The sequence below is a fragment of the Pseudomonas guariconensis genome, from assembly GCF_040822035.1.
Classification (GTDB): domain Bacteria; phylum Pseudomonadota; class Gammaproteobacteria; order Pseudomonadales; family Pseudomonadaceae; genus Aquipseudomonas; species Aquipseudomonas guariconensis.
The window spans coordinates 2,476,274-2,591,616 of sequence record NZ_CP162012.1 but is presented as its reverse complement, the minus strand read 5'-3'; the positions used below and the strand labels follow the sequence as shown (position 1 = coordinate 2,591,616).

General features: G+C 64.5%; 96 protein-coding genes and 1 pseudogene (2 of these 97 running past the window's edge). 31 read left to right on the top strand and 66 right to left on the bottom strand.

Going from position 1 to position 115,343, the window contains the following annotated elements; all coding sequences use genetic code 11:
- Positions 1–306, bottom strand: the beginning of a protein-coding gene (locus tag AB1N67_RS11825) for an ABC transporter substrate-binding protein (RefSeq protein ID WP_367863839.1). It extends 1,296 nt beyond the left edge of the window; only the first 306 of its 1,602 coding nucleotides appear in the window; it begins with the start codon at positions 304–306; its stop codon lies off the left edge, out of view.
- Between the two features lie 162 nt (positions 307–468).
- Between AB1N67_RS11825 and AB1N67_RS11820 the strand changes: the two genes are divergently transcribed.
- A complete protein-coding gene (locus tag AB1N67_RS11820; RefSeq protein ID WP_043210854.1) occupies positions 469–909 on the top strand; it encodes an Rrf2 family transcriptional regulator in 441 nt (146 codons plus the stop codon).
- Positions 910–1,034: 125 nt separating this feature from the next.
- Here AB1N67_RS11820 and AB1N67_RS11815 read toward each other — a convergent pair whose 3' ends face one another.
- The 12 genes from AB1N67_RS11815 to AB1N67_RS11760 all read right to left on the bottom strand — a co-directional run bounded on the left by AB1N67_RS11815 (position 1,035) and on the right by AB1N67_RS11760 (position 17,027).
- Entirely contained in the window at positions 1,035–2,450 is a 1,416-nt protein-coding gene (locus tag AB1N67_RS11815; RefSeq protein WP_367863838.1) for an aldehyde dehydrogenase family protein, read from the bottom strand.
- Positions 2,443–3,633 carry a pyridoxal phosphate-dependent aminotransferase gene (locus AB1N67_RS11810; protein ID WP_367863837.1) on the bottom strand — a complete coding sequence of 397 codons (1,191 nt, stop codon included), beginning with the start codon at positions 3,631–3,633 and terminating at the stop codon, positions 2,443–2,445. Before AB1N67_RS11810 ends, AB1N67_RS11815 begins: the two co-directional genes overlap by 8 nt.
- A 20-nt stretch (positions 3,634–3,653) precedes the next feature.
- Positions 3,654–4,880 carry an alanine racemase gene (gene alr / locus AB1N67_RS11805; RefSeq protein WP_367863861.1) on the bottom strand — a complete coding sequence of 409 codons (1,227 nt, stop codon included), beginning with the start codon at positions 4,878–4,880 and terminating at the stop codon, positions 3,654–3,656.
- Between the two features lie 36 nt (positions 4,881–4,916).
- On the bottom strand, positions 4,917–6,524 hold the full coding sequence (locus tag AB1N67_RS11800) for a 5-guanidino-2-oxopentanoate decarboxylase (protein WP_367863836.1): 1,608 nt from the start codon (positions 6,522–6,524) through the stop codon (positions 4,917–4,919).
- Entirely contained in the window at positions 6,517–8,634 is a 2,118-nt protein-coding gene (locus tag AB1N67_RS11795; RefSeq protein WP_367863835.1) for an acetate--CoA ligase family protein, read from the bottom strand. Before AB1N67_RS11795 ends, AB1N67_RS11800 begins: the two co-directional genes overlap by 8 nt.
- 18 nt (positions 8,635–8,652) lie before the next feature.
- Positions 8,653–9,813, bottom strand: coding sequence for an acyl-CoA dehydrogenase family protein (locus AB1N67_RS11790; RefSeq protein WP_324724150.1), 1,161 nt, complete (start codon positions 9,811–9,813; stop codon positions 8,653–8,655).
- Positions 9,814–9,846: 33 nt separating this feature from the next.
- Positions 9,847–10,638, bottom strand: a complete 792-nt coding sequence (locus tag AB1N67_RS11785; protein WP_090342754.1) for an enoyl-CoA hydratase/isomerase family protein — start codon at positions 10,636–10,638, stop codon at positions 9,847–9,849.
- Between the two features lie 310 nt (positions 10,639–10,948).
- The gene (locus AB1N67_RS11780) at positions 10,949–12,361 is read right to left on the bottom strand and encodes an amino acid permease (RefSeq protein WP_043210838.1); all 1,413 of its coding nucleotides are present in this window, start codon (positions 12,359–12,361) and stop codon (positions 10,949–10,951) included.
- A gap of 199 nt (positions 12,362–12,560) precedes the next feature.
- Positions 12,561–14,816, bottom strand: coding sequence for an ATP-binding protein (locus AB1N67_RS11775; RefSeq protein ID WP_367863834.1), 2,256 nt, complete (start codon positions 14,814–14,816; stop codon positions 12,561–12,563).
- Complete coding sequence (locus AB1N67_RS11770; RefSeq protein ID WP_090342749.1) at positions 14,813–15,586, bottom strand: ABC transporter substrate-binding protein; 774 nt, start codon at positions 15,584–15,586, stop codon at positions 14,813–14,815. Before AB1N67_RS11770 ends, AB1N67_RS11775 begins: the two co-directional genes overlap by 4 nt.
- A 5-nt stretch (positions 15,587–15,591) precedes the next feature.
- The gene (locus tag AB1N67_RS11765; RefSeq protein WP_043210832.1) at positions 15,592–16,308 is read right to left on the bottom strand and encodes a response regulator; all 717 of its coding nucleotides are present in this window, start codon (positions 16,306–16,308) and stop codon (positions 15,592–15,594) included.
- A gap of 74 nt (positions 16,309–16,382) precedes the next feature.
- On the bottom strand, positions 16,383–17,027 hold the full coding sequence (locus AB1N67_RS11760) for a TetR family transcriptional regulator C-terminal domain-containing protein (RefSeq protein WP_043210829.1): 645 nt from the start codon (positions 17,025–17,027) through the stop codon (positions 16,383–16,385).
- Between the two features lie 204 nt (positions 17,028–17,231).
- Between AB1N67_RS11760 and AB1N67_RS11755 the strand changes: the two genes are divergently transcribed.
- Positions 17,232–17,978 (top strand): enoyl-CoA hydratase, encoded by a 747-nt coding sequence (locus tag AB1N67_RS11755; protein ID WP_090342745.1) that lies wholly within the window; start codon positions 17,232–17,234, stop codon positions 17,976–17,978.
- Positions 17,979–17,982: 4 nt separating this feature from the next.
- Here the strand turns inward: AB1N67_RS11755 and AB1N67_RS11750 are convergent, their stop codons facing one another.
- The gene (locus AB1N67_RS11750; RefSeq protein WP_043210825.1) at positions 17,983–18,849 is read right to left on the bottom strand and encodes a LysR family transcriptional regulator; all 867 of its coding nucleotides are present in this window, start codon (positions 18,847–18,849) and stop codon (positions 17,983–17,985) included.
- Between the two features lie 152 nt (positions 18,850–19,001).
- Here AB1N67_RS11750 and AB1N67_RS11745 point away from each other — a divergent pair, with 152 nt between their 5' ends.
- Complete coding sequence (locus AB1N67_RS11745) at positions 19,002–19,988, top strand: NAD(P)H-quinone oxidoreductase (RefSeq protein WP_102081733.1); 987 nt, start codon at positions 19,002–19,004, stop codon at positions 19,986–19,988.
- Positions 19,989–20,000: 12 nt separating this feature from the next.
- Here AB1N67_RS11745 and hchA read toward each other — a convergent pair whose 3' ends face one another.
- Positions 20,001–20,876: a glyoxalase III HchA gene (gene hchA, locus AB1N67_RS11740; protein ID WP_043210822.1), complete on the bottom strand. Its 876-nt coding sequence runs from the start codon at positions 20,874–20,876 to the stop codon at positions 20,001–20,003.
- Between the two features lie 176 nt (positions 20,877–21,052).
- Here hchA and AB1N67_RS11735 point away from each other — a divergent pair, with 176 nt between their 5' ends.
- Positions 21,053–23,383 carry an EAL domain-containing protein gene (locus AB1N67_RS11735; RefSeq protein WP_367863833.1) on the top strand — a complete coding sequence of 777 codons (2,331 nt, stop codon included), beginning with the start codon at positions 21,053–21,055 and terminating at the stop codon, positions 23,381–23,383.
- 43 nt (positions 23,384–23,426) lie between these two features.
- Here AB1N67_RS11735 and AB1N67_RS11730 read toward each other — a convergent pair whose 3' ends face one another.
- Entirely contained in the window at positions 23,427–24,563 is a 1,137-nt protein-coding gene (locus AB1N67_RS11730) for a glycerate kinase (protein WP_090342741.1), read from the bottom strand.
- Positions 24,564–24,681: 118 nt separating this feature from the next.
- Positions 24,682–25,779, bottom strand: coding sequence for a sugar diacid recognition domain-containing protein (locus tag AB1N67_RS11725; protein WP_090342737.1), 1,098 nt, complete (start codon positions 25,777–25,779; stop codon positions 24,682–24,684).
- A gap of 162 nt (positions 25,780–25,941) precedes the next feature.
- On the opposite strand from AB1N67_RS11725, the gene AB1N67_RS11720 reads away from it, so the two are divergent.
- From AB1N67_RS11720 to AB1N67_RS11710, 3 genes are all read left to right on the top strand, one after another.
- Positions 25,942–27,270 carry an MFS transporter gene (locus AB1N67_RS11720; RefSeq protein ID WP_102081679.1) on the top strand — a complete coding sequence of 443 codons (1,329 nt, stop codon included), beginning with the start codon at positions 25,942–25,944 and terminating at the stop codon, positions 27,268–27,270.
- A gap of 101 nt (positions 27,271–27,371) precedes the next feature.
- Entirely contained in the window at positions 27,372–28,904 is a 1,533-nt protein-coding gene (locus AB1N67_RS11715; RefSeq protein ID WP_367863832.1) for an FAD-dependent oxidoreductase, read from the top strand.
- 92 nt (positions 28,905–28,996) lie between these two features.
- On the top strand, positions 28,997–30,007 hold the full coding sequence (locus AB1N67_RS11710) for an aldo/keto reductase (protein ID WP_043210809.1): 1,011 nt from the start codon (positions 28,997–28,999) through the stop codon (positions 30,005–30,007).
- Between the two features lie 56 nt (positions 30,008–30,063).
- Here AB1N67_RS11710 and AB1N67_RS11705 read toward each other — a convergent pair whose 3' ends face one another.
- The 14 genes from AB1N67_RS11705 to hisN form a co-directional block, all read right to left on the bottom strand.
- Positions 30,064–31,146, bottom strand: a complete 1,083-nt coding sequence (locus AB1N67_RS11705) for a metal-dependent hydrolase (RefSeq protein WP_102081681.1) — start codon at positions 31,144–31,146, stop codon at positions 30,064–30,066.
- A gap of 123 nt (positions 31,147–31,269) precedes the next feature.
- Positions 31,270–32,520 (bottom strand): OprD family porin, encoded by a 1,251-nt coding sequence (locus AB1N67_RS11700; RefSeq protein ID WP_090342724.1) that lies wholly within the window; start codon positions 32,518–32,520, stop codon positions 31,270–31,272.
- A gap of 76 nt (positions 32,521–32,596) precedes the next feature.
- Positions 32,597–33,796, bottom strand: coding sequence for a benzoate/H(+) symporter BenE family transporter (locus AB1N67_RS11695; RefSeq protein ID WP_367863831.1), 1,200 nt, complete (start codon positions 33,794–33,796; stop codon positions 32,597–32,599).
- 160 nt (positions 33,797–33,956) lie between these two features.
- Positions 33,957–34,883, bottom strand: a complete 927-nt coding sequence (gene catA / locus AB1N67_RS11690) for a catechol 1,2-dioxygenase (protein ID WP_043210803.1) — start codon at positions 34,881–34,883, stop codon at positions 33,957–33,959.
- A 38-nt stretch (positions 34,884–34,921) separates the two neighbouring features.
- Positions 34,922–35,212, bottom strand: a complete 291-nt coding sequence (gene catC, locus AB1N67_RS11685; protein ID WP_043210800.1) for a muconolactone Delta-isomerase — start codon at positions 35,210–35,212, stop codon at positions 34,922–34,924.
- A 129-nt stretch (positions 35,213–35,341) separates the two neighbouring features.
- Entirely contained in the window at positions 35,342–36,463 is a 1,122-nt protein-coding gene (locus tag AB1N67_RS11680) for a muconate cycloisomerase family protein (RefSeq protein ID WP_090342718.1), read from the bottom strand.
- Between the two features lie 29 nt (positions 36,464–36,492).
- Entirely contained in the window at positions 36,493–37,821 is a 1,329-nt protein-coding gene (locus AB1N67_RS11675) for an MFS transporter (protein WP_367863830.1), read from the bottom strand.
- A 54-nt stretch (positions 37,822–37,875) separates the two neighbouring features.
- On the bottom strand, positions 37,876–38,637 hold the full coding sequence (locus AB1N67_RS11670) for a 1,6-dihydroxycyclohexa-2,4-diene-1-carboxylate dehydrogenase (RefSeq protein WP_043210794.1): 762 nt from the start codon (positions 38,635–38,637) through the stop codon (positions 37,876–37,878).
- A gap of 95 nt (positions 38,638–38,732) precedes the next feature.
- Positions 38,733–39,743: a benzoate 1,2-dioxygenase electron transfer component BenC gene (gene benC / locus AB1N67_RS11665; RefSeq protein WP_043210792.1), complete on the bottom strand. Its 1,011-nt coding sequence runs from the start codon at positions 39,741–39,743 to the stop codon at positions 38,733–38,735.
- 73 nt (positions 39,744–39,816) lie between these two features.
- Complete coding sequence (gene benB / locus AB1N67_RS11660) at positions 39,817–40,302, bottom strand: benzoate 1,2-dioxygenase small subunit (RefSeq protein WP_043210788.1); 486 nt, start codon at positions 40,300–40,302, stop codon at positions 39,817–39,819.
- Complete coding sequence (benA, locus tag AB1N67_RS11655) at positions 40,299–41,657, bottom strand: benzoate 1,2-dioxygenase large subunit (protein WP_043210865.1); 1,359 nt, start codon at positions 41,655–41,657, stop codon at positions 40,299–40,301. The genes benB and benA overlap by 4 nt, the downstream gene beginning before the upstream one ends.
- A gap of 159 nt (positions 41,658–41,816) precedes the next feature.
- Complete coding sequence (locus tag AB1N67_RS11650; RefSeq protein ID WP_043210786.1) at positions 41,817–42,773, bottom strand: AraC family transcriptional regulator; 957 nt, start codon at positions 42,771–42,773, stop codon at positions 41,817–41,819.
- Between the two features lie 302 nt (positions 42,774–43,075).
- Entirely contained in the window at positions 43,076–43,807 is a 732-nt protein-coding gene (locus AB1N67_RS11645; RefSeq protein ID WP_043210784.1) for a hypothetical protein, read from the bottom strand.
- A 279-nt stretch (positions 43,808–44,086) separates the two neighbouring features.
- Positions 44,087–44,878 (bottom strand): histidinol-phosphatase, encoded by a 792-nt coding sequence (hisN, locus tag AB1N67_RS11640; protein ID WP_090342712.1) that lies wholly within the window; start codon positions 44,876–44,878, stop codon positions 44,087–44,089.
- A gap of 177 nt (positions 44,879–45,055) precedes the next feature.
- Between hisN and AB1N67_RS11635 the strand changes: the two genes are divergently transcribed.
- Positions 45,056–45,946: a universal stress protein gene (locus AB1N67_RS11635; RefSeq protein ID WP_043210780.1), complete on the top strand. Its 891-nt coding sequence runs from the start codon at positions 45,056–45,058 to the stop codon at positions 45,944–45,946.
- Between the two features lie 188 nt (positions 45,947–46,134).
- Here the strand turns inward: AB1N67_RS11635 and AB1N67_RS11630 are convergent, their stop codons facing one another.
- From AB1N67_RS11630 to AB1N67_RS11615, 4 genes are all read right to left on the bottom strand, one after another.
- Entirely contained in the window at positions 46,135–46,656 is a 522-nt protein-coding gene (locus tag AB1N67_RS11630; protein WP_043210779.1) for an acyloxyacyl hydrolase, read from the bottom strand.
- A 326-nt stretch (positions 46,657–46,982) separates the two neighbouring features.
- Complete coding sequence (locus AB1N67_RS11625) at positions 46,983–47,726, bottom strand: phytanoyl-CoA dioxygenase family protein (RefSeq protein WP_182940836.1); 744 nt, start codon at positions 47,724–47,726, stop codon at positions 46,983–46,985.
- A gap of 165 nt (positions 47,727–47,891) precedes the next feature.
- Positions 47,892–48,335 (bottom strand): hypothetical protein, encoded by a 444-nt coding sequence (locus tag AB1N67_RS11620; RefSeq protein WP_043210775.1) that lies wholly within the window; start codon positions 48,333–48,335, stop codon positions 47,892–47,894.
- A gap of 84 nt (positions 48,336–48,419) precedes the next feature.
- On the bottom strand, positions 48,420–49,286 hold the full coding sequence (locus tag AB1N67_RS11615; protein WP_043210773.1) for a LysR family transcriptional regulator: 867 nt from the start codon (positions 49,284–49,286) through the stop codon (positions 48,420–48,422).
- A gap of 106 nt (positions 49,287–49,392) precedes the next feature.
- Between AB1N67_RS11615 and AB1N67_RS11610 the strand changes: the two genes are divergently transcribed.
- Positions 49,393–50,778, top strand: coding sequence for an aldehyde dehydrogenase family protein (locus AB1N67_RS11610; RefSeq protein ID WP_043210770.1), 1,386 nt, complete (start codon positions 49,393–49,395; stop codon positions 50,776–50,778).
- A gap of 30 nt (positions 50,779–50,808) precedes the next feature.
- On the opposite strand, the gene AB1N67_RS11605 is transcribed toward AB1N67_RS11610, so the two are convergent.
- The 3 genes from AB1N67_RS11605 to AB1N67_RS11595 are packed head-to-tail and all read right to left on the bottom strand — an operon-like array spanning position 50,809 to position 54,242.
- Positions 50,809–51,630: a helix-turn-helix transcriptional regulator gene (locus AB1N67_RS11605; protein ID WP_080642099.1), complete on the bottom strand. Its 822-nt coding sequence runs from the start codon at positions 51,628–51,630 to the stop codon at positions 50,809–50,811.
- Positions 51,631–51,683: 53 nt separating this feature from the next.
- Positions 51,684–53,102 carry an aminotransferase gene (locus tag AB1N67_RS11600; protein ID WP_102081690.1) on the bottom strand — a complete coding sequence of 473 codons (1,419 nt, stop codon included), beginning with the start codon at positions 53,100–53,102 and terminating at the stop codon, positions 51,684–51,686.
- Positions 53,103–53,138: 36 nt separating this feature from the next.
- On the bottom strand, positions 53,139–54,242 hold the full coding sequence (locus AB1N67_RS11595; protein WP_182819017.1) for a polyamine ABC transporter substrate-binding protein: 1,104 nt from the start codon (positions 54,240–54,242) through the stop codon (positions 53,139–53,141).
- 201 nt (positions 54,243–54,443) lie between these two features.
- Here AB1N67_RS11595 and AB1N67_RS11590 point away from each other — a divergent pair, with 201 nt between their 5' ends.
- Both AB1N67_RS11590 and AB1N67_RS11585 read left to right on the top strand, forming a co-directional pair.
- On the top strand, positions 54,444–56,090 hold the full coding sequence (locus tag AB1N67_RS11590) for an MFS transporter (protein WP_070573788.1): 1,647 nt from the start codon (positions 54,444–54,446) through the stop codon (positions 56,088–56,090).
- The gene (locus tag AB1N67_RS11585; protein WP_367863829.1) at positions 56,090–57,217 is read left to right on the top strand and encodes an HlyD family secretion protein; all 1,128 of its coding nucleotides are present in this window, start codon (positions 56,090–56,092) and stop codon (positions 57,215–57,217) included. Before AB1N67_RS11590 ends, AB1N67_RS11585 begins: the two co-directional genes overlap by 1 nt.
- Positions 57,218–57,226: 9 nt before the next feature.
- On the opposite strand, the gene AB1N67_RS11580 is transcribed toward AB1N67_RS11585, so the two are convergent.
- The 3 genes from AB1N67_RS11580 to AB1N67_RS11570 all read right to left on the bottom strand — a co-directional run bounded on the left by AB1N67_RS11580 (position 57,227) and on the right by AB1N67_RS11570 (position 60,829).
- The gene (locus AB1N67_RS11580; RefSeq protein ID WP_102081693.1) at positions 57,227–58,981 is read right to left on the bottom strand and encodes a SulP family inorganic anion transporter; all 1,755 of its coding nucleotides are present in this window, start codon (positions 58,979–58,981) and stop codon (positions 57,227–57,229) included.
- Between the two features lie 12 nt (positions 58,982–58,993).
- Positions 58,994–59,812, bottom strand: a complete 819-nt coding sequence (gene ppk2 / locus AB1N67_RS11575) for a polyphosphate kinase 2 (protein ID WP_070573793.1) — start codon at positions 59,810–59,812, stop codon at positions 58,994–58,996.
- A gap of 141 nt (positions 59,813–59,953) precedes the next feature.
- Positions 59,954–60,829 (bottom strand): AEC family transporter, encoded by an 876-nt coding sequence (locus tag AB1N67_RS11570; RefSeq protein ID WP_070573796.1) that lies wholly within the window; start codon positions 60,827–60,829, stop codon positions 59,954–59,956.
- A gap of 274 nt (positions 60,830–61,103) precedes the next feature.
- On the opposite strand from AB1N67_RS11570, the gene AB1N67_RS11565 reads away from it, so the two are divergent.
- Together AB1N67_RS11565 and AB1N67_RS11560 are read left to right on the top strand one after the other, a co-directional pair.
- Positions 61,104–62,408: an MFS transporter gene (locus tag AB1N67_RS11565; protein WP_043210748.1), complete on the top strand. Its 1,305-nt coding sequence runs from the start codon at positions 61,104–61,106 to the stop codon at positions 62,406–62,408.
- Positions 62,409–62,553: 145 nt separating this feature from the next.
- The gene (locus AB1N67_RS11560; protein WP_367863828.1) at positions 62,554–62,874 is read left to right on the top strand and encodes a hypothetical protein; all 321 of its coding nucleotides are present in this window, start codon (positions 62,554–62,556) and stop codon (positions 62,872–62,874) included.
- A 122-nt stretch (positions 62,875–62,996) separates the two neighbouring features.
- On the opposite strand, the gene AB1N67_RS11555 is transcribed toward AB1N67_RS11560, so the two are convergent.
- Positions 62,997–63,926 (bottom strand): LysR family transcriptional regulator, encoded by a 930-nt coding sequence (locus AB1N67_RS11555; protein WP_043213317.1) that lies wholly within the window; start codon positions 63,924–63,926, stop codon positions 62,997–62,999.
- A gap of 120 nt (positions 63,927–64,046) precedes the next feature.
- Between AB1N67_RS11555 and AB1N67_RS11550 the strand changes: the two genes are divergently transcribed.
- A complete protein-coding gene (locus tag AB1N67_RS11550) occupies positions 64,047–64,316 on the top strand; it encodes a DUF2790 domain-containing protein (protein WP_043213319.1) in 270 nt (89 codons plus the stop codon).
- 6 nt (positions 64,317–64,322) lie between these two features.
- Here AB1N67_RS11550 and AB1N67_RS11545 read toward each other — a convergent pair whose 3' ends face one another.
- Positions 64,323–65,018: a tRNA (adenine(22)-N(1))-methyltransferase TrmK gene (locus AB1N67_RS11545; RefSeq protein WP_232092021.1), complete on the bottom strand. Its 696-nt coding sequence runs from the start codon at positions 65,016–65,018 to the stop codon at positions 64,323–64,325.
- A gap of 170 nt (positions 65,019–65,188) precedes the next feature.
- Here AB1N67_RS11545 and AB1N67_RS11540 point away from each other — a divergent pair, with 170 nt between their 5' ends.
- From AB1N67_RS11540 to AB1N67_RS11530, 3 genes are all read left to right on the top strand, one after another.
- Positions 65,189–65,569 carry a RidA family protein gene (locus tag AB1N67_RS11540; protein WP_182819011.1) on the top strand — a complete coding sequence of 127 codons (381 nt, stop codon included), beginning with the start codon at positions 65,189–65,191 and terminating at the stop codon, positions 65,567–65,569.
- A gap of 228 nt (positions 65,570–65,797) precedes the next feature.
- Positions 65,798–67,798 (top strand): U32 family peptidase, encoded by a 2,001-nt coding sequence (locus AB1N67_RS11535; RefSeq protein ID WP_367863827.1) that lies wholly within the window; start codon positions 65,798–65,800, stop codon positions 67,796–67,798.
- A 148-nt stretch (positions 67,799–67,946) separates the two neighbouring features.
- A complete protein-coding gene (locus AB1N67_RS11530; protein WP_367863826.1) occupies positions 67,947–70,073 on the top strand; it encodes a TonB-dependent siderophore receptor in 2,127 nt (708 codons plus the stop codon).
- A 99-nt stretch (positions 70,074–70,172) separates the two neighbouring features.
- Here AB1N67_RS11530 and AB1N67_RS11525 read toward each other — a convergent pair whose 3' ends face one another.
- The 3 genes from AB1N67_RS11525 to AB1N67_RS11515 form a co-directional block, all read right to left on the bottom strand.
- Positions 70,173–71,555 carry an aspartate aminotransferase family protein gene (locus AB1N67_RS11525; RefSeq protein WP_043213329.1) on the bottom strand — a complete coding sequence of 461 codons (1,383 nt, stop codon included), beginning with the start codon at positions 71,553–71,555 and terminating at the stop codon, positions 70,173–70,175.
- Between the two features lie 20 nt (positions 71,556–71,575).
- Positions 71,576–73,066 carry an aldehyde dehydrogenase gene (locus AB1N67_RS11520; RefSeq protein ID WP_367863825.1) on the bottom strand — a complete coding sequence of 497 codons (1,491 nt, stop codon included), beginning with the start codon at positions 73,064–73,066 and terminating at the stop codon, positions 71,576–71,578.
- A gap of 70 nt (positions 73,067–73,136) precedes the next feature.
- Complete coding sequence (locus AB1N67_RS11515; protein ID WP_043213333.1) at positions 73,137–73,985, bottom strand: helix-turn-helix transcriptional regulator; 849 nt, start codon at positions 73,983–73,985, stop codon at positions 73,137–73,139.
- A 178-nt stretch (positions 73,986–74,163) separates the two neighbouring features.
- Between AB1N67_RS11515 and AB1N67_RS11510 the strand changes: the two genes are divergently transcribed.
- Together AB1N67_RS11510 and AB1N67_RS11505 are read left to right on the top strand one after the other, a co-directional pair.
- The gene (locus tag AB1N67_RS11510; RefSeq protein ID WP_167358054.1) at positions 74,164–74,310 is read left to right on the top strand and encodes a hypothetical protein; all 147 of its coding nucleotides are present in this window, start codon (positions 74,164–74,166) and stop codon (positions 74,308–74,310) included.
- Between the two features lie 196 nt (positions 74,311–74,506).
- Complete coding sequence (locus AB1N67_RS11505) at positions 74,507–74,674, top strand: hypothetical protein (protein WP_167358052.1); 168 nt, start codon at positions 74,507–74,509, stop codon at positions 74,672–74,674.
- 72 nt (positions 74,675–74,746) lie between these two features.
- On the opposite strand, the gene AB1N67_RS11500 is transcribed toward AB1N67_RS11505, so the two are convergent.
- The 3 genes from AB1N67_RS11500 to AB1N67_RS11490 all read right to left on the bottom strand — a co-directional run bounded on the left by AB1N67_RS11500 (position 74,747) and on the right by AB1N67_RS11490 (position 76,678).
- Positions 74,747–75,064 carry a DUF6555 family protein gene (locus AB1N67_RS11500; RefSeq protein WP_232092022.1) on the bottom strand — a complete coding sequence of 106 codons (318 nt, stop codon included), beginning with the start codon at positions 75,062–75,064 and terminating at the stop codon, positions 74,747–74,749.
- Between the two features lie 112 nt (positions 75,065–75,176).
- Positions 75,177–76,361, bottom strand: coding sequence for a zinc-dependent alcohol dehydrogenase (locus AB1N67_RS11495; RefSeq protein ID WP_043213335.1), 1,185 nt, complete (start codon positions 76,359–76,361; stop codon positions 75,177–75,179).
- A gap of 107 nt (positions 76,362–76,468) precedes the next feature.
- The gene (locus AB1N67_RS11490) at positions 76,469–76,678 is read right to left on the bottom strand and encodes a general stress protein (protein ID WP_043213337.1); all 210 of its coding nucleotides are present in this window, start codon (positions 76,676–76,678) and stop codon (positions 76,469–76,471) included.
- A 236-nt stretch (positions 76,679–76,914) separates the two neighbouring features.
- Between AB1N67_RS11490 and AB1N67_RS11485 the strand changes: the two genes are divergently transcribed.
- The 3 genes from AB1N67_RS11485 (at position 76,915) to AB1N67_RS11475 (ending at position 81,870) form a co-directional block, all read left to right on the top strand.
- Positions 76,915–77,178, top strand: coding sequence for a hypothetical protein (locus AB1N67_RS11485; protein WP_090342670.1), 264 nt, complete (start codon positions 76,915–76,917; stop codon positions 77,176–77,178).
- Between the two features lie 80 nt (positions 77,179–77,258).
- Positions 77,259–81,389, top strand: a complete 4,131-nt coding sequence (locus AB1N67_RS11480; RefSeq protein WP_367863824.1) for a CheR family methyltransferase — start codon at positions 77,259–77,261, stop codon at positions 81,387–81,389.
- Between the two features lie 82 nt (positions 81,390–81,471).
- On the top strand, positions 81,472–81,870 hold the full coding sequence (locus tag AB1N67_RS11475) for an NUDIX domain-containing protein (protein WP_043213342.1): 399 nt from the start codon (positions 81,472–81,474) through the stop codon (positions 81,868–81,870).
- A gap of 65 nt (positions 81,871–81,935) precedes the next feature.
- Here the strand turns inward: AB1N67_RS11475 and AB1N67_RS11470 are convergent, their stop codons facing one another.
- From AB1N67_RS11470 to AB1N67_RS11455, 4 genes are all read right to left on the bottom strand, one after another.
- The gene (locus tag AB1N67_RS11470) at positions 81,936–82,487 is read right to left on the bottom strand and encodes an ATP-dependent Clp protease proteolytic subunit (RefSeq protein WP_043213344.1); all 552 of its coding nucleotides are present in this window, start codon (positions 82,485–82,487) and stop codon (positions 81,936–81,938) included.
- Positions 82,488–82,535: 48 nt separating this feature from the next.
- Positions 82,536–82,922: a low affinity iron permease family protein gene (locus tag AB1N67_RS11465; RefSeq protein ID WP_367863823.1), complete on the bottom strand. Its 387-nt coding sequence runs from the start codon at positions 82,920–82,922 to the stop codon at positions 82,536–82,538.
- Between the two features lie 27 nt (positions 82,923–82,949).
- Positions 82,950–83,084 (bottom strand): hypothetical protein, encoded by a 135-nt coding sequence (locus tag AB1N67_RS11460; RefSeq protein WP_256664376.1) that lies wholly within the window; start codon positions 83,082–83,084, stop codon positions 82,950–82,952.
- Between the two features lie 101 nt (positions 83,085–83,185).
- The gene (locus tag AB1N67_RS11455; RefSeq protein ID WP_043213347.1) at positions 83,186–85,429 is read right to left on the bottom strand and encodes a bifunctional diguanylate cyclase/phosphodiesterase; all 2,244 of its coding nucleotides are present in this window, start codon (positions 85,427–85,429) and stop codon (positions 83,186–83,188) included.
- A 141-nt stretch (positions 85,430–85,570) separates the two neighbouring features.
- On the opposite strand from AB1N67_RS11455, the gene AB1N67_RS11450 reads away from it, so the two are divergent.
- From AB1N67_RS11450 to AB1N67_RS11440, 3 genes are all read left to right on the top strand, one after another.
- Positions 85,571–87,190, top strand: coding sequence for an NADP-dependent glyceraldehyde-3-phosphate dehydrogenase (locus AB1N67_RS11450; RefSeq protein ID WP_043213350.1), 1,620 nt, complete (start codon positions 85,571–85,573; stop codon positions 87,188–87,190).
- Between the two features lie 111 nt (positions 87,191–87,301).
- A complete protein-coding gene (locus tag AB1N67_RS11445; protein ID WP_043213352.1) occupies positions 87,302–87,769 on the top strand; it encodes a VOC family protein in 468 nt (155 codons plus the stop codon).
- 61 nt (positions 87,770–87,830) lie between these two features.
- On the top strand, positions 87,831–89,021 hold the full coding sequence (locus AB1N67_RS11440) for a hypothetical protein (protein WP_043213354.1): 1,191 nt from the start codon (positions 87,831–87,833) through the stop codon (positions 89,019–89,021).
- A gap of 128 nt (positions 89,022–89,149) precedes the next feature.
- On the opposite strand, the gene yiaY is transcribed toward AB1N67_RS11440, so the two are convergent.
- Together yiaY and ilvA are read right to left on the bottom strand one after the other, a co-directional pair.
- The gene (gene yiaY / locus AB1N67_RS11435; RefSeq protein ID WP_367863822.1) at positions 89,150–90,298 is read right to left on the bottom strand and encodes an L-threonine dehydrogenase; all 1,149 of its coding nucleotides are present in this window, start codon (positions 90,296–90,298) and stop codon (positions 89,150–89,152) included.
- Positions 90,299–90,476: 178 nt separating this feature from the next.
- Positions 90,477–92,039 (bottom strand): threonine ammonia-lyase, biosynthetic, encoded by a 1,563-nt coding sequence (ilvA, locus tag AB1N67_RS11430; RefSeq protein WP_102081704.1) that lies wholly within the window; start codon positions 92,037–92,039, stop codon positions 90,477–90,479.
- 410 nt (positions 92,040–92,449) lie between these two features.
- On the opposite strand from ilvA, the gene AB1N67_RS11425 reads away from it, so the two are divergent.
- Positions 92,450–93,541, top strand: a complete 1,092-nt coding sequence (locus AB1N67_RS11425; protein ID WP_043213361.1) for a diguanylate cyclase — start codon at positions 92,450–92,452, stop codon at positions 93,539–93,541.
- Between the two features lie 69 nt (positions 93,542–93,610).
- Here AB1N67_RS11425 and AB1N67_RS11420 read toward each other — a convergent pair whose 3' ends face one another.
- Both AB1N67_RS11420 and AB1N67_RS11415 read right to left on the bottom strand, forming a co-directional pair.
- Positions 93,611–94,909, bottom strand: coding sequence for an ATP-binding protein (locus AB1N67_RS11420; RefSeq protein WP_043213362.1), 1,299 nt, complete (start codon positions 94,907–94,909; stop codon positions 93,611–93,613).
- Positions 94,910–94,915: 6 nt separating this feature from the next.
- Positions 94,916–95,617 carry a response regulator transcription factor gene (locus AB1N67_RS11415; protein WP_043213365.1) on the bottom strand — a complete coding sequence of 234 codons (702 nt, stop codon included), beginning with the start codon at positions 95,615–95,617 and terminating at the stop codon, positions 94,916–94,918.
- 170 nt (positions 95,618–95,787) lie between these two features.
- On the opposite strand from AB1N67_RS11415, the gene AB1N67_RS11410 reads away from it, so the two are divergent.
- The 3 genes from AB1N67_RS11410 (at position 95,788) to mobA (ending at position 100,734) form a co-directional block, all read left to right on the top strand.
- Positions 95,788–96,963: an efflux RND transporter periplasmic adaptor subunit gene (locus AB1N67_RS11410; protein WP_090342658.1), complete on the top strand. Its 1,176-nt coding sequence runs from the start codon at positions 95,788–95,790 to the stop codon at positions 96,961–96,963.
- A gap of 11 nt (positions 96,964–96,974) precedes the next feature.
- Positions 96,975–100,097, top strand: a complete 3,123-nt coding sequence (locus tag AB1N67_RS11405; RefSeq protein WP_367863821.1) for a multidrug efflux RND transporter permease subunit — start codon at positions 96,975–96,977, stop codon at positions 100,095–100,097.
- 61 nt (positions 100,098–100,158) lie between these two features.
- Positions 100,159–100,734: a molybdenum cofactor guanylyltransferase MobA gene (mobA, locus tag AB1N67_RS11400; RefSeq protein WP_043215940.1), complete on the top strand. Its 576-nt coding sequence runs from the start codon at positions 100,159–100,161 to the stop codon at positions 100,732–100,734.
- 778 nt (positions 100,735–101,512) lie between these two features.
- Here the strand turns inward: mobA and AB1N67_RS11395 are convergent.
- From AB1N67_RS11395 to peaA, 5 genes are all read right to left on the bottom strand, one after another.
- Positions 101,513–103,183, bottom strand: a complete 1,671-nt coding sequence (locus tag AB1N67_RS11395) for a fatty acid CoA ligase family protein (protein WP_367863820.1) — start codon at positions 103,181–103,183, stop codon at positions 101,513–101,515.
- 75 nt (positions 103,184–103,258) lie between these two features.
- Entirely contained in the window at positions 103,259–104,380 is a 1,122-nt protein-coding gene (gene peaD / locus AB1N67_RS11390; protein ID WP_090342651.1) for a quinohemoprotein amine dehydrogenase subunit beta, read from the bottom strand.
- Positions 104,381–104,412: 32 nt separating this feature from the next.
- Positions 104,413–104,736 (bottom strand): quinohemoprotein amine dehydrogenase subunit gamma, encoded by a 324-nt coding sequence (gene qhpC, locus AB1N67_RS11385; RefSeq protein ID WP_043214471.1) that lies wholly within the window; start codon positions 104,734–104,736, stop codon positions 104,413–104,415.
- 1 nt (position 104,737) lies between these two features.
- On the bottom strand, positions 104,738–106,168 hold the full coding sequence (gene peaB, locus AB1N67_RS11380) for a quinohemoprotein amine dehydrogenase maturation protein (protein ID WP_367863819.1): 1,431 nt from the start codon (positions 106,166–106,168) through the stop codon (positions 104,738–104,740).
- 58 nt (positions 106,169–106,226) lie between these two features.
- Complete coding sequence (gene peaA / locus AB1N67_RS11375; protein ID WP_043214467.1) at positions 106,227–107,792, bottom strand: quinohemoprotein amine dehydrogenase subunit alpha; 1,566 nt, start codon at positions 107,790–107,792, stop codon at positions 106,227–106,229.
- A 435-nt stretch (positions 107,793–108,227) separates the two neighbouring features.
- Between peaA and AB1N67_RS11370 the strand changes: the two genes are divergently transcribed.
- The gene (locus AB1N67_RS11370; protein ID WP_367863818.1) at positions 108,228–109,721 is read left to right on the top strand and encodes an aldehyde dehydrogenase; all 1,494 of its coding nucleotides are present in this window, start codon (positions 108,228–108,230) and stop codon (positions 109,719–109,721) included.
- Positions 109,722–109,840: 119 nt separating this feature from the next.
- Positions 109,841–111,155: pseudogene (locus tag AB1N67_RS11365) on the top strand (hypothetical protein).
- Positions 111,156–111,213: 58 nt separating this feature from the next.
- Here AB1N67_RS11365 and AB1N67_RS11360 read toward each other — a convergent pair.
- The 4 genes in view from AB1N67_RS11360 to AB1N67_RS11345 are tightly spaced (at most 1 nt apart) and all read right to left on the bottom strand, a layout consistent with a single transcriptional unit that may run on beyond the window.
- Positions 111,214–112,512, bottom strand: a complete 1,299-nt coding sequence (locus AB1N67_RS11360; RefSeq protein WP_367863817.1) for an NAD(P)/FAD-dependent oxidoreductase — start codon at positions 112,510–112,512, stop codon at positions 111,214–111,216.
- On the bottom strand, positions 112,505–113,182 hold the full coding sequence (locus AB1N67_RS11355) for a S8 family serine peptidase (RefSeq protein ID WP_043214459.1): 678 nt from the start codon (positions 113,180–113,182) through the stop codon (positions 112,505–112,507). Before AB1N67_RS11355 ends, AB1N67_RS11360 begins: the two co-directional genes overlap by 8 nt.
- Complete coding sequence (locus AB1N67_RS11350; RefSeq protein ID WP_367863816.1) at positions 113,172–114,905, bottom strand: ABC transporter ATP-binding protein; 1,734 nt, start codon at positions 114,903–114,905, stop codon at positions 113,172–113,174. The genes AB1N67_RS11355 and AB1N67_RS11350 overlap by 11 nt, the downstream gene beginning before the upstream one ends.
- A gap of 1 nt (position 114,906) precedes the next feature.
- On the bottom strand, positions 114,907–115,343 hold the final stretch of the coding sequence (locus tag AB1N67_RS11345) for a sigma-54-dependent Fis family transcriptional regulator (RefSeq protein ID WP_102081713.1). It continues 1,477 nt past the right edge of the window; the window shows 437 of its 1,914 coding nt (coding positions 1,478–1,914); its start codon lies off the right edge, out of view; it ends in the stop codon at positions 114,907–114,909.

Below are 115,343 nucleotides of genomic sequence, written 5' to 3'. Positions count from 1 at the left end.
TGGAATCGCCGTGCCGTCGACGCTGATTTCGCTCAGGGTGTTGTATACGGCCGAGAACCCGACAAACGTAAACGTATCGCTCCACGAGCCTGGGTCGCCGGAATCAGTGGTGCTGCCACCCGCCAGGCCCATGCGCAGGACGCCGCCGGCCTTAGGGGTGCCCTCCTCGGCCCAGCCCGACATCGGCAGGCCCAGCGAGAAGGCGCCGGCGAAGGTGGCCGCCGCCGCGCTGTACTTGAGGAAATCCCGACGCGGCAGGCCGCTATCGGGCATCGCTTGAGTGATCTTGTTCTTGTTATCGCTCATGGCATCGCCTCTGTTGAACCGCCAGGAAAGGTCTTGTTCGCCCGACGACCAAATATTTGTAATTGTCATCGTGACAAATACATTAGACTCAATGCCACGCCCCTGCCAAGTGAGATTTTCACAGGGGTGTAGACTTCGGTTTTTACCCAGGGACCTTTGCCGATGAGCCAGTCGACTCGCCTGATCACCGCCTCGTACATCCTCTCGTTCGTGGCCGCCAACGCACCGCAGAAACTGCGTACGGAGACCATCGCCAAGTGGGTCAAGGTCCATCCGGCACGCGTGCGCAGCCTGGCCTCGCAACTGGTCAAGGCCGACATTCTCAAGTCCTGGCGTGGCGCTCATGGCGGCCTGACCCTGGCCCGCCCGGCCAGCGAAATCACCCTGCGCGAGGTGTACGACGCGGTGCAGGAAAGCTCATTGATCGCCGAGAAGATCGACAACCCGTTTTCCGGAATGGAGGATCACTGCAAGGTGTACGAGGTGTTCACCCGTCTGTTCGCCATGCTCGAGGCGAACATGCGCCTGGATCTGGGGGCGATCACGGCCGATCAATTGTTCGTGGCTTTCGACAGGCCCGTGGAGGATGTGGCGGTGGGGTGATCCTTCCCCTTCGCGTCCTCTTCGCGGGTAAACCCGCTCCCAAAGGTTCACCGTTGCCCTAAAGCAGCGAGGTTGCTGTGGGAACGGGTATACCCGCGAATGGGCTGCACAGCAGCCCTCCGGTCTCAGAGCTGAACCGCCTTCACTTCGATGAACTCACCCAACCCCTCCTCGCCCCACTCGCGCCCGTTTCCGGACTGTTTGTAGCCGCCAAACGGTGCCCGGTAGTTGAACCCGCCACCGTTGACGAAGCACTGCCCGGCACGCATCTGTCGGGCCAAGGCCAGCCCACGCTCGCGATCGCCTGCCCACACTGCGCTGGACAAGCCAAACGGCGAGTCGTTGGCCATCGAAATAGCCTGCTGCTCATCGGCATACGGGATCAGGCACAGTACCGGCCCGAAGATCTCTTCCTGGGCGATGCGCATGCGGTTGTCGACATCGGCGAACAGCGTCGGCGCAACGTAGAATCCACGCTCCAGCCCAGGCGCCGAATCACCACCGCACAGCAACCGCGCGCCCTCTTCCTGCCCCAGGCGGATGTAGTCGAGCACCGTGCGCCGCTGCCCTGCCGAACACATCGGCCCCAGAAAACTCTGCGGATCACGCGGATCGCCCATGACCAGCGCACGCGTCTCGGCCAAGGCGATCTCCAAGGCCTCGGCGTAGCGCTCGACCGGCAGCAGCATGCGGGTCAACGCCGTGCACGTCTGTCCGGAGTTGATCATCACGTCCTGCACACCATGGCGCACCGCCGCTTCCAGGTCGGCGTCGGCGGTGATCAGCAGCGGTGACTTGCCGCCCAGTTCGAGGCACACCCGTTTGACCGTCGGCGCCGCCGCCTGGGACACCCGCACCCCAGCGCCGGTAGAGCCGGTGAATGACACCATGTCCACCTGCGGATGCCGCGCCAGCGCCTCGCCCACCTTCGACCCCGGCCCGCTGACCAGGTTGAACACCCCGGCCGGCAGCCCAATGGCGTCGATCATCTCAGCCAGCAAGAAGGCGTGCAGCGGCGTCTCCTGGCTCGGCTTGACCACCACCGTGCAACCGGCAGCCAAGGCCGGTGCCAGCTTGCCGATCATCTGGTGCAGCGGGTAGTTCCACGGGTTGATGAAGGCACACACGCCCACCGCCTCGCGGTACACCAGCGAGTTACCGACTTCACGCACCTCATCCATCAAGCCAGCCAGTTCGACATACTGCTCCAGCCCTTCGATTGGCCCGTCGACCTGCACCATCTGGCACCACTGCACCGGCATGCCCAGTTCGCTGGTGATCACATCGGCCATTTCTCCGGCCCGCGCACGCAATTGCTCGGCCAAGGCACGGATATAGCCTGCACGCCGGCTCGATGGCGTATGCGACCACTCAGCGAACGCCCTTCGCGCCGCATTCACCGCCCGCTCCACATCCTGCTCGTCACCCAGCGGCACACGGCCGATGGCAACTTCGCTGGCCGGGTCGATGACCTCGGCCATCCCCTGCCCGCTCGGCACCTGCCAGGCGCCGTCGATGTAAAGCCGCGCGTACTCACGCATGAGTCTGCTCCTTCATCAGTTCGGCGGCGCACCGGGCGATGCGTCGGCACGCCTCTTCCAGCGCCTGTGCACCGACCACCAGGCCAAGGCGGATATGCCCGGCAGCGCTCGGGCCGAAGGCCTCGCCCGCCAGTACCGATACACCCTGACTATCCAGCAGGCGGTCGGCGAAGGCCTGGGCACTGAGGCCGGTTTCGCGGATATCGACCATCACGAACATGCCCCCATCAGGCTTGAGCGCCTTGATGCCCGGGCAACCAGCCAGACGCTCGCAGACCAGGTCACGGCGCTGGCGGTACGCCAGGCGCATTGCCTCAAGCTCCGGCAGCTGTTGCTCCAGTGCCGCCACCGCAGCGTCCTGGATGAAGTCGGGCGAGCCGTAGAGCATGCACAGGGCCAGATTTTCCAGATGGCCCGCCAGCGCGGTCGAACCCACCACCCAGCCCACCCGCCAGCCGGTCATCGCGTGCGACTTGGACAGGCTGTTGAGGGTCGCCGTGCGTTCGGCCATGCCCGGCAGGCTGCCGGGGCTGACATGCTCGCCCTCGTACAAAAGCTCGCTGTACACCTCATCGGAGATCAGCCACAGGTCATGGGCGATGCACAGCTCGGCCAGCGCCTCCCAGGTGGCGCGCGGCAGGCTCGCGCCCGAAGGGTTGTGCGGGCTGTTCAGTGCCAAGGCACGGGTACGCGGGGTGATACGTGCCGCCACATCCTCGGGGCACACGCGGAACCCGTTCTCAGGCTTGACCGGCACCGGCACCACCGTCGCGCCACAGGCGCCGAACACGGCCTCGTAGGTCACGTACATGGGTTCGGCGACGATCACCTCGTCGCCCGGATCGAGCACGCACTGGGCCACGCAGAACAACGCGCACTGCGCACCGGCCAGCACCGTGACCTGGTCGGCGCTCACCGCCTGGCCGCTGCGTTGCTGGTGGCGACGGGCAATGGCCTGGCGCAGGGCCAGCTTGCCGCGTACATCCGAATAATGGGTGTGGCCATCGCGCAGGCTATCGATGGCCGCCTCGACGATGGGCGCCGGCGTGTCGAAATCCGGATCTCCCACCGACAGCAACAGGACGTCCTTGCCCTCGGCCTGCATCGCAAGGGCGCGGTAGTGGATGTCCCAGGCGGCGGCGCCGTCGCCGGCGATGCGTTGGGTCAGCTTGGCAAAGCGCATGAGCGTCTCCTATGAAGGCGTCAGTCGACGAGGATCTTCGGGTTGGCACTACCCCAGACCGTGTAGAGGTCGGCCAGCAGCGCGTCATTGATTTCTTCCATTTCGCTCTGGGTGATTTCACCGCCCGCCTGCTTGCCGAACAGCACCACCTCGTTGCCATTCTTGACGTCAGGGAAATCGGTGACATCCACCATCAGGGTGTTCATCGACACCTTGCCTACCACCGGCGCACGGTGACCGTTGATCAGCACATTGCCTTTGTTGGTGAACACCCTGCGATAGCCATCGGAGTAGCCGACGGTGATGTTGGCCAGGCGCGAATCGCGGCTCAGGGTGAAGGTGCGGTCATAGCCGACGGTGTTGCCGGCCGGGTAACTGTGCACAGCCGCCACGCGGGACTTGAACTGCATGGCGCGGCGGTACTCGGTGTGGCTGGGCACGGTGTCGCCGAACAGCGCGCCGCCGGTGCGTACCATGTCCAGGCGCGCTTCGGGCACCTCCAGGGTGGCGAAGGAGTTGGCCGCGTGCAGGGTCAGCTTGCGGCGGTCGAGTTTGGCATGCTTGATCAGCCAGTCGCTCTGCTCCTTGAAGGCGGCCAGGCCCTTGCGCACGTCGTCCTTGTCTTCGACGGCGAAGTGGGTCATCAGCGCGACCAGTTCCAGGTTCGGCTGCTCGGCGATCTCCAGTGCTTCACCACGGCCCGACCAACTGGCCATTTCCACGCCGTTGCGGCTCATCCCGCTGGAGTTCAGGGCCAGGTGGATACGCAGGGTCTTGCCGTGGCGCTGGGCGATCGCCGCCACCTGGCGGGCGAACTCGGCGCTGCCGACCAACTCGTCCATGTTGTACTGCAAGGCGTCTTCCACCTCGCTCACGCTGGCCAGGCGCACCCGCACCAGTTGCCCTTTGAAGCCGCTGGCACGGACCACACGGGCTTCCTCGTTGCTCGCCACCGCCACGCACGGCACATCCAAGGCGATGATCGAGGGCATTACCAGACCAATACCGTGGCCATAGGCGTCAGCCTTGAGCACCGCGCACAGCTTGGATTTACCGTTCAGTTCTGCCTGCAGGGTCCGGATGTTGTGTTCGATGGCGCTCTTGCTGATCTCGACCCAGGCGTTACTGTTCTGGATGGTCAGGGCGTTGATGCCGTTGTCCATCGACAACGGCGGTGCGGCGTACAGCGGGGCCTGGGCGGCCAGCAGGGCCAGGGAGGCGGCAAGAAGGGTACGACGGAATGGCATCATGCTTGTTCTCTATTTGTTGTCCTGAAGGTGCGGTCAACGGGCACAGGCGTGCTTGAGTTCGATGAAGGTCACGCCTGGCGTGGCAAATCCGTCGACCAGATCCGATTGCAACTCGTCCAGACTGCGCGGCTGGCGCACGGCGCACCCAAAGGCGCGGGCCAGGCCGATGAAGTCCGGGTTGCGTGGCAATACGCCAATCGGTTCGATGTCCAGGCCCAGCATGTCGTCACGAATCTGCCCCAAGGCGTCGTTGTTCCACAGCAGCACCACCAGCGGACGGTCGATCTCTTCAACGGCGGTGGCCAGTTCCTGGGCGGTATAGAGGAAGCCGCCATCACCCACCAGCACCAGGCCGGGGCGGTCTTCGGTGGCGAACATACCGCCGATGCCGGCCGGCAGGCCGTAGCCCAGGGTGCCGTAGCCGGTCGGGTGCAGCCAGCTGCGCGGTGCCCGGCTGGTGAAGGCATAGTTGCCGGTGTAGGCGAGTTGGGTCATGTCGGTGCTGATGAAGGCGTTTTCCGGCAGTGCGGCGGCGATGCGGTCGAGAATCGCCTGGTGAATCGCCTGCAGCGGCGCATGCCCTGCCCGGATCGCCTGGCGCAGGTTGTTGACGGCCGCGATGGCGGCACCGGCATCGCGGGTGGCCTGCGGCAGATGCTCCAGCAGGCTGGCCAGGGTCTGCCGGGCATCGCCGTGCAGGGCAATCGCGCAGGGGTAGAAGTCGTTGAACTTGCGTGGGTCGATGTCCACCCGCAGCAGTTCGCCGGCCAATGGCAGACGTTCACGCCAGAAATCGGTATCGGCCATCTCGGTGCCTACCGCCAGTACCACATCGGCCTCGCCGATCATTTGCCAGCCCGGCTCGACGCACAGGCTGGCACCGGCATTGAGCGGCGCCTGCGGGGCTAGCAGGCCCTTGCCGGCGACACTGGTGAACACCGGTGCGGCCAGGCGCGTACTCAGTTGCGCGAGCTCAGCCGCCGCGTGCAAAGCGCCACCGCCCGCGATGATCATCGGCCGCTTGGCGTTGGCCAGCTTGACGGCAGCCTGCTGCAGACTGTCGCGATCCGGCAGGCCGCGCCCTGGGCGGCGCACCACGTCATTGCTCCAGTTGCGGGTAACCGGCGCGGCCAGCACATCCAGCGGCACCGAGATGTGCACCGGACGCGGGCGTTCGCTGTCGAACACCGCCCAGGCACGGGCGATCAGCTCCGGCAGGTCCTCGGTGCTCAGCGCCACGGCGGAGAATGCGGTGATCGGCGCGGTCATGGCGCGCTGGTCCTGGGTCTCGTGCAGACAGCCCCAGCCTTTGCCCAGGCTTGCGGTGTGGTTGACGCTGGAAATCACCAACATCGGGATGGAATCGGCGTAGGCCTGGCCGATGGCGGTGGCAGCGTTGGTCACACCAGGGCCGGTGATGACGAAGCACACACCCGGCTTGCCACTGACCCGCGCATAGCCGTCGGCCATGAAGCCCGCGCCTTGTTCATGGCGAGTCAGCACATGGCGGATGCCGCTGCCCGGCAGCCCCCGGTACAGCTCCAGGGTGTGTACCCCGGGGATACCGAACACCGTGTCGACCCCATAGTTGCTCAACAGCCGTACCAGGGCTTGGCCGCCGGTCAAAGGACGTTCATGCATGTTGTTCTCCTTGCGCCTGGCCGAGGCGGATCAGCGCGTCGACCGCGGTGGTGCCTTGGGCACCGACCATCAATGGGTTTACGTCGAGCTCCAGCAACTGGCCGGCGTTTTCACAGGCGTAGTCGGCCACCGCGCGGACCGCCGCCACCAAGGCGTCGAGGTCGGCGGCCGGGCGGCCACGGAAACCTTGCAACAGGCCGGCGCTGCGCAGGCCCAGCACGGCGTTGCGGATGGCGCCGTCGGTGGTCGGCAGCAGCAGGTTGACGCTGTCCTTGAGCAATTCCACCAGCACCCCACCGGCACCGATCACCAAGGCCAGGGCAAAGTCGTTCTCGCGCTTGATGCCGACGATCAGCTCGGCCAACGGCGCCTGGGCCATGGGCTCGAGCAACACCTGGTCGAACGGCACGCCAGGGGCGTAGGCCGCGATGCGCCCGTGCATCTGCTCGAGCGCCGCTTGCAGGGCGTCGGCATCGCGCAGGTTCAGGGCCACCGCGCCGGCTTCGGTCTTGTGCGGCAATTGTGCGCTGACCGCCTTGAGCACCAGCGGGTAGCCGACGCGTGCGGCATCCTTGAGCGCCTGCTCGGGCGTGCTCAGCACACCGCCAGGTACCGGCAGGCCAAAGGCACGCAGCGCCTGCTTGGATTGCCATTCATCGAGCAGTTGCGCCTGGCCACCCAGGGCCTGCGGGCACAGTGGCACCAGGGCCGACTCGCCCAGCTCCAGCAAGCGCTGGCGGTTGCGCTGGTAGGCAACGATTCGCCCCCAGGCCGCCAGGCCGTCCTCTACCCCTTGCAGTGCGGCGATACCACGCTCATGCAAGCATTCGCGGGCGCTGGCCGGCAGCAGCTCAGGGAAGGCCGAGGTGACGAAGCCGATTTTGCCGTGGCGCTGCAAGGCATCGCAGTACAGCCCCAGCAGCAGGTCGCACTCCTTGCGCTCGCCGGTGAACTCCGCCGGGTAATCCAGCACCAGCATGGCCGCATCGGCATCGGTTTGCAGGGCGCTGTCGAGCATGCGCTCGAGCGCCGCGCCATCGCCCCAGATCGCCGTGGTGAAGTCCAGTGGGTTGACCAGGTTGGCGTAGGCCGGCAACACCTGGGCCAACTCATCCACCTGCATTTGCTCAAGCTTGGGCAAGGCCAGGTGGTTGCGCTCGGCGTAGTCGGCGATCAGGCCCGCATCGCCTCCGGAGCACGCCAGGGCGATCAATCGGCCATCCTGGGGCAAGTGGCCGCAGGCGGCCGCCTTGAGGGTTTCGGCAAAACTGACCGGGCCGCTCACGCGGATCACGCCCAGGCGCTGGAACAGGCTGTCGTACAGGGCATCGGAGCCCGACAGCGAGCTGGTGTGGCTCAGGGCGAGCTCGGCGCCGATCTGCGACACGCCGGTCTTCAAAGCGATGATCGGGATGCCCCGCTCCAACGCCTTGTGTGCGGCACGGGCAAAGCCCGGCACGTTCTTCAGGCCTTCCAGGTGCAGGCCGATGGCGGTAACGCGAGGGTCGTCGAGTAGCACGTCCATCAGCTCGGCCACGCCCAACTGCGCCTGGTTGCCCACCGAGGCCATGTAGGCCACCGGCAGCGAGCGGTCGCTCATGGACAGGTTGTAGGCGAAGTTGCCGCTCTGGGTGAGGATCGCCACGCCCTTCTCCACCTGTTTGCCGCCGTGGGCAACCGGCCACAGGGCTGCGCCATGCAGGTAATCGAGCAGGCCATAGCAGTTAGGGCCGAGCAAGGCCATAGAGCCGGCCGCCTCGAGCAGGCGCTGTTGCAGCACGCGCCCTTGCTCGCCGCTCTCGGCAAAGCCTGAGGCGTAGCAGATGGCGCCACCGGCGCCGATCGCGGCCAGGTCCTTGACGCATTGCAAGGTCAGGTCACGGTTGGTGGCGATGAACACCGCGTCCGGCCCACAGGGCAACTCGGCCACACTGGGCACGCACGGTACGCCATCGAGGCTTTCATGCTGTGGGTTCACCAGCCACATCTGGCCGGCGAAGCCGCCTTCGGCGCAGCGCTTGAGCGCCCGCGCCATGCTGCGCCCGCCGACGAAGGCAAGGTGCCGGGGCGCCAGCAGGCGCTTGAGGTTGTCACGAATCGAGTGCGACATGGGCAATCTCCAGGCCGATCAGCGCAGCAGTGGACGCAGCAGTTCGCGGGAAATGATGTGTCGCTGGATTTCGGATGTGCCCTCCCAGATCCGCTCGATCCGCGCGTTACGCCAGATGCGCTCGACCGGTCCCTCGTCCATCAGGCCCATGCCACCGAAGATCTGCACCGCCTCGTCAGCCACCTTGCCCAGCACCTCACTGGCGAACAGCTTGGCCATGCCGGCCTCGCCGTCGGTCATGCTGCCTTGGTCCATCTTCCAGGCGGTGTGCAGGGTCAGCAGTTCCGCGGCGCGGATCTGGGTGGCCATGTCGGCGAGCTTGAACGACACGCCCTGGTAGCAGCCGATGGCCTGGCCGAACTGCTTGCGGTCGGCGGACCACTGCAGGGAAAGATCAAGGGCGCGCTGGGCCTGGCCCACGCAGTTGGCGGCCACCATCACCCGACCTGCGGTGAGCCAGGCGTTGGCCACCTCCCAGCCTTTGTCCACCTCGCCCAGCACCTTGCTGGCCGGCACGCGGCAGTCGTCGAAGAACAGCTCGTAGGTGTGGTAGCCACGGTTGCTCACGCACTTGGGGCCACGGCGGATGGTCATGCCTGGCGTACCGCGGTCGACCAAGAAGGCCGTCACGGCATTGCGCTTGCGGCCGTTGTGTTCGTAGGTGTCGGTGACCGCGAAGACGATGGCGAAGTCGGCGTGGCCGGCGTGACTGATGAAGTGCTTGCTGCCATTGATGACGAAATCGTCACCGTCGCGTACAGCGCGGGTCTTGATGGCATTGGCGTCGGAGCCGGCGCCCGGCTCGGTGAGGGCGAAGCAATCGATCTTCTCGCCTTGCACGCACGGCAGCAGGTAGTCGTTGATCTGCTCGTCCTTACAGGCCATGAGGATCTTTGAGGGGCGCGCCACGAACACGTGCAAGGCCCAGGAAACCTTGGACAACTCACGCTCGATCAGCGCCTGGGACAGATAATCCAGGCCACCGCCGCCGACTTCCTCGGGCATGTTGAAGGCATAGAACCCAGCCGCGATCGCTTTGCCGCGGATCTGCGCCGCCAGCTCCGGCGACACCGCATCGGCGCGGTCCACCTCTTCCTCATAGGGCAGCAGCTCTTTGGTCACGAAGCTGCGTACCGCTTCCACCAACATTTCTTGTTCTTGGGTCAGTTGGAAATTCATCTGGAATCGTCCTGAAGAAGGTCGTGTAAGGGGTTATTTACCAACGAATTCTGGCGCGCGTCGTTCGACCGAAGCCCGTAGCGCCTCGGCGCCGTCCTGGCTGCGCCCGCACAGCAGGCCTGCGGCAAGCTCGGCTTCCAGCTGCTCGCTCAAGGTGCGCTGGGCTCCGTCACGGATCAGGCGCTTGGTCTGGGCGTAGGCGAAAGTCGGCCCCTTGGCCAGGCGAGCGGCCAGTTCGGCAGTGACGGTCGGCAACTGGTCATCGGCGCACACCTCGCTCACCAGTCCGGCAGCCAGGGCGCGCTCGGCGCCCCACAGCTCGTCCAAGAACAACAAACGCTTGGCCTGCTCGGTACCGATCAGCCGTGGCAAGTGCCAGCTGGCACCGGCGTCCGGGCTGTAGGCCATGCTGGTGTAACCGGCCTTGAAGCGCGCCGAGGCGGCGGCGATACGCAGGTCGCAGCACAGGCTCAGGTCCATCCCGGCGCCGACGGCGGTGCCGTTGATGGCGGCGATGGTGGGTTTGTCCAGGCTGTGCAGACGCTGCATCAAGGCGTGGGCGGTCTCGGTCCAGCCGTAGCTTTCCAGGGCACCGCGGGCTTCGGCCTCGGCCCACTCGGCCAGGTCCGCGCCTGCGCAGAAGCTGCGCCCAGTGCCGGTCAGCACCACCACCCGCACGGCTGGATCGGTGTTGAAGGCTTCCAGCAGTGCGTGCAGTTGCTTGAGGCTGGGGATGTCCAGCGCGTTGCGTTGCTCGGGGCGGTTCAGGGTGATCCAGGCAACGCCGGCTTCGACCTTGCTCAGCAGTGAGGACGGGCTAGTCATGGGAGGCCTCGATATTGTTGTTGGTGGGTATGAGGGGGACGACTTGGGAGAGATACTAAACAAGTGTTCAACAAGACGGCAATCGGGGCCTGAGTTACTGTAACAACTCAATAAAGCGCTATATCTAATTGTTTTATAAGTGTATTTCTCCAACAGAAAAGGCTTTGATGCGTCGGCTGTTACAACTTCGCACAACTACGGTTTTGCACTGACGGCGCCAAAGCATTCGCGGGTAAGCCCGCTCCCACAGGGCTTGTGCAACACCCTGCAGGAGCGGGCTTACCCGCGAATAGGCACCGCCACTGTCACGTCATACGCCAGGCGCGCTCGGCTCGAAGGCCCCCTGCCGACGACGGTTGATCAGGAAGTACGCCGCGTAGCACACGGCAATGAAGCCAAAGCCCCAGTACAGCGACGGACGCTGGGTCTCGTCCAAGGCCAGGAACACGAACAACGAACTGCACAAGGTGATGCACAGCAGCGGCACCAGGGGGTACAGCGGCGCGCGGTACTTGAGCTCCTCAAGCTTGCCGCCATCACGCAGGAAGGCTTTGCGGAAGCGGTACTGAGCCAGGGCAATGACGATCCAGGTCACGGTGCCGGACATTCCGCTCACCGCCATCAACACCATGAACAGGGTGTCGGCGGCGACGAAACTGGTCATCAGCGAGATCAAAGCGAAGCACAAGGTGATGCTCAGCGCCCGCAGCGGCACGCCGCGCTTGCTCAGCGGCGACAGGCTCTTGGGCGCCATGCCGGTCTTGGACATGGCCCAGAGGATACGCGTGGAGGCATACAGCCCCGAGTTACCCACCGACAGGATCGCGGTGAGGATCACAAAGTTCATCAGGTCCGCCGCGTAAGGGATACCGACCATGTCGAACACTTGCACGAACGGGCTTTCCATCAGGCCGGCCTGCTCGTGCGGCACGATGGCCGAGAGCACGGCGATGGCCAGCACATAGAAGATCAGGACGCGGAACACCACGTTGCGCACAGCGCGAGGGATGCTCTTTTCCGGATGCTCGGTCTCGCCCGCGGCCACGCCCATGATCTCGCAACCCTGGAAGGCGTACACCACGGTCATCATGACCGCGAACACCGCCGACAGCCCATGGGGGAACAGCGAATCGCCAATGAGGTTGTCGAGCATCGGGGCCGGCGCCCCATTGTTCAGCGGGATGCCGCCGAAGATCACCAACAGGCCGATCACGATAAAGCCCAGGATGGTCGCGACCTTGATGCCCGAGAACCAATACTCGGCCTCACCGAAGGCGCGGGTGGCCAGGGCATTGAGCCCGAACAGCACGGCGACGAACAGCGCCGACCAATACCAGATCGGCACCTCGGGGAACCAACGGGTCATCAGCATGCCGGCGGCGGTGAACTCAAGGCCCACGGTGGTGGCCCAGCTCATCCAGTACACCCAGCCGATCATGAACCCCGTGGCCGGGCCGATGAACTTGGTGGCATGGGCCTGGAACGAACCGGACACGGGCATCTGCACCGACAGCTCGCCCAGGCAGACCATGACCAGGTACATCAGAAGGCCCGCGACCAAATAAGCCAGGATCGCCCCCATCGGGCCGCCCTGGTTGATCGTGACCCCCGAGCCCATGAACAGGCCGGTGCCGATCACCCCGCCCAGCGACAGCATGAAGATGTGCCGGCTCTTGAGCGCACGGGTCAGTTGGATGCCTTTGCGGTCAGTGGATTCAGACATGGCGCACCTCGACCTGGCAGGCGCGCTGGGCGGGAAGACAATTCAGGAGGTCTTGAGCTTTACGGCATTTCATTATTCTTATCTCCAATAAGCCTCATGGACCGTGTGGAGCACGGTTGCCATCGATTATTGGAAACGGATGTAAGGTGCCGTTGTACGGACGGATCGAAGATGTAAAAAGTCGTAACTTTTTTGTACGTCAGCCCTGGATCAGCTGTTCCAAGGTGGTGCGGGCCAGGCGGATCTGCTCGGCCAGCGGTTCGCTCAAGGCTTCGTATGCCCCAGCATCTCCCTTCAACCCGACGTTCTCCAGGTGTCGTAACGTCGTCGCCAGGCCCGCGAAGCCCAACGAATCGCAGCTGCCCGCCAGACGATGGGCCAAGTGGACCACTTCTGTGCAGTCACCTGCCTTCAGCGCCTCCCCCAGCGCCGCCTCGTGCTGATCGATCGCCTGGCGCAGAACCACGAGCAGACCTTGCAGTTTCTGCTCGCCCAGCAACGTGCGGTGGGTCTGCAGCAAGGCCCAGTCCATCGACGCCTCAGGCACTTGTGCGTCCACCACCGGCGTCAGGTCAACCAGGGCCTCGCGCAGGCTGTCCAGCTTCAAGGGCTTGGCCAGCACGCCCTGCATCCCGGCCTCCAGGTAACCGGGCACCTGCGCCGGCTGCACACCTGCGGTCAAAGCCAGAATGCGCGTCTCACGGTTGAGCCCTGGCGTAGCGCGGATGAGGCGGCACAATTCCACCCCGCTCATCCCAGGCAGGTGCACGTCCAGCAGGATCAGGTCGAACCGGCACTCGGCGCACGCTTGAAGGGCTTGCTGGGCATGCTCGGCGAAACTGACTTGGTGGCCATCTCGGGTGAGCAACCCCCCGGCGACTTCTCGGTTCAGCGCCACGTCCTCGACCACCAGAATTTTCAGTGGTGACAGGGCCTGGCGTACCAGCGCCTGGGTCTTAGGCTGCCGACCGCAGGCCAGGTCCAGCTCGAACCAGAAGCAGCTGCCCTGCCCCTCGACGCTGTCCAGGCCGATGCGCCCGCCGAGTTTCTCCACCAGGTGCTTGCAGATCGCCAGGCCAAGGCCGGTACCGCCGTAGCGCCTGGCCACGGCTTCGCTGGCCTGGGTGAAACGATCGAAGATCTTCGCCTGCATGGCAGGGGCGATGCCGATGCCATCGTCACTCACGTTCACCCGCACCCGTTGCAGGTCCATCCGCGGCTCCAGCACCTGCACCTGCAGCGTGACCTGCCCGTGTTCGGTGAACTTGATGGCGTTGGCCAACAGGTTGCTCAGTACCTGGCGCAGGTACTGTTCGGCGCCGTGCTGGAACTCGGCCAGCTGTTCGTCGATGTGGCAGTGCAGGCGGTTGCCGTTGTCGACAGCCCTGGGCTCGAGCAGGGTCATGACTTCCTGGCACAACTGGCGCAGGGAGAAGTCGACCATTTCCGGACGGCTCTCGCCTTCTTCCAGGCGGGCGAAATAGAGCACTTCATTGAGAATCGCCAGCAATCCCTCGCCGGCCTTGTACAACGCTTCCAGGCGCTCGCGGTCACGCAGCGCCAGGCTGCCGCCGCGCAGCAGCTCGGCCATGCCCAGGATGCCATTGAGCGGCGTGCGCAGTTCATGGCTCATGGTCGCCAGGAACCTGGACTTGGCCAGGTTGGCCGCCTCCGCCTCGTCCTTGGCCCTGGCCAGGCTCGCGGTGCGCCGCTCGACCATCGCCTGTAGCTCGTCGCGCTTGTCCTGCAAGGCCAGGCGATCCAATTCGCGGCGCTCGATGTCCCGCAGGATGGCCCGGCGCATGTCATCCAGGGCATGGGCCACGGTGTCGATCTCGTCCGGACGGGCCGAACGGCGCCGGGCCAGGCGCAGCGGTTCCTGCCACTGCCCCGCACCGATACGCCGTGCGAATTCGGCCATCACTTGCAGGTGGCGCGTCACCAGGCGGTAGAACAGCCCGGACAGCGCCACCGCAAGGCCGCAGAGGAACACGCCCATCCACAACAGGCTGGTCAGCCCCGTGGCAAACAATCGCCGATGCACAGCGCCCAGGTCGATGCTGACCTCCAGCTCGCCCAAGTGCCGCGCAGGCCCGGACGGCGGTTGGTAATCCAGGGCGAAACGTTCGATGCGCAGCGGCCCCTTGGGCGTGGCGTCGCCGCGCAGCAGCCTGAAGTCTTCGCTGATCAGCCGCACCCGCGCCACGTCGGAAAAGTCCACCAACCCACGCAGTTGCACGTCCAGTTGCGCCTCGTCCAGATCCCACAGGCTGCGCTCCAGGCTCGCCAGGTAGCCGGCGCGGATCAACGCCATGCGCGCCTCGATGTCGCGCATTTCCCGGCGGTACTCGAAGTACAGCTGGACGGAGCTTGCCAGCACGGTAAAGCACAGGCTGAACAGAAAGATGAACAGCAGCAGGCGGCGCAGCAGGCCGTCGGTGTGCAGGCGGATCATCGGGCGTCCACCGGCAGGTTGATCATGTCGCGGTAAGTCACTTCGCTCTGCTCCAGCCAACGCTGGATTTCGCCAGCCTCGGTCATCTTGCGCAACTGCTGGTCGATGGCATCCATGCGCCGGCTCAAAGGGGAATGTCGCGAAACCGCAACGCGCAGATAATCCACGCTCAGTGCGGTGGGTAAGGCGTGGATATCCTTGGCCCCAGGCAGGTGCTCGACGAACAGCTGGCCGGTACGCCGCTCCTGGATCACGAAGTCGATGCGACCACGGATCAGCTTGCCGAAGTTCTGCTGGCTGGAGGACACCCATTCGATGTTCTGGTGCCGCGCCACGAAACGGTCGAACTCAGGCCCATAGCTTTCGCCGTAGAGCAGACCGCCCCGGTAGCCGGCCAGGTCGTCCAGGTGCTCGAAGCGCACCGGCCGGCGCTGATTGACGAACACCGCCACCTCCTCGCGCAGCACCGGCACCGTGGAAAAGCGCATGCCCTGGTCGCGCTGGTCGCTGTTGTAGGCCAGCACCACATCGACCCGCCCTGCGGCGGCGTCCATCAGGCAGCGCTTCCAGTTGCCCAGCACAACGATCTCGACCTCGTAGCCCAAGCGCCCGAGCAACTCGCGCACCACGGTGGGTGCCAGGCCTCGGACCTGGCGGCCATCGCTCCAGGAAATCGGCGGGTACACCGGGTAGTCGCAGTAGCGGATGCGCTCGCCGGCCACACCGTGCAGGCTCACCAGCATCAGGGCCAGGGCGCACAGGCGTCCCATGGACGTCAGGCCGCCACGCTGGCGGTGAACAGGTAACCGGTGCCGTGGATGGTGATGATCAGGTGCGGCTCGGCCGGATCGTCATGCAACTTGCGCCGCAGACGGCCGACCAGCACGTCGATGGAGCGGTCATTGGGCACCCACTCGCGATTGCGGATCTGGTCCATCAATTGGTCGCGGGTCAGGGTATGGCCGCTGTTGCGCAGGAACACACTGAGCAGTTGGAACTCGCCGTGCGTGAGCAGGGTTTCGGCGCCGCGCGGGTCGATCAGGCGACGGCGATCGGTATCGAGCGCCCAATCGGCAAACTGCTTGAGCGACTGCACGCAGGCCGGCGCAGGCTTGGCGACACGAGCGTGGCGCACGCGGCGGATGAGGTTCTTGGCGCGCGAGACCAGCTCGCGTGGGTTGAGGGGTTTGATCACATAGTCGTCGGCGCCGCATTCCAGGCCGACGATACGGTCGATGTCGTCATTGCGACCGGTGATCAGGATGATGCCGACTTCCGAGCGCACCCGCAGTTCGCGGGTCAGCGTCAGACCGTCCTTGCCCGGCAGGCGAATGTCGAGCAGCACCAGATCGACATCCTGGCTGGCGAGGAAGGCATCGGCCTGTTCGGCGGTGTCGGCACAGTGGACGTCGTAGCCTTCCTGGGACAGGTAGGCGTGCAGCAAGTCGCGAATAATCGGATCGTCATCGACGATCAGTACCCGAGGCGTCATTGCGTGTTGTCTCTTTTTTATAGGTGTTGTTCATCGAACCCGCGCCCGCAGCGTACTCGTTACTGAACAGGCGATCAACAGCCCCCACTTACACTGAAGCGACGTCGACCGCCTGCCTGGAGACCATCGACCCAGGCCTCGCAGATCAACACCCCCTGTTCCGGCGAGAACGTCCCCGGGTTGAGGCCGGATTCCAGCCACAAACCGTCGAGCAGTGCACTGAGGCTGATGGCCGCAAGGTCCGCATCGAAGCCTTCCCAGCCCTCCTCCGTGGCCAGTGACGCCAGCAGTTGGCTCAGTTCGTTGCGGTATTCACCGTAGGAATGGTCGTGCACCTGGTTGATCGCCTCGGCGGTCTTGACCGCGCCCCAGAATGCCAGCCAAGCGTCGAGCAGCTTTGGGTCCAGTACGTCCGATCCGAACGATGCGCGAAAGAACGCCGACAGCCGCTCGCGGGCATTGGGCGCGGCCTTGGCCATGGCCTCGCGCAACAGGCCCATGACCCGCCCGGTGACCGCCATGTAGGCATCGGCCACCAGTTCATCCTTGCCCGAGTAGTGGTGGCTGATCAGCCCCACCGACACCCCTGCCTCGGCGGAGATCTTGCGGATCGACGCGCCCTGGAAGCCATGGCGTTTCAGGCACACCAAGGTCGCCTCCACCAGATTGGCCTTGCGCAGTTCCGGCAGCATGCGGTTGTAGCGGGCTTCCTGACTCATCGGTGCTCCTGGAGAAAAACAGCGTTATCGAGTTGGCACGCGCCTTTGGCAGCGGCGACTTTCATTCTCTGTGCGCCAGGGCGACTGGGGCTCCCACAAGTGGACTAGTCTGGCTGAACGACTGTACAACAAGCCAAGCACCGTGATAAACCCTCACGGCGCCCTCGCGCCAAGACCCCGATTCCAACAACAAAAGCGGCTGCCATGAACGACCTGATCACACGCGAGCTGGACCAAGGCCTGTTGACCCTGACCTTCAACCGCCTGGACAAGCTCAACGCCCTGAACATCGCCATGTACGAGCAGCTCGCCGAGCGGCTGCTGGCGGCTGACGAAGACCCGCAGGTGGACGTCATCGTGCTTACCGGCGGCCCGCAATGCTTCAGCGCCGGTAACGACCTGCGCGACTTTCTCGATAACCCGCCACGTGACCGGGACAGCCCGGTGTTTCACCTGATGCGTGTGGTCATGGGTGTGAAGAAACCACTGATCGCCGCCGTCAGCGGCGCGGCCATCGGCATCGGCAGCACCCTGCTGCTGCACTGTGACCAGGTGCTGGTCAGCCGCTCGGCCAAACTGCGCATGCCTTTCGCACCGCTAGGGGTGTGTCCGGAATTCGGCTCCAGCCTGCTGCTGCCTCGCCTGCTCGGCCATGCCCGCGCCGCTCGCCTGCTGCTGGCCAACGAACTGCTGACCGGCGAGCAGGCCGTGGACTGGGGCTTGGCCAACGAACTGCACGAAGACGGCGAGCAATGCCTGGCGGCGGCGCGGAAGCTTGCCCGGCGCCTGCAAGCGATGCCCCGTGAGTCACTGCTCATCAGCAAGCGCCTGATCAAAGAGGCCCATCGCGCCGAACTTGAGGCCACAGTCGAGCGTGAAAGCCAACTGTTCGTCGAACGCCTGCAAACCCCTGAAGCCAAGGCCGCCTTGCGCGCCTTGCTCAAGGACTGACCGCTCAGCCCTCGAAGGTTCGGACCAACTGGTCGATGACCAGACGAACCCGGGCCGTGTGGCGCAAATCCTTGTGGGTGACCATCCACACCTCGTAAGGCGCGCTGCGTTCACGTGACGGCCAGACCCGCGCCAAGCCGTCGCGCTCGCCCAGGGCAATGGGAATCTCGCCGATTCCTAAACCTTCGGCGATGGCGCGGCGCACCATCATGCTGGAGTTCACCGCTGCCACCACCCGCCCCTGGTCGATCACCTCATCGACCAGCGTCGGCACCGTCCGATCACGCCAGTACGGCTCATACATCACCAAATCGTGCCCTGCGAAACCACTGGCCGGCACCGGTTCGCCTTGGCGGGCCAGATAGTCGGTGCTGGCGTACAGGCCCATCGGCCAGCTCGCCAGCTTGCGCAGGATCAGGTCCGGGTTGTCCGGACGCTGGTTGCGGATGGCGATATCGGTCTCGCGTTGCGACAGGTTGACCAAATCCGAGGAGCCATGCAGCACAACGCGGATCTCAGGGTGGGCCAGGTGCAACTGACGCAGGGCTGGCATCACGAAATCGCAGGCCAGGGAATCGGTGGTGGAAATCCGCACCTCCCCAGCGCCTTCATTGTCTACTCCGCGAATACGCCGGGTGAGCTCAAGCGCCGCGCTTTCGACCTTCTGCGCGAGCGCGAACGCCTCCTCGCCAATGGCGGTCAGTTGATAGCCTGCGGGCGTTCGCAGGAACAGGGTCGACCCCAGGTCGGCCTCCAACGCAGCGATCCGTCGCCCTACGGTCGCCTGGTCGACCCGCAGCACGCGCGCGGCCCGGCGCAATGTCTGTTCGCGGCCCAGGGCCAGCAGGATCCTTGCGTCATCCCAATTCATCGATGGTCTTTCCTCACAGCACTTGTGCAACAGGGCGCCGCGAAATCGCCGCGCGCCCGGGGCCGACGAGTTCCGTACCCTTGGGAGCAAGTCGCCAACGCGGCCAACCTTCACCTCACAAGGGCACAGTACCCATGAACAACGTTTCCAACATGACCGCCATCGAGATCACCCAACCGGGCGGCCCCGATGTCCTCCAACCCACTCGCCGGACGATTCCCGAGCCTGCCGCACGCGAGGTCCTGATCAAGGTTCGCGCCGCAGGCGTCAATGGCCCGGACCTGCTCCAGCGCAAGGGCCTGTACGACCCACCCGCAGGTGCCTCGGACATCCCTGGCCTGGAGATCGCAGGTGAAGTCGTTGCCCTTGGCAGCGAAGTCCGAGGCTTTGCCGTTGGTGATCCGGTGATCGCACTGGTGACCGGTGGCGGCTACGCTGAATACGCCGTGGCCGACGAGCGTACCACCTTGCACCTGCCCGAGGGCCTGTCGATGATCGAAGCCGCGGCCCTGCCCGAGACGTTCATGACCGTCTGGGTCAACCTGTTCCAGCGAGGCGGGTTCAAAGCCGGCGAGTCGGTGCTGATCCACGGGGGCGTATCCGGTATCGGCACCACCGCGACGATGCTGGCCAAGGCCCTCGGTGCCTCGCGGATTTTCACCACCGTCGCCAACCCCGAACAGCAAGCGGCCAGCCAGGCCCTGGGTGCCGACGTTGCGATCGACTACAACCGCCAGGACTTCGTCGAGGAGGTCTTGCGCCATACCGAGGGCCAGGGTGTGGACGTGATCGTCGACATCATCGCCGGCGAATACGTAGCGCGTAACTTCCAGGCCGCGGCCATGAACGGGCGGATCGTGCAGATTGGCGTCATCAAGGGCCCGGCGCCGCAGGTTGACCTGTTCCCGATGCTGGTCAAGCGCCTGACCCACACAGGCTCGACCTTGCGTGCACGAAGCGCAGACGACAAGGCGCAGATCATCACCGACCTGCAACGACACGTCTGGCCCCATGTGCGCAGTGGCGCGGTCAAGCCGCTGATCTTCCGCACCTTCGCCCTGGGCGATGCGGCCCAGGCCCACGCCTTGATGGAAAGCGGCCAGCACATGGGCAAGGTGGTGCTGACCGTCGACGCCTGACACCAAAGCAACTCACCCGGCGCCGACTTCCTTGAGCAGCGCAGCGGCCGCCAGCTTGCCCAGTGCATTGCCGGCCAACGGGCTGTCGCCGGTGAGCAGCTTGCGGTCCTGCAAGGTGGCGCCGGAAATGTCTTTGTTGATGATTTCCACGCCCAGGGCCTTGAGCTGCTCGCCGAACTTCCACGTCAGGTGCCCGGGCATGTAGCCAATGTCCGGGGTCTTGGCATCCAGATCGTCCGGGAAGGCGCAGATGCGGTAGCCGTTGTAGATGCAGCTATCGCGCGTCTCGCCGAGACCCGCGGCGAGCAGCGCCGCTGGGCCATGGCATAGAGTGATGACGAACTTGTCGTGCTTGGCCGCCCAGAGCAGCAGCTGTTTCACCGCTTTGCTTTCGGGCAGGCCAATCAACGCGCCGTGGCCACCGGGGATGAACACACCGATGTAGTCCGAGTCAGGGCCCAATGCACGCTCGACGACATCCTCGAGTTTGAGCGGTTGTTTGAAGGCATCGCGATAGCGGGCGTACAGGCCCTTGACCTCGGCATCCTCCGAAGGCATCGCCCAGAACTCGAACTTGACCGGGTTGCCAGACAACGTCGCCACATCGAAGGCAAAGCCGGCTTTGTCCAGGTGGTACATGGGCAGCAGGGTTTCCACCGGATGGTTGCCGGTGGAGAACATCGTGCCGTTGTCGGTGAGCAAGTAGCGCTCGTCGGCACCGATCATCAGCACTTTCCAGCGGCCTCCCGTGTAGGGCCTTGGGTAATCGGCGCCACTGAGGTCGGATGTGGGCGAAGTGAACTGACTCAGCGAATAGGGCGAGGGGAAAAACGCATTGTCCTCGGCCGGGTCAGGCGTGGGGCGTTTGTCATCGTTCGGCTGTGCCATGGCGTTCTCCAACAGGCTGGTGGGGACAATCGGGCAGTCTAGTCCAGCCCAGTAAAAGCTATCGCAGGACGCGACTTGCGGTGCGTCGGTCAATAAAGGCTATGTGCCACCAGTCATCCAGCTGTCATCTTTCTGTCGTATTTTCCGATCACTACCCAAGGTCGGGACCATCAGCTGTGATTCGCCGTTTCTTATCGTCCGCAGGGTTGCTTCCCCTACTGATACTGACGCTCTGCGCCATCACCCTCGCCTTCCTGTGGGGGCTGCATGTCACCCAGAAGGCCGCCTCGCGCCAGGATGCGCTGTCGGCCAAGGCCGCCGAGCACATGAACCTGGCCAGTATCGTCGCGCAGAACCTTGGCCAATTGGTGGACCGCGCCCAAGCGGTGGGCCGGGTGACACAGCACGACATGAAATCCCTGCGCCAGGGCAATCTGAGCCTGGCGCGGATCTTGGTCGAAGACCCAGCGTTCAAGCGCATGAGCCTGTATGACCGCCAGGGCCGGCTGCTCGCCTCCAGCCACGCCGACGAACCCCAGGCGCTGCCCCCGGATTGGCTCGACCAGCTCAAGGTGCGGGTTTCCCACGATGGCTTCAAACCCTTCATGCCCCACCTCGCGCCTTCAGACACCCCAACGTCCGGGCCCCACTGGCGCCTGCCGTTCATTCTGCCGCTGACCGACGTGCGCGGGCGGGAGATCGACAGCCTCCTGGTGGTACAGCTGGATGTCGGCTATCTCGCTGTCCTGCTCCAGCACATCGACCTAGGCCGCACCGGGTTGATGCGTGTGCTCCAGGACGATGGCCAGGAGCGCCTGCGCATCGACTCCAGCGGCGTGGTGATGACCGGCGACCGACTGATGCCGAACCTGCCCGAAACCGGTGAGGAGGCCGGCCTGCTCACCCAGTACAGCGTCGAGGGCGCCTACCAGAGCCTGTACCGGCGCGTGGCCAACCGGGGGTTCAGCGTGGTGGTGAGCCAGCAGCACGATGAGATCCTCGCCCCCTCGGCGCTGACCTACGCCCGCCAGTTCTGGCTGAACCTGAGCATGACCCTGATGATTCTCGCCAGCCTCGCCTGGAGCCTGCGCCTGCTGGGCAAGCGCCAGGAGGCCTTCAGCGCCCTGGAGCACGCCCAACGGGTCAACCAGCAACTGATCGGCCGCCTGGAGGATGAACATCGACGCAGCAGCCACGCCGCTGCTACCGACCACCTGAGCGGTTTGCACAATCGCCGACAATTCGTCGAAGTGGCGACCCAGGCCCTGGCCCGGCAACGGGGCAAGCGCCGATTGATGGCGATCCTGTTCATCGACATGGACCGCTTCAAATCGATCAACGACTCCCTCGGCCACAAGATCGGCGACCTGCTGCTACAGGCCGTGGCCGGGCGCATCCAGCGCCTGCTGGAACTCGGCGACGAGGCCTCGCGCTTTGGCGGGGACGAGTTCGTGGTGCTGCTGGCCGGCGAACGCGACGAGGAGCAGATCGACACCTGGGTGCGCGAGCTGGTCGCCAAGCTCTCTGCCACCTATGCCCTGGACGGCCAGGAGGTCAATACCAGCCCCAGTGTCGGGGTGAGCATCTGCCCGCGCGATGGTCAGGACATCGACACACTGATCCGCTGCGCCGACGCTGCGATGTACTCGGCCAAGCAGGCCGGGCGCGCCCAGTACCGCTTCTTCGACCCGTCCTTGAACCTTTCCGACATCCAGGCCTTCACCCTCGAGCAAGCCTTCGGCATCGCCCTGGCCGAACGCCAGTTCCTGCTCCATTTCCAACCCCAGATTCGCCTCGACACCCTGGAGGTGCAGGGCTACGAAGCGCTGGTGCGCTGGAACCACCCTGAGTTCGGCTTGCTTTACCCTGATCGCTTCATCGCCATGGCCGAGCGCAGTGGTTTCATCGTAGAGCTGGGCTGGGAGGTGCTGCGCCTTGCCTGCGAAGCGCTCGGCCGCTGGCAAGCCCAAGGGCGTGATGAGCGCCTGGCAGTCAATGTCTCGGCCTTGCAACTGCGCCAGATGGACTTCAGCGAGCGCTTGCTGGCCACGCTGCACGAGCATGCCATCGACGCACACCGGCTGGAGCTGGAAATCACCGAAACCACCGTGCTCGACCCCGAAGGCACCGCGCTGGACCACCTGCACCGCCTACGCCAGGCAGGCCTGGGCGTCAGCCTGGATGATTTCGGTCGAGGTTATGCAGGCTTTGCCCACCTGCATGCGCTGCCACTGACCAAACTCAAGATCGACCGTGCCTTGATCGCCCCGTTGTGCAATAGCCACGACGACAGCCCGATCGTCTCCTCCACCATCATCCTGGCCAAACGCCTGGGCCTGGAAGTGATCGCCGAGGGCGTGGAGACCCGCGAGCAGGTGGTGTGCCTGAAACTCGCCGGATGCGACAGCGCTCAGGGCTACCACTTCAGCCGGCCTCTGTCACCGGCGCAACTGCTGGAATACCCGCCCTTCAGTGGCGCCCGGGACAGCGCCTGTTGCAGCCTCTGACCGCGTCTCCTGCGTCCAGGCGACCCATCGCCGCGAATCGCGTTCAGTCCCGCGCCACCTGCCACAACCGGGCGACGTCAGTGGCCCGCGCTTGCAACAACTGCGCTGCCTGGGCGCACGCCTGTTCCAGGCTCATCGGCCCGCTGGCCAAGGCGAAGGCCGCATCGATGCCATGGGCATACAACTGCTGGTAGCCCTCGCCCAAAGTTCCGGCCAGCACCACCACAGGCACACCATGACGCTTGGCCACCCGGGCCACGCCCATCGGCGTCTTGCCGCGCAAGGTCTGGGCATCGAAGCGCCCTTCCCCGGTGATCACCAGATCCGCCCCCTGCACCAGCGCATCGAGCCCTGCCAGTTCTGCCACCACTTCAACCCCAGGGCGGAATTGCGCGCCCATGAAGGCCTTGGCCGCAAAGCCCATGCCGCCCGCCGCGCCACATCCGGGAAACTCACGCACATCGTCACCCAGCAATTGTGCGCACAGGTCGGCAAAATGCCCCAGGGCCTGGTCCAGTGCCTGCACCTGCGCGGGGCTTGCGCCCTTCTGCGGGCCAAAGATCGCCGAGGCGCCATTGGGGCCGCACAAAGGATTGTCGACATCGGCCGCCACCTCTACCTGAACCTCCGCCAGGCGGGGGTCCAGATCGCTGGCATCGATACGGGCCAGTCGGCCCAAGGCCAACCCGCCCTCCTCCAGTGCCTGACCGTCGGCATCCAGCAGGCGCAGGCCCAGGGCTCGCAGCATGCCGCTGCCGCCATCGTTGGTGGCGCTGCCGCCAATGGCCAGGACGATGCGCGTCGCACCGGCGGCCAACGCGGCGGCGATCAGCTCGCCAGTGCCCCAGGTGCTGCTGCGGCACGCATCACGCTGGTCGGTCGGCACCCGTTGCAAGCCACTGGCCTGGGCCATCTCGATGATCGCCGTACGGCTCTCGGCCAGCCAGCCCCAGCCGGCCTCGACGCTATGGCCCAGCGGCCCACGTACCACCTGGCGACGCAGCTCGCCATGGCTGGCGGCCAGGATCGCGTCCATGGTCCCCTCGCCTCCATCGGCCATGGGGCATTCGACCCGTTCGGCGTCCGGCCACACTTCGGCCAGGCCCGCACCGATAGCGCGGGCCACACCGGCAGCGTCGAGGCTGTCCTTGAACGAATCGGGGGCGATGACGACTTTCATGGGGATTCTCCTGTCCAGATACCCCGCATGCTGCCAGTTGTGGTGCAGCGGGGCCTCTGTCGAATGCACAAAAGCGTTGCGGTGTTGTTTGGGCGAATGCCTTTTTTGCCAGGGGGCATCACTGCGTCGGCAGCAGTTGCAAGCCCAGGTACAGGCTGAGCAACCCTTCAAGGCGCAACGGATCGACCTCGCTCACCTCGGCGATCCGCTCCAGGCGATACCTCAGGCTGTTGCGATGGATACCCAGGGCATCGGCGCAGGCCTGGCTCTGCCCGTCGTGGGCACACCAGGCGCGCAGGGTCGCAAGCAACTGCCCGCTGGCATCCTTGGCGCGGATGCGCTGCAAGGGCTCGAGCAGTTCGTCCAGCGCGTCATCGTTGCGATGGCGCCAGAGCAAGGCAGGCAGGCGGTAGCGCGATAGACTCAGCAGCCGTTCCTGAGGCAGGACCTCGCGCCCGTAGGCGAGCAGGTCGCGCACCCGCCGATAACCCCGGCGCAGTTGCTCCAGGCTCTGCGCCGTATTGCCCATGGCCAAGCGCTGGACCTGCCAGCCATGGCGATGAAGACGTTCGACCAGGCGCTGTTCATCCAGCGCGACGCCTGCAGGCCGACACCACAACAACGAATGCCGGGCCGGGCTGACGCACCAACTGTCGGGAAAACGACTCATCAACCAGCCGGACAATGTCTCCGCGCTCGGCCCAGGCTCGAGTTCGAACAGGCACGGCACCCGAGGCAACTGGGGCTTGAGGCCCAACTGCTGGGCTTCATCGAGCAGCCGTGGGGAGTCGCTGCTGCCTCCGAGCAACAAGGCCAACAGGTCGTCGCAGCGCTGACGCCGCCACTGTTGCTCCACCTGCAAGTGGCGCTGGGCCAGGAGCATTTCGGCGGTCATGCGCACCAACTCGCCATAGGTACGCAACTGCTGCGGATCGCCCGTAAGCCCCAACACGCCGATCAGGCGGTCATCGAGCATCAGCGGCAGGTTCACCCCGGGCTGCACGCCCTTGAGGCACTTGGCGGCCTCCACATCCAGTTCGACGATCCGCCCGTTGGCCAACACCAATTGCGCGCCTTCATGGCGGGTGTTGATACGCTCCGGCTCGCCACTGCCCAGGATCAAACCCTGGCTGTCCATGACGTTGACGTTGCACGGCAGGATAGCCATCGCCCGGTCGACGATGTCCTGCGCCAGGTCGTGGTCCAGTTCGAACATTCAAGGGTCCTTGCGGTGGTAGGCTTTGGTCGCCGGCACAGCGCCCCGTGCCAGAAGCTGTGCAAAAGCACAAAGACAGCCGCGCCGCGCTCACCGAGACTCGTCGTGGCGAGCGCCGGAACCCGCGACGCCGCGACAACCATAAAAAAAGAGAATCCGATCATGGCACACAGCCCCGCCCCTGACCAAGGCAAAGACATCACCCGCGATGCGCTGTACCGGCGTATCACCGTGCGGCTGATTCCCTTCATCTTCATCTGCTACCTGTTCAACTACCTGGACCGCGTCAACGTCGGCTTCGCCAAGCTGCAAATGCTCGACGCCCTGAAGTTCAGCGAGACCGTCTACGGCCTGGGTGCCGGGATCTTCTTCATCGGCTACGTGCTGTGCGGCCTGCCCAGCAACCTGGCGCTCAACCGCTTCGGCCCGCGGCGCTGGATCGCGCTGATGATGATCGCCTGGGGTACGCTCTCGACCTGCCTGCTGTTCGTCACCACGCCCACGGAGTTCTACGCCCTGCGCCTGCTCACCGGCGCCGCTGAGGCCGGCTTCTTCCCCGGCGTGGTCCTGTACCTTTCGCGCTGGTTCCCGGCGGACCGCCGCGGCCGCATCATGGCGCTGTTCATGTCGGCGATCCCGGTCTCGGGGCTGCTGGGCGGGCCGTTCTCCGGCTGGATCCTCGATCACTTCGCCGCAGGCCAGCACGGCCTGGCCGGCTGGCAGTGGATGTTCCTGATCCAGGGCGTGCCTACCGTGGTGCTGGGCATCCTCGCCGTGCTGCTGCTCAGCGACGGTTACCAGAAAGCCGCCTGGCTGAGCCCGGCCGAGCGCCAGGTGATCGAGGCCGACCTCAAGGCCGATGCCGCTAGCAAGCCCACCACCCAGGGTGACGGTGTGTTGGCCGTGCTCACCAATCCGCTGGTCTGGACCTTCGGCTTCGTCTACTTCTGCATCCAGAGCGGCGTGTACGCCATCAACTTCTGGCTGCCCTCGATCATCAAGAACCTGGGCTTCGACAATCCGCTGCTGATCGGCTGGCTGAGCGCCATCCCCTACCTGCTGGCCGGTGTGTTCATGATCGTCGTCGGGCGTTCGGCGGACCTGCGCAACGAGCGGCGCTGGCACCTTGTGGTGCCGATGCTGATGGGTGCGCTCGGTCTGTTGATCGCGGTGAATTTCGCCCAGAGCCCGACCATCGCCATCCTGGGCCTGTCAATCGCTACCATGGGCGCGCTGACCGGGCTGCCGATGTTCTGGCCGATGCCGACCGCCCTGCTCAGTGCCAGCGCTGCCGTAGCGGGCCTTGCGATCATCAACTCGGTGGGCCAGATGGCTGGTTTCCTGAGCCCCTACCTGGTCGGCTTCATCAAGGACCAGACAGGCTCCACCGACGCTGCGCTCTATTCGCTGGCCGCGCTGATCGTGTTCGGCAGCCTCGTGGCCCTGCGTGCGACCCGTGCCGGCGCGCTGAGCGCTGCCCGCGCCAACTGAAGCTGTTCGGGGGCGCTTCGGCGCCTCCGATCGTCGGTCTGTTGCATCCCCGGCTCGGCGAAGGCGTCAAATGAACCTGAACGGTTCTACGGAGACGCCCCATGACCCAGCACAGCGTGGCCCGCCTCGAACAGCTCGACGACCACACGCCTTTGCGCGTCCAGGCTGGCAGCGAAGAAGTCATCCTGATCCGTCAGGGCGACTTGGTGCATGCCTACCAGGCCCATTGTCCCCATGAAGGCGCGCCGCTGGACGAAGGTGCCCTGTGTGGCGGGTTGCTGGTGTGCCCTTGGCACAAGGCGGCGTTCGCCGTCGACGAAGGCGCGGTCTGCGAGCCTCCGGCCCTGGCCGACCTGCGGCGTTATCCCGTGCAGGTGAAAAACGGCGAGATCCTGGTCGACGACCAGCCGCTGCCTAGGGCCAACCCTCCCCGGCACAGCGACGCCCGCTGCTTTGCCGTGATAGGCGCGGGTGCGGCTGGCAGCGCGGCGGTGGCAACCCTGCTCAGCCATGGTTTCGGCGGCCGTCTGGTGTGGATCGATCAGGAACAGCACCCCGCCTACGACCGCACGTCCTTGAGCAAATTCGTCATCGCCGGGCAGATGGCCCCCGACGAAGTCCCCGCCCTGCTCGAACCTGAAGCCCTGCGCCAGGGCTATCTGGAGCGCTGGCACGCCAAGGTGCGGGCGCTGGATGTCGCCAAGCGCCAGATCCAGCTGGCCGACGGCAAGCGCCTGGATTACGACGCGGCCCTGGTGGCCACCGGGGGAAAACCCAAACGCCCGGACCTTCCCGGCGCCCAGTTGCCTGGCATCTGCTTGTTGCGCTCCCGGGACGACGCCGCACGCCTGCTCGATGCCGCCGAACCGGGCCAGCCTGTGGTCATCGTCGGCGATGGCTTTATCGGCCTGGAGGCGGCTTCGGCCCTGCGCAAGTACGGCGCGAAAGTGCATGTGGTCAGCCGCCATGAAATCCCCCTGGCCAGGCAGCTCGGCGAACGTATCGGCCGCACCCTGCGCGAGCTGCACGAGCGCAAGGGTGTGGTGTTCCATGGACCGACGGAGGTCGAACGCTTCGAAGGCACCGACCACGTCCAGACCGTGGTGCTGGCCAATGGCGAGCGCCTGGATACCGCGCTGGTGCTGCTGGGAGTGGGCGTCAGACCGGCCACCGGTTTCGTGCAGGGCCTGGAGCTGGCAGACGATCAGTCCTTGCCGGTGGACGCCGAGCTGCACGCCGCCGAAGGGCTCTGGGCCGCCGGCGACATCGTCACCTTCCCCTTGGCCGGCCGCCCCGTGCGCATCGAGCACTGGCGACTGGCCGAACAGCACGGCGTGATCGCCGCCGCCAACATGCTCGGTGAGCAGCGCCGTTACGACGACGTGCCGTTCTTCTGGACCTACCAACACGGACGCACCTATGAAGTGCTCGGTCATGGGCAGCACTGGAACCGTATCGAGTATGTGGGTGAACCGGAGAAAGGCGATTTCATTGCCCTGCAATGCATCGACGATCAGGTCGAAGCCGTGATCGCCAAAGGCTACGCCCGCGCCATGGCGGTACTGTCGCAACGGATGAAACGCCCCTTGAACAGTCGCGAGGCGCGGGAACTGATCGATGCCTGGCCGGGCTGAGCCTGCACGTGCCCTGTGGCCAGCCGGATCCTTTCAATGGCAGGTGGATGTGTGTAAAACAGCCCTACACTCCTCGACACAAGGCGCCGCGCATGATCTACCGCCCCCTCGGCCACAGTGGCCTTCAGGTTTCCGCCCTCACCCTTGGCAGCATGATGTTCGGCGAACAGACCAGCACCGAGGACTCGCTGCGCATCATCGACAAGGCCTGGGACCAAGGCATCAACTTCATCGACACCGCTGACGTTTACAACGCCGGGCGCTCCGAAGAGATCGTCGGCGAGGCCGTGGCCCGCCATCGCCAGGACTGGATCGTCGCCTCCAAGGCCGGTTTCGGCCCGGCAGAAGGCTTGCCCAACCGCAGTGGGCTCTCGCGCAAGCACCTGTTCAATGCCATCGAGGCCTCGCTCACGCGTATGGACCTGGACTACCTGGACATCTACTACCTGCACCGCGAAGACCACAAGGTGCCCCTGGAAGAAACGGTGCGGGCCATGGGCGACCTGCTGCAACAAGGCAAAATCCGCTATTGGGGCGTGTCCAACTTCCGCGGCTGGCGCATCGCCGAGCTGTGCAACCTGGCCGAACGCCTGGGTGTGGCCAAGCCGGTGGTGAGCCAGCCTTTGTACAACATCGTCAACCGCCAGGCCGAGCCCGAGCAACTGACTGCAGCCGCCTACCATGGCCTGGGTGTAGTGCCGTTCAGCCCGCTGGCCCGAGGCGTGCTCAGCGGCAAGTACGCGCCGGGTGCCGAGCCTGCGGCTGGCAGCCGCGCTGCGCGCCAGGACAAACGCATCATGGAAGTAGAGTGGCGCCAGGAATCGCTGGCCATCGCCCAGAAAATCCAGGCCTACGCCCAGGCCAAAGGGGTCGGGATCGTGGAGTTCGCCATTGCCTGGGTGCTGAACAACCAACTGGTCAGTTCGGCGATCGTCGGACCGCGCACCGAGGCGCAGTGGGACACCTATGCCGGTGCGCTGGAGGTGAAGATCACCGCCGAGGACGAAGCCTTCATCGATTCGCTGGTCACCCCGGGGCATGCCTCGACGCCCGGGTTCAACGATGTGGCGCATTTCGTCACCGGGCGCCTGGCTCGCCCATAGGCGTTGGGCGCGCGCAGCCCCCACTGCAATCCCTCAGCCTCGGGCGATGGCAAGGCTCAACGCCCCGCCTCGCGTTGCCCTAGGTATTTCTCGGTCCAGGCCGCCAGCGGCAGCGGAGGCTGCTGCTGGACAATGCGCCGCCAGATCAGCGCGAGGTCCTCGCCGTTGAACATCGAGCCCACGCCATCGCCCAGCCACAGGGTCGGCGTCACCGCGTTCCAGCGCCCGGTACTGTCCCGGCTGGCCATTTGGAAGCGGAAGGTGTAGTTGCCTGGGATGCCCATGCGCAGGTCGGTCACCACCAAGGCATTGCCCACCCTGTCGTAGCGCAGCCAATCATCGGTGAACCAACGCAGTCGCTCGTGCAGCGGCATGCCACGCAGTACCTGGGCGGCCTCCAGGTTCAGCGACTGGCGCTGCATTTCCGGCGGTTCCTGGTCAAAGGCGCTGCTGATGCCTTCGTAGTACTGGCCATCCGGGGTTTTGGCCAATACCCGCCAGACCAAGCTGTTGAAGGCGATGGGCACGGCGCGCACGTGGGTCACGGCAATGCCCTGCTCATCGAGGGCGAGCGCAAAACGCTGTTCGGCCGCCATGCGCCCGGCCAGCCCATAGCCCAGGTAAGCGGTGCTGAACGCCAAGGCCACGCCTAGCACGGTGACAGCCTTGCCACTCATGCCTTTGAACGCCGCGTACAGCACAGCGCCGAGCAAGGGCAAGGTGTACACAGGATCGATGATGAACACCGCCGCCCAACTCTGCGGGGTCAGGTGCAGGGGCCAGAACAACTGGGTGCCGTAAACGGTGAAGGCATCGAGTATCGGATGAGTCACCAACACTAGCCAGAACGCCAGGAACACCCGCGGTAGGCGGTAGCCTTTGTCGGGCCAGCGCCTTCGGGCGACCGCGCTGACCAGCCAGGCCAGGGCCGCCGCCAGGGCGGTGAGGACGAAGAGGGAGTGGGAAAAGCCTCGGTGGTAAGTCATCTGCGACACCGGGTCGGCATAGCGGATCAGCACGTCGAGGTCCGGCAAGGTGCCCAGGGCCGCGCCGTACAACAACGAACGACGCCCCTGGATACGCCCCAGCACCGCGCCTTGGAGGGCGGCGCCGAGGACAGCTTGGGTCAGTGAGTCCAAGGTGAAAGTCCCTGATCGGTGTTTTTCAGGAACCTACCCTCATTCACCGTACTCGCCAAGGGGCGGCTGCGCAGCCTATCGCAGGCTGCACCTGGGCCTTGCGTCGTAGAGGCTCAAGAAGGCTTACAGCAGTTGCCAGGTATACACCAGGATCAAGCGGTTCTCATCGATGTCACTGCGGTAGTTGGAGCGTGCCATGGCATTGCGCACGCGAATCCCCAAGCCTTTGAACAGCCCGCCCTGCACCGCGTAACCAAGATCCAGGTCGCGCTCGCGGTCCTTGCCCTCGTAGCCTTGGCCGGTGTCGACGTTGTTGCCGGTGATGTAGCGCACCGTGGCCGTCAGTCCAGGGATACCCATCGCGGCGAAGTTGTAGTCGTAACGCACCTGGTAGGAACGCTCGTCGGTGTAGGCGAACTCGTACGTCGGCACTTCATTGCCCAGCGGCGAGATGTTGGCGAATACCCGAGGGAACGGGCTGTCGCCATAGATCCCCTGATAGCCGACATGGAAGCTATGCCCGCCCTGCCGGGCGGTGAGCATCGAAAAGAACGCCTGGTTGTCGATGTTGCCCAGCAGCGCATCACCGTCCTCGCGGGCGGTGAAGTAGCCCAGGTTGGCGCTGAGCACCCAGTCGCCGAGCGGCTTGCTGTGCTTGAGGCCAATGAAGCCCTGTTCGTAGATGTCCTGCAGTTGGCCGTACCAGAGGCTGGCGCTGCTTTGGTTGTCGTTGAAGGCATAGTCGCCACCGAGGTAGTTGAAGGCGTCGCTTTGTGCCTGGCGCATGGGCACATGCCCGAGCATGGCGATCATCTTGTCGTCACCGGCCTCGTTACGCAGGTGGCTGGAGGTCAGGTGTCCGGCCTGCAGGGTCAGGCCGGTCAGTTCGCCGGAGCTGAGGCTCACACCTTGGTAGGTCGGCGGCAGCAGGCGAATGTCGCTGAACGTCAGCACTGGCAGGTTGGGCTGAAGTTCGCCGAACCTCAGTTCGGTCTTGGACAGACGCGCCTTGAAGGTCGGCGCCAGGCGGCTGTATTCGTCCGCGGCGCGGCCATCGCTGTGAACCGGCAACAACCCGGTATTGACCCGGTCAGGGCTGCTGTCGAGCTTGATGCCCAGCAAGCCCAGGGCGTCCAGGCCGAACCCCACCGTGCCGGGGGTGTAGCCCGACTTGAAGTCGAGGATGAAACCCTGGGCCCACTCCTGGGCCTTCGATTGCTGATTGGCCCCGACGATATCCGAATAGTCGCGGCTGAAGTAATAGTTGCGGGCGCTCAGGCTGGCCTTGGCATCCTCGAAAAAGCCGTTTTCCGCGGCCAGCAGGGGTTGGCTGAGCAAGGTGATGCCCAGGGCGACACAAGGGGTGTGGTTCATTCCGAAGCTCTCTTTGATCTTGTTTTTATGGGTAAAGCGCTGGGAACGCGTGGGTCTTGAGTGATGCCTCTCCTCTTCAGCGGGCGCGGCGCAAGGCCGCTTGAACAAGGGGGCGACGCAGGCGTGGCAAGACGTGGGCGGCAAGACCGAACAACAAACCCCAGAACGGCGCCGACAACCCCAGGTAGGACACACCGGAGGCCGTCACCAGGAAAGTGAACAACCCCGCGTCGCGTTCGCCCGGTTCGGACAGGCTCCTGACCAGGGCCTCACTGATCGCGCCGTACAAGGCCAGGCCTGCCAGCGCGGCAATGAGCGCGGCGGGAAAGGCCGCGAACAGCGACATCAAGGTAGCGCCGGCGATACCCAGCAGCAGGTACAGCACGCTGCCGGATACTGCCGCCACATAGCGCCTGCGTGGGTCCTCATGGGCTTCGCGCCCGGTGCACAGGCTCGCGGTGACCGCCGCAAGGTTCAGTCCATGGCAGCCAAAGGGCGCGAGCAACGCCCCCCCTACGGCACTGGCGCTGATCAGCGGGCTCGCCGGCACGCTGTAACCGGCATTGCGCAGTACCGCCATGCCCGGCATGAACTGCCCGGTCAGGGCCACCAGCACCATGGGCAGCGCCAGGCTGAACAGGGCTGCAACACTGAACTGCGGTGCGATCAAGCGTGGCGAGGCCAGCTCCAGCACCAACGCATCACTGCGAAACTGCCCGCTCAGTAGCGTGACAAGCGCACCGACCAGCAGCACCATCGCCACCGCATAGCGCGGCTGGCGCGCGCGCATCAGCACATAGGTGGCGAACATCGCCAGCACCAACATTGGCTGTGCCGGTAACGCGCGGAACACCTCGGCCCCGAAACTGAACAGAATCCCAGCCTGCATGCCGGCGGCAATGGAGCCTGGCAGGCGAGCGATGATGCGGTCGAAGGCGCCGCTGATGCCGATCACCAGCAACACCAGGTTCGCCACCAGATAGGCGCCGATGGCCTGTTCCAGCCCCAACTGCGGCAAGGCGGTGACCAGCAGCGCCGAGCCCGGGATCGACCAGGCGATCACCACCGGCACCCGATAGCGCAGGCTCAGCAGCGCCCCCAGCAGCGCGCTGCCCATGGACACCGCCCAGACCCATGAGGACAGCACCGCGTGGGGCAAGCCGGCTGCCTCGGCGGCATGGAAGATGATGACCAGTGGCCCGGCATAGGAAATCATCGTTGCGATCATGCCGGCGACGATGGCCGACACGGAGCAATCCTTGAACAGGTCTTTCATGGGACCTCTCGCAAGCGCTGGCCGGCCTTGATGGCTGGCACTTGTTTTGTGTTGACTGCATCGCAGGCTGGCGTTGCGTGTGCGATGCGTTCTTCACGAGTAAGCCCGCCCACCGTCCCTGTGGCAGCGGGTTTACCCGCGAAGGGGACACCTCGGGGTATCAGCCCTGCTGCAATGCCCGCGGCCGTCCGCTGCGCTGCTCTGCCTCGCTGTCCACAGCCTTCTGCAGTTGGAAATCGAACGTGAGCTCGGCATACCGCCCCTGTACACCCCGCGCGCCGTCCTCGCGGAACTTGATCTCGCCGACCAGCCCATCACGGGTGGCGTAGGCGAAGTCGTCCCACAGGTACTGGTCACCGGCCAGGTTGATCTGGGTGGTCAGGTGGCGATGGCCCGGCGCAGAAATGAAGAAGTGGATGTGCGCCGGGCGCTGGCCGTGGCGGCCGAGCAAGTCCAGGCATTCCTGGGTCGGGCCCTGCGGGTCGCAGCCGTAGCCCGAAGGCACGATGCTGCGTGCGCGGTAGCGGCCCTGGGCGTCGGTGACGATGCGCCGGCGCAGGTTGTACTGCGACTGGCTCTGGTCGAAGAACGAGTAGGTGCCGCGGGTGTTGGCATGCCACAAATCGACCGTGGCGCCGGCCACCGGCTGGCCGTTCGGGTCGAGCACCTGGCCTTCGAGGAACATCACCGTGGCCACGCCCTCCTCGCTACCGTCGTCCATGCGCACTTCGCCTTCAGCAATAGGCGCACCGGCGACATACAGCGGGCCTTCGATGGTGCGCGGGGTGCCCCCGGTCAAGCCGGCCTGGGCGTCCTTGGCGTCTTGCAGCAGGTCGAGGAAATGCTCAAGACCCAGGCCTGCCACCAGCAGCCCGGCCTCGCCTCGCCCGCCCAGGCGGTTGAGGTAGTCGACGGCGAGCCAGAACTCGTCCTCGGTGATCTCCAGGTCCTCGATCAGGCGCGCGGTATCCTGCAGCACGCGCTGGATGATGCGCTTGATGCGCGGGCTGCCATCATCGTTACCGAAGCCGGCCGCTTCTTCGAAGAACTTCTGGATATCGGCAGTGTGGGAAATCTTCACGGTCATGGTGCGTACCTCATCTTGTTCTTGTGCAAGGGTTCGAATCAGCGATCGTCGCTGTGGATCGACGAGGGGTGGCGGCACAGGCCGTCGACCTCGATGTCCATGTAGGGAAACAGCGGCAGTTGCATCAGGGTGTCGTGCAGGGCCTCGACGCTGGGCACGTCGAATACGCTGTAGTTGGCGTAGTGGCCGGCAATACGCCACAAATGGCGCCAGGTGCCCTCGCGTTGCAGACGCTGGGCCAGTTCCCTTTCATCGGCCTTGAGTTGCGCGGCCTTGGCCGGGTCCATGTCGACCGGCAGCTTCACGGTCATCTTCACGTGGAACAGCATGGGATTCTCCTTGAGTCTGGTTAAGTCGTTGCGGGCGCGGCTTTAGCCGCGAACACCGGCACAGCCGGTGCCATCCACCGCGTTGTCTGCTTCGCGGCTTAAGCCGCACCCACAGGGTCGTGCGCTTTTTCAGCGGCGGGCGAAGCGCGCCAGGCGGGCTTCGTCCAGGGTCAGGCCCAGGCCCGGGGTGCGCGGCACATGCAACTGGAAGTCGCGGTACTCCGGCGCCTGGGTGACGATTTCCTCGGTCAGCAGCAACGGCCCGAACAGTTCGGTGCCCCAGGTGATCTGGCGCAGGGTGAGGAACGCGTGGGCCGAGGCCAGGGTGCCGATCGCGCCTTCGAGCATGGTTCCGCCATACAGGGCGATACCGGCGGCTTCGGCGATCTGCGCGGTGCGCAGCACGGCGCGTGGGCCACCGTTCTTGGCGATCTTCAGGGCGAAGATGCTGGCGGCGCCGTCGGCGGCCAGGCTGAACGCATCCTCGACGCTTTCGATCGACTCATCGGCCATGATCGGCGCCGGGCTGCGCTGGTTCAGGCGGACCTGGCCGGCGCGGTTGATACGCGAGATCGGCTGCTCGATCAGATCGATACCGTTGTCGCCCAGCACCTGGCAGGCACGGATGGCCTGGGACTCGTCCCAGTACTGGTTGACATCGACCCGCACGCTGGCCCGCTCGCCCAGGGCACGCTTGATTGCCACCACGTGCTTGAGGTCCTGCTCCACCGGGTTGGCGCCGATCTTGAGCTTGAACACCCGGTGGCGACGTGCCTCGAGCATGTGCTCGGCCTCGGCGATGTCGCGTGCGGTGTCGCCGCTGGCCAGGGTCCAGGCCACTTCCAGGCTGTCGCGCACCCGCCCGCCGAGCAGTTCGCTGACCGGCAGTCCCAGGCGTTTGCCCTGGGCGTCGAGCAACGCGCTCTCGATGCCGGATTTAGCAAAGGTGTTGCCCTTGGCCAGCTTGTCGAGCTTGAGCATGGCAGCGTTGATGTTGTCTGCCGGCAGGCCGATCAACGCCGGTGCCAGGTGCGCGTCGATGTTGGCCTTGATGCCTTCGGGGCTTTCGTAGCCGTAGGCCAGCCCGCCGATGGTGGTGGCCTCGCCGATGCCCTCCACGCCGTCGCTGCAGCGCAGGCGCAGGATCACCAAGGTCTGCTGCTGCATCGTATGCATCGCCAGCTTGTGCGGGCGGATGGTCGGCAGGTCGACGATGATCGCCTCCAGCCGGTCGATAGTCGGGCTTGTCATGCAAGGCCTCCAGTTGCGTCAGTGAACGGTCAGGCCTGGGCAGGCGCGGTCAGGCCGTGGCGCCGGCCGCTGGCCAGGTGCACGGCCATGGCCAGCGCGGCAATGGCACCAGGGATGGCAAATGCGATGAAGTTCAATTGCAGCGGCAGGTTGATGCCCATCAGCGCACCCCCCAGCAGCGGGCCGACAATGGCGCCATTGCGGCCGATACCCGACGCCCAGCCCAGCCCCGTGGAGCGCACCGACAGGCCGTAAAGCTGGGCGGCGCCGGCATACAGCAGGATCTGCGTGCCGATGGTGGTGGCGCCGGCGATGAAGATCAGCCCATAAAGCACCGGCATTGGGCTGTTCACGCCCAGAAGACTGATGGACAAGGCCGCAGCCAAGAAGAACGCCACCTTGACCTTGACCAGGTTGTAGCGGTCCCCCAGCCAACCACCGAAGATCGCCCCGGCCATGCCACCAAAGTTCAGCGCCAGTAGGAACGACAGGCTCGAGCCCAGGCTGTAGCCGGCATTGGCCATCAGCTTTGGCAGCCAGGAGCTCAGCGCATACACCATCAGCAGACAGCAGAAGAACGCCAGCCACAGCGCCAGGGTGCGCACCGCCAGGCCCTCGCGGAACAACGCCGCCACTGAAGCGCCCTTGGCCTTGCGCTCCAAGACCTGCAGCACATCGTCCGCCTGCACATCGCAGTCAGGATCCACACGCTTGAGCAGCGCACGTGCGTCCTTCACGCGGCCCTGGCGCACCAGAAAGCCGATGGACTCCGGCAGGTAGTAGAGGATCACCGGCAACAGCAGCAGCGGCAGCGCTGCGGCAAAGAACATCGACTCCCAGCCAAAGCGCGGCAGCAAGTAGATGCCGACGCCTGCCGAGAGCATGCCGCCCAGGGAGTACCCGCTGAACATGACCGCCACCAGGGTGCTGCGCAGGCGCTTGGGCGCGTATTCGTTCATCAGCGCCACGGCGTTGGGCATCAGCCCGCCGCAGCCGAGCCCGGCGATAAAGCGGTAGATACCGAATTCGCCAGGGCTGCTGGCAAAGCCATTGAGGATGGTCGCCCCGGAAAACAGCGCAAAGCACAGGGCAATGCCTTTCTTGCGGCCGATGCGGTCGGCCAGGCTGCCGAACGCCAGGGCGCCGAACATCATGCCGAACAGCGCATAGCTGCCCAGGGCACCGGCCTGCAACGGGGTCAGGCCCCACTCTTTCATGATGACCGGCAGGACCACGCCGTAAATGAACAGGTCATAGCCGTCGAAGATCAGCAGCAGGCCGCACCAGGCCATGACCATCCAGTGAAAGGGCGTGAAGCGTGCGTTGTCGATGATCGCTTGGACGTCGAGGGTTCGCATGGCATCTATCTCTGTTGTTTTTGTTGTGTGAAGAAAACCTTGCCGCAGGCAATCTCAGCCGAGATCGCCACCACCGACCGGCAACGTGACGCCGGTGATGTAGGAGGCCTCGTCGGAGGCCAGGAACAGGATCGCGCCGACCTGCTCGTCGATGGTTCCGTAGCGCTTCATCAGGCTGCTGGCGACGGTCTGGTCGACGATCTGCTGGTACCAGGCCTTTTCCTGCTCGCTCTGCTCGGTGCTGTTACGCGGGATGCGCCGCGGTGGCGCCTCGGTGCCGCCCGGAGCGGTGGCATTGACGCGCACCCCACGGCCGGCGGTTTCGAACGCCAGGCAGGCGGTCAGCGCGTTGACGCCGCCTTTGGCTGCGCCATAGGGCACGCGGTTGACGCCACGGGTGGCAATGGAGGAAACGTTGACGATGGCGCCGCTGCCGCGCTCGAGCATGTACGGCAGCGCCGCATGACAGCACCACAGGGTCGGGAACAGCGAGCGCCGCACCTCGGCCTCGATCTGCTCGACCGCGTAGTGCTCGAACGGCTTGGCCCAGATGGTCCCGCCGACGTTGTTGATCAGGATGTCGAGACGGCCGAAGGTCGCCACGGCCTCAGCCATCACCTGGGCGCAGTCGGTGTGCTGCTCCAGATCGGCGATGAGTGTCAGCACGCCCTCCCCGGCCAGCTCGTGGACCAGCTCGGAGCGGTCCACCGCAACCACCTGGGCGCCCTCGGCCTTGAGCCGCCAGCACACGCCACGGCCGATGCCTTGGGCGGCGCCGGTGACCAGGGCGACCTTGCCTTGGAATCTGTTGTTCATCTGCACTTCTCCGATGCGCCGCTGCCACAGCGTTCGCGGACGAAATAAAAAGGGGGCCGCCCTCACCCGCACGATGCGGGCAGCCCCGTGAAACCTCAGGCCGCCGCCGCGAACTTCTCGTAGTAGAAGTTCGCCGGCGTGATGCCTTGCTCGCGGATGTACTGGCTGACCGCCTCGACCATCGGTGGCGGCCCGCACAGGTACACGTCCACGTCGCCGTCATTGAGGTGGCGTGGGTCGATGTGCTGGGTCACGTAACCCTTTTGTGGGTACTGGCTGTCGGGGTTGGCCACGCAGGCGCTGAAGGTGAAGTTGGGAATCTGCGCGGCGAAGGCCTGCAGGCGGTCCAGCTCGACCAGGTCGAAGTCGTTGGTGACCCCGTAGATCAGATGCAGCGGGTGCTCGCTGCCCTGCTCGGCGATCTTCTCCAGCATCGCCGTGAACGGTGCCAGGCCGGTGCCACCAGCCAGCAGCAACAGAGGCCGCTGGATCGGGCGCAGGTAGAAGCTGCCCAGAGGGCCGGCCAGGGTCATCTGGTCGCCCGCCTTGGCTAGGCTCGTGAGGAAACTGCTCATCAGGCCACCCGGCACATTGCGGATCAGGAAACTGACCTCGCCGTCCTTTTGCAGCGAACTGAACGAGTAGGCGCGGGTCTGTTCGCTGCCCGGCACCTTGAGGTTGACGTACTGCCCCGGCAGGAACGCCAGACGGTTCAACGCCTCGCCCTTGATCGACAAGGCAATGGTGCTTTCGGACAACTGCCGCACATCGGCGATGGTGGCCTCGAAGCTGGCCTGCTCGGTCTTGCACAGCTGCGAGGACGCCGGAACGCGGATCACGCATTCGCTCAACGCACGCATCTGACAGGTCAGGACATAACCCTGGGCGATCTCGTCCTCGTTCAGGGCGTCTTCGATGAAGTTGTCGCCCAAGTCGTAGCGCCCGGCCTCGGCCTGGCACTTGCAGGTGCCACAGGCACCGTCGCGGCAGTCCAGCGGGATGTTGATGCCTTGGCGGTAGGCGGCATCGGCGACGGTTTCGTGGCCGTCGGCCTGGATGAAACGGGTGACCCCGTCTTCGAAATTCAGTGCGATCTGGAAGCTCATGGCGTACCTCCGGGGCGAGCCTGGCCGCGGCGCGCCTTGCGGCACCCCGAACGGCCCTCGCCGTGACCTGGAATCAGATGTGGTAGATGTCGATGACCTGACGGACGTAGTCGTTCTTCAGGACCACCTTCTTGGCCAGGATCAGCGGCTGCTCGCCGCGCAGATCGAGGGTGTAGAAGCTGGTGCCGAAATAGCTGTCGGTGGTCTTGTAGCGAAAGCTCAAGGTGTGCCAGTTGAAGCGCACCTGGCATTGGCCATCGCCCTGCTCGACGATCTCGATGTTGCTGATGTTGTGCGAGGTGCGGGTGTCGGGCACCGTGGCGCTGGAGCGCTCGGTCTTGATGCGGAACACCCGGTCCTCAAGACCGCCACGGTTGCCGTACCAGATCAGCGAGATTTCACTCTGCGGGTCTTCGGTGAGCGTGTCGTCATCGTCCCAGGAAGGCATCCAGAAAGTCGCATCGGCGGCGTACAGCTCCAGCCATTGGTCCCACTGGGCATCGTCCAGGTAGCGCGCTTCGCGGTAGAGAAAGTCGCGCACGGTCTCGTAAATGCTCATTGCACGGCCTCCACGGGGATCAATCGCTGTTCCTGCTCCAATGCCTTGAGCATGGTGTCCTGCCAATACTTGTGCTGCAGCACGAACAGGCCTTCATCCTCGGTGCGCACGCCCGAGAGCAACGGCTTGAGTTCGATTTCTTTGGCCGCCTCGTCGGCGCCCTCCACCCAATGAGTCGCGCCCCGGGACATGTCGTTCCAGCCGGTGCCCGCGCCGTAGCCGGTCTGGCAGGAGCGGAACTCTTCCAGATCGTCCGGGGTGGCCATGCCACTGACGTTGAAGAAGTCCTCGTACTGGCGGATGCGCTTGGCCCGCGCCTCGGCGCTTTCGCCCTTGGGCGCAATGCAGTAGATGGTGATCTCGGTCTTGTTCACCGAAATCGGCCGGGCGACACGAATCTGCGAGCTGAACTGATCCATCAGGTAAACGTTGGGGTACAGGCACAGGTTGCGCGAGTTCTCGATCATCCAGTCGGCGCGGGCCTGGCCGAAATCGGCGGCCAGCTGCTCGCGGCGCTCGTAGGCCGGACGGTCCTCAGGGTTGGCCCAGCGGGTCCACAGCAGCAGGTGGCCATGGTCGAAGGAGTAGAACCCCCCACCCTGCTTGGCCCAGGCGCCGGCGCTCATGGTCTTGATCTCTTCCCCGGCCTCGCGCTGCTTGCGCTGGTTCTGGGTGGCGGCGTAGTTCCAGTGCACGGAGCTGACGTGGTAGCCGTCGGCACCGTTTTCGGCGGTGAGCTTCCAGTTGCCTTCATAGATGTAGGAGCTCGAGCCGCGCAGCACTTCCAGGCCTTCTGGGGACTGGTCGACGATCATGTCGATGATCTTGGCCGACTCACCCAGGTGCTCACTCAACGGTTTGACGTCCGCGTTGAGGCTGCCGAACAGGAAGCCACGGTAGGACTCGAAGCGGGCGACCTTGGTCAGGTCGTGGGAGCCGTCGCAGTTGAAACTGTCGGGATAGCCGGCGTTGGCCGGATCCTTGACCTTGAGCAGCTTGCCGCTGTTGTTGAAGGTCCAGCCGTGGAACGGGCAAGTGTAGCTTGAGCGGTTGCCGCGCTTGTGACGACAGAGCATGGCGCCGCGGTGGCTGCAGGCATTGAGGAAGGCATTGAGCTCACCGTCCTTGTTGCGCGCGATGAAGATCGGCTGGCGCCCCATGGTCAGGGTGAGGAAGTCGTTCTTCTCGGGAATCTGGCTTTCGTGAGCCAGGTAGATCCAGTTGCCCTCGAAGATGTGTTTCATCTCCAGGTCGAACAGGCGCGGGTCGGTGAACATCTCCCGCTTGCAGCGGTAGACACCTTTTTCCCGATCGTCCTCGAGCATGGCATTGACGTAGTCGAATCCCAGGGACATGGCCAGGGTCTCCATTGTTATTGTTCAGGCCAGGTCAGGTTAGGGATTGGGCGGCGGGGGCAATATCCGGATCGTGCAGAGTGCTATCCAGTTTGTGCAGGCAGATCGGTGCGGAGGGTGCAGGGCTTGCGCAATCGCGGGCAAGCCCGCGAGCACAGGTCAGTTGCGGCGCTTGAGAGTCTCCGATGGCAGCTCGCCAAAGCGCTGCCGGTAGTGCTCGGAGAACCGACCGAGGTGCAGGAAGCCATAGTCCATCGCCAGTTCGGTGACATTGCGGACCGAACAGCTGGCGTCGCGCAGGCAGGCATGCACCTGCTCGAGCTTGCGCTGGCGGATGTACTGCTTGGGCGTGGTGCCCAGGTGCCGGTCGAACAACGCATACAACGAGCGCAGGCTCATGCAGGCCTGCTCGGCCAGGCCTTCGGCGGTGAGTTCGTGCTTGAGGTTGCGGTCGATGTGCTCGAGGATGCGCTCCAGGCTCGCACCCGCCGCGCCCAAGGGTTCGCGCTGGACATTGGTGCTCATCAGCGTCAGCAGCTTGCTGGCGACGATCTGGCTGTAATGGCCCTGTACCCTGGGCAGCGAATCGCTCACCTCGGCTTCATGGCACACCATCGACAGCAGGTTGACGAAGCCGTCGAGTTCTTCCAGCCGGTAGTGGTTGCGCAAGAAACGCACCCCGCCGCTGGGCCGCTGCCAGCGTTGCTCCTCGCAGATCGAATCGAGCAGATGGGTGGGCACCTTGAGGATGAACTTCTCGCAGTCCTCCGAGTAGGTCAGGTCCACCGGTTCGTCCGGGTTGATCAGCAGCAGTTCGCCCGGCACCAGGTAATGCTCGCGCTGGTGCCCTCGCCACAGGCAATTGCCGTTGAGCAGGATCTGCAGGTGATAAATGGTCTCCAGCGCCGGCGATGTGACCCTGACGCTGCCGCCGTAGCTGATGCGGCACAGGTCGAGCTCGGCCATCTTGCGGTGGCTGAGGCTCGATTGGGGATGGGTGGTGCGGGACAGGCCGATGCAGTGCTGGCCCACGTGCCGGTTGACGTAGTCGGACACGACATAAGGATCGGCGCGATGAAACACGCTGCTGCGCTCGCTCAACAGGCGGCTTTCCATAGGCAAGGCACTCGGCTTCGTTATTGTTCTGGTCGCCGCGTCCTACGGGCACTGGGGCCAGTGGTTGCGGTCATTCACGGTCAGTCTATCGAGCCGGTGGAGGGAACATGGAGGCAGGCGACCACCGGCGTGGTGCTCGCCACACACTAAGCAAAAAGCGGGACCTTGGGCAATGCGACTTAAGCAAACGACGTGCGGATAGCGAACGTCCCGCAAGCGAGACGTGTTCGTTTATCGCACAGCGCTACGCGGGTAAACCCGCCCCCGGAAGGTTGCCAGACCTTGTCGACTTCAGAGGCCGGCTACTGCACCGGCAGGAAGTTCAGCAACAGCAAGCTTTGCGCATAGTTCAGACCGATCCGCCGGTAGCGTTCGTCAAGCATCTGGGCCAACAGGTCCAACCGCGCGACGATCTTGCCGAACTCCACGGCAAAGCTCAGGTTGCTGCCCTCTTCGGAGATTTCATTGGAAAACAGCAACAATACGCCATTGGCGTCCTGGCGCTGGCTCAGCATCCAGGTGGCCTTCTCGATGTTGCGGGCGGCGTTGTTGACGAACAGCGGGTCGATGGTGTCGGTCATGTAGAACTCGGTGCGCCCGCCATGAGCGGTGATCAGCATGCTGCCGATGGCATAGATGAAGGCGCCGACCCGGTCGCCGCGAAATTCCGGGCTCAAGGCGTAGCTCAAGGCCGCCAGGTCGCGCCGATTGCCAAGCTGTGCCAAGGGTTGGCGCTGCTCGATGGCCAGGCGGATCTGGCGCTCGGCGGTAGCGGCGTCGAGGTAGCCCGATTGCTTCCACTGGTTGGGATTGCGCTGGTAGAGCTTGTTCATCAGCAAGTACAGGCTCTGCAGGTTGTCACGCATGGCAATCGTCGCCATGCGGTCGACACTGGTCTGGAACAGCTCGCTGGGCTTGCCGTCACCGAGCTGGGTGAGGACATCGCGCCCCTGCTCCTGGGTGCAGGCGCACAGGGCCGTCAGGGCGCCAGCCAGGAGCAGGCGGGATAAAAGTCTGGGCAGTGAAACAACCATCGGCACCGGGGTCTGGGATCAACGGCTGGGTCGGGCATCGGCTCAGCCTGGCCATCGATAGAGCGTGCAAATGGAGAAAAGTGCGGCGGGTAAGCGAAACGCTTGTAGTGCTGGGACGCTTCACAGGCCAAACAGCAGACTCAAAGACAGCGCTGCGCCGCGGCAGCACCTGTCTTGTGTTGCTTGCTATGGCCTGTTCGCGGGTAATCCCGCTCTACAGGGACTGCCGCGTTGTTGAAAGCGCCGCAGCACCCCGTGGAGGGTTCACCCGCGAAGCGATCACATGGCGTGACGCAGCATCTCGATAACCTGGGCATGCAACGCCGGATCGCCACAAGCCACCACGCAACCGCCATCCTGCGCCGAGGTGCCGTCCCAGGCAGTGATCACACCGCCTGCGCCCTCGATGATCGGCATCAGCGCCTGCACGTCATACGGCTGCAGGCTGGCTTCGACGATGACATCGACAAAGCCCGACGCCAGCATGCAGTAGGCATAGCAGTCACCGCCATAACGCATCAGCCGCGCCTTGCCGGCAACCGCCTCGAAGGCCGCCTTGCGCGCGGGCGTGTCGAACATGTCCGGAGTGGTACACATCAAGGTCGCCGATGCCAGGTCGACGCAAGCGCGGGTCTTGAGCGGCGTGCCGCTGCGCCAGGCGCCCTCCGGGGTGCCGACGAAGCGCTCGCCGGTGAACGGCTGGTTCATCACCCCGACCACCGGACGTTCGCCGTCGTTCAGGGCGATCAGCGTGCCCCACAGCGGCAGGCCGGTGATGAATGCGCGAGTGCCGTCGATCGGGTCGAGCACCCAGGTCAATGGGCTGCTGCCCTTGGCCACACCTTGCTCTTCACCGAGGATGCCATGGGCCGGATAACGCGCCTGGATCAGCTCACGCATGGCCTCTTCGGCGGCCTTGTCGGCCACGGTGACCGGGTCGTACAGGCGTCCGCCCTTGTCCTCGACGTCCAGGCTTGCACGGAAATACGGCTTTATCGCCGCAGCGGCGGCATCGGCCAACTGCTCGGCGAAGGCGCGGAATTCGCCAATCTGTTCAACGCTCAGGGACATGGATCGGGCCTCGATGTAGGAGAAAAGGCTCGCATCATACCCCAGTCGCCGGGCACCGGAGGCATCGACACAAGGCCTACCAGCCACCAAGGTCTAGACTGAGAAAGGAACTTGGGCGCCGCTTGGCGCGTAAACCGGCACGGGCGGTTTGGGGGCCGCCACACGTGGAGGTATGAGATGAGCCAGTTCAAGCGATTGTTCGTGATGCTCGGCCCGCAGATGCGCCATACACCCGCCCTACAGAGGGCCGCGGCGCTGGCCGAATCCAGCGGCGCACTGCTGGATATCAACGTGTTCGTTGACGATGTCGACACCTTTGGCTTGATGAGCGATACCCGCGAGCGTGAGCGGCTGCTCGAGCACAACCGCCAGTGGCTGGCCGACGAAGTCGAACAGCTGCGCAACGCCGGGCTGGATGTGTCCACCGAGCTGCTGCTGACTCGCGACCCGCTGGGCAGTGTGCTGGAACAAGTGGAGCGCCTGGGATGCGATCTTTTGATCAAGGACGTTCAGCACGAACCGGTGCTCAAGCGCCTGCTGGTGACGCCGTTGGACTGGCAACTGCTCAAGGACAGCCCTGTCGCCGTGCACCTGGTCAGCGACATCCGTCTGCCCCTGCCCCGGCAGATCGCCGCCGCGGTCGATCTGAACTGCCATGGCGCAGGCGAGCATCTGGATGAACAGGTCATCCGCTGCGCCCATGCCCTGGCCCTGCAGTGCAACGCCGAACTGCACCTGCTGCATGTGTGCGACGCGGCCAAGACCCACATCGCCGACTTCGGCGCCGGCACGGTGACCATGCCAGGCTTTGACGGTAGCGTGCGCACGGCCCAACGCGCCGCTTTCAACCGTCTGGGCGATCACCACCAGATCGATCTTGAGCGTCGACACTTTCTGGAGGGGCCGGCCACGCGCGCGATTGCCCAGTTCGTCAGCCATAGCCGAATCGACGTGATCGTCATGGGCAGCCATCGTCACGATGCGATGCAGACCTTCCTCGGCGGCACCACCGCCCATGTGGTGGAGCATCCGTTGTGCAATGTGCTGGCGATCAAGGCGGTGCGCTGACATGCAGAGACGTCGCAGGCGTGCAGAAGCCGTTGTCTCGCGAGCCTGCGCTGGCCAATTCGCGGGTAAACCCACCCCCACAGGATTGGCGGTGATCCCTGCAGGAGCGGGTTTACCCGCGAACACCGGCGCAGCCGGTGCCAGGCAAAGCCTAGCGCTCCGACAGCCGCACTCTCACTCAACGGGTATCAGAAGCCCTTGCTGTAGTACAGCGAGTAGGACTCGATGCCGTCGTTCGGCTGCTTGAGACCGGCGTTGGAATAGTGCATTGCGCGTACACCGATCTTCTGTTCGGCCGGCAACTTCAGGCCAAAGCCGATGCGGTCTTCGAAGTTGACCGAAGAGCCCAGGCGCTGATCGCCCACATCGGTCTTGGAAAATGCCGCAAGACCTATACCGGCTTCGATGAAGGGGGTGTAGGTAAAGCCGCTGAACTCATAGACGAACACCGGGCTGAACGACAGCGAGTGTGCGCCGCTGGCCTCGCCGCCTTCCCAATAGGTGTAGGCCGCATCCCAGTAACCGGTCAGGTGGCCAGTGTTGCTTTCGAACCACTTCTTGTCCCAGTCGAAGGAAAGGCCGATACGGTAGGTCATATCGCCTTGGCCGGTGGCGCCAACGGCACCAGACACTTGTGCGGCCTGGGCCATGTTGGCGCCGGCGAAAGCCAGGACGGCGGCAGCCAGCGAAGCGGCGAGACGGGTTTTCATCTATGAATCTCCTGATGGTCTTCACGGACAAGCCAGCGCAATGCCTGCCAGCTTGATTCCAGATTGGGGGCTTATGCCCCTCCTTCTTAGTGCCCTGAACCGGGTGCATCCAACCAAGTTACAAGACGCAATACTTTTTGGATTATCGGCCAACCCAACAAAAAGTTGAAAGGCTATTTACCGCTTGTTGATAAAACACTCTGTTGCATATTTGTAAACAATTGAGCATGCCGCACGGAATCTAATATCCCAGCGTCTGAAGATCGCTCAGAAATACTTTAAACATGCTGACGATTTTCCCTCTCGCTAATGCTGTCGCCCCCCGCTCAGTCATACACCGACTCCTCGTGTTCCCCCAATAAGCGCCGCTGCCTGGGCGTCGCTTCTTCCAGCACTTCAGGGTTGAAGTGCCAGGCCAAGTAGGGAGAGAACTTCTGCGCAACCATGCGCCGGCCGTAGTGCACTTGCAGCATGTCGCGCATTGCGGCGCTATGGTTGGCACCCCCGCCATGCCACAGGTCACTGCGAAACACCAACGCGTCGCCGGCGTGACACAGTACATCCCTGGCACCTTGCCCCTGCCAGCTGTCCTCGCCCTCCTGGGGCGAGCGACCGGCGAAATGGCTGCCCGGTACGACCCGGGTCGGGCCAACGGACTCATCGATATCGCACAAGTACAACTGCGCGGTGAGAATCTGGACTGGCTGGCTGTAGTCCCTCCGAGCGCGGATCCAGTCCGGCAACTCGATGGGCAGGTAATCCAGGTGCAGCTCCATGCCGGGGTAACCGGGATGACTGCGCCAGGCGGTCTGGCCAATCACATGACAATCCTGTCCCAGGACGGCCTCGGCCAGATCGATCAAGGGCGGAAGATCCAGAAACGACAACCACAGCGGATTGCGGTTGAACACACATTTGTAGTGTTCCAACAGGCCTTGGTAGTCCCAGTGAAGTGGCTGCAGGTCGTCGATGGCACAGCGCAGCAAGGCAATGCGCAATGGCTCCAGGACGCCCGGAATCAGCACGTAGCCGTATTCATCCAGCGATTTCAACTGAGTTTCCAGGTTCATGGCCATGCTCCGGCAGGCGCTCTGCTGAAATATCAGAAGGACGCGGAATCAAGATCGTTCAAAAAAATATAGGCCCGATCGGTACCTCCTGCAGGAAGCCACGATCAGGCCTGTGGTCTGGATCCGACAGGAGTACAGATGTACTCCTTGATATTCAGGGACGTTTTACCGCCAGTGCAAACTCACATTGGCGGGGGATTTGCCGCTCACGCTCACCTGCTGCTGCACGGTTTGGCCGTCGGCATTGCCGGTGACCCGGTATTGCCCTGGCGGCAGTTGCACGAACAACAGCGGGCCGACGTCCTGCAACGCCAGGACCTGCTGGCCTTGGGCGTTCTGTATATCCACCGTTGCGCCGCTCTGGAACTTGCCCTCCGGGCCCACAGACAAGGTGACATGCAGGTCATAGCCAGGGGTGCGACGCAAGGCATTGGCTTCATCCTGGCCGATCCCGCCTTGCAGGTAGCGCACGCCGTTTTGCTCTTGCGGTTGCAGTTGCACCGCTTGCGGATCGATTGGCGCATTCAGGTCGGCAGCGGCCGCAAGGGTCCAAGGCAAGGCCATGGCCACCAGCAAGGCGGCGCATAGCCCGTAATGATGTTTGCGCATGGTGCATTCCTCCCTGCGAGGGATGGTCTACACAATGTTCGACGCCATAGGGCCAGGGGTGTTCGAGCAGAGGACAGCCGTCGGTCAGGCCGCGCGCCGCTCCTCCAGCAGCTTGACGAACATGCTCAGGCTGCGCGAGACCGTTCCTCGGCGCCACACCAGCCAAGTCTTGAGGTAGCGAAAATCCTCGGACAACGGCCAGACGCTCACCGTGCTGCATCCCGGCATGCTGTCGAGCATGCTGCGCGGCATCAGGGCCAGGCCGGCCCCGGCGCTGACGCAGGCCAGCATGCCATGGTAGGACTCCATCTCATGGATCTTGCCCGGCACCGCCTGGTCCTGGACGAACCAGTTCTCGAAGTGATGCCGATAGGAGCAGTTGGCCCGGAAGGCATAGATGCTCTCGCCGTTCACATCCCGGGCCCTGCCCACCGGGGCATGGTTGAGCGGTGCGATGATGACCATTTCCTCCTCGAACACCGGCATGCCTTCCAAGGTCGGGTGCAGCACCGGGCCGTCGACGAACGCCGCCACCAGGCGCCCGGACAGCACTCCCTCGAGCATGGTGCCCGACGGCCCGGTGGACAGGTCCAGGTCGACCTTTGGAAAGCGCTGGTTATAGGCCGCCAGCAGCCCTGGAATGCGCACCGCCGCGGTGCTCTCCAGCGACCCGAGGGCAAAAGTGCCCTGGGGGTCCTCGCCAGCTACGGTCAGGCGCGCCTCATGTACCAGGTCGAGGATGCGCCGCGTGTATTCGAGAAAGTTCCAGCCCGCCGGCGACAGCCGCAACCGGCTTTTCTCACGGATGAACAGCTCCACGCCCAGGTCCTCCTCCAGCTGCTTGATGCGCGTGGTCAGGTTCGAGGGGACGCGATGGATCTGCTGCGCCGCAGCGCTGATGCTGCCGTGCTCGGCCACGGCCTTGAAGATTTCCAGTTGCACCAGGTCCACGGTCTTTCTCCATTCGTGAATGTTTCGCTCATTATTATTCAGTTTTCATTAAAACCACACACCACTAGTCTGGGCGCCAGTCGGATACAACAACGAGGAGCCCGCCATGAGCGAGATCAGCAGCCTGACCCATGCCATTTCCGTCGACCCGCATAGCGGTGAGCGGATCGGCCATTACCCCTTCGACACCGACGCCGCACTGGAAGCGGCGCTGCAACGCGCCAAGAAAGGCTTTGGCCAGTGGCGCCAGGTGTCGCTGGGTCAGCGCAGCGAATACCTGCTCGCCTTGGCAGATGCCCTGCAAGCCAATCATGAAGCCTTCGCCCACATGATCACCCGCGAGATCGGTAAGCCGATCACCCAAGCCCGCGGCGAAGTCACCAAGTGCATCGGCCTGTGCCAGTGGTACGCCGAACACGGTCCGGCCATGCTCGCGCCAGAACCCACCCAGATCGAAAAAGCCCGCATCGAATACCGTCCGATGGGCCCGATTCTGGCGGTGATGCCGTGGAACTTCCCGATCTGGCAGGTCCTGCGCGGCGCGGTGCCTGCCTTGCTGGCCGGCAATACCTATGTCCTCAAGCACGCGCCGAACGTGATGGGCAGTGCCTACCTGCTGCTCGACGCGTTCAAGCAGGCCGGGCTACCCGAGGGCGTGTTCGAAGTGGTCAACGTGACCCCAGAAGGCGTCACCCGAGCCATCAATGACCCGCGCATTGCCGCCGTCACTCTCACCGGCAGCGTACGTGCCGGTATGGCCATCGGTGCCCAGGCAGGTGCGGCGCTGAAAAAATGCGTGCTGGAACTGGGCGGATCGGACCCGTTCATCGTCCTGGCCGACGCCGACCTGGATGCGGCGGTCAAGGCGGCCGTGATCGGCCGTTACCAGAACACAGGCCAGGTCTGCGCTGCCGCCAAGCGCATGATCGTCGAACAAGGCGTCGTCGAGGCATTCACCCGCAAGTTCGTCGAGGCCACCCGGCAGCTGAAGATCGGCAACCCACAGGACGACGACACCTACATCGGCCCCATGGCCCGCTTCGACTTGCGTGACGAACTCGACGGCCAAGTCCAGGCGACCCTGGCCGAAGGCGCCACTTTGCTGCTCGGCGGCAACAAGATCGAAGGCGTGGGCAACTACTATGCACCCACTGTGTTCGGCGACGTTACCCCCGAGATGACCGCCTTCAAGCAGGAGCTGTTCGGCCCTGTCGCGGCGATCATCACCGCCAAGGATGCCGAGCATGCGGTAGAACTGGCCAACGACAGCGAGTTCGGCCTGGCCTCGACCATCTACACCGCCGACCTCGCCTTGGCCGAGCGCATGACGGCCGCCCTGGACACCGGCGGCGTGTTCATCAACGGCTACTGCGCCTCCGACCCCCGTGTAGCCTTTGGCGGTGTGAAGAAGAGCGGTTTCGGCCGCGAACTGTCGCACTTCGGCGTGCGCGAGTTCTGCAACGTGCAGACGGTGTGGCTGGATCGCAACTGATCCTCTGCCGTTCCCTTGGGTTGCGCCGGTTCAGCCCCGGCGCAACCAGTCGATGAAGCGGGCGAACAGCTCCGATTGGGAGTTGATCTCGAGTTTGAGGTAAAGGTTCTTGCGGTGCATGCGGACCGTTTCCGGCGAGATGCCCAACTCGATGGCCGTGGATTTCACCGAGTGCCCACGCAGGATCATGTGCGCCACCTCGCGCTCCCGGTCGGTGAGAACCTGGCAGCCAAAGCTGTCGAACGCTGCCTGCAAACCGCCCGGCTCGGCGGCGTGCGGGGCTTCCAGCAGATGCGCGCGGGCATAGCGCCCCAGCAGCTCACGCACCATCGGCTCCACCGCCCGCAGCACGTCCAGCTGCGCAGCGCTAAGGCGTGTGCCGCTGCAGCCTTGGAACAGGCTCAGCGAGACTTTGCGGTCCTCGGCGATATCGGCGATGAAGTAACTGTCTTCGCTGCAGCCGGTACCTAGGTAGTAGGCCTTGTAGTAGTCGCTGTCGAAGAAGTTGTCCGGCGCGATATCTTCCAGGTGATAGAAGCCTTCAGCCAGCCCGTTCTCCACCGCCAGGCAGAACGGGTCGAGCAGGTAGCCTGCGGCAAAATAGCGATTGAGCACCGCATCGCGATGGCATTCGGGAATACCCTGCTGGTACAACAACCGCGGCGCCCGCCCCCGGCATTCCAGGCTGATCATCATCGACTCCACGCAAACCAGTTGGCCGATAGCGGCGGCCAGGTGGGCCAGGGCATCGGGCGTGTCGCTGTGGGCGAAAGCGTGCTGCAAGGCTGCATGCCACTGCTGCAGGGCGCCGAAGGTCAGGGTGATGGGCGTGTCGGGGGTAGGCTGGGTCATGCCCGGCAGTCTAGCCTGCCGGACATGCTCGCGCACAGCCTGTCTCAGGTGGGTCATTGGCCGTGATACAGCCCTTCGCTGCGCAGCTCCTGGGCGGTGTCGAGTATGCATTGGCGCAGGATCTCGACGATCTCGTCGACCTGGGCATGGGTGATCACCAGCGGTGGCGACATCACGTTCAGGTGCATGATCGGCCGCACCAGCAGCCCCTTGGCCTGGGCTTTGCGGTGGATGCGCTCGCCGATGTTCACCGCGTCGTCGAACAGCGCCTTGCTGGCTTTGTCGGCCACGAACTCGACACAGGCCATCAGTTTCAGGCAGCGTACATCCCCCACCAACGGCAGGTCGCGTAGGCTAGCCAAGCGCTGCTCTAGGTAGCCACCCACGTCATTGACGTGGTCCAGCAGACGCTCGCGCTCGATGATCTCGATGTTCTTCAACGCTGCGGTACAGCACACCGGGTGGCCGCTGTAGGTGAAGCCGTGGGTGAAGCAGCGGCCTTTGCCTGGCTCGGCGATCACCTGCCAGATCCGCTCGGAGAAGATGCATGCCCCCAGCGGCAGGTAGGCCGAGGTCAGGCCCTTGGCGGTGGTGATGATGTCCGGTTGCACGCCGAAAAGCTCCTCGCTGGCGAAGAAGGTGCCCAGGCGCCCGAAGGAGGTCACCACTTCGTCGGCGACGAACAGGATGTCGTAGGTCTGGCACAGTTGCCACATGCGCAGGAAGTAGCCTTCGGGCGGGATGATCACCCCACCTGAGCCCATGATCGGCTCGGCGAAAAAGGCCGCGACGTTGTCCGGGCCCAGCGAGAGGATCTTGTCTTCGAACTCGGCCACCAGGAAGTCGAGAAACTCGGCCTGGTCCATGTCATCCGGGGCGCGGTAAGGGTTGGGGTTGGAGACATGGTGAATCAGCGGGTGTGCGTAATCGAACTCCGGCACCCGGTCGGCGGCCTTGTTGCCGATCGACATGGTCAGGGTGGTGGAGCCGTGGTAGGCGTTGTAGCGGGCGATGATGTGCTTCTTGTTCGGCTTGCCACGGCAGTTCTGGTAGTACTGGATCAGCCGGTAGGCGGTGTCCACCGCGGTCGAGCCGCCGGTGGTGAGAAACACATGGTTCAGGTCGCCGGGCGCCAGCTGGGCAAGCTTCTGGCTCAGCGCGATGGCCACGTCGTTGGCCATATCGGAGAACGGGTTGGAATAGGCCAGCTTGCGCACCTGGTCGGCGATGGCCAGGGCCATTTCCTCACGGCCCAGGCCGATGTTGGTGCACCACATGCCGCCCACGGCATCGAGGAAGCGGTTGCCCTCGGTGTCGCGGATATAGGCGCCCTCCCCGGCCACGATGTTCAACGCGCCTTGCTCACGGTGCTCGTCGAACATGTGATAGCCGTGCATGTAGTGGGCCTTGTCGGCCTCAACCAATGCGTCCTGGGCAGGTCTCGAAGCGAATGCTTTGCTGGGCATGGCCATAGGGCAGCTCCTTGGCAGAATACGAAGAAAAAGAACTCAGTAGCCGGTCTTGACCGTGCTCCACACCCGGGTGATGGCCCGCATGTCCCGAGGGGCTTGGGTCTTCTGGGCAAACAGCCGGCCACGGGTGGCGTCGTCGGGGTAGATGGCCGGGTTGTCGCGGATGTCCGCCTGCACCAAGGCCGTGGCGGCGCCATTGCTGTTGGCGTAGTGAATGTAATTGGTCACCTTGGCCATGGTCTGCGGCTGCAGCAGGAACTCGATGAAACGGTGCGCATTGGCCACGTGGGGCGCGTCCTTGGGCAGGTAGAGGTTGTCGAACCAGATCAGCGAGCCTTCCTTAGGAATGAAGAAATCCAAGGTGATGTTCTTTTTCGCCTCTTCGGCACGGGCCTGAGCGGTGGCGTAATCACCGGACCAGGTCAGGGCCATGCAGACATCCCCGTTGGGCAAACTGGTGAGGTAGTTCACCGAATCGAACTTCTTGATGTAGGGGCGGATGCCCATCAGCAGCTTCTCGGCGGCCTTCAGGTCAGCGGGTGCGGCGCTGTGCGGGTCCTTGCCCAGGTATTGCAGGGCCAGCGGTATGACTTCGCTGGGCGCGTCCATCAAGGTGACACCGCAATCGGCGAAGCGCGAGACGATCTTGGGATCGAACAGCATGGCCAGCGAGCCGATCGGCGCGTCGGGCATGCGTGCCTTGATCTTCTCGACGTTGTAGGTCACCCCGGAGCTGCCCCAGGTGTAAGGCGCCGAGTACTTCAAGCCTGGGTCGTAGCCTTGCAGCTCATCGACCACCTTGGCGTCGAGGTTGTGCCAACTGGGCAATTGACGCTTGTCCAGAGGCTGGAACACCCCCGCCTGGATCAAGGGCGGCACCAGGGAGGCATTGAGCATGACCAGATCGTAGCCAGAGCGGCCGGTGAGCAACTTGGTCTGCACGGTCTCATAGCCATCGAAAGTGTCGTAGATCACCTTGATGCCTGTGGCCTTCTCGAAATCGGCCAGGGTGGTTTCGCCGATATAGTCGGTCCAGTTGTACAACCGCAGCGTCTTGCTGGTGTCCTCTTGCGCCGCTTGCGTGGCGGTAGCGGCGCACGTCAGCAACAGACTGCCAATCACCTTCAGTGCCTTGCCCATAGCAACTCCATCGTGTGACTGCTCGGGATGAGCCGGTGGACCTACTATCGGGACAATCGGCGAAGGGGAACATACCCCGAATGTGTGGGTCACCTGGATTCTGGGGGCGCTGCGCGGCCCATCGCAGGCGTGGCACCGGTATTTTCATTCCCACCGCGAGTCGCGTAGAGTTTTTCCAAGCGACCAAGGGCTGCATCACTCATGGACAAATACACGCCGCGCCAGTGGCTCCCCCACGAAAAGCCCAGCCTGCCAGGTTCACCCTCCACCCCCCTGCACGCACCCGGCAAACGCCTGGCCTATGGCGCGGTCGGTCTTTTGGTGGCGATCACCGGTGGCCTGGGCAATGCCCTGGTCACGGCCAATCTGTCCTTCCTACAAGGTGCCCTGGGCGCGACCAGCGCCGAGATGGCCTGGCTGCCCGCCGCGTTCGTGATGACCAACGTCTCGATGAACCTGCTGCTGGTGAAGTTTCGTCAGCAGTTCGGCCTGCGTGCCTTCACCGAAGTGTTCCTGGTGCTCTACGCCCTGGTCACCTTCGCCCATTTGTTCGTCAACGACCTGAACTCGGCCATCGCGGTGCGCGCCGCCCATGGCATGGTCGGTGCGGCCCTGAGCTCGTTGGGTCTTTACTACATGATCCAGGCCTTCCCCGCCCAATGGCGACTCAAGGCCATGGTGTTGGGCCTTGGCGCCTCGCAACTGGCGGTGCCCCTGGCCCGGGTGTTTTCCGAAGACCTGTTGCAAATCGCCGAGTGGCGGGGCCTCTACATGTTCGAACTCGGCCTGGCGCTGGCCGCGCTGGGTTGCGTGCTGCAGCTCAAATTGCCACCGGGCGATCGCTTCAAGACCTTCGAACCTTTGGATTTTCTGACCTTCTCGCTGATGGCCAGCGGCACCGCCCTGCTCTGCGCCGTGCTTTCGCTCGGGCGCATCGACTGGTGGCTTGAGGCGCCCTGGATCGGCGTGGCCCTGGCGTCTTCCATCGCCCTGGTGTGCTCGGGCCTTGCCATCGAGCACAACCGCACCAACCCGTTGTTGATGACGCGCTGGCTGGGCAGTGGCGCGGTGGTGCGACTGGCCTTGTGCGTGGTGCTGATCCGCATGGTCACGTCCGAGCAATCCACCGGCGCGGTGGGCTTTCTGCAGGCCCTGAACATGAGCAGCGAGCAGATGCGCAGCCTGTACTGGATCATGCTGCTGGGCGCAGCCACGGGCCTTGCCACCAGCGCCCTGACCATCAACCCAGCGCACCTGGTCACACCGCTGTTCATCTCGCTGGCGGCGATGGCCACCGGGGCCTTCATGGATTCGAGTTCCAGCAACCTGACCCGGCCCGAGCAGATGTACCTGAGCCAGTTCCTGCTGGCCTTCGGCAGCACGTTCTTCCTCGGCCCATCCATGGCCCTGGGCATCAGTCACGTACGGGCCAACCCGCGCAACCTGGTGAGCTTCTCGGTGATGTTCGGGATCTGCAACAACCTCGGCGGGCTGATCGGTGCAGCGTTGCTCGGCACCTTCCAGACCGCGCGGGAGAAGTTCCACTCCAGCAACCTGGTCGAGCGCCTGAGTGCGCTCGAACCGCTGGTCAATGCCAGGGTCCAGGGCGGCGGTGCCGGTTACGCCGGTCTGATCGCCGACCCCGCCTTGCGCACCGAAGTCGGCACGCGTCTGTTGGCCAGTGCGGCGACCCGCGAGGCCAATATCCTGGCCTACAACGATGTGTTCATGCTCATCGGCGCCATTGCCGTGGCGACGATGATCTGGATTCTGATACGCAGCTACTGGCTGCGCCGCGCGGCGCAGCCGATTGCCTCCCCCGACACCTCCAGTGGCGCTTCGACCTGATGACCCAACCCACCCAGTCCACGACCACCACCGCCATCGCCGAAACCCCGGAGGGCACCGCCCCGCCCAGCGGGCCGGGCGATCAGACCCGCACGCGCCGTGTGCGCCTGCTTTCCTCACTCAGCTTCGCCTGCGTGGCGCTGGCCGGCATCCTACTGGTGCTCTATGCCTGGCGCTTGCCGCCGTTCAGCAGCGCCATCGAAAGCACCGAGAACGCCCTGGTCCGTGGCCAGGTGACGATCATCGGCCCACAACTGCCCGGCTATATCGTCGAGGTGCCGGTGCACGACTTCCAGTTCGTCAAACGCGGCGATTTGCTGGTGCGCCTGGATGATCGCATCTACACCCAGCGTCTGGCTCAAGCCATCGCTCAACTGCAACAGCAACAGGCGGCGCTGGCCAACAACCTGCAACAGCGCAAGAGCGCAGAGGCGGCCATCATCCAGCGCAAGGCCGCCATCCTCGATGCCACCGCCCAGGCCGACAAGGCCCAGGCGGACCTGCGCCGCAACCAGGCACTGGTCAGCGATGGCTCGGTGTCTCGCCGGGAACTGGACCTGAGCCGTGCCACCCACGCTGGCGCAGTCGCCAACCTGGAACAGGCCAAGGCGGCACTGGAAATCGCCCGGCAGGATAAAGAAACCGTGGTCGTCAACCGCGCAGCCCTGGAAGCGGCCGTGGCAAACGCCAAGGCCTCGGTCGAGCTGGCCCGCATCGACCTGGACAATACCCGCGTGACCGCGCCGCGCGACGGTCAGCTGGGGCAGATCGGTACGCGCCTGGGCGCCTATGTCAACTCAGGGGCACAGTTGATGGCGCTGGTGCCCGACACGTTGTGGGTCATCGCCAACATGAAGGAAACCCAGATGGCCCACGTGCGCATCGGTCAACCGGCCACCTTCACCGTCGATGCGCTCGACCACCTCGAGCTGCGGGGGCAAGTGCAACAGATCTCGCCGGCCACAGGCTCCGAGTTCGCCCTGTTGCAGGCCGACAACGCCACCGGCAACTTCGTGAAGATTGCCCAGCGCATTCCAGTGCGCATCACCGTCGATCCCGACCAGCCGGATGCCAAGCGGCTGCGGCCAGGGATGTCAGTGGTGGTGAGCATCGATACCCGCCAGTGATGCGCTTGCTCAAGGTGTCCAGTCCACAGCGTGGTCCTGCAAGTAGGTGTCCACCGCGGCGCCCACCGTGGGCTGGAAGATGTCGCTGCCGATGTGGCTCAGCACCTCGAGGCGCAGCAGCTTGTCCCTCACCGGGTCCTTGACCTCGGCAAAATGCAGCTCCACACCGGCCTCGCGCAGGGTCTGCTCAAGTTCCACGAGCATGTCGGCGGAGGTAACGTCCACGCTGGTCACCGGTTCCGCCGCGACCACCACCCGCCGCACCTCGCCGTCCGACCGGGCGACAGCTTCCAGCACGCAGCGCTGGAACAGCTCGGCATTGGCGAAGAACAGCGGCGCATCCCAGCGAAACAGCACCAGGCCCGGCACCCGGCGTGCATCGGGGTAGCGGGACACATCGTGGTAGCCGCGGATGCCATCGACCCGGCCCAGCACCGCATAGTGCGGCCGCCAGCCGTCCCAGAGAAACTCGATCACCGCGATGACCACCGCAAGGCCGATGCCCGGCACCGCACCAAACACCGCCACCCCGACGAAGCAGGTGATGGACAGCCAGAACTCCCAACGCTGGATGCGGTAGATCCGCGCCAGGTCCTTGAACTCGAACAACCCGATAGCCGCGGCGATCACCACCGCCGCCAGGGCGCTTTGCGGCAGGTGGCGCAACAGATCAGGCGCAAACAACAGCAACGCCGCCACGCCCAGGGCGCCGAACACACCCGCCAGCTGACTGCGCGCCCCCGCTGCCTCGGCCACCGGCGTGCGGGACGAACTGCTGCTGATGGGAATGCCCTGGAAGAACCCCGACGCCAGATTGGCCAGCCCCAGCCCGACCATTTCCTGGTTCGGGTCGACCTGGGCGCGGGTCTTGGCGGCGTAGGTGCGCGACAGCACGCTGGTGTCGGCAAACGACACCAACGCCACCGCCGCGCCACCGATGGCCACGGTGGCCAGGTCGTTGAAACCGATCAATGGCAACGCGAACCCTGGAAGGCCCTGGGGTAATGACCCGACCACCTTCACCGCGTGGGCGGCTTCCAGGCCCATCAGCCCGCAGATCCCAGTCGCGGCCACTACGGCGATCAGGATGCCCGGCAAGCGCTCCCAGCGCTTGAGCAGCAGAATGATCACCAGCGTACCCGCCCCCAGGGCGAAGGCATGCCAGTTGGCCTTGCCGTCCAGCAGGGCGTTGACCAATTGCAGGCTATCGCGCAGCGGCCCGGCGCTCTGCCCAGAGATGCCGAACAACTTGGGCGCCTGGCTGACCAGCACCGCCAAGGCGATGCCGTTCATGTAGCCATAACGGATCGGTTTGGACAGCAGCTCGGTGATGAAGCCCAGGCGCAACAGGCCCGCGCCGATGCAGATCAGCCCCGACACCAGCGCCATGGCCGCTGCCAGGGTGACCGCCCGCCCCGGGTCGCCCGCCGCCAAGGGCAACACCACGGCCAGGATGATCGGCACCAGCGCCGAGTCTGGGCCCAGCACCAGGATGCGGCTGGGCCCGAACAGGGCGTAGGCCAGCAAGGGCACGATCGTCGCGTACAGGCCGTGGATGCCCGGTACGCCGGACGCCTGCGCATAGGCTATGCCGACCGGCACCAGCATGGCGGTGAGCACCAGCCCTGCGACCAAGTCCTTGGGCAGCCATGCCATCGGGTACTGACGTACCACACGCAAGCCCGGTATCCAGCGCTGCAAGCCACGGTCGACCGGCTGCGCCGCATAGGCCAAGGGCTTTGGCGGTGGTGTCGAGGTGTCCATGCCCGCCTGGCCTCAGTATCGCTCGGAGACCATCTTGAACGGGTACGGCACCGCCTTGTACTTGCCGATCTTGCCGCGCTTGGGCAGGGCGATCTTCTGCTTGGCACTCAGGTCCTGGTAAGGGATCTGCTGCAGAAAGTGGCTGATGATGTTCAGTCGCGCCTTGCGCTTGTCTTCGGAGCGCGCCATGAACCACGGTGCCCAGGACGAATCGGAGGCTGCGAACATATCGTCGCGGGCGCGGGTGTAATCGTCCCATCGGGTGTAGGACTTGATGTCCATGGGCGAGAGCTTCCACAGCTTGCGGCCATCGTTGATGCGATCTTGCAAGCGGCGGGTCTGCTCCTCGGCGCTCACCTCCAGCCAGTATTTGATCAGGATGATCCCCGAGTCGACCATCATCCGCTCGAACAGCGGCACCACGGCGAGAAACTTGTGCGCCTGCTCTTCGGTGCAAAAGCCCATCACCCGTTCGACGCCGGCGCGGTTGTACCAACTGCGGTCGAAGATCACCACCTCGCCGGCTGCCGGCAAGTGGGTCAGGTAGCGCTGGGCATAGATCTGGGTTTTCTCGCGCTCGGTCGGCGCCGGTAGCGCCACCACACGAAAGACGCGAGGGCTGACCCGTTCAGTGAGTGCCTTGATCGTCCCGCCCTTGCCGGCGCCGTCGCGCCCCTCGAAGACCACGCACACCTTGAGCCCTTTGGCCACCACCCACTGCTGGAGTTTGACCAGTTCCACATGCAGGCGCTTGAGCTCTTGTTCGTAGGTTTTGCGTCCCAGTTTCTCCGGCAGCTCGTCCTTGTGCTTCTTGTTCACAGCCTTGGCCATCGCCTACTCCCCTCGCAAACCGTTGGTTGTCCCGGCAGCGCCGAGACGCCTGAGCCTGGCGCTTGAGTGCGGCAGGTCAGTGGAGTATGGATGAGCCATGGCACTTTGCCTGTGGGCAGGACAGGATGCCGCAGCCGGGGCTTATAGCCACCAGGCCAACACCGCTGGCAACCAGGCGAAAGACAGCACCGTCGAGCACATCACCAGGTTGGCTACCTGTTCGGGTGATCGATTGGCGCGCACCGCCAACAGATAGTTGAACACCGCCACCGGCATGGAAGACTGCACCACCAGCACCGCACGCTCCAACGATTCCAGCCCCAGCGCAGTACCCACGCCCCACCCCACTGCCGCCCCCAGCACGATGCGCAGACCACCCAGTAACAGGCCACTGCCCACGTGGTGCAGGCGGATGCTGGCCAGGGACACGCCCAAGGTGAGCAACATCAAGGGGATGGTCATGCCGCCGAGCAGGTCCGCGGTGTTGGCCAGCCAGCGCGGCAGCTCCAGGTCCAGGAAGATGATCGGCAGGGCCCCGGCCAGGCTGATCACGATCGGGTTGCGCAGCAGGGCCTTGAACGACGCGCTGGCCCCGGACATGGCGATGCCTAAGGTGAACTGGAAGATCGACAAGGTCAGAAAGAACGCCACCGCCAGCGCCAGGCCATGTTCGCCGAAGGCGTACAGGCTGATCGGCAAGCCCATGTTGCCGGTGTTGGGGAACATGAATGCCGGCATCAGCACGCGCCAATGCTGGCCCGAAGCGCGGCTGACGAGAAACCCGGCCAGCGCCATGCCCAACATGCACAGCACGCACGCGACGGCCATGCTGGTGAAGGCTGCGGGGTCCAGTTGCGTGCGGCTGAGGGTCGAGAGCACCAGTGATGGGGTGCCGACCGTCATGACGATGCGGGCGATGAATTCGGTGGGGTAGTCCAGACCACGGCGGGCCCAGCCATAGCCGATGCCGGCTACGATGAAGACAGGCGCCAGGACGGCGAACAGCGAAGCCAGCATGAAGCGGATCCCCCAGAAGTCGAAGCGACATTATGCGGTTTTCCTCCCAGAACGGTGAAAACGCGTTGGCCTATACCCGGTCCGGTGCGGCTTCTGGTCGCAGGGCCCGGCCACCGCCCAGGCTTTAGAATCGCGCCTCCTTTTCGCCCCCGGCCATGCCGTCATTGCAGACGGTTGAGCCGCACCTCGCTCGCACCGACAGCCAGGCATACCCGCGCAGCCCTTGCGCCCACCGAAAAGGCACACTTTCGGCGTTTTCCAACTAGAGGTAACTATGTCTCCGCGTTTGCTGGCCATGGCGCTGGCACCCCTGCTCGGGCTGTTCATCATTGCCCTGGGCAACGGCTTCCTGTCCTCCCTCACCACGTTGCGCCTGGGCTCGGCCGGCGAATCGGCCACCATGATCGGCATCGTCTCGTCGGCCTACTTCATCGGCCTGACACTCGGGGCGATCTTCAACGACCGGTTGATCCTGCGCATTGGTCATATCCGTGCCTACACCAGCTTCGCCTCGCTGATCGCCGCGACCATCCTGCTGCAGGGCCTTTTCTACGACACCACCTGGTGGTTCGCTTTGCGCCTGATCAACGGCTGGGCTGCGGTCGGTGTGTTCCTGGTCATCGAGAGCTGGCTGTTGCTGGCCGGCGATCCAAAGATACGTGGCCGTCTGCTGGCGCTGTACATGATCGCCTTCTACGGCGCCGGGGTCCTGGCCCAGGCGACGCTGGGCGAAGTCACCGGCTGGGGCGAGACCGCACCGTTCATGGTCGCCGGCATGCTCGCCACCCTGTCGGTGCTGCCGATCGTGATTCTGCCGCGGGTCTCGCCACTGCTCGATCAGGTCGAACCGCTCAAACCGCGCCAGCTCCTGGGCATCGCCCCGACCGGCTTGGTCGGCTGCTTTGGCTCGGGCGTGGCCATCGCCGGGATCTACGCCCTGCTGCCGCTGTACCTGCAACGCATCGGCCTGGACGTAGGCGAGGTGGGCAACATGATGGCCTGGGTGATCCTCGGCGCCATGTTGCTGCAATATCCTGTTGGGCGTTGGTCGGACCGCAAGGACCGGCAAAGCGTGCTGGTCGCCCTGGCGGCGATGTGCACCGTGCTGTCGGTGGTGATCGTTCTGCTGCCGGCTGAGTCGCAGTGGTTGCCAGCGATGCTGTTCTTGCTCGGCGGCGGCGTATTCGCCTTGTACCCGGTGGCGGTCAGCAGCGCGGCCGACCGTGCCCCGGCCGATGCGCTGGTGCCCATGATCCAAGGCCTGCTGCTGATCAACTCGCTGGGCTCGTCGATGGCCCCGCTGGCGATCTCTCCGGTGATGAACGTCTACGGCGAGACGGGGCTGTTCTGGGCCTTTGCGGTGATCAACCTGGCGATGGTGGGTTTCTTCCTGTGGCGCCGCGGCAAGCGCCCGGCCCCGGAACATCCCGCGCCCTTCGCGCCGACGGCCACCTTTTCGCCCACCGGCGCCGAGCTGCGGGTGACCGAGGAGCTGATGCATGCGGCCCAGGAGCATCCGCCGATGGGCGAGACAGCGAACGGGGAGACCCCTTCGTCGCGCACAGAACCCTCCTCCTGATGGGCTGACCGGGCAAGGCCCTGTGGGAGTGTCAGGCCGACGCTCCCACTTATCCCTTCTCCCCTTACCATCCGTCGCCTGAAGGGCACCCTGCCCCGTCTCCCATGGCCGAACGCAGGACAATCATCCCGACAGGAGATTCGCCATGGTTCGTTTCCAGCCCCTGTTCCTCGCCCTGTGCCTGGGCCTGACCACCACTGCCAGCCTGGCCGCCACCGATATGAACGGCACCGACACCCACCCCAAGGCCGACCACTCCTCCGGTGAGCATTCCCAAGGCACCATCGGGAGCCAAGGCAACAGCGTCAACGACCCTGATAGCACCCGCGATAACGACAGCACCGATACCAACTCCAGCTCTGACGTGCCCGACGGCACTACCGGAGGCTCCAATAACACCGGCGAGGCCACCGGCACCGGTGCAGGCGCCTCGGGCGGTGCCGCCGAGGATCAGGACAGCCGCTGAGCAGACGTTGGATTGGCCTGGAATAGATGCGGGGCCAAACCCGAGGATGGCAGGAGGTGCTGACCTGGATCGTGTGGGGGGTTCAACCGCCAAGAGGCCACCTCAGGGCCGCTCCGCAAGGGTCACCGCCAGTAGCGCGGGTCGTCCACCACCTGTTCATGGGCCTGGAACAACACCGGCAACTGCTCCTTGAGAAAATCCAGCCAGGTGCGGACCTTGGCGTCCAGGTAATGCCGCGACGGGTAGATCGCATAGATCTCCCGCTGACGCAGCCGATGGGGCGCGAGCAATCGGCACAGGCGGCCTTGCTCGATGGCCTGGGTAGCTGAGTAATACGGCAACAGGCCGATGCCCATGCCAAGCTCCGTCGCCTTGAGCATGGCGTCTGCCACATTGGTCAGGAAGGTGTCCTGGGGCACGATCACGCAAGGGTCTGCCCCTTCGAACGACCAGTCCTCCTCGAACAATGGGTCCACTGTGCGCAAGCACACATGTTGGTGCAGGTCTTCCGGGCGCTGAGGCACGCCATGACGTGCCAGGTAATCGGGCGAAGCGCAGAGAATGCTGTGGATGCTGCCCAGGGGGATGGCGATCAGTTGCGAGTCCGGCAGGCCCTGGCCGATGGCGATCACCACGTCCTGGCCGTCCGCCAGCGGGTCCGGGTTGCGCTGGGACAACGTGAGTTCCATGACCACTTCCGGGCAGGTGGCGTTGTAGCGGGCCACCAGCGGCATCATCAACAGCCCCAGACCATGAGTGCAATGCAGGCGCAATCGACCACGGGGGGTGAGGTGGGCTCCGCGTGCCTCGTCCATGGCTTCTTCGGTCAGCAGCATGATCTGCCGCGAGCGCTCGAGGAACCGCTCGCCCGCCTCGCTCATGCGCAGACGCCGGGTGGTGCGGTGCAGCAGGCGGGTCTGCAGCTGGTTTTCCAGTTCCGCGACGATCCTCGACACCTGTGCGGCAGAAATGTCCAGGGCGTTGGCGGCGGCGGCGAAACTGCCGCATTCCACAACCCGGGCGAAGGTTCGCATGGCGTGCAGCATGTCCATGATGTGTCTTTCCCTGTGACCTATTCGTGCATTCGAGGCAGGAATCTATCACGGATCAGAGTCTTTATTGGCGATACCCAAGAAACACATCATGAGTCAACGCCAAACGAGAACATCGCCATGAAACCTTCGATCGCCTTCTTCACCTTGTTCGCCGCTCTGGCTTCGTTCGGTGCCGTCGCCGATCCTGCCAACAGCCAGCCCGTAGCGGCCACCAGCGAGACCTATGAATACGGGATGCCCTTGGATGTGGCCAAGGTGATTTCCATCACCCCGGCGAGCAATGCGGCCGATTGCGCGGTGGGCACCGCCCATATGGTCTACATCGATCACCAGGGCCAGACCCACAAGGTCGACTACCGGGAAATGGGCAACTGTTCGCAGCTGTAACGGGAATTACGCCAGCAACTGCTCGATCCAGCGCACCTGTCGAGCCACTTCCTGGGCCTTTTGTGTCGGCACCGCCTGCCGGGCACGGGCGAAGTGGGCCATGACCCGTTGCTTGCGTTGCAGGTTCAGGCCCCATTTGGCCAGAAACGCAGGGCTGCGCTCCTGCATCAACAACGGCCCGAAATACAACTCCTCTGGGGAGTACGCTACCGCCTGACACGGTTCGGCCACGATGATCTCGTAGGTGAACTCGTTTTCCTCAAGCAACTCCTCGCAAACGATACGGTAGTCGTTTTCCATCAACCACTCGCGCAGGGTGCCTTCACGCACGTTCGGCTGCAGGATCAACCGCTCCTTGCCGCTCAGGCGATGCTTGCCCCGCTCGAGGATCTCGCGGATCTTCTCCCCGCCCATGCCACACAGGCTGATGGCGTCGATGCGATCCTGTGGCTCGATGGCTTCCAGACCGTCGGCCAGGCGCACGGTGATCGCCTGCTCCAGGCCGTTCTTGCGCACCTTGCGCTGGGCCGAGCGAAACGGCGTCATCGCCGCCTCGCCGGCCACGGCGGCTTCGATACGGCCACGCAGCATCAGCGCCACCGGCAAGTAGCCGTGGTCTGAGCCGATATCGGCCAGGCGTGCCCCAGCCGGCACATGGGCGGCCACGCGCTCCAGGCGCATCGACAATGTCTGTTCGTTCAACCCTTGCCCCTTTTCGCATCAATCGACCGGCGCCAGTGGCCGGTACGGGGCGCGATTCTGACGAGCAATGCCTGGCATTTCAAATACCGCCGACCAGAGCCACCGCTCGACCCGCCTGGGCCGCTCGCGTAGGCTTGCTGGTTTCCTTCCGTTGCAAGGCAAATACCCTCATGGCAAACGCAGACATCACCTTCATCCCGGACCCGGACCCGGAGTCCATTTCCTCCGACGTCGCGGATTTTCGCGGCCTGCTGGTCACCACCCAGATCCCGACCCGCGCCGACGGCAGCCTGGAGCTTGGCGGCATCGTCGAGCAGAGCGAATGCACACTCCGAGCGCTCAAGGACGCCCTGGAGCGCGCCGGCAGCTCCATGGACCGCGTACTGCACCTGACCATCTACCTGACCGACATGGCCGATCGCCCGGCGTTCAACGAGGTGTACCAGCGTTTCTTCGCCAAGCCTTGGCCTGTGCGCGCGGCGGTTGGCGTGGCGGCCCTGGCGGTCGAGGGGATGCGGGTGGAAGTCACGGCAATGGCAGCCAAGGCCTGAGCCGGTCCTCAAAGCTGGGCGTCATTAAAGCCCTGCCTCCCACACGGGTCGCGCCAGGCCCTGTGGGAGCGGGTTTACCCGCGAATGCGGTCGCGAAACCACCGACGCACCCGCGGATTGCCCAGCGCCCCACCACACGGGGCACGCCATCGGACAGCCGATGGATGCCCCCGGGCCATTTCACCGGTACAATGCGCGCCTTGAACGTGACAGCCCGACCCTAACGACATGTCCCTCCCAAAGAATCACCTGGAACTGCTCAGCCCCGCCCGTGACGTGGCCATCGCCCGCGAAGCGATCCTGCACGGCGCTGACGCCATCTATATCGGCGGCCCGAGCTTTGGCGCCCGCCACAACGCGTGCAACGAAGTCAGCGATATCGCCGAGCTGGTGGAGTTCGCCCACCGCTACCACGCGCGCGTCTTCACCACCATCAACACCATCCTGCATGACAACGAGCTCGAACCTGCCCGCCAGCTGATCCACCAGCTGTACGATGCAGGCGTCGATGCGCTGATCGTCCAGGATTTGGGGGTGATGGAGCTGGACATCCCACCGATCGAGCTGCACGCCAGCACCCAGACCGACATCCGCACCCTCGAGCGGGCCAAGTTCCTCGACCAGGCCGGCTTCTCCCAACTGGTCTTGGCACGCGAGCTGAACCTGCAGCAGATCCGCGCCATCGCCAGCGAAACCGACGCGGCCATCGAGTTCTTCATCCATGGCGCCCTGTGCGTGGCCTTCTCCGGCCAGTGCAACATCTCCCACGCCCAGACCGGGCGCAGCGCCAACCGTGGCGACTGCTCCCAGGCTTGCCGCCTGCCCTACACCCTCAAGGATGACCAGGGCCGCGTGGTAGCGTTCGAGAAGCACCTGCTATCGATGAAGGACAACAACCAGACCGCTAACCTGCGCGACTTGGTCGATGCCGGCGTGCGTTCGTTCAAGATCGAAGGCCGCTACAAGGACATGGGCTATGTGAAGAACATCACCGCCCACTATCGCAAGGAACTCGACGCCATCCTCGAGGACCGCCCGGACCTGGCCCGCGCCTCCAGCGGTCGCACCGAGCATTTCTTCGTGCCGGATCCGGACAAAACCTTCCACCGCGGCAGCACCGATTACTTCGTAACCGACCGCAAGATCGACATTGGCGCCTTCGACTCGCCCACCTTCACCGGCTTGCCGGTGGGCGTGGTGGAAAAAGTCGGCAAGCGCGACCTATACGTGGTCGCCGAGGTGCCGCTGACCAACGGCGACGGCCTCAACGTGCTGGTCAAGCGTGAGGTGGTGGGCTTTCGTGCCAACATCGCAGAACCCAAAGGTGAATTCGAAGAGGACGGCCAGAAGCGCTATCGCTACCGCGTCGAGCCCAACGAAATGCCCGAAGGCCTGCACAAGCTGCGCCCGAACCATCCGCTCTCGCGCAACCTGGACCACAACTGGCAACAGGCGCTGCAACGCACCTCCGCCGAACGTCGCGTGGGCGTCGAGTGGCACGCCGTGCTGCGCGAACAGCGCCTGGCGCTGACCGCCACCAGCGAAGAAGGCGTCAGCGTGCAGGTCGCCCTGGACGGCCCGTTCGGCGAAGCCAACAAGCCCCAGCAGGCCTTGGACCAATTGCATGATTTGCTCGGTCAACTGGGCACCACCCAGTACTACGCCCATGCCATCGAGCTGGACGCCCCGCAGGCGTACTTCATCCCCAACTCGCAGCTCAAGGCCCTGCGCCGCGAAGCCATCGAGGCGCTGACCGAGGCGCGGGTCAAGGCCCACCCCCGTGGCGGGCGCAAAGCCGAGACCACACCGCCACCGGTGTATCCGGAGGCGCATCTGTCGTTCTTGGCCAACGTCTACAACCAGAAGGCCCGCGACTTCTATCATCGTCACGGGGTCAAGCTGATCGATGCCGCCTTCGAGGCGCACGAAGAGCACGGCGAGGTGCCGGTGATGATCACCAAGCACTGCCTGCGCTTCTCCTTCAACCTGTGCCCCAAGCAGGCCAAGGGCGTCACCGGCGTACGCACCAAGGTCGCGCCGATGCAGCTGGTGCATGGCGATGAAGTGCTGACCCTGAAGTTCGACTGCAAGCCCTGCGAGATGCATGTGATCGGCAAGATGAAAGACCACATCATCGACCTGCCAAGCCCGGGCAGCGCCGTAGCCCAGGTGGTCGGACACATCAGCCCGGAAGACCTGCTCAAGACCATCCCGCGCGCACCGCACTGATGACGAAACCGGGGGCCCTGTGCCCCCTTTTTCTTGCCCGCTCACGACGCTTCGAAATTGGTACTGTGGTACACCAAATACCACTGTAAATGATAATACCTATCAGTTAAGATCCGCAGCTACCGCCCTCCCTAGGATCGTGCTGTCGATGCGTCGTGCGTTCGTTTCTCTCTGCCTGATTCCCGCTATTTCTCCCGTTGCCCTGGCCGACTCGCAGGCCTCGCCTGCTCTTGAGTTGCAAGCGGTCAACATCGATGCCACCAGCGACCTGGAGCGCGCCGACGGTCCGGTGATCGGCTACAAGGCTACGCGCTCAGCCAGTGCCACACGCACGGACACCGCGCTGCACGAGACGCCTCAATCGATCAGCGTGGTACCCAGCGATGTGCTGCAAGACACCGCCGCCACCCGCTTGCAGGATGGGCTGGACTATGCCGGTGGTGTGGGACGAGCCAACAACTTCGGCGGCCAGGGCCTGACCACCTTCACCGTGCGCGGCTTTACCACTGGCGAGTTCTACCGCAATGGTTTCCCCATCAACCGCGGCTACCCCAACGCGCCGGATGCCAACACCGTCGAGCGTCTGGAGATCCTGCGTGGCCCGGCGACCAGCCTGTACGGCCGTGGCGATCCCGGTGGCACGTTCAACGTGGTCAGCAAGCAGCCGCTGGCCGACCCCAAAGTCACCTTGGGCAGCCAGTTCGATGACCAAGGGATGCACCGCGCCACCCTCGATGCCACCGGTCCGCTCGACGAGGAAGGCCGCCTGGCCTACCGCCTGAACGTACTCGGCGAAGGCGGCGAGACCTTCCGCGACGACGTGCAGACCGAGCGCTACGACGTCGCACCCGTGCTCAGCTGGCAGGTCAACGACACCACGCGCATCGTCTTCGAAGGCGATTTCATGCGCAACAACCACCCTCTGGACCGCGGGCTGACACGCTTTGCCAATCAGCGCGACCGAGCTTCGTGCGATACCAACGTCTGGGAAAAAGGCTCCGACAACCTGCTGCACAACGACAACAACATGGCCCAGCTGCGCTTCGAGCATCAGCTCAACGAGGACTGGACCCTGGGCGGTGGCATGCAGTGGCTCGACGGCACGCTCAAGGGCAATGCGGTGGAAGCCAATGAACTGCAAGCCGATGGCCGTACCCTCGGGCGCAATTTCAGCTATCGGAAACTGCAATGGACCGATCGGGACTACCAGCTCAACCTGACCGGGCACTTTGAAACCGCAGGTTACGCCCATACCTTGCTGACCGGCATCGAATACGAAGACTACGACTACCAATCTATCATCCGGCGCTCGGCCAAAGGCAGCACGGCCTACCCGATCGACCTGTTCGATCCAGTCTTGGGCCAGCCACGCCCTGCCCTCACCCGCACCACTACCGACGACAAGGAAAACCTCAAGACCTGGGCAGCGTTCATCCAGGACCAGGTGGCCCTCACCGACCGCCTCAAGGCCCTGGCGGGCGTGCGTTTCGAGCGATTCGAACACCAGTACGACAACTACCTGCCGGGCGCTGCTGACTGGACCGCCGCCGATAACGCCGTCACCCCTCGTCTGGGTCTGATGTACGACCTGACCGACACGCTCGCCGTCTACGCCAACACCGCCCGCTCGTTCAAGCCCAATAGCGGTGCCAGCCGGCAAGGCCAGGGCTTCGACCCGGAAAAAGGCAAATCGTACGAGGTGGGTGTGAAGTGGGAGGCGTTGGATCGCCAGTTGAGCGTCGATGCGGCGATCTACCACATCGTCAAGGAAAACGTCCTGGCCAACGACCCGCTGGACCCCACCGGCACCTACAAGGTGGCCGCCGGCAAAGTACGCAGCCGCGGCCTGGACATCACCGTGGCCGGCAATCTCACCCCCGAGTGGCGGATGATCGGTGGCTATGCCTACGTCGATGCCGAAGTGACCAAGGACACCAGCCTGCCGACCGGCACCCGCCTGGCCAACATTCCGCGCAACAGCTTCAGCCTGCTCAACACCTATGAGTTCCAGGACGGTGGCCTCAAAGGGCTGGGCCTGGGCATGGGCGTGAAGTACGTGGACGACCGCGCCGGCCAGACCGCGCCGCAGACCTACACCATGGAGCAGTACACCGTGGTCGACCTGCTGAGCTTCTATCAGGTCAACGAGCACGTACGACTGAACTTGGACCTGAAGAACCTGTTCAACAAGGAATACGACGAAGGCGCCTTCAACAACTACGTCTACCCCGGTGCGCCACGTACCGTGCAGGCCGGCGTAAGCTACACCTTCTGATCGAGCGGTTCCCTCATCTGCAGTAGCGCACGTTATCGACAGGATCGGTTCGAGCCGCGAAGGGGCCGCGAAGCGGCCCCCCATCACGCTGCCGACGGCTTACAGCAAGCCCAAACCCCGCGCCGTGCGGTCCACGGCACTCTTGGTCTTGGCCACCAGCTCATCGATATCGCCACGGCTGGCGACCAAGGCCGGGGCCATGATCATCCGGCCTAGGGTCGACCGGATGATGACGCCTTCCTCGAAACCATAGGTCCGGCACTGCCAGGCCAGGTCGTTCTCGTTGGCGTAGCGCTTGCGGGTGGCCTTGTCCTCGGCGAACTGCAACGCCGCGACCAGGCCGGCGCCCTGGATCTCGCCAATCAGCGGGTGATCACCGAACACCTCGCGCAAGCAACGCTGCAGGTACGGGCCGGTGTCGTCCTTGACCTGACGCACGATGCCTTCATCGCGCAGGGCCTTGAGGTTGGCGATGGCCACGGCCGCCGCCACCGGGTGACCGGAGTAGGTCAGGCCGTGGGCGAACACCCCGCCGCGCTCCACCAGTGCCTCGGCGATGCGCTTGCTCAGCACCAGGCCGCCCATGGGCACGTAGCCAGAGGTCAGGCCCTTGGCGATGGACAGGGTGTCCGGCTGGAAGCCGAAGTGCTGATGGGCGAACCACTCGCCGGTACGACCAAAGCCACCGATCACTTCGTCGGCGCACAGCAGCACGTCGTACTGGCGGCAAATGCGCTGGATTTCCGGCCAGTAGCTCTCTGGCGGGAAGATCATGCCGCCGGCGCCCTGGAACGGTTCGGCGATAAAACCTGCAACGTTCTCGGCGCCCAGTTCGAGGATCTTTTCCTCCAGTTGCAGGGCGCAGCGACGACCGAACTCGGCAGGGGTCAGATCGCCGCCTTCGGCGTACCAGTACGGCTCGTCGATGTGCGCGACATCCGGGATCAGCCCGCCCATCTCGTGCATGAACTTCATGCCGCCCAGGGCCGTGGCGGCCAGGGTCGAGCCGTGATAGCCGTTCCAGCGGCCGATCATGATCTTCTTCTCAGGCTTGCCCATCACCTGCCAGTAGCGGCGCACGGTGCGGATCAGCACTTCGTTGGATTCGGAGCCGGAGTTGGTGTAGATGGCATGGCTGTAGTGCCCCGGCAGCAGGCTGAACAGCAGTTCGGACAACTCGATCACCGCCGGATGGGTGGTGTGGAAGAACATGTTGTAGTACGGCAACTGGTCCATCTGTGCGGCGGCGGCAGCGGTCAGGTCCTTGCGGCCATAGCCCAGCTGGGTGCACCACAGGCCGGACATGCCGTCCAGGTAGCGCTTGCCGTCGTTGTCCCACAGGTGCAGACCTTCACCCCGCACGATGACCCGCGGGCCTTCGGCGTTCAGCGCCTTCTGGTCGAGGAAGGCATGGATGTGGTGGGCGGCATCGGCGTTCTGGTAGTCGCGGGTTTCGCGTTGTGGCTGGAAAGGTGCGTTCATTGTTGTTCTCCGTAGAAATATCAGCGCAGCTGGAACCAGGTGGTTTTCAGTTGGGTGTACTTGTCGAACGAATGCAGCGAGAGGTCGCGGCCGAAGCCGGACTGGCGGCCGCCACCGAACGGCACCACCACATCCAAGGCATCGACGGTGTTGACCGACACGGTGCCTGCCTTCAGACGCCGGGCCACACGGTGGGCGCGGTTGAGGTCATCGCTCCATACCGAGGCGGCCAGGCCATAGATGCTGTCATTGGCCAGGCGCAGGGCCTGCTCTTCGTCCTCGAAGGTGCTGACCGCCAGCACCGGGCCGAAGACCTCCTGGCGGGCCAACGCCATGTCGGCGCTCACGCCGGTGAATATCGTCGGTGCGATGAAGTTGTCCGAGCCGTTGATGCTCAGGCGCTGGCCACCGCACAGTAGACGTGCGCCGTCGGCCTTGGCTTGGTCGATGGCCGCTCTGATGCGTGCGCTTTGCCCGGCATCGACGATGGCCCCGGCGCGGCTGGCCGGATCCAAGGGGTCGCCCGGCATCCAGTCGCGGGCTTTGGCCAGCAAGCGTTCGACGAACTCGTCGTGGATCGAGCGCTGCACGTAGAGGCGCGAGTTGGCCGAACAGACTTCGCCTTGGTTGAAGAAGATGCCGAAGGCTGCCTTGTCCGCCGCCAGGTCCAGGTCGCGGCAGTCCTCGAACACCAGGTTCGGGCTCTTGCCGCCACATTCGAGCCAGACCTGCTTGAGGTTCGATTGCGCCGAGTACTGCATGAAGTACTTGCCCACCTGCGTGGAGCCTGTGAACACCAGGCAGTCCACATCCGGGTGCAGGCCCAGGGCTTTACCGGCCTGCTCGCCAAGGCCTGTCACCACGTTGAGCACCCCTTCCGGCAGGCCGGCCTCCAAGGCCAGTTCAGCCAGGCGCAGGGCAGAGAACGGCGACTGCTCGGCGGGCTTTAACACCACGCTGTTGCCGGCCGCCAAGGCCGGCGCGACTTTCCAGGCGGCCATGTCCAAGGGGAAGTTCCAGGGCACCACCGCCCCCACCACCCCAAGGGCTTCGCGGGTGACGGTGGCCAGCGCGTTGCCTGCGGTCGGCGCCACCTGGTCGTAAAGCTTGTCCAGGGCCTCGCCATACCACGCAAAGACGTGCGCCGCACCCGGTACATCGATGGTGTAGGCGTCCATGACCGGTTTGCCCATGTTCAGCGAATCGAGCAGGGCCAGTTCCTCGCGGTGGGCCAGCATCAACTCGGCCAGGCGCAGCAGGATGCGTTTGCGGGCCGTGGGCGCCATGCGGGCCCAGGGGCCTTGCTCGAAGGCCCGACGGGCAGAGCGCACCGCCTGATCGACCTCAAGCTCGCCACAGGCGGCAACCTTGGCCAATAGCTGGTTAGTGGCCGGGTTGATGGCCTCGAAGGTCGCGCCCGAGCAGGCAGCCACGCGGCGGCCGTCGATCAACGCGGTGTCGATGAAGCTTTGTTGCGCAGCGCGCTGCTGCCAATCGCTCAATGTATGCACGCAGGACTCCCTTGCGACCGCCTGGGCGGCCGCTGGTTATGGTTGTAGGTGGGGTGATGCGGTAGGCCGGTCAGCGCCTTCGCAGGTAACTTTCCAGCGGATCCTTGCTCAAGCCTTCCTGAGCCTGGGCCAACGAATCGATGAACAACGAGAACAGCTCGGACTGCTTGGCGATGTCCAGCTTGGTGTAGAGGTTCTTGCGGTGGGTCTTGACCGTGTCTTCGCTGATACCCAACCGTTCCGACAGCGAGCGGGTCGAGTGGCCGCGCAGCAAGTATTGGGCGACCCGGCATTCGCGCTCGGTCAGCAGGGAGGAACCGAAATTGTTCAGGGCGGCGTTGATCTGCCGGCCCAGGGCGCTTTCGAAGCGTCCGCCCAGGCTGTCGGCATCCAGCTGGCCCCAGTGCCGGCGCACGACCGCCACCACCCACGGGGCGATGCGTTTGAGGTCGGTGACCTGCGCCGCGCTCAGGCGCCGGGTGCTGCCCAGGGCCACGGCGATGGTCAGTTGCGCATCGAGCGGGACGATGTAGTTGAGTTCGTCCTCAAGGTGCGCGTGCTGGTAGAACGACAGGTAGTACTCGCTGCGCTTGAAGTGGTCCGGTGCCACGTCGCTCAGGCGATAGCAGCCAGGGGCCAGCCCTTCCATGCAGGCGCGGTAGAACGGGCACAGCAGGTAATAACCTTCGAGGTACTTCTGCACGTTGCCTTCAGGCAACCAAGGGCCCTCTTCGTCTTTCTCGAACAAAGCCGAAGGCAGACCTTTGCGTGGGTAGAGGAACACTGTGATGGCCTGGCATTGGGCCAGGCAGTTGAGCGCGCCGAACAGCGCTTCGACGAAGCCTGGCGTGCCGATGGCCTCGATGACACGGGCCATCTGCTCGTACCAGTCGGGCGATTTCAGCTGGTCTTTGCTCATGTCTCAGGTCCCCGCCAGGGTTGTTGTACGTGTTCGTGGCTGGCTGGGATTGTTTCACGCACTGACCAGGGCGACCATCACCCTTCGGGGTGAGCTGCCGTTCGTACCGCCGCAGTGAACGCATCCCTCGGCCCACGAACCTAATGCCAGGCAAGCCAACCCGTCTCGGAGGCCAGTCATGGCAGATCCCAAGCAGCCCAATGATCCCGATCCCTATGTGGACAACATCCCTCACAATCCCGGAGAACCGGTGCCACCACCGGAGAAGGAGGCCCCCGACTGGCCGGAAGGCCAGGTCCCCCCAGAAGAGCAGTCCGATGGCTGAGCGCCGTATCGGCCCATTCGCGGGTAAACGGCCAAGCCCCACAGGACCGTTGGTCGCAGGTCCTGCACGAAAAACCGATCGCACTCGTCCCATCAAGGCTCTCAATCCATGAGAGGTGCGGCAACGGCTTCGCCTCCACTCCTGTGTTCGGCCCGCGTTTCTGGCGGGCCCTTTTTTCGAACCCGAGGAGGTCACCATGCACACCACATTGCAGATGGGCGGCGGCAACGTCCAGGACGACTGGCCAGAACTCAACCCTGATCAGCGCAACGACCGCGCCGATGATCCCGATACCGATCCGGACCTGGAAGACGACGGCAACCGCCCCGGCGTTCCAGCCAGCGACCCTGAATCGGGAGCCTGAACGTACACGGGGCAAGCCTGTGTCCCTGCAGGTGCAGGAATGCAGACTTGCCCCGCATGGATCAGCCGCAGGTCAGGCGGTCGCCGCGTCTTCCTGGGTTGAACCAACCTCAGGTTGACCCTGGCCATCGCCTGGGCCCGACCGCGGTACGAAGGCCGGTCCGCTGCCCGAAAGTCGCCAGCTCACGTCACTCAGGCCATAGCGCTCGGCCATGGGCCGGCTTACCTTGCGGATCTTCTCTCGGCCGAACTTCGGAATGATCCCCACCCCAGCATCGCAGCTTGCCCAATGCCAGGCCTCGGCGTTGTCCATGCGCTCCAGACGGATGATGAAACTGCGCGGCTGGCCATGCAGCCGGTAGTCGATGATGTACAGCTGTGGGGTTGGCATCGTAGGGGCCCTCCTCTTCTCCATGGATGACATCCAGATGGATCAAGGTTTTGCGCGAAGATTCAAAAGATTGTCGAACAATTCGAATGAGTGGCCCGATACCTGAATCTTGCTAGGCGCTCGGTGCGGCGCCAGGCACCAGAATGACCTTTCGGCAACGCTCCTGCTGCTCATCGAACATTTCGTAGCCGCGCACCGCCTCTTCCAACGCCAGGCGATGGGTGACGATGGCTGAAGGGTCGAGCCGCCCCGCTTCGATGTGCTCGAGCAGCTCAGGCAGATAGCGCTGCACGTGGGTCTGCCCCATGCGGAAGGTCAACCCCTTGTCGAAGGCATCGCCGAACAGAAAACCGTGGATGAAGCCGGCATAGACACCCGGTACGCTCACTACGCCCCCTCGACGCACCGCCGCCATGCTCTGGCGCAGCGCCTTGCCACTGCTGCCTTCGAGTTTCAGCGCGGTGAGCACGGTCTCGGTGGTGCTGCCCTTGGCCTCGAAGCCCACCGCGTCGATGACCCCATCCACGCCACGCATGCCCGCGGTCTGGCGGATGATAGTGTCGGCCGGGTCGTCATCGTGGGTGTAGTCGATCGGAATCACGCCATAGGCCTGGCGTGCGTACTCCAGCCGATAACCGCAGCCATCGACCATGAAGATCTGCTCGACGCCCAGCAGACGTGCGCAAGCCGCCGACAGCAGGCCCACCGGCCCCGCCCCGTAGATGGCCAGGGACGCGCCCTGCCCGACCTCGGCGTTGAGAACCGCCTGCCAGGCCGTCGGCAGGATGTCCGAAAGAAACAGCACCTTATCGTCCGCCAACTGCCCCGGCACCTTGAACGGCCCGACATTGGCCTTGGGCACCCGTACGTAGTCGGCCTGGCCACCGGCCACACCGCCATAGAGGTGGCTGTAGCCGAACAAGGCCGCCCCCGGTGGAATGCTCTTTTTGTTGAGGATGGCGCCGCGTCCGGTATTGGTGGTCTCGCAGGCCGCGAACAAATCATGCTGGCAGAAGAAGCAGCTGCCGCAGGCGATCACGAAGGGAATCACCACCCGGTCGCCGGGACGCACAGCGGTCACCTCGCTGCCGACCTCCTCGACAATGCCCATGAATTCGTGGCCCAGAATGTCACCGGACTCCATCGCCGGGACTTTGCCATGATAAAGGTGCAGGTCTGAGCCACAGATTGCCGTGGCGGTCACCCGCAGCACGATGTCGTCGTTCTGCTCGATGACCGGGTCCGGTACGGTGTCGACCCGAACGTCTCCGGCGCCGTGGTAAGTGAGTGCGCGCATGCTTCAATCTCCCATCAGAACAGGAACGACCCTGGGCAAGCGGCACGTGGCTACTTGCCCAGGGTCGGTGCCCGGCAGGTACTACACCGGGCTGGAGCGGGCGTGCGTCACTGATTGCGACCGCCGCCGTGGCTGTGCTGGCCACCTTTGCGGCCGGCCTCGGAAGCGCGCTCCCGGTCGTTGGCAAAGTTGCCCCCGGAGTTCTGCCCGCCTTTGTGGCCTGCGCGGGAGGCTTTTTCGCGGTCGTTGGCGAAGTTGCCCGGGTTGGTTTCCTTGGTGCCGCCACGTTGTCCGCTGTTTTCTTGATCACGAGCCATGTCGTTTCTCCTTACAAGTGGATTAGCTGGGCACGGAATCGCACCGTGCAGTAGTTCCGAACCGGTCAGGGCAGGCTCTGCTCAATCGGTCTGTCGAGGCTCGGACGAGTGGCGCCAAACAATGCTTGAGCCAAACATTTGTACGCGAGTCTCTGGGTGGAGGATTTTTTGGCACTTTGAAAGTGGCGGCGCGGTCATACAGGGACGCCCATTATTCCTCGACCAGGAACCGTGCCATGATCCATGCCCACCCCGCCCACGCCTGCCGACAACTCGCCCTGGAACAGAACCGCCGTCTGCTCCAGCAGGCCTACCAACTCGACCACACTGCCTTCGCCTTGCTTGACCGCCCCGGGCTCGATGCCGGCCGCTTCGACCGCTACCAAACGTTGCGGCGAAAGGCGGCCGAACGCTATCAGGAGGCACTGGAACACCTGGCGCTGATCGAGCGAACGTTCGACGCGGGCAACGAGGCCCAAGAGCACTCGCCGCGCCGTTGAGAGCGGGCCTATAATCGCGCATCAACCGCCCGGCGATGCTTCGATGGGCCGAATCGTTAGGTCTGCAGAAGGCTGCACCCATGAAGTCATCCTCCAAGCCCGCCGTCGCCTCGCCTCAGAATCCGACGTTGAGCCCGAGCCACCTGGACTTTCCGGTGGTCGGCATCGGCGCTTCGGCAGGTGGGCTGGAGGCGATCTGCACTTTCTTCAAGCAAATGCCCGCCGATTGCGACATGGCCTTCGTGGTGGTGCTGCACCTGTCGGCGGACCACCAGAGCGTCGCCGACCGCATCATCCAGGAAACCACCGCCATGCCGGTGCGGCAGGTCAGCGAACCGGTGCCGATCGAGCGCAATCATGTCTACGTGATTTCGCCGGCCAACCGCCTGTCCACCAACGATGGCTACCTGCGGGTCAGCCCGGCCAACCGTCGCCGGGGCGATCATGTGGCGATCGACCTGTTCTTCCGCGACCTGGCCGATGTGCACAAGGACCATGCGTTTTGCGTGGTCCTCTCCGGCACCGGCGCCGACGGAGCGGTAGGTTTGTCGCGGATCAAAGAACAGGGCGGCGTGACTCTGGTGCAGTCCCCCGATGATGCCCTCTACGACAGCATGCCGCGGGCGGCACTGGAGACGGGCATGGTCGATGCCGTGCTGCCGGTGGCCGAGATGCCGCAAAAGCTCATGGAGCTATGGCGCAACGCTCGCCAGGTGAGGCTGCCGACCATCGAGGACGACACCCTGCCCCCTGCCCTGGGCACCCGTAGCGGCGACCCCGCCCAGGCCGAGCCGCTGCTCGATGAAATCCTCCTGCTGCTGCGCACCAATACCGGCCATGACTTCCAGCACTACAAGCGTGCCACCGTACTGCGGCGCATCGAGCGGCGCCTGCACGTCACCGGGCAGCCGAACCTGGCTGCCTACCAGCGCTACCTCGAGCAGCACCCGGCCGAATCTGCCGAGCTACTGGCAGACATGCTGATCGGCGTGACCAACTTTTTCCGCGACCGCGAAGCGTTCGAATCCCTGGAGCGCCATGTCCTGCCGGAGCTGGTCAGCGATGGCGAAAGCGGTGAGGGACCAAGCGAGGTGCGTGTCTGGTCGGCCGGCTGCTCCACCGGTGAGGAGGCGTACAGCCTGGCCATGCTCGTATGCGAGCAACTGGCGCTGGAGCGGCGCGCAGCGAAGGTCCAGGTGTTCGCCACCGACCTGGATGAGCGTGCCATCGGCACCGCCCGTACCGGCCTCTATCCAGAGTCGATCGTCACCGATGTGCCGCCGGCCCGGCTGCGCCAGTTCTTCGTCAAGGAAGACCAGCATTACCGGGTGCGCAAGGAAATCCGCGAAAAAGTGCTGTTCGCCCGGCACAACCTGCTGTCCGATCCGCCGTTCTCGCAAATCGACCTGATCGTCTGCCGCAATTTACTGATCTACCTGGATCGCGAGGTGCAGCGCGACATTCTGCAGATGTTCCACTTCGCCCTGCGCCCGGGTGGGCACTTGTTCCTGGGCACGTCCGAATCGGTGGATGTGGCCAGCGAGCTGTTCATCCCGGTGGACAAGCGCAACCGTATCTTCCGCACAAGCCCGGCCAGACCGGTCATTCGCTCTTCCGGCCGGCAGCTGCCGGGCGCCGAAGTATCCGTCGCCTTGCAGGACAGCCAGGCCAAGCTACGTCCCGGCCGGAAGATCTCCTATGCCGAGGTGCATCACCGCGCCCTGGCCAAGCGAACCCCGCCCAGCCTCATTCTCGATGGCGACGGCAATATCCTGCACATGAGCGATGGCGTCGGGCGCTTCCTACACCTGGTCGGCGGCGAGCCCAGCCGGAACCTGATCAACCTGGTGCTGCCAGAACTGCGCCTGGCCCTGCGCAGCACTTTGTTCCAGGCTCGCCATGGCAACGAGGCGGTGACCTCGCGGCCGGTAGAACTGGGCCAGATGCAGGTGGAAATCGCCGTGCATCCGCACAAGGACGAACCCAGCGGCAGCGAATGCCTGCTGGTGGTGTTCGAGGAGCGCGTGCCCGACCCTTCCCTGCTGCCAACCAGCGCCATTCGCCAGACCGACAGCATGGTCCTGAACAACCTGGAGCGCGAGCTGCAACGCACCCGCCTTCAGTTGCAGGAAACCATCGAGCAATCGGAAATTTCCAGCGAAGAGCTGACCGCCTCCAATGAAGAAATGCAGGCGATCAACGAGGAGCTGCGTTCGGCCAGCGAGGAGCTGGAAACCAGCAAGGAAGAGCTGCAGTCGATCAACGAAGAACTGCTGACCGTCAACTATGAACTCAAGAACAAGGTCGAGGAGACCGACAAGGTCAACGACTACCTGAGCAACCTGATCGCCTCCACCGCCATCGCCACGGTGTTCGTCGACCGTAACCTGTGCATTCGCTGGTTCACCCCCCGCGCCGCCGACATCTTCAACATCCTGCCCGTGGATACCGGGCGCTCGTTGCTCGACATCACCCACCGGCTGGATTACCCCGAGTTGGCCGACGATGCCCGCGCCGTGGCCCAGGGCACCACGTCCATCGAGCGCGAAGTGTGCGGTGAAAACCAGCACTGGTACCTGGCCCGCCTGCTGCCTTATCGGGCCAACGAGCAGAAGATCGACGGTACGGTGCTCACGTTCATCGATATCAGCAAAGGCCGTGCCGCCGAGGAGCGCCTGCGCCTGGGCGAAGAACGCATGCGCCTGGTGGCTGAAAGCACCCATGACTTCGCCATCATCCTGCTCGATGAACACGGGGTGATCACCGACTGGAACACCGGCGCCACGCTGATCTTCGGCCACGCAAAAGACGAGGTGGTCGGCCGCCATTACGAGCTGATCTTCACCGAGGAGGATCGCGCCAACGGCGTGCCCAGCCGAGAGCTGCGCGGTGCCCGCCTCAACGGTCGTGGCCAGGACGAGCGCTGGCACGTGCGCAAGGACGGCAGCCGCTTCTTCTGCAGCGGCGAAGTTTCCCTGCTCAAAGGCACTAGCCTGCTTGGCTACGTCAAGATCGCCCGTGACCTGACCGGCCACAAGCGCCTGCACGAGGAGCAGAGCAAGCAACTGGCCGAATCCCAGAGCAGCAGCCACATGAAGGACGAGTTCTTCGCCATCATGTCCCATGAGCTCAAGCACCCGCTCAACCTGATCCAGCTCAATGCCGAAATCTTGCGCCGCCTGCCTTCGGTGAAGAACACCAGCGCCGCCAGCAAGGCCGTCGGCACCATCTGCGAAGCCGTCGCCAGCCAGGCGCGGATCATCGACGACCTGCTCGATGTGGCACGCATCCGCACCGGCAAGCTCAAGCTCAAGACCGAACCTGTGAACCTGTGCACCATCCTGCGTGACATCCATGCCGTGGTGCGTAGCGAGCAACACCCGTGCGACGTGGTGCTGGAGTTGCCGGCAGACGACAACGCCCTGTTCATAGAGGGGGACATCACCCGCCTGGAGCAGATCATCTGGAACCTGCTCAACAACGCGCTGAAGTTCAGCCCCGCCGGTAGCGAGATCCGCCTGGTGCTGTCCAACCACGGCGAACAGGCGCTGCTGCAGGTGATCGACCAGGGGCTGGGGCTGAGCGAGGAAAGCCTGGAGAACATCTTCGACCTGTTCACCCAGGCCACCCCGCAAGTCACCAGCCACAGCCGCGAAGGCCTGGGCATCGGCCTGTCGCTGGTACGCCAGCTGGCCCAAGCCCATGGCGGCAGCGTTCAGGCCAGCTCGCCGGGGCTGGGCAAAGGCTGCACCTTCACCGTCCGCCTGCCGCTGTGCCACTTCAGTCCGCAACCGCAGCACAACCCAGGCGAGCAGCAGATGGCCCCACGGCTGGACAATACCCGGGTGCTGTTGGTGGACGACTCACCGGATGTACTGGAAATCATGCAACAGCTGCTGGAGATGGAAGGGGCGCAGGTCCATGCCTTCACTGATCCGCGCGCGGCGCTGAAGGCCGCGGCCAACGGGCAGTACGACATCATTCTTTCGGACATCGGCATGCCAGTCATGGATGGCCATGCGCTGATCAAGGCATTGCGCGAGCACCCGCACCTGCATGACATACCCGCCATCGCCCTGACCGGCTATGGCGCCAGCGCTGACCAGTACAAATCACGCCAGTCAGGCTTCGACCGCCATTTGAACAAGCCGGTGGCCTACGACGAGCTCGTGGAAGCGATCGAGGCATTGAGCGGTTCGCAGCCTTACTGACCGCTCATCCTGGCGGGTACAACTTCCAGCTGGCACCCAAGGCCCAATTCAGTAGGAATACTGGATTTTGCCTGGAGTCTGCATGAAGCCCCTCAAGCATCGCGCTACCGTGATCTGCCGCCATGGCAGGAAAACCCGCAAGTGGTTATGGGTCAGAAAGCCCAAAGCCGCCTGGACATTGCCAGGCGGCAAGATCGAGCCAGGCGAGACGCCGGTGGAGGCGGCCGAACGCGAGCTTTTGGAGGAAACCGGGCTCAGGGCCCGGGAGCTGACCTTCCTGATGCGCTATGAGTCGCCCGCCCGGGTGCATTACGTCTTCGAAGCCGAATTCGCCGACGCCCCGCGGCCCACGGCCAGCCACGAGATCGCCGATTGCTGCTTCGCGCATCTGGATCAGGTGCCCGAACTCAAAGATGACATCAGGCTGCTGATCCAGTCGCTACTCGCCTGTGATCGTGGCCTGGCTGAATCCGTGCGTTGATACTTGACCGGTTTTCGGCGGTGCCCCTTCGCGGGTTTACCGCGAAAAGGGCACATCAGCCCGAATCACGCATGGACACTGTGCTGGCAGGCATCGGCCTCGATCGGCATTTCGTCGATGGCGTCGATCATGCCGCTGGCCAGAGCTTCCTTGGCGCCCAGGATGCGCGGATAAGCCATCAGGTAACGCGGCACATCGAGCACTTCGCTAGCCCCCTCGGTCCGTTCGGCCACGATCTGGGCATACAGGCGCAGGTCGTAGTCCAGGCTCATGGCGTATTCGGCCATCCGTGAGTGGTCCACCGAACCGTGCAAGGTCCAGTGGAACGGATGGAACAGAAACTTGCTCAGCACGCATGCGGTGCGCCGCTCGCCCGCCAGGAACAGAATATTGCCCATGGATTCGACCGTACCCAGGTTGTGGGTATGCACCGGCACCGGCAACGAGCGCAGGAAGTTGTAGAGCGTGAAGCCGTAGCTGCACTCCCCGCCCATGGTCGCGATGTTGATTTGCAGAATATCCGCGCCCTGTTGCAGGGCGCGGGTGCAGGTGGTGATCAGGTTGCCGCAGGTGGATGAATTGATGGGGCCGGTGAAGTGAATGATGTGTCTGGCCATGTTTGCCTCCAAAGTTGGCGAAATCAGTCCAGTGAAGCGGGCAGACGGTCAGTCGGACTCGTCGGTGGCGGCCGGTGGCAAGTCGTCGCAGCCCTCGCCCATCTGCTGGTAATGCTTGCGCAGGGCGTGCAACTTGGCCGGATCCATGTGCTCCAGGTCCAGCAGCGCCTTGTGTGCCTTGTGCGTAGTACGCAGCAGTTCGTCGATCTTGATGTGCAAGACGTCGTTGTCGCGGTTCTGGGTGTTCTGGATCAGGAACACCATCAGGAAGGTGATGATGGTGGTCGAGGTATTGATCACCAGTTGCCAGGTGTCGTTGAAGTCGAACAACGGCCCGCTCACGGCCCAGGCCAGGATCAACAACAAGGCGATGGCGAAGGTCAGCGGTCGGCCGGCCCATTTGGCCAGCCATTGGGCGAAACGGTCGAATTTCATGCCGGCGGTCCTCCCTTGCTACCGGCATCAGCCCGGCAGCTTGTCCTCGCCTGGCAGGCCCTGCAAGTCAGGGTCGTCGGGCATGACCTCTGGATCGTCCTCGGGTCGCTCGCTGGCCTGAGGAAGCTGATTGAGTTCGTCGAATTCGGTATCGGTATTCATAGCGCCGCTCCTCTGACAATGCCGGGCGGACGAAATCGCCCCCGGCATCCGGTGGAATCGCCCAGCGCGGCAAAGTTCAAAAACGATGGCGCCAGAGCCGGTCAGAGGCCCAGCGAACGCCCCTTGGTTTGGTGGTCGGCCAGCCAACGCTCCAGCACTGACGCTGGCATCGGCCGCCCGAGCAAAAAGCCCTGGCCTTGGTCACAGCCAACGTTGCGCAGGAATTCGTACTGCGCCTGGGTCTCGATCCCCTCGGCAGTGATCCGAAAGCCCAGGGCATGGCCCAGGTCGATGATGCCTCGGGCCACCGCTTCGGCGTCATCATCGCCTGGCAGGTCCTTGATGAACGCCCGATCGATCTTCAAGTGATCGATCGGCAGTGCCCGCAGATAGGCCAACGACGAATAGCCAGTGCCAAAGTCGTCCACCGCCGTGACCACGCCCATGGCCTGCAATTGCGCCAGCACCGCACAGGCCTGTTGCTGGCTTTCCATCAGCAGGCTTTCGGTGATCTCCACCTCCAGCAGGCTGGCCGGTAGTTCGTGGCGCGCCAGGGCCGTGGCCAAGCTGGCGACGTAGTCGCTGCGCTCGATCTGCAACGCCGCCACATTGATCGCCAGCGGCCCAGGCAGGCAGTCCGCCGCACGCCAGGCTGCCAGCTGGGCGCAGGCCAGTTCCAGCACCCGCTCACCGAGGGGGATGATGAGCCCGGTGCGCTCGGCCAAGGGGATGAACTCGCCCGGCGAGACCAGTCCATGGTCAGGATCGCGCCAGCGCAACAGGGCCTCGACCCCTTCAAGCCGACCGCTGAACAGGTCCACCTTGGGCTGGTACCACAGCTCGAACTCATCGCATTCCAATGCCCGGCGTAGGTTGCGCTCCAGTTCTAGGCGCTGTTGCAGGCGCTCGGTCATCTCCGCCTGGTAGGGGCGCCAGGCGTTACGCCCGCCCTCCTTGGCCGCGTACATCGCCGTGTCGGCGTGGCGCAGCAGGCTGTCGGCGTCCTCCCCATGCTGCGGGCACCGGGCCACGCCAATGCTGCCGGTGACCAACGCGGCATTGCCATTGAGGTCGAACGGGCGCTGCAGGCACCGCAACAAGGCTTGTATCTGGAGATTGACCTGGCCTTGGCTGCCCTGAAGCATGAACACAAACTCGTCACCGCCCAGACGGCAGAGCCGATCGGCGCTGTGCAGTTCCTGCAGAAAACGTGCAGTGGCTTGTTGCAACAGTAAATCGCCCATCGGATGACCGAGGCTGTCATTGACCTGCTTGAAGCCATCGATATCGAGCATCAGCACCGCCAGACCATGGCCTTGGGCAATCGCCTCGGCGAGTTGGCGTTGAAACAAGACACGGTTGGGCAAGCCAGTAATGGTGTCGTAATGGGCCAGGCGTTCGAGCTGAGCCTGGGACTGTCGCAGCTCGCGGTTACGCTGTTTCAGCAGGCGCTGGTTGCCGTTGAGCTGAGCGACGAACACGCTGAACAGCCCCGTGCAGGTCAAGGCAAACATGAACAGCGGCGACGTGAACAAGCCCAGCACTGGCCATCCGCCCTGTGGGGCGGCGACCATTTGCCAATGGCCGCCGGGCACCTCCACCACCTGGCTGAGCAGCGGCTCATCGAACAAATGCGGATCACCCCAGATCATCGCACCCTCGGCGCCTTTGCCGTCCGTACCGCGGACCGCCACCTGGAAGTCCATGTCCGGTCGCAGGCCCGCAGCCCACAGCAAGCGATCGATATCCGCGACGATCGATACATTGCCCCAGTAGAACCTCACCCCTCGCTTGCCCGTGACGAATACCGGCCGCCGATAGATCAGCGCCCGGCCGCCCTGGAACAGCTGGACCGGCCCGGCCAGCACCGCTTGGCGATGCTCACGGGCCGATTGCAGCATGGGGAACTGGTCGGGCAGGCGACGGTAATCCAACCCAATGATGGCGAGGTTACCTTCACGCGGGTAGACATCAGTGATCACATCATCCGGAGCCAGGGCGATGTGATGCATGTAGGGCACCGACTCGAGGGCATCGAAGGCCATGCCTTGAAAATGCGCCTCGCTGATGCGGCCATCGGTGGCGATCAGTTGCGCAATGCCCTCGGCCTCGCCGAAGGCTGCGCGCAACTGGGCCTCCAGGGCACCACGCACCCCAGACAAACGCGCCGAGATATTGGCGATCTGCTCGCTTTCCTCACGCTGGTTGTCCAAGTGTCCAAGTACCACCGACAGGCCGATGCCGACCACGGCGAAACCGACCGGCAACAGGCGATGGAGCGTGCGCCGCAGCGCGCATTTTGCGGGCGGAGCCGGTTCATCGAGGGAGAGCTGAAGAGTGTTCATGGGCCACGGTCGAGTTCGATTGATCCTGTATCGGCGTGCGGGGGGCAAATTTGAGCCACACTGGTGTTTTTCTACGACAGGGTGCATGCTCACCAGCTGAAGCGTTTCACCAAGCCAAAAACAACGTGAGGTGCCGTACCCATGGATCCTTTGCTCGATTCGCTGTTTCCTGCTGCCGACGACATTCCCGAAGCCTGGCGCCTGGGCGCCCCGCTGGAGCAACGCGACTACCTGGTCGGCGGCCAACTGCGCCGCTGGGACGGCCCATTGGCCACGGTGCGCAGCCCGGTCTGGCTAAAGGAAGGCGACGAGGAACGCCAGGTGATCCTCGGCAGTGCGCCGCTGCTCGATGCCGACACCGCCCTCACCGCTCTGGACGCCGCCGTACAGGCCTACGATAAAGGGCGAGGCACCTGGCCGACCCTGCGCGTGGCCGAGCGTATCCAGCATGTCGAAGCCTTCCTGGCGCGCATGCGCGAGCAGCGCACGGCGGTGGTCAAGCTGCTGATGTGGGAGATCGGCAAGAACCTCAAGGATTCGGAAAAGGAATTCGACCGCACCTGTGACTACATCGTCGACACCATCAACGCCCTCAAAGACCTGGACCGGCGCTCCAGCCGCTTCGAGCTCGAGCAAGGCACCCTCGGCCAGATCCGCCGCGCACCGCTGGGCGTCGCGCTGTGCATGGGCCCCTACAACTACCCGCTCAACGAGACCTTCACCACGCTGATTCCGGCGTTGATCATGGGCAATACCGTCGTGTTCAAGCCGGCCAAGTTCGGCGTACTGCTGATCCGCCCACTGCTGGAGGCATTTCGCGACAGCTTCCCGCCGGGGGTGATCAACGTGATCTATGGCCGTGGCCGCGAGACGGTCAGCGCCCTGATGGCCAGCGGCAAGATCGACGTGTTCGCCTTCATCGGCACCCACAAAGCCGCCAGCGACCTCAAGAAGCTACACCCACGCCCGCATCGGCTGCGCGCAGCCCTGGGCCTTGACGCCAAGAACCCCGGCATCGTCCTGCCCCAGGTGGACTTGGACAACGCCGTCGAAGAGGCCGTGACCGGCGCCCTGTCGTTCAACGGCCAGCGCTGCACGGCCCTGAAGATCCTGTTCGTTCATGAAGACGTGGTCGAGCCGTTCCTGGACAAGTTCCAGCGCAAGCTCGCTGCGCTCAAGCCCGGCATGCCGTGGGAGCCAGGCGTGGCCCTCACGCCGCTGCCCGAGCCGGGCAAGATTGACTACCTGGACGGTCTAGTGGCCGATGCCACCGCCAAGGGTGCGCGGGTACTCAACGAAGGGGGTGGGCTCAGCCGCGGCTCGTTCTTCTACCCAGCCTTGCTCTACCCTGTCAGCGCCGACATGCGCGTCTACCACGAAGAACAGTTCGGCCCCCTGGTGCCCGTGGTGCCCTACCGCGACCTGCAAACGGTGATCGACTACGTGCTCGACTCCGACTACGGCCAGCAGCTGAGTCTGTTCGGCAACGACCCGCAGACCATCGGCATGCTGGTGGACACCTTCGCCAACCAGGTCGGGCGTATCAACCTCAACGCCCAATGCCAACGCGGGCCAGACACCTACCCGTTCAACGGCCGCAAGAACAGCGCCGAAGGCACCCTGTCGGTGCATGACGCACTGCGCGTGTTCTCGATCCGAACACTGGTGGCGACCAAGTTCCAGCAAGCCAACAAGGAGCTGATCAGCGAGATCATCCGCAACCGTCAGTCGAGTTTCCTGACCACCGATTACATCTTCTGACGCCGGCGCTTATAGAAAATCGATCTAACCGACCTGTCGATTTTCTCTGTGCGCAAACGACTCTAAGCAACAGGGCGCCAACCGGCGCCCTCACGCGAAGGAGAATCGAACATGGCAGTCAAACCCATTCCCGAAGGCCAGCACAGTATTACCCCATACCTGGCCATCAACGACGCCGCCAAGGCCATCGAGTTCTACAAAAAAGCCTTTGGCGCGGTCGAAATGTTCCGCCTGGACGCCCCCGGCGGACGCGTCGGCCATGCCGAGCTGAAGATCGGCGACTCCTCGCTGATGCTTGGCGATCCCTGCGATATGGAAGGCGGCCTGACCGCCAGCCAGAAGCTCGCCGGCGCCGGTGTCGGCCTGCATCTGTATGTGGAGGATTCGGACAAGGTCTTCGCCCAGGCCCTCGCTGCTGGCGCGACACAGCTGCACGCGGTGACGGACCAGTTCTACGGTGACCGCAGCGGCAGTCTGAAAGACCCGTTCGGCAACATCTGGTTCGTCTCCACCCACAAAGAAGACCTCACCCCCGACGAAATCCGCGCCCGCGCCGCGAAGATGTTCGGCGGCAACTGAGCACGGTTGAATGCGCGGCGCGTTTGCTTGAAGCTTGTCGCTCGTAGCTTGGAGCTGCTTCATGCGAATCATCGACAAAACCGCCGCGCAAGTGCGCAGCCTGACCCCGGCCGAAGAGGAACTGTTGGTCGGCTTTGCCACTGGCGCCCTCGCCGGCCCGCGACTGCTGCAAGCCAACCAGTGGCTGATGAAAGTGCGCAGCGCCAACCAGTGGTTGGCCTGCGATTGCCGGCGCGATGCCCTGCCGGTGCTCAACATCACCCTCAACGGCAGTACCGGCACCTTGTTCCTGCGCAACAACCCTGACACCCCCGAGCACGCTCCGGGCTGCCCGTTCACGAAGGTCGAGCGCGAAGCCAGTGAGCGCACTGAGCAGGCCGCACAACCTGCCGCGTGGCTGGCGCCCGATACTCCACTGCGTCTGCTGGGCGACTTCCACGCTGCCAGCGAAGGTGGCCCAGCCAGCGCCGGAACCGCTACGGAACGTCGCGAACAGCAGCGTTTGCTCTCGGTGCTGCTGACCTGGATGGAAGCCAGCGGGCTCAACGTCTATGCCACGCACCTGAAGAAAGACCTCACCGCTCAGTTCGCCGACCTGCGCGGCGTGGCTGCCCGTTACCCGCTGGTCGAGCGTGTACCGGCGAGCAACTACTTGGAAACCCGCCTGGACATGAAGCACATGATGATGCTCAAGTCCCGTCTGCGCGAAGCCAAGGCCTTCGGTAATCATCGCCGTCATGGGTTGTTGCTCGACTGTGTCGACCAGATCAAGGGACGCAAGGTCTTCAACGCCCGCACCGAGGACGGCTTTGACTTCCAGGGCCACCACCTGTATTGGGACGGCGGCAAGACGCGCGGGCCGTTGCTGGCACTGATGCTCTATTCACCGACCACCGCCGGCAGCCATTTCTACGAGCTGATCCACGTGGCGAGCGTCCCGGTGCTGTCACGTGGGCACCTGTTCCCGGTGTACCGCGACGAAGAGCGCGAGCCGCTCAAAGCCTTGGTGTCGTTGATCGACTGGATGGCGAGCAAGGGGGTCAAGGTGTTGATGCGCAGGCCGGTGATCGGCGGCCAGGTGATGGATGAGCTGGTGCTGACCTCGGATCAGGACCGGGTGCTGTCGGTGTCACTGCTCGAACAACCGATCGGACCTGAGCCAGACACCGAGAACTTCAAGCGCTACGCCGACTTCAAGAGCCTTGAGACCTTCCGCAAGTTCGTCGCCGGCTTCTTCATGCGCGAGCGCTGAAGCCAGCGCTGCCCTCTTCGCGGGTAAACCCGCTCCCACAGGTTCGCTGTTGCCCTGAAGCACAGCGCGGTGCCAGTGGGGGCGGGTTTACCCGCCAAAGCGTCAGTACAGACGCCCCAAGACTTGGCCTAGAACGCCGCCTTGAAGATCGCCTCGATCTGCGCCTGGCTCGCAGGGCGTGGGTTGGTCAGCCCGCAGGCATCCTTCAGGGCATTGGCCGCCAGCAGCGGCACATCCTCGACCTTCGCCCCCAACTCCGCCAGCCCCGCCGGGATCCCGATCGCCGCCGCCAGATGCTCGATGGCCGAAATCGCCGCGCCAGCGCCCTGCTCGGCATCCAGCGCACAGACCTTCACGCCCATGGCCTTGGCCACGTCACACAGCCGTGCGGCGCTGACCTGGGCGTTGAAGCGCTGCACATGGGGCAGCAACACCGCATTGCACACGCCGTGAGGGAGGTCATAGAAACCGCCCAACTGGTGCGCCATGGCATGCACATACCCAAGCGAAGCGTTGTTGAACGCCATGCCGGCGAGGAACTGGGCGTAGGCCATGTTCTCCCGCGCCTTGAGGTCGCCACCATCGGCCACGGCCTGACGCAGGTTGTCGCTGATGAGGGTAATGGCCTTGAGTGCACAGGCGTCGGTAATCGGCGTTGCCGCCGTAGACACATAGGCCTCGATGGCATGGGTCAGGGCATCCATGCCGGTCGCGGCGGTGAGGCTCTGCGGCATGCCGACCATCAACGCCGGGTCGTTGACCGACAGGATCGGCGTCACGTTGCGGTCGACGATGGCCATTTTCACGTGCCGCGCCTCGTCGGTGATGATGCAGAACCGCGTCATCTCGCTGGCGGTGCCGGCGGTGGTATTGATCGCGATCAGCGGCAACTGCGGCTTGCTGGAACGGTCGACGCCCTCGTAATCACTGATGTGACCGCCATTGGTGGCGCATAGGGCGATGCCCTTGGCGCAGTCGTGGGGCGAACCACCGCCCAGGGAAACCACACAGTCGCACCGCGCCTGACGCAGCAAGGCCAGCCCCGCCTCGACGTTGGCGATGCTCGGATTGGGCTTGGCGCCATCGAACACCACCGAATCGATGTCGCGCATGGCCAGCATGCCGGCGATACGCTCGGCGACCCCGGCCTTGACCAACCCAGGGTCTGTGACGATCAGTGCCTTGCGCAGGCCGAAACCTGCGATGGCGGCCATCGCCTCCTCCAGACAGTCGATACCCATGATGTTGACGGCGGGAATGAAGAACGTGCTGCTCATGGCCGAACCCTCGCGAAAAGTCTGTTTGTCTTCGAGGATCTGCCTGATTGCAGTGAGGGGTGTTGATCCAGCGCAAGGCCACGCCTACAAACGCAGCGTGGCTGACACGCTGAAGGGCCGCAAAGCGGTCCCTGCGCGCTAGGTTCTGCACGAAATGTATCCGCACTCGAGCGCTGCCCTAGCCCAGGAACAACCGATACGCCGGGTTGTCGGTTTCATCCCAATAGCGATAGCCCATGTCATCCAGGGCCTGGGGCAGGCCTGGCAGCTCATCGCCCGGGACCTCCAGCGCAGCGAACACCCGCGCCTCAGCCGCACCGTGGTTGCGGTAGTGGAACAGGCTGATGTTCCAGCGCTTGCCCAAGCGCTCGAGAAAGCCCAGCAATGCCCCGGGGCGCTCGGGGAACTCAAAGCGCAGCACCCGCTCATCCGCCCCTGGCGCAGCATGGCCGCCCACCGTATGGCGCACGTGCAGCTTGGCCAGTTCGTTGTCGGTCAGATCCAGCACGTTGTAGCCCTGTTCGCGCAGGCTGGCCAGCAGGTGCTCGCGCGGGTCGTGCTGGGGGTGGGTTTGCACGCCCACGAACAGCCGCGCCTCCTTCCCAGGAAAATAGCGGTAGTTGAATTCGGTGATCTGGCGCTTGCCCAGCGCCTGGCAGAACGCCCGGAAGCTGCCGGGGCGCTCGGGGATGGTAACAGCGATGATCGCCTCGCGCTGCTCACCCAGTTCGGCGCGCTCGGCCACGTGACGCAGGCGGTCGAAATTGACGTTGGCGCCGGAATCGATCGCCACCAGGGTCTGGCCTTGGACGCCTTCGCGGGCCACGTACTTCTTGATCCCGGCCACCGCCAGGGCACCGGAGGGCTCGGTGATCGAGCGGGTGTCGTCGTAGATGTCCTTGATGGCCGCGCACAACTCGTCGCTGCTGACCGTCACCACCTCATCGACAAAATGGCGGCACAACTCGAAGCAATGGGCACCGACCTGCGCCACTGCCACGCCGTCGGCGAACGTACCGACCTGGGGCAGGATCACCCGCTCGCCCGCCGCCAGGGCAGCCTGCAGGCAATTGGAATCCTCTGGCTCGACCCCGATCACCTTGACCTGCGGGCGCAGGTACTTGACGTACGCCGCGATGCCCGCCACCAGGCCACCGCCCCCCACCGGCACAAAGATCGCGTCCAGGGCGCCGGGTTGCTGACGCAGGATTTCCATCGCCACGGTGCCTTGGCCGGCGATCACGTCCGGGTCATCGAACGGCGGCACGAAGGTCGCGCCGTCGCTGTCGGCCAGTTGCAGGGCATGGGCCAGGGCATGGGGGAAGCTTTCGCCATGCAGTACCACGTGCCCCCCGCGCGAGCGCACCCCTTGCACTTTGAGTTCCGGGGTGGTGGTCGGCATGACGATGGTCGCCCGCATGCCCAGCCGTGAGGCGGCCAGCGCCACGCCTTGGGCATGGTTGCCCGCCGACGCCGTGATCACACCGCGCTCGCGCTGGGCTGGGGTCAAGCGCGACAAACGGGTATAGGCGCCGCGAATCTTGAAAGAAAACGTCGGTTGCAGGTCTTCGCGTTTGAGCAGCACTTGGTTGCCCAAGGTGGCCGACAGCGCGGGTGCCAGTTGCAGGGGTGTCTCGATGGCCAGGTCGTACACCGGGGCGCTGAGAATGCGGCGCACCTGCTCTGAAAGCAGCTGCGCGGGCGAGGCGGTGTTACGAGGGCTGACGCTGAGGTTGGTCATCGATGACTCCTGGTGTTTTCGAGGGCCCAGGAGTCGGAAAGAAAAAACCCGCCTCCAGGGCGGGTTCGGTGCACGTACGCGCTAGCCCGCCAATCCGATAATGGCGGTAATAATAATGGCGCGACGCTGCAGGTATGGGTTCATGGGTTGGGAAATTAGCCCGCCACCCCGTAGGAAGTCAACACCTCCTCTTTCAGGTAAATTCCCCGCCAGGCATTAAGCGCGTCAATCTAGCGCTTGGCGAGCGGCAGTCGACGCCGCGGTAGCGGTAGCAGACGTTCGCCCGACGGGACGCCAGCACTTGGCTGGACCAGTTGAGCAGTCTGGGCTTGACTCTCTGAGGGCGGAGACATCCGCTGCAGCACAGCGCCAATCAAACACCAGAGAACTTCAAGGAGTTCCCGTCCAGCATGTTCAAGACCATCGAAGACCAGTTGCGCAAGCAGGTGGCCCCCGCTGCGCTGCGCGCCGAATTCCGCCAGCACGAATTCGAGGCCATGCGCCGGTTCTGCCTGCTGATATTCAGCGTCAGCATCGTCATCTGGCTGATCTTCGACCTGATCGTCAGCTACCTGGGCGATCAGGAATTCACCTGGCGATCGATGGTGTTTCTCGCTGCACTGTGCGCCATCACGGTCGTGCTTGGGTTTATCCGCAAAAGCCAGCATTTCGACGTACTCAACCTGATGTTCATCGCGACCATCACCCTGGGCATGCGCCTGGTGATAGACGGCATTCCCATTGCCCTGCGCCCCGTGTGGCTGGTGTTGGGGGTGTCGACGGTGCTCTACAGCGTTTCGGTGCTGCCGGTACAGCGTTGGTCGTTCTTCTGTGCCATGGCCATCACTTGGCTGGTGCTCAATCCTTTCCAGCACACGCGTATCGAGTTTCTCGAACTCGAAGGTGCGATGTTGACGAGCTATGCGGTGTTTCTTTGCGGGCTGGTGATCTACGCCTATTTGCGGATGCGCCAAGCCAAGCTGCACAACTTCTACCTATCCAAGGTCCTGATGGAGCAGGCCTACATCGATGCCCTGACTGAAATCCCAAACCGCCGGTCGTTCATGCTCAAGGCCGAACAGCAGTTGCAACAGGCCCCATCCGGGCAGTACCTGGCGATGATCGACATCGATAATTTCAAGCGGGTCAACGACCGCTTCGGCCATGACATCGGTGATGAGGTGCTCAAGCGTGTGGCCGCGCACATCAAGGCGAGCATGGCCAGCTATGCCTATGCACGCCTGGGCGGCGAAGAGTTCGCCATCTATTTCCAAGGGCTGGATCAGCAAGGTGCCGAGCGGCAAGTGGGAGCGCTGTGTCAGCGGGTGCGCGAAGACCTGAACGCGCACCCGGTGACCATCAGCATCGGCCTGACCCGCGTCGAGCAGGGTGACACCCTGAGCATGGCGCTGGTGCGGGCCGACCAGGCGCTGTACGAAGCCAAGCACAGTGGCAAGGACCGGTTCGTCTGCTGGTCGGCGCAACTGGCAAAAGGTGCCTAGTGGCTGGGTTGCGCACTCCGATTTACCCGCCAAGAACGCACCTTGGTGTCAGACCAACCTGGCCGTTCTCTAACCTGCCGGCAGACGAATCCTGAACTGCGCACCACCAAGCGCCGACTGGGCCACGGTCAGTGTCCCGCCCTGCCCCTCGATGGCCCGCCGGCTGATGGCAAGCCCCAGCCCGAAACCACCGGTACTGCGGTCCCGGCTACGGTCCAGCCGGTAGAACGGCTGGAAGATCCGCTCGCGTTCCTCGGGAGGAATGCCGATGCCGTCGTCTTCCACGGTCACCAGGCACGCGCCGTCTTCTTCCGCGCGCAGGCGCAGCAGCAGGCTCTCGTCGCAATAGCGCATGGCATTGCGCACGAGGTTCTGCACGGCGCGCGCGGTCAGACGGGGGTCGAGCACGAAACGCGGCAACCGGGTCTCGGCCCGCACTTCCCACTGAATGCCCCGCCCGTCGAGCTCTTCGGCGAACCCGCCGAGCACGCTGTCGACCAGCTCCAGCAATGACACCTCGACCCGCTCGCGGGCCTGGTCGGCATTCTGCAGGCGGCTGTAGGACAGCAGCTCCAGCACCAGCTCATCGAGTTCACGCACGTGCCCGACCAGTTCCAGCAGGCGCTTGCGGCATGGTGGTGGCACCTCATCGAACAACAGCACCAGGCCGAAATCCAGCCGAGTCAGCGGTGTGCGCAACTCGTGGGACACCGCATTGAGCAGCTCGCGCTGCTGATTGACATGCCGCTCCAGGTCGCTGGCCATGGTGTCGAATACCCCGGCCAGCTCGCCGATGTTCGAGCGCGGTGAAATATGTGTCCTTTCGGCCATCTGCCCCTGGCCCAGACGCCGGGCGGTTTCCTTCAGGCGTTCCAGATCACGCCAGTGCGGCCACACCCACAGCAGCAGGCAACCGAGCATGGCGGCGCCGATCAGCACCGTGACTCCCCAGGACAACAGGTTGATGTCCAACGGGTCCGGTGGGGTGTACAGGCTCACCAGCCAGTCCTGGTCCAACGGCGCCAGGGCGGTGTCGTAGTAGCCCCAGTCGGCGATACGCACCACGTTCTGGCCTTGCGTCAGGCGCGCGCGCTCCGGCGCCGTCAGTTCGGCCTGGTCCATGCGCAGCAATTTGATTTCCAGTGGCGCGAAGCTCTGCGCCAATTGCCGCTCCACCTGCGGCCACTGCTCGCGCGGGGTTTGCTGGAACTGGCGCACCAGCAGCGATTGCACGCCCTTGGCCTGCTCCAGGTTGTAGGCCATGAAGCGGTCATGGAACAGGCCGACGATGGTGTCGGGGATGAACAGCAGGGCGCCGGCATAGGCGGCGATGATCACCAGATACAGGCGCACCAGAATCTTCAGCATGGCGTGTCAGTACTCCCACTCGACCCGGCTGAACAGATAACCCTTGCCCCACACAGTCTTGATCTTGCGCGCCTCACCGGCGTGGTCATCGAACTTGCGCCGCAGCTTGGAGATGGCCACGTCCACCGAGCGGTCGGTGCCGTTGAACTCGATGCCGCGCAATTGCTGGAGAATGCGGTCGCGGCTGAGCACCTCGCCGGCATTGCGGGCCAGCACCACCAACAGGTTGTACTCGCTGCTGGACAGCTCCACCTCGTCGCCGCGCCAGGTGACGACACGCTCGGCCAGGTCGATGCGCAAGCCCCCGACCTGGATCAGGTCACTGTCCAGGCGAGGTTCGTTGACCGTGCTGCGACGCAGCAAAGTGCGTACCCGTGCCAGCAGCACGCGTGGCTCACACGGCTTGGTGACGTAATCGTCGGCGCCCATCTCCAGCCCCAACACCTGGTCGTGGCTGTCGTCGCGGGCAGTGAGCATGAGGATCGGCAGGGATTGCGACTCCTGACGCAGCAAGCGGCATACCTGCAGGCCATCCAGACCCGGCAACATCAGGTCAAGCACCACCAGATCGGGCTTTTGCCGGCGGAACTCTTCCAGCACGTGGTCGCCTCGGGCAATCACCCGGACGTGAAAATCGTTTCGTTGCAAGTAGCTGGCGATCAGTTCGGACAAGGCACTGTCGTCTTCGACCAGGAGAATATTCGGCATAGGCGGTGAGAAGAACGGGTGAATGAAGAGGATTGACGCGCTGCAGGATATAGAATCCCATGGCCGTCAATGAGAATTCTTACACTTTTTCACATTCGCCCTACATAGCTTCACAGCCAACGCAGGAGCGGCTGCCTTAGCATAGGCTCGGTCATTTTCGGAAGATCCGCATGTCAATTTCTTTCCCTTTTCGTCTGCGCCCCCTGGCGCTTCTGGCGCTGCTGACCCTGTCGTTGGCCGGCTGCGACGACGCCGCCGAGCAGGACGCACAGACACCCCCGCCCCAGGTCCGGGTCGAAACCGTGCAGGTTCAGCCCCTGGCCATCAGCACTGAGCTCAGCGGTCGCATCCTCGCGCCGCGCACCGCCGAGGTCCGCGCACGGGTCAGCGGCGTGGTGCTCAAGCGCGTGTACCGCGAAGGCAGCGACGTCAAACAGGGCGATGTCCTGTTCTTGATCGATCCTGCGCCGTTCAAGGCCGACCACGACGCCGCCCGCGCCACCCTGGCCAAAGCCGAGGCCAACCTGTACCAGGCGCGCCTGCAAGAGCAGCGTTACCGCGAGCTGGTGGACGACAAGGCAGTCAGCCGCCAGGAGTACGACAATGCCCGCGCCGCCTTCCTCCAGGCCGGCGCTGTCGTGGCCGAGGCCAAGGCAGCCCTGGAACGTGCCCGCCTGAACCTAGGCTACGCCACGGTCACCGCGCCGATTTCCGGACGCATCGGCAGGGCCCTGGTCACCGAGGGCGCATTGGTGGGCCAGAACGAAACCACACCGCTGGCGACCATCCAGCAGTTGGACCCGATCCACGCCGACGTCACCCAGTCGACCCGCGAGCTCAACACCCTTCGCCGGGCCATGCGCGCCGGCGAGTTGCAGCAGGTCGGCGAAGGCCAGGCCAGGGCGACCTTGATCCAGGACGACGGCACGGCCTATCCGCTGCCGGGCAAGCTGCTGTTCTCAGACATCAGCGTCGACCCGAGTACCAACCAGATCACCCTGCGCAGCGAGTTCCCCAACCCGGACCTCGACCTGCTGCCGGGTAGCTATGTGCGCGTGCGCCTGGACCAGGCCGTGCAACCGAAGGGCATCAGCGTGCCGCAGCGCGCGATCCTGCGCGACAGCGCCGGTGTGCCCAAGGTGCTGGTGGTCGATGAGCAGGCGCGCATCAGCGAACGCCAGGTGGTACTGGGCAACGCCCAGGGCGATCGCTGGATCGTCACCCAGGGGCTGGCCGCAGGCGAGCGCGTGGTGATCGAAGGCCTGCAACACGTCAAGGCAGGCGACCAGGTCCAGGTCGACACTGCCCCAGATGCCCTGCCCATCGTTCAGCACACTGGCCAGTGAGGGCCTGATTCATGCCGCAGTTCTTCATCGACCGCCCGGTGTTCGCCTGGGTGGTCGCGCTGTTCATCCTGCTTGCCGGCGCCCTGGCCCTGCCCCAGTTGCCGGTGGCCCAATACCCCAACGTGGCGCCGCCACAGGTGGAGATCTACGCGGTCTACCCGGGCGCCTCGGCGGCGACCATGGACGAAAGCGTGGTCAGCCTGATCGAGCAGGAGCTCAACGGCGCCGACAACCTGTTGTACTTCGAGTCCCAGAGCAGCCTGGGTAGCGCCACCATCACTGCCACCTTCGAGCCGGGCACCCACCCGGACCTGGCCCAGGTGGACGTGCAGAACCGCCTTAAGGTGGTCGAGTCACGCCTGCCACGCCCGGTGACGCAGCAGGGCCTGCAAGTGGAGAAGGTCTCCACGGGCTTTTTGCTGCTGGCCACCCTCACTTCCGAGGACGGCAGCCTCGATGAGACCGCCCTCTCCGATATCCTCGCGCGCAACGTGATGAACGAGATCCGCCGCCTCAAGGGCGTGGGCAAGGCCCAGCTGTATGGCTCGGAGCGAGCCATGCGGATCTGGATCGACCCGCAGAAGCTGATCGGTTTCAACCTCACGCCCAATGACGTGGCCGACGCCATTGCCGCGCAGAACGCCCAGGTCGCCCCCGGCAGCATCGGCGATCTGCCGGGGCGCGGCACTCAGGAAATCACCGCCAACGTGGTGGTCAAGGGCCAGTTGGGCACACCCGAGGAATTTGCCGCCATCGTCCTGCGCGCCAACCCCGACGGCTCCACGGTGACCATCGGCGATGTCGCCCGGGTGGAGATCGGCGCCCAGGAATACCAGTACGGCACACGCCTCAACGGCAAACCGTCCACCGCCTTCAGCGTCCAGCTCTCACCGGGCGCCAACGCCATGGAGACCGCGACCCTGGTGCGGGCCAAGATGGAAGAGCTGGCACGTTACTTCCCCGAGGGCGTGCGCTATGACATCCCCTACGACACCTCACCCTTCGTCAAGGTGTCGATCCAGCAAGTGATCAGCACCCTGTTCGAGGCCATGCTGCTGGTGTTTCTGGTGATGTTCCTGTTCCTGCAGAACATCCGCTACACGCTGATTCCGACCTTGGTGGTGCCCGTGGCGCTGATGGGAACCTTCGCCACGATGCTCGCAATGGGCTTTTCGGTGAACGTGCTGACGTTGTTCGGCATGGTCCTGGCCATCGGCATTCTGGTGGACGATGCCATCGTGGTGGTGGAGAACGTCGAACGGATCATGGCCGAGGAAGGCCTCTCGCCCAAGCAGGCCACGCGCAAGGCCATGGGCCAGATCAGCGGCGCCATCGTCGGCATCACCCTGGTGCTGGTGGCGGTGTTCCTGCCGATGGCCTTCATGAAGGGCTCGGTGGGGGTGATCTACCAGCAGTTCTCGGTGTCGATGGCGGTATCGATCCTGTTCTCGGCGTTCCTGGCCCTGAGCCTGACCCCGGCCCTGTGCGCGACCCTGCTCAAGCCCTTGGCCAAAGGCGAGCACCACGAGCGCAAGGGCTTCTTCGGCTGGTTCAACCGTCGCTTCGAACGCATGAGCGAAGGCTATCAACACTGGGTGGTGCATGCCCTCAAGCGCAGCGGCCGCTACCTGTTGGTCTACGGCGTACTGCTGGCGGTGCTCGGCTATGGCTTCAGCCAACTGCCGAGCGCCTTCCTGCCCACCGAGGACCAGGGCTACACCATCACCGACATCCAGTTGCCGCCAGGTGCCAGTCGCATGCGTACCGAGCAGGTGGCCGCGCAGATCGAGGCACACAACGCCGGCGAGCCTGGCGTGGGCAACACCACGCTGATCCTGGGCTTCAGCTTCTCGGGCAGCGGGCAGAACGCCGCACTGGCATTCACCACGCTCAAGGACTGGTCCGAGCGCGGTGCCAAGGACAGCGCCCAATCGATCGCCGACCGCGCAACCGAGGCCTTTGCCCAGCTCAAGGACGCGGTGGCGTATTCCGTGCTGCCTCCACCCATCGACGGGCTGGGTGAGTCCACCGGCTTCGAGTTCCGCTTGCAGGACCGCGGCGGCATGGGCCACGAGGCGTTGATGGCAGCCCGAGACCAATTGCTGGACGAGGCCCGCAAGAGCAAAGTGCTGACCAACGTGCGCGAAGCCTCGCTGGCCGAGAGCCCGCAGGTCCAGCTGGAGATCGACCGGCGCCAGGCCAACGCCTTGGGCGTGTCGTTCGCCGACATCGGCGCGGTGCTCGACACGGCCGTGGGCTCGAACTACGTCAACGACTTCCCCAACCAGGGCCGCATGCAGCGGGTGGTGGTGCAGGCCGAAGGCGATCAACGCAGTCAGGTGGAAGATCTGCTCAAGATTCACGTGCGCAACAGCAGCGGCAAGATGGTGCCTCTGGGGGCGTTCGTGCAGGCCAAGTGGGTCAGTGGCCCGGTGCAGTTGACCCGCTACAACGGCTACCCGGCGGTGTCCATCTCCGGTGAGCCCGCCGCTGGCTACAGCTCCGGCGAGGCCATGACCGAAATCCAGCGCCTGGTCGACCAGTTGCCGGCCGGCGCAGGCCTTGAGTGGACGGGCCTATCGCTGCAGGAGCGGTTGTCCGGCAGCCAGGCGCCGCTGCTGATGGCGTTGTCGCTGCTGGTGGTGTTCCTGTGCCTGGCGGCGCTGTACGAGAGCTGGTCGATCCCCACCGCAGTGTTGCTGGTGGTCCCGCTGGGCGTGCTCGGCGCCGTGCTGGCGGTGACCTTGCGCGGCATGCCCAACGATGTGTTCTTCAAGGTCGGCCTGATCACCCTGATCGGCCTGTCGGCGAAGAACGCCATCCTGATCATCGAGTTCGCCAAAAGCCTGGTGGACCAGGGCCAAGACCCGGTCAGCGCCGCGGTGCAGGCCGCGCGTCTGCGCTTGCGGCCAATCGTGATGACCTCGCTGGCGTTCATCCTCGGCGTGGTGCCCCTGGCCATCGCCACAGGCGCAAGTTCGGCGAGCCAACAAGCCATCGGCACCGGCGTGATCGGCGGCATGCTCAGCGCCACCCTGGCGGTGGTGTTCGTGCCGGTGTTCTTCGTGGTGGTGATGCGCCTGGCCGGGCGACGCCAGGCCAAGGACAGCCAGGCGCAGCCCCACGAAGCCTGACTGGACAACACCTGCGTGACATGGGAGGGTTCCGGGCAATGACTGCCTGGAACCCTTTTTCATGTCTGCTCCCCTGCCCCCTTGTTCCGTTCTCATTCTTGCCGGCGGCCGCGGCCAGCGCATGGGCGGCCGCGACAAAGGCCTGGTGCCCTGGCACGGCGAGCCGCTGGTGGCCCATGTGCAGCGGGTGGTACGGCCGCTGAGTGACGATGTGGTGATCTCGTGCAACCGCAACCACGAGGCATACCGGGCCTATGCCGATCAGTTGGTGTCCGACGCCGAGGCGGACTTCCCCGGCCCGCTGGCCGGCGTGATCGCCGGGCTCGCGGCAGCACGGCATGACTGGGTGGTGGTGCTGGCGTGCGATGCCCCACGCCTGGATCAAGCGTTGGTCACCGACCTGCTGCGCCTGGCAGTCGAGCACGACAGCCCGGCCATGGTGCGCCAAGGTGGGTTCTGGCAGCCGATGTTCAGTGTGTTGCCACGCAAGGTATTGCCGCTGCTGGAACAGGCCTGGAGCACTGGCGAACGGAGCTTGCAGAAGGCCCTGTTGCGCACGTCCGTGCAAGGGCTGGAATGTACCGAGACAGATAGTCGGCTGAGCAACTTCAACAGCCCCCAGTGGCTCGAACAGTGACCAAGGCCGCTGCGCGGCCCATAGCAGGCTTGGCCAGTACCCCCAGGCGCCATCCCCGACCGTACGGATACTTACTACACGCCAGCCCAGACACCACCAATCGCGACCTCAGAAGGCCAAGTGGAGGTGTCTGGAGGGGTTGGCGCGCAGCGCCCTTCGGCGCAGCCGAAGTCGCGAGATGGAGGCTTGCGCAGCAAGCCGGAGGCCGCGAAGCCCCGCAAGGCACCGGAGCGCAGGGAACCCCGGAGCGCAGCGCAGGGGCCGTATGGGGGAGCCAACGGCTTTGGTTACTTTGGCCAAGACCAAAGTAACCCGCCGTAAAGGCGGAAAGCGCCAGTGGCGCCACCACCAAAACAATGGATACAACCAAAACCCCAAAAAACCAACCTCCCCCCTCTCAACGCCTGCGAAACTTCTGCCCCCGTCTCCTCCCAAAAACAGACGCCATCCCCGACCGTACGCAATACGTGCTACACGCCAGCCCAGGCACCACCAATCGCGACCTCAGAAAGCCAAGTGGAGGTGTCTGGAGGGGTTGGCGCGCAGCGCCCTTCGGCGCAGCCGAAGTCGCGAGATGGAGGCTTGCGCAGCAAGCCGGAGGCCGCGAAGCCCCGCAAGGCACCGGAGCGCAGGGAACCCCGGAGCGCAGCGCAGGGGCCGTATGGGGGAGCCAACGGCTTTGGTTACTTTGGCCAAGACCAAAGTAACCCGCCGTAAAGGCGGAAAGCGTCAGCCGTGCCACCACAAAAAAATGGACACAACCAAAAAAAGCCCAAACCTACCCTTTCAACGCCTCGATACTGATCTCCCGCATCCGAAACTTCTGCACCTTCCCCGTCACCGTCATCGGAAACTCCTCCACGAAGCGGAAGTAACGCGGCACCTTGAAGTGCGCGATGCGAGCCTTGGCCCACTCGCGCAGTTCCTCTTCGCTGGCGACATGCCCAGGATGCAAGCGAATCCAGGCCACGATCTCCTCGCCATACTTGCTACACGGAATACCGATCACCTGCACATCGGCTACCGCCGGATGGGTGAAGAAGAACTCCTCCAACTCGCGCGGATAAATGTTTTCGCCGCCACGAATGATCATGTCCTTGCTACGCCCGACGATGCGCACATACCCATGCTCGTCCATTACCGCCAGGTCACCGGTGTGCATCCAGCCCTCGGCGTCGATGCTCTCGGCGGTGGCCTTGGGGTTGTTCCAGTAACCGAGCATCACGCTGTAGCCGCGGGTGCACAACTCGCCGATCTGCCCTCGGGGCACTGTGGCACCTTCGGCGTCGATGATCTTGTTTTCCAGCCGAGGCTGGGTACGGCCCACCGTGGTCACGCGCAGGTCCAGCTCATCGTCCGGGCCGGTCTGCAGCGACACCGGGCTGGTCTCGGTCATGCCGTAGGCGATCTGTACCTCGGCCATGTGCATCTCGTCGATCACCCGGCGCATCACCTCGATCGGGCAGGTGGCGCCCGCCATGATGCCGGTGCGCAGGCTGGAGAGGTCGAATTCACCGCGCTGAGGATGATCGAGCTCGGCGATGAACATCGTCGGCACCCCATAGAGCGCGGTGGCATGTTCCTCGGCCACCGCGCGCAGGGTGGCCAGCGGGTCGAAGGCGTCGTTGGGGTAGATCAGGGTGCTACCGTGGGTAAGGCAGCCCAGGTTGGCCATGACCATGCCGAAACAGTGATACAGCGGCACCGGCACCACCAGGCGGTCGTGCTCGGTCAGGCCCAGGCTTTCGCCGACCATGTAGCCGTTATTGAGAATGTTCTGGTGGCTCAGGGTCGCCCCTTTGGGAAAACCGGTGGTGCCCGAGGTGTACTGGATGTTGATCGGATCGTTTGGCTGCAACTGCGCCTGGCGCTCGGCCAACGCTTGTGCGCTGACCTCATCGGCACGTGCCTGCAAATCATCCCAGGCGAGAAAGCCCGCCGGCGGTTCCTTGGCCAGGCTGATGACCCCGCGCAACTCAGGCAAGCGTTCGCAGTGCAGCTCACCTGGGCGGCTGCCCTGCAGCCCCGGCACCAGGCTCAGCAGCATGGCGTGGTAGTCGGAGGTCTTGAAGGCACCTGCGCAGATCACCCAGCGGCAACCAGCCTGCCCCAGCGCATAGTCCAGTTCGCTGCTGCGATACGCCGGATTGATGTTGACCAGGATAGCCCCGACTTTGGCGCTGGCGAACTGGGTGATGCACCACTGGGCGCAGTTCGGTGCCCAGATGCCCAGACGATCGCCGGCCTGTACACCCAGGGCCATCAATGCACGAGCATGGCGGTCGACGGCCTCGGCCAGCTCGCGCCAGGTGTAGCGCAGCCCTTGGTGACGGACGATCAGGGCGTCGCGATCAGGGAAGCGCGCGACGGTGGCGTCGAAGGCATCGCCGATACAGTGAGTGAGCAAGGCCTTGTCCGGGCTGCCCTGGGAGTAGCTTGGCTCAGGCATGGGGGTTCTCTTGTTGTTCTGGCGTTTACCGATCGGCCTCCTCGCGGGTAAACCCGCGAAGAAGCCCACACCGACCTAGCGGACGAACACCTGGGTGGTAGTGATCGCCATGTCTCCGCCGGGCAGCTTGATGTTCTTCACCTTCTTCATCGTCTGCGGGTCGAACACCGCGATGTCGTTGAAGGTCCCGGCCAGGTACAGCTTGCTGCCAGCGCGGTCGAACGCTACGCAATAGTAAGTGTGGTCCAAATTCGCAGCCTGGATCAGCTTGCGCTCCTTGATGTCATAGCGGGCCAGGCGATTGAGCACGCCGTACATCTGGTTGGGGTCCTTGGGCGAGCGCAGGCCGGTGAAGTACAGCTCGGTGAGGTCGGCGAACTCCTGGGTGTGGGTCTTGCCGGTTTTCAGGTCCACGCTCAGGTAGCCATACAGCAGCGCGGCCTCGTTCGGGTCCTGCTTGGCGTCCTTGAACTTGGCCACGGTGTAGAGCATCGAGAATTCGTGACGGCCAGTCTGGTGCGGCCAGAAGTACAGCACGTCCGGCGCGCTATAGCCTGGGCGGTTCCAGTTGCGCAGGGGCAAGGCCACTTCGTACTTGCCGGTGTTCACGTCCATCTTGTAGATGTCCGCCCCGGCCACGTACAGGCTGCCGTCGTCCCCGGCGCGCATCAGGTAGACCTGGCGCGGCATGGGGAAGTGGCGAACCGGCTTGGCATTGAGCCCATCGGCAGTGCGGAACACCTCGAGGCGCGGCGGCTTGACCACGTAGTGATCGTTCAAACGCTGGGTCGGGTTGACCGTGGCATACACTTCCTTGCCGTCGGGGCTGATGGCGAAGGAGAACATCGAACGCCCCACTTCCCCCGGCACATTGGACAGGTTGGCATGGAAGGTGGTGCCACAGGTGTCCAGGTCGATGCCGTAGATGTCGCCGAAATGGTTGTTCAGCACGTAGGCGGTGCGCTTGTCCGGCGCCATCATCGCCGTGCCGGGTCCGAAGGCGTCGGGCATGCGGCAGGTCTTGTAGAGCGTGTCGCTGGCCACGTCCACCACGTGCAGGTTGTTCGGGTAGTTGGTGGCGATCAGGTATTCGTGGCCGGCCTTGAGGGCGGGTCCGGTGTCGGCCGCCTGGGCCGTCCAGGCGCCGGCACAGACGGCGGCGGTGAGCGCGAGCTGTGCGCAGAATCCAGGTTTCATGCGGTTTCCCCTTGTTGTTCTTGTCTGGCCGGTCACTTGTCTTTCGGGAATACGGTGCCCAGGTTGCGCCAGTCTTCCATCGAGTTGGTGGCCTGGGCGTTCCAGTCCTGGTAGGTGCTCATCATGTCCGGCACCTGGGCAGGCCACCAGCACGGGTCGGAGCAGCCATACAGGTCCGCCTCCATCGGCTGGCAGAGGGAGCTGACGCCGCCAAAGGCGTCCACTTCCCAGCCCGGGTCGGTGGTGGCGGTGCAGCCTGCTACCGCGCTCATAGCCACGACCTCTTCCACACGGTCTTCGGCGGCGGCCTGCTCAAGGATGCGGGCCTTGTTGTTCAGGGGCTTCAAGTGCTTCATGTCAGTGCGCCTTCCGCGGAGTGATGTAGCGATCGATGAAGGCCGGATTGGCGGCCATGATGCGGCTGTAGACCTCGATGCCGAAGTCCACCCAGTCGCGCATCAGTTCGCAGTAGTGATAGGTCGGGTGGGTGGGGTCGCCATAGCGCGCATAGCTTTCGTGGTAGCAGCCACCGGAGCACAGGTTGCGGATACGGCAGCTGTCGCAACCGGTGCCGCTGCGGTCCAGTCGCTGGGACAGAAAATCATTGAGCTGCGCCTGCTTCACGCCTTGGTGCACATTGCCGAAGGTGGGCAGGCTGGAGCCGGTGAAGCGATGGCAGAGGTTGAGCTCGCCTTCGTGGTCCACGGCCAGCATTTTCAGCCCGGCACCGCACGGCAGGGCCTTCTTGTGGCCCTCGTGGATATCGGTGATCAGCTGATGCAGGTTGGAAAAACCGATGTTGCGATGCTCCAGTGCCGCCTCCAGGTAGCGCTGCCCAAGGGCTTTCATGTTGGCGAAGACTTGCACCAGCTCCTCGCCGGTCAGGTTGAAGCTGGCCATGTCGCCTGAGGTGACCGGGGCGAAACCGACTTCGGCGAACCCCAGCTCGTTGAACAGGTGGTTCCAGATGGTCTCCACATCGGTGATGCCACGGGTCAGGGTCACCCGCGCACCCACCGGCCGGCTGTGGTAGCGCGACAGCAGCATGTCGACCTTGCGCCGCACCACGTCATAGGTGCCCTGCCCGCCCACGGTGATGCGGTTGCGGTCGTGCACGGTCTTGGGTCCGTCGATGCTCACCGAGAGGCCAAAACGATGGGCGTTGAGCCAGTCGACAATCTCTTCGGTCAGCAGCGTGGCGTTGGTGGTCATGATGAACTCGACCTGCTTGCCCGCCTCGGCGAAACGCCGCTCGCAGTAGGCGACCATGTGCTCGATCAGCGGCCGGTTGGACAGCGGCTCGCCGCCGAAGAACACCACGCTGTAGCGCTGCTCGTCGGGCGATTCCTTGAGCAGCATCTCCACCGAGGCCTCGGCGGTGGCGGCGCTCATCTTCTTGCCGGCCGAGGGTTTGTCCAGGTCTTCCTTGTAGCAGTAGGTGCAGCTGAGGTTGCAGCCGGTATTGACGTTGAGCACCACAGTGTTGAGCGCCGTGCGCTCGACCTTGCGCAGGGCGATCTCCGGCGTCAGTGGCGAGCCGTCGCTGACCAGCTCAAGAGCGATCAGCTCGCGCAGCGTGTCTTCGATGTCCTGGCCGGCGAAGCGCTGGCCCAGGCGTTGTACCAGCTCCTCGGCCGAGCAGCCCTGTTGGCGCAGGGTGTCGATGATGTCGCCGGTCACCGCGTCGGCGGCGAACAGCGAACTGCTGGGGATATGAAAGAGCATGCGGTCGGCATCCACCCGCACCTCGTGCAGGTTGCGTTCGACCAGGTTCAATAGTGCGCCCATGGCGACCTCTCGATGATTCTTCAGCCCGTTCTTGGATGGCACGCGCGACAACCGGCCGTCATGGCAAGGGTGGGTTGTTCCAGCGCTGCACGGTGACGATCATGTGGCCTTCGCCCTTCTGGCCGCCGTCTTCGAGTTCGGCGATGACCTTCAGGTTGCCGGCATTGTTGGTCATCATCTTGCGCTCGGGGTTGGGGCCGGCACCGGCCGGCATGAAGATGCCGTCAGGTTGCATCTGGCCTGCGAACTTCACGTCCTCGTCTTCCACGGCGCGCTCGTTGTACGGCTCGACCTTCCACTTGGCCGGCAGGTAGCCGATACGCAGTGGCTGGCCACTGGCGTCCTTGCCCCAGGCTTCGGCCTCGAAGCGGCCCTGGACCTTGGGCGTGGAGCCGCCGTTCTCACCGATACGGGCGATGGAGAAGGCCGGGACCACCTTGACCTCCTCGACCTTGTCGTACACCGCCAGATTCACGCCCTTGAGCGCGCCAATGGCCACCTCGCGCTGACCCGGCGCGGCATCGGCCGCAGCGCGTGCCTTGACCCGTACCTGCGTCGGCGTGGACTCCAGCACCTCGGTCACCTCGACCCCGGCGCCCAATGCCGGCTTGCCGGACAGGCCGCTGCCGACCAGGGTGATCTCGCTTTCGCTGCCCGCCTTGATGAACGCTGGCTGCACCGCCAGCAGGCGTGCCTTGCCCTCCTTCACCGCGCTGAAGTCCAGGCCACGCTCGTCGTGCTCGGCCTCGAACATGCGGCCTTTCATCTCGCCATCGAGTGCGGCGAACACCTGACGCAGGTTGCTGTCGCCGACCTTCACAGTGCCGCGCCACTCATAGCCGTTGTAGAGAATCGCCGAGCCGCTGCCGTTGAACGGCGTGCCGTCGGCGTAGGTGCCCTTGACCTCGACCTTGAAGGTGTCGTCCTTGTCGGCAGTCACGCTCATCACACCGCGCACATCGCCCTTGGCCAGCATGTGCCCGCTGAAGGCCCACTGGCCCGGCAAGGCATCGGCCTTGGGCCGGTTCTTGAGCCATTGGGTCCAGGCCGGGTTGTCGAGGGGGTAACGCTTGGCCAGGTCCGGGACCATCTGCTTGAGCGCGATGTCCAGCCAGTCGCGGTCGCGGGCCTGGGCCTGGTATTCGAGGGACGGCCACTGGCCGAGGTGGAAGTTGACCAGGTGTTCCCATTCCTGGGCCGGGCGACGCTGCAAGGCGACGCGGGCACCGGAGTGGCAACGGCCGCACATCTGGCTGGTCTGGTCGTCGAAATGCTCGACGGTATTGAGCCGGCGCTCCATAGCGTAACGCACGCCTTCGGTCTCGCTGGGTGCCAGGCCTTGCTTGTCCGCCAGGTACTTGACCAGGGTGCGACGGTCATCGTCGCTGATCTGCAGCCCATGCATCACCTGCATGCGCGCAATGCTCATCAGCCAGCCTTCGGGGGTCTTGCGCTGGTGACTGATGCGGCTGTAACTGTCGTTACCTTCGGGGATGTGGCACCCCATGCACTTCGATTGCAACAGGCTCGGGCCCTGCTCGGCCGCCATGGCCTGGGTGCTCAGCAGTGCGGCGGCGACCAGCGCCAGTTTGCCCGCATGCCGCCGGAGTCGAGTCGTCTTCAAGGTCAGACCTCCACGGTGTTGTTCTTATCGTTATCGCACGCTCTGATACCGCTGGTGCATGTGACGAGGGCTGATACAGAAAGTGTGCCAGCCTGCGCAAAAACCTTTGTTTTCAATAGATTGGGGGCTTTTCTCCGAGGATTTCATCTAGCCACCGGCAAACCGGAACGTCCCATTTCGCGACAGACTGTTTCAGTGTGAGACACAGCTCCGGCATCGGGCGCTTCGCGGCGCCAAACCCGCGAAGCACCCGACCCGGCCCCACTGTTTCAGCACCGTCTCATCCCGTCTCAATGTGCAACAGCATAGCCCTTGGCAGTCGACCTCCACCCAGCACCAAACCCCTGTCGTTCAAGGCCATTGCCGCACCCGCCCGGCCTTGGCACGGCCATTGCGCAGGTGCCTTCACACTCCCATGACAAGAGGCACCGAACCATGCATTGCGAACTGCCCCTCCTCCCTGCCACCCGTGCGTTTCTCGAGCGCAAGCTGAAAATGCGCATCGGCGCCGATTGGCAGGACGCCGCCAGCGGACGGACCATGAGTTTTCGCAACCCGGCCACTGGCGAGGTACTGGGGGAAGTGCCCTCGGCCGACCCGCAGGATGTGGACCGCGCAGTCAAAGCCGCGCGCCAGGCTTTCGACGACTCGCCCTGGAGCCGCCTGCGCCCACGGGAGCGGCAGAACCTGCTGTGGCGCCTGGCCGATTTGATGGAGCGCGACGCCCAGGTACTGGCCGAGCTCGAGTGCCTGAACAACGGCAAGAGCGCTGCCGTGGCCCAGGTGATGGACGTGCAGCTGGCCATCGATTTTCTGCGCTACATGGCCGGTTGGGCGACCAAGATCGAAGGCAGCACGGTCGAGCCGTCCCTGCCTTTGATGCCGAACGAGCAGTTCCATGGGTTCATCCGCCGCGAGGCGGTGGGCGTGGTCGGCGCCATCGTGGCCTGGAACTTCCCGCTGCTGCTGGCCTGCTGGAAACTCGGCCCGGCCTTGGCGACCGGTTGCACCTTGGTGCTCAAGCCCGCCGACGAAACCCCGCTGACCGCGCTCAAGCTTGCCGAGCTGGTTGATGAAGCCGGTTATCCGGCCGGGGTCTTCAACGTGGTCACCGGCACCGGCCTTAACGCTGGCGCCGCCCTCAGCAGCCATCCTGGGGTGGACAAACTGACCTTTACCGGCTCCACCGAAGTCGGCAAACAGATCGGCAAGGCGGCCATGGACAACATGACCCGGGTCACCCTGGAGCTGGGCGGCAAATCGCCGACCATCGTCATGCCCGACGCCAACCTGCAGGAGGCCGCCGCCGGCGCCGCCACGGCGATCTTCTTCAACCAGGGCCAGGTGTGCTGCGCCGGCTCGCGTCTGTATGTGCACCGCAAGCATTTCGACAATGTGGTCGCCGACATCGCCGGCATTGCCAATGGCATGAAGCTAGGCAATGGCCTGGACCCGTCGGTGCAGATGGGCCCGCTGATTTCGGCCAAGCAACAGGATCGGGTTACCGGCTACATCGAGCTCGGCCGTGAGCTGGGCGCCACCATTGCCTGCGGCGGCGAGGGCTTCGGGCCAGGCTACTTCGTCAAGCCGACGGTGATCGTCGATGTCGACCAACGCCATCGCCTGGTGCAGGAGGAGATCTTCGGGCCCGTGCTGGTGGCCATGCCCTTCGACGACATCGACGAAGTGGTGCGCCTGGCCAACGACAACCCCTACGGGCTGGGCGCGAGCATCTGGTCCAACGACCTGGGCGCGGTGCACCGGATGATTCCGCGTATCAAGTCCGGCTCGGTGTGGGTCAACTGCCACAGCGCCCTGGACCCATCCCTGCCCTTCGGCGGCTACAAGCTCTCTGGGGTCGGTCGCGAGATGGGGGCCAATACCATCGAGCACTACACCGAGCTCAAGTCGGTGCTGATCAAGCTCTGACGCGCACGCCGTTGCGGTCCGTTCGCGGGTAGACCCGCTCCCACGGGGTTTGTGTGAACCCCCGCGAACAGGCCGGAGCAGGCAACACACACACAACAAAAACAAACATGGAGCACACCATGAGGCACACACTCGCCTGCACGTTGGCCCTGCTGGCCGCCGCCCCTCTGACCCAGGCCCACGAACTCTACAACCAGGAGGGCACCGTCCTGAACGCTGAGCTCGAGGCCCTGTTCGGCGCGTTCCACAGTGATGAGAGCTTCAACCTGGCCGGCAACCGCCAACCGGGCAGCAGTGCCTGGCGCGAGGGCTACGTCAAGTATGGGCTTAGCGGTAGCCAGGCGCTGGCCGGCACCGGCACGCTGTATGGCGCCTTCAGCCTGCTCAGTTCCGCGACCCGGGGGCGATGGCGATGCTGCCGGATTGTCCTTGGGCGATGAGCGCCGCACCGCCGTCGAGGACGCTTACCTGGGCTGGCGCTCGGGTACCCTGTTCCCGGCATTGGGCGAAGATGGCATCGATGTTTCCGGCGGACGCCAGGTGGTGACGTTGGGCGATGGTTTCCTGATCCAGGGCGACCCGGTCAATCTCGGCAACGTCGATCTGGGCGCCAACTTCGACCGAGGTGGCGCGTATTACCTGGCCGCACGCAAGGCCTTCGACCGTACCGCCGTGCTGCGCCTGGGTGGCAGCCAGGGCTGGCGAGGCGATCTGATGTGGCTCAAATCCGACAACCACTACCAGGCGGACACCTCCCTGGCCGTGACCAATCTGGAGCATGTCGCCGACGCAGGTACCCTTGGCGTGAGCTGGATCCGAGGGCTGGACGTCGACCGGCGCTATGCCCAGATCATGGGCCTGGAGCACCGCGACGGTATGGATACCTACAGCCTGCGCGGGCGCGGCAGCCTAGGAGTGAAAGACCTGGAACTGGCAGCGGAATACGTCACCCAGGACCGTACCGGCGGGCGCGAGGACGCCTGGTACCTGGAAGGTAACTGGACCTTCTCCGACGTGCCCTGGTCGCCGACGGCCACCTACCGCTACAGCCGCTTCTCCGAAGACTTCGACCCGCTGTTCTATGGCGCCAGCCGTGGCTATGGCACCTGGTTCCAGGGCGAGGTAGCGGCCAACTATGCCGGGCCATTCAACAGCAACACCCAGGTGCATCACGTGGGGCTCAAGGCAAAGCCAAGGGACAACCTGACCCTGAGCGCACTGTATTTCGACTTCGATACCCTCGAAACCGACCAAGGCAATCTGGGCGGGCGTGAACTGGACCTGTATGTGGAATGGATGGTCAATGACCACGTCTTGATCAGCCCTCTGGTGGGGTTCTACAAACCTGAGCGCAGCGCCAGTGACGGCGGCGTTCAGTTGGGTGGGCGGGATACCGGAACCTACCTGCAACTGCTGGTCGGGACCTTCTTCTAGCAACGCGCAGCTGCTGAACGGCCCTTCGCAGCTTCGCCTGCGATGGGCCTCAACGCTCTCACCGATACCCCTGCTCGGCTAACCACCGGCGCACCATCCCCTGCTGCTCCACAGCCATCCCGGCCAGTACCGACTGCAACGCCTCGCCCACCTGCACGGCTCGCACCACCGGTGCCAGTTCGACCCCATGCAGATGCCAGATTCCCAATGGCTGGTCCCGGGTCACGACCACCTCGGCCTCCTCCACCAGGCCGTCGCGCAGCACCGGTCGACGCGCCACCTGCACAGCCTGCCAGTGCGCCTCGGCGTGCATCGGCTGAGCGTCTGGCCACGCGCGGCGCCGGGCCCAGAACGTGTGCTCGGCACGGCCCTGCTCCTGGGCGTAGAAGTCCCGGCCGATGCGGGCAAAGCGCAGGAACAGTTGCTCGACCCGCGCTTGGTGGAACTGCCGCGCCAAGACCGCGCGCTCGGGCCGGCGCAACAAGGTATTGATCACCACCGGTGCCTGCAGCGCTGACGATAGCGACTGGAAGATGCCATTGCCCGACAGCGGGTCCACGGCCATGGCCGCATCGCCCACCCGGATCCAATCATTGCCCACACACTCGCCTGCCAGGATCGCTGTGCTGCTACGGGCATGCACCTGGCAAGGCAGCAACGCCTGCTCGTCGAATAGCTGTGCCACCAGCGTCGACTGCCGACGCCGCGCGGCACAGTACGCCGGCAGCGCGGCCTTGCCCGGCAGGCTTGCCGCACCGGCATCGAGCGTGATCTGCCAGTAGCACTGCCCATCAGCCAGGCGTGCCATCCAGGCCCAGCCGTCGTCCAGGCTCTGCACCGCCGATGCCGGTTCCCTGGGCGCACCCTGCCAGCGGTTGAGCAGGCTGACGGTTTCCGGACCGCGTGATCGGTCAGCCGCCAGCGGTGCCTGGCGGCCACGGGCTTCCACCAGAAAATCGGCCCGCAAAACCTGGCCATCTTCCAGCCGTACCTGGTGCCCGTCCTCGTGCAGGAGCTCGCGCACCCGGCCTTCGATCACGGTCACGCCTGCCCGCAGCAGATCGCCACGCAAGGCACGGTCGAACGCTGGGCGGTCGAGCAAGTATTCCTGATTCAGTCGCAGATGCTCGCCATTCCAGAGCACTTGGCGCTTCGCCAGGCTCACCGCCTCGCCCAGCGCCCTGCCCAGACCGGCATGGCGCAGCCCCTCCAGCACCCGCTCGGAGATCCCCTCGACCGCGGCGAAACGGCGCCAGTCCGAGACGATCGTGACGGCGTAGCCGAGGCGCCGCAGGCCCAGGGCCGTAGCCGCGCCCGCAGGGCCTGCGCCCAATACCAGGATGCGCGGGTCAGCCATTGTAGGCACCTCTGCGCTCAGGGCCGGTGAAGGCGGCCGCGTCGCGCAGGTGCGCCAGCAACTGCGGATGATCCATGTCCGGGTGTTGCGCCAGCAGACGCGCTATCTGCCCGCTCAAGGCCGCGCAGGCCAGGCTCGCACCGGCCATGCCCTGCCCGCCGACATACCCGCCGAGGTCGGCCTGGCCGCTGCCCAGCCAGGACCACTGCCCTGGCGCACAACGGGCATCGCCGGTGATACGCAGCACGCCAGGATAGCTGGCCGGATACACCGGCCCACCCCGGGCGGGGCTTGAGGCGCACAGCAGCACGCCAGCGGCCTGTGCCTCTGCGCAGGCCTGGCGCAGCACAGGTCGGTCCTGATGCAGGCCGAGGCTCAGGTTGACCAGGGTCGCGCCCTCTTCCACCAGCCAGAGCAATGCCCCGGCGACCTGCAGGGCGCTGGTGCTCCACTGTCGATCGAAGACCTGGGCCATCAGCGCCGGCAACTGGCCGGCCTCCGATTGCAGGCGGGCCAACACCGCACTGCCATGTCCCAGGTGGTCGGGCACCGGCTCCCCTTCGCACAGCACACCTTCTTCGAGCCGAAAGCGCCGAGCCGCCACCAACGTCGCGGCCTGCTCAGGCGAGCAGCCGCTGTCGATCACGCCGATGCGCAGTTCAGTGGCCATGGCCGGCAACCTCCCGGGGCCTGACCTTGAGTTGGCCATCCTGCACCTGCAGGTGCAGGTCGGCATCGGCAAGGGTCGAGGCACGGTGGCTGATGAGGATGCGAGTGCGGCCGGCGAACAGCTGGTCGATGGCCGCGATGACTTCACGTTCGGTGGCTTCGTCCACCGCCGAGGTGGCCTCGTCGAGCACCAGGATCGCAGGGTCCTGTAGCAGCGCGCGGGCAATGGCGATGCGTTGCTTCTGCCCGCCGGACAACTGTTGGCCACGCTCGCCGAGCAGGCCATCCAGGCCCAGCGGCAAGCTTTGCACCAGGCTCTGGAGCTGGGTCAGACGCACCACGCGCTCAAGATCGGCCAGGCTGGCCTCGGGCGTGCTGTAGGCCAGGTTCTGCGCCAAGGTGCCACGAAACAGCACGATGTCCTGGCTGACCACGGCGATACGTCGGCGCAGCGCCTGCAGGTCCAGCTCGCGCAGGTCCGTGCCGTCCAGCAGGATGCGCCCGGCATCGGGGTCGTAAAAGCGTTGCAGCAGGTCGATCAGGGTCGATTTGCCAACGCCCGAGGCGCCTCTGATGGCAACCTTCAGCCCGCCCGGTATGCAGAGGTTCACGTCCTGCAGCACCGCGCCCTGGCGTCCTTCGTGGGCGAAAGCCACCTGCTCCAGACGCAGCTCGCCCGGACCATCGGGCATGGGCCTGGGCGTCTGGGCCTCATGCACCGCCAGCGGTTCCTGCTTGAGCTCCATCACCCTGCCCAGGCTCACCGCCATACGCTGCACCGCCACATAAAGGCCCAGCAGGCTCTGTACCGGCCCTACTGCCATCCCCAGGTAGGTGGAAAAGGCGATCAGGGCGCCCAACTGCCAGGTGCCCTGGATCACCCACCAACCACCGACCAGAAACGCACAGGCGCGGCACAGGGAGGTCAGCGTCCCGGGCACCGCCTGGGTGAAGAACTCGGTGACCTGGACTTTGAGCAACTGGCCCATGTAGCCCTGACCGAGCTGCTCCAGGCGCCTGGCCTCGCGGGCCTGCTGCCCCGCCGCCTGGATGAACTTCATGGCCGGCAAGGTTTCGACCAGAAACGACGACACATCCGTCGAACGCTCGCGCAGGCTGCGCACCTCGCGCTCGACCTTGCGCCGCATCCAGCGCAGCCACAGCACTTCGATGGGAATCAACAGCGCCAGCAACAGCGACAGTTGCCAGGAGAGCATCAGCATCAGTGCCAACGCGCCGAGCAAGCCGATCACGCTGGACACCGCCGAGAACAGCGAGTCCACGGCAAAGCGCTGGATCTCGGCGACATCGCCGTCGAGCCGGGAGAGGATGTCGCCGGTACGTCGACGCCCGTAGAACGTCGGCGAGAGCTGCTGCAAATGCCGATAGAGGTCATCGCGCAGGGCAAACAGGATGCGCCCCGACAAGCGCGTGTGCAGGTAGCGGTTGATGCCCGCCAGCAGCGTGCCGAACACGCCGGCCAGGATCATCACCGCAGCCATGTGCCAGAGGGTCGTGTAATCGCGTGCCAACAGGCCCTCGTCGATCAGGGTCTTGACCAGCCAAGGCTGGGCCAGGGCCAACAGCGAGGCGCATAGCGACAAGCCCAGGAGCATGGCGATGGCCCGCCGGTGCGGGCGCACGAAGCTGTACAACCAGGCCAGAGCCTGGCGCATCAGTTGCGGGTCACTGGTTTCCACCAGCCGTGCGAACAGCCCGCCCATGTCAGCTGCGCAGCTGCTTGAGCTTGCGGTACAGCGTGGCGCGGCTGATGCCCAGGGCCTCGGCGGCGGCCGAGACATTGCCTTGGTGCCGGGTCAAGGCCCCACGGATCAGTTCCAGTTCGTTTTCGCGCAGGCTGCCGGAGGGCGCCGCGCCGCTGGCCAGCTCGTCCAGCAGGCAGTCGGTGAGGTGCTCAAGGCTCAGCACCTGCTCATCGTCCTCGCGCATGGCCAGGGCGGTGCGCAGCACCATTTCCAGCTGGCGGATGTTGCCCGGCCAGTCGAAGCCCTCGAGCAGCTCGGCCAGGGGCGGGTCGAGGGTCACGCCCTTGGCACCGAACTTGTCCAGCAGGCCTTCGATGATGCTCGCCAGATCGTCCCGCTCGCGCAGCGCCGGCAGGCGCAGGGAGACGCCGTTGACCCGGTAGTACAGGTCCTCGC

Bases quoted from the DNA above. Each gene is read 5' to 3' on its own strand.
- AB1N67_RS11480 (WP_367863824.1), top strand. From the start codon at position 77,259: ATGAAGTCATCCTCCAAGCCCGCCGTCGCCTCGCCTCAGAATCCGACG.
- alr (WP_367863861.1), bottom strand. From the start codon at position 4,880: ATGCCATTCCGTCGTACCCTTCTTGCCGCCTCCCTGGCCCTGCTGGCC.
- peaD (WP_090342651.1), bottom strand. From the start codon at position 104,380: ATGAAACCTGGATTCTGCGCACAGCTCGCGCTCACCGCCGCCGTCTGT.
- AB1N67_RS11790 (WP_324724150.1), bottom strand. From the start codon at position 9,813: ATGAATTTCCAACTGACCCAAGAACAAGAAATGTTGGTGGAAGCGGTA.
- catC (WP_043210800.1), bottom strand. From the start codon at position 35,212: ATGCTGTTCCACGTGAAGATGACCGTGAAGCTGCCGGTCGACATGGAC.
- AB1N67_RS11495 (WP_043213335.1), bottom strand. From the start codon at position 76,361: ATGCGCGCACTCACTTACCACGGCGCCGGAGACGTTCGGGTCGACACC.
- ppk2 (WP_070573793.1), bottom strand. From the start codon at position 59,812: ATGGCCAAGGCTGTGAACAAGAAGCACAAGGACGAGCTGCCGGAGAAA.
- AB1N67_RS11760 (WP_043210829.1), bottom strand. From the start codon at position 17,027: ATGAGTCAGGAAGCCCGCTACAACCGCATGCTGCCGGAACTGCGCAAG.
- AB1N67_RS11470 (WP_043213344.1), bottom strand. From the start codon at position 82,487: ATGGCCAGACACATCATTCACTTCACCGGCCCCATCAATTCATCCACC.
- AB1N67_RS11775 (WP_367863834.1), bottom strand. From the start codon at position 14,816: ATGATCCGCCTGCACACCGACGGCCTGCTGCGCCGCCTGCTGCTGTTC.
- AB1N67_RS11560 (WP_367863828.1), top strand. From the start codon at position 62,554: ATGGTTCGTTTCCAGCCCCTGTTCCTCGCCCTGTGCCTGGGCCTGACC.
- AB1N67_RS11415 (WP_043213365.1), bottom strand. From the start codon at position 95,617: ATGCCGAATATTCTCCTGGTCGAAGACGACAGTGCCTTGTCCGAACTG.
- AB1N67_RS11485 (WP_090342670.1), top strand. From the start codon at position 76,915: ATGATCCATGCCCACCCCGCCCACGCCTGCCGACAACTCGCCCTGGAA.
- AB1N67_RS11800 (WP_367863836.1), bottom strand. From the start codon at position 6,524: ATGCATGAACGTCCTTTGACCGGCGGCCAAGCCCTGGTACGGCTGTTG.
- AB1N67_RS11570 (WP_070573796.1), bottom strand. From the start codon at position 60,829: ATGCTGGCTTCGCTGTTCGCCGTCCTGGCGCCTGTCTTCATCGTAGCC.
- AB1N67_RS11350 (WP_367863816.1), bottom strand. From the start codon at position 114,905: ATGGGCGGGCTGTTCGCACGGCTGGTGGAAACCAGTGACCCGCAACTG.
- AB1N67_RS11730 (WP_090342741.1), bottom strand. From the start codon at position 24,563: ATGAAAGTCGTCATCGCCCCCGATTCGTTCAAGGACAGCCTCGACGCT.
- AB1N67_RS11460 (WP_256664376.1), bottom strand. From the start codon at position 83,084: ATGAATACCGATACCGAATTCGACGAACTCAATCAGCTTCCTCAGGCC.
- AB1N67_RS11785 (WP_090342754.1), bottom strand. From the start codon at position 10,638: ATGACTAGCCCGTCCTCACTGCTGAGCAAGGTCGAAGCCGGCGTTGCC.
- AB1N67_RS11680 (WP_090342718.1), bottom strand. From the start codon at position 36,463: ATGACAAGCCCGACTATCGACCGGCTGGAGGCGATCATCGTCGACCTG.
- benB (WP_043210788.1), bottom strand. From the start codon at position 40,302: ATGAGCATTTACGAGACCGTGCGCGACTTTCTCTACCGCGAAGCGCGC.
- AB1N67_RS11755 (WP_090342745.1), top strand. From the start codon at position 17,232: ATGAACGACCTGATCACACGCGAGCTGGACCAAGGCCTGTTGACCCTG.
- AB1N67_RS11810 (WP_367863837.1), bottom strand. From the start codon at position 3,633: ATGCGCTTTGCCAAGCTGACCCAACGCATCGCCGGCGACGGCGCCGCC.
- AB1N67_RS11425 (WP_043213361.1), top strand. From the start codon at position 92,450: ATGTTCAAGACCATCGAAGACCAGTTGCGCAAGCAGGTGGCCCCCGCT.
- AB1N67_RS11555 (WP_043213317.1), bottom strand. From the start codon at position 63,926: ATGGACATGCTGCACGCCATGCGAACCTTCGCCCGGGTTGTGGAATGC.
- benC (WP_043210792.1), bottom strand. From the start codon at position 39,743: ATGAGCTTCCAGATCGCACTGAATTTCGAAGACGGGGTCACCCGTTTC.
- AB1N67_RS11355 (WP_043214459.1), bottom strand. From the start codon at position 113,182: ATGGCCACTGAACTGCGCATCGGCGTGATCGACAGCGGCTGCTCGCCT.
- hchA (WP_043210822.1), bottom strand. From the start codon at position 20,876: ATGGCACAGCCGAACGATGACAAACGCCCCACGCCTGACCCGGCCGAG.
- AB1N67_RS11465 (WP_367863823.1), bottom strand. From the start codon at position 82,922: ATGAAATTCGACCGTTTCGCCCAATGGCTGGCCAAATGGGCCGGCCGA.
- AB1N67_RS11795 (WP_367863835.1), bottom strand. From the start codon at position 8,634: ATGTCGCACTCGATTCGTGACAACCTCAAGCGCCTGCTGGCGCCCCGG.
- AB1N67_RS11720 (WP_102081679.1), top strand. From the start codon at position 25,942: ATGGCACACAGCCCCGCCCCTGACCAAGGCAAAGACATCACCCGCGAT.
- peaB (WP_367863819.1), bottom strand. From the start codon at position 106,168: ATGGGCGCACTATTGAACCTGGTCGAACGCAACCTGCACGAGGTGCGG.
- AB1N67_RS11410 (WP_090342658.1), top strand. From the start codon at position 95,788: ATGTCAATTTCTTTCCCTTTTCGTCTGCGCCCCCTGGCGCTTCTGGCG.
- AB1N67_RS11370 (WP_367863818.1), top strand. From the start codon at position 108,228: ATGCATTGCGAACTGCCCCTCCTCCCTGCCACCCGTGCGTTTCTCGAG.
- AB1N67_RS11630 (WP_043210779.1), bottom strand. From the start codon at position 46,656: ATGAAAACCCGTCTCGCCGCTTCGCTGGCTGCCGCCGTCCTGGCTTTC.
- AB1N67_RS11700 (WP_090342724.1), bottom strand. From the start codon at position 32,520: ATGAACCACACCCCTTGTGTCGCCCTGGGCATCACCTTGCTCAGCCAA.
- AB1N67_RS11550 (WP_043213319.1), top strand. From the start codon at position 64,047: ATGAAACCTTCGATCGCCTTCTTCACCTTGTTCGCCGCTCTGGCTTCG.
- AB1N67_RS11610 (WP_043210770.1), top strand. From the start codon at position 49,393: ATGAGCGAGATCAGCAGCCTGACCCATGCCATTTCCGTCGACCCGCAT.
- AB1N67_RS11580 (WP_102081693.1), bottom strand. From the start codon at position 58,981: ATGGACACCTCGACACCACCGCCAAAGCCCTTGGCCTATGCGGCGCAG.
- benA (WP_043210865.1), bottom strand. From the start codon at position 41,657: ATGTCCCTGGGATTCGACTACGTCAATGCCATGCTCGAGGACGATCGG.
- AB1N67_RS11725 (WP_090342737.1), bottom strand. From the start codon at position 25,779: ATGTTCGAACTGGACCACGACCTGGCGCAGGACATCGTCGACCGGGCG.
- AB1N67_RS11635 (WP_043210780.1), top strand. From the start codon at position 45,056: ATGAGCCAGTTCAAGCGATTGTTCGTGATGCTCGGCCCGCAGATGCGC.
- catA (WP_043210803.1), bottom strand. From the start codon at position 34,883: ATGACCGTGAAGATTTCCCACACTGCCGATATCCAGAAGTTCTTCGAA.
- AB1N67_RS11670 (WP_043210794.1), bottom strand. From the start codon at position 38,637: ATGAACAACAGATTCCAAGGCAAGGTCGCCCTGGTCACCGGCGCCGCC.
- AB1N67_RS11715 (WP_367863832.1), top strand. From the start codon at position 27,372: ATGACCCAGCACAGCGTGGCCCGCCTCGAACAGCTCGACGACCACACG.
- AB1N67_RS11395 (WP_367863820.1), bottom strand. From the start codon at position 103,183: ATGCCTGAGCCAAGCTACTCCCAGGGCAGCCCGGACAAGGCCTTGCTC.
- AB1N67_RS11490 (WP_043213337.1), bottom strand. From the start codon at position 76,678: ATGGCTCGTGATCAAGAAAACAGCGGACAACGTGGCGGCACCAAGGAA.
- ilvA (WP_102081704.1), bottom strand. From the start codon at position 92,039: ATGACCAACCTCAGCGTCAGCCCTCGTAACACCGCCTCGCCCGCGCAG.
- AB1N67_RS11530 (WP_367863826.1), top strand. From the start codon at position 67,947: ATGCGTCGTGCGTTCGTTTCTCTCTGCCTGATTCCCGCTATTTCTCCC.
- AB1N67_RS11445 (WP_043213352.1), top strand. From the start codon at position 87,302: ATGGCAGTCAAACCCATTCCCGAAGGCCAGCACAGTATTACCCCATAC.
- AB1N67_RS11405 (WP_367863821.1), top strand. From the start codon at position 96,975: ATGCCGCAGTTCTTCATCGACCGCCCGGTGTTCGCCTGGGTGGTCGCG.
- AB1N67_RS11475 (WP_043213342.1), top strand. From the start codon at position 81,472: ATGAAGCCCCTCAAGCATCGCGCTACCGTGATCTGCCGCCATGGCAGG.
- AB1N67_RS11540 (WP_182819011.1), top strand. From the start codon at position 65,189: ATGGCAAACGCAGACATCACCTTCATCCCGGACCCGGACCCGGAGTCC.
- mobA (WP_043215940.1), top strand. From the start codon at position 100,159: ATGTCTGCTCCCCTGCCCCCTTGTTCCGTTCTCATTCTTGCCGGCGGC.
- AB1N67_RS11585 (WP_367863829.1), top strand. From the start codon at position 56,090: ATGACCCAACCCACCCAGTCCACGACCACCACCGCCATCGCCGAAACC.
- yiaY (WP_367863822.1), bottom strand. From the start codon at position 90,298: ATGAGCAGCACGTTCTTCATTCCCGCCGTCAACATCATGGGTATCGAC.
- AB1N67_RS11675 (WP_367863830.1), bottom strand. From the start codon at position 37,821: ATGCGAACCCTCGACGTCCAAGCGATCATCGACAACGCACGCTTCACG.
- AB1N67_RS11565 (WP_043210748.1), top strand. From the start codon at position 61,104: ATGTCTCCGCGTTTGCTGGCCATGGCGCTGGCACCCCTGCTCGGGCTG.
- AB1N67_RS11515 (WP_043213333.1), bottom strand. From the start codon at position 73,985: ATGAGCAAAGACCAGCTGAAATCGCCCGACTGGTACGAGCAGATGGCC.
- AB1N67_RS11780 (WP_043210838.1), bottom strand. From the start codon at position 12,361: ATGTCTGAATCCACTGACCGCAAAGGCATCCAACTGACCCGTGCGCTC.
- AB1N67_RS11500 (WP_232092022.1), bottom strand. From the start codon at position 75,064: ATGCCAACCCCACAGCTGTACATCATCGACTACCGGCTGCATGGCCAG.
- AB1N67_RS11420 (WP_043213362.1), bottom strand. From the start codon at position 94,909: ATGCTGAAGATTCTGGTGCGCCTGTATCTGGTGATCATCGCCGCCTAT.
- AB1N67_RS11590 (WP_070573788.1), top strand. From the start codon at position 54,444: ATGGACAAATACACGCCGCGCCAGTGGCTCCCCCACGAAAAGCCCAGC.
- AB1N67_RS11625 (WP_182940836.1), bottom strand. From the start codon at position 47,726: ATGAACCTGGAAACTCAGTTGAAATCGCTGGATGAATACGGCTACGTG.
- AB1N67_RS11600 (WP_102081690.1), bottom strand. From the start codon at position 53,102: ATGGCCATGCCCAGCAAAGCATTCGCTTCGAGACCTGCCCAGGACGCA.
- AB1N67_RS11440 (WP_043213354.1), top strand. From the start codon at position 87,831: ATGCGAATCATCGACAAAACCGCCGCGCAAGTGCGCAGCCTGACCCCG.
- AB1N67_RS11765 (WP_043210832.1), bottom strand. From the start codon at position 16,308: ATGACGCCTCGGGTACTGATCGTCGATGACGATCCGATTATTCGCGAC.
- AB1N67_RS11505 (WP_167358052.1), top strand. From the start codon at position 74,507: ATGCACACCACATTGCAGATGGGCGGCGGCAACGTCCAGGACGACTGG.
- AB1N67_RS11620 (WP_043210775.1), bottom strand. From the start codon at position 48,335: ATGCGCAAACATCATTACGGGCTATGCGCCGCCTTGCTGGTGGCCATG.
- AB1N67_RS11750 (WP_043210825.1), bottom strand. From the start codon at position 18,849: ATGAATTGGGATGACGCAAGGATCCTGCTGGCCCTGGGCCGCGAACAG.
- AB1N67_RS11650 (WP_043210786.1), bottom strand. From the start codon at position 42,773: ATGGAAAGCCGCCTGTTGAGCGAGCGCAGCAGCGTGTTTCATCGCGCC.
- AB1N67_RS11510 (WP_167358054.1), top strand. From the start codon at position 74,164: ATGGCAGATCCCAAGCAGCCCAATGATCCCGATCCCTATGTGGACAAC.
- AB1N67_RS11695 (WP_367863831.1), bottom strand. From the start codon at position 33,796: ATGAAAGACCTGTTCAAGGATTGCTCCGTGTCGGCCATCGTCGCCGGC.
- AB1N67_RS11535 (WP_367863827.1), top strand. From the start codon at position 65,798: ATGTCCCTCCCAAAGAATCACCTGGAACTGCTCAGCCCCGCCCGTGAC.
- AB1N67_RS11745 (WP_102081733.1), top strand. From the start codon at position 19,002: ATGACCGCCATCGAGATCACCCAACCGGGCGGCCCCGATGTCCTCCAA.
- AB1N67_RS11455 (WP_043213347.1), bottom strand. From the start codon at position 85,429: ATGAACACTCTTCAGCTCTCCCTCGATGAACCGGCTCCGCCCGCAAAA.
- AB1N67_RS11595 (WP_182819017.1), bottom strand. From the start codon at position 54,242: ATGGGCAAGGCACTGAAGGTGATTGGCAGTCTGTTGCTGACGTGCGCC.
- AB1N67_RS11820 (WP_043210854.1), top strand. From the start codon at position 469: ATGAGCCAGTCGACTCGCCTGATCACCGCCTCGTACATCCTCTCGTTC.
- hisN (WP_090342712.1), bottom strand. From the start codon at position 44,878: ATGTCCCTGAGCGTTGAACAGATTGGCGAATTCCGCGCCTTCGCCGAG.
- AB1N67_RS11815 (WP_367863838.1), bottom strand. From the start codon at position 2,450: ATGCGTGAGTACGCGCGGCTTTACATCGACGGCGCCTGGCAGGTGCCG.
- AB1N67_RS11645 (WP_043210784.1), bottom strand. From the start codon at position 43,807: ATGGTTGTTTCACTGCCCAGACTTTTATCCCGCCTGCTCCTGGCTGGC.
- AB1N67_RS11710 (WP_043210809.1), top strand. From the start codon at position 28,997: ATGATCTACCGCCCCCTCGGCCACAGTGGCCTTCAGGTTTCCGCCCTC.
- AB1N67_RS11770 (WP_090342749.1), bottom strand. From the start codon at position 15,586: ATGGGACGCCTGTGCGCCCTGGCCCTGATGCTGGTGAGCCTGCACGGT.
- qhpC (WP_043214471.1), bottom strand. From the start codon at position 104,736: ATGAAGCACTTGAAGCCCCTGAACAACAAGGCCCGCATCCTTGAGCAG.
- AB1N67_RS11525 (WP_043213329.1), bottom strand. From the start codon at position 71,555: ATGAACGCACCTTTCCAGCCACAACGCGAAACCCGCGACTACCAGAAC.
- AB1N67_RS11360 (WP_367863817.1), bottom strand. From the start codon at position 112,512: ATGGCTGACCCGCGCATCCTGGTATTGGGCGCAGGCCCTGCGGGCGCG.
- AB1N67_RS11450 (WP_043213350.1), top strand. From the start codon at position 85,571: ATGGATCCTTTGCTCGATTCGCTGTTTCCTGCTGCCGACGACATTCCC.
- AB1N67_RS11605 (WP_080642099.1), bottom strand. From the start codon at position 51,630: ATGACCCAGCCTACCCCCGACACGCCCATCACCCTGACCTTCGGCGCC.